The organism is Halobacillus sp. HZG1, from assembly GCF_035818575.1.
GTDB lineage: Bacteria > Bacillota > Bacilli > Bacillales > Halobacillaceae > Halobacillus > Halobacillus litoralis.
Genome location: NZ_JAYLVQ010000084.1, coordinates 1 through 111201, shown reverse-complemented (window position 1 = coordinate 111201; position 111201 = coordinate 1). Strand labels below are relative to the sequence as shown.

132 protein-coding genes, 1 pseudogene and 1 other annotated feature (1 of these 134 only partly in view) are annotated in these 111201 nt (G+C 44.1%); of the genes and pseudogenes, 38 read left to right on the top strand and 95 right to left on the bottom strand.

From position 1 onward, the window contains the following. A protein-coding gene (dacB, locus tag VKA52_RS18640; RefSeq protein ID WP_442788865.1) for a D-alanyl-D-alanine carboxypeptidase/D-alanyl-D-alanine endopeptidase crosses the window boundary here: on the bottom strand, positions 1–1300 show its 5' portion. 194 nt of this gene lie to the left of the window's left edge; the window shows 1300 of its 1494 coding nt (coding positions 1–1300); it begins with the start codon at positions 1298–1300; the stop codon falls past the left edge of the window. 334 nt (positions 1301–1634) lie between these two features. On the opposite strand from dacB, the gene VKA52_RS18635 reads away from it, so the two are divergent. Together VKA52_RS18635 and VKA52_RS18630 are read left to right on the top strand one after the other, a co-directional pair. Continuing rightward, complete coding sequence (locus tag VKA52_RS18635) at positions 1635–2246, top strand: hypothetical protein (RefSeq protein ID WP_326316795.1); 612 nt, start codon at positions 1635–1637, stop codon at positions 2244–2246. Positions 2247–3204: 958 nt separating this feature from the next. Then, positions 3205–4791 (top strand): M4 family metallopeptidase, encoded by a 1587-nt coding sequence (locus tag VKA52_RS18630; RefSeq protein ID WP_326316794.1) that lies wholly within the window; start codon positions 3205–3207, stop codon positions 4789–4791. A gap of 277 nt (positions 4792–5068) precedes the next feature. Here the strand turns inward: VKA52_RS18630 and VKA52_RS18625 are convergent, their stop codons facing one another. The 6 genes from VKA52_RS18625 to VKA52_RS18600 all read right to left on the bottom strand — a co-directional run bounded on the left by VKA52_RS18625 (position 5069) and on the right by VKA52_RS18600 (position 8769). Continuing rightward, on the bottom strand, positions 5069–5407 hold the full coding sequence (locus VKA52_RS18625; protein WP_442788862.1) for a DinB family protein: 339 nt from the start codon (positions 5405–5407) through the stop codon (positions 5069–5071). Between the two features lie 153 nt (positions 5408–5560). Further along, on the bottom strand, positions 5561–6406 hold the full coding sequence (locus VKA52_RS18620; RefSeq protein WP_326316793.1) for a DUF2785 domain-containing protein: 846 nt from the start codon (positions 6404–6406) through the stop codon (positions 5561–5563). Positions 6407–6435: 29 nt separating this feature from the next. Beyond that, complete coding sequence (gene fosB / locus VKA52_RS18615) at positions 6436–6861, bottom strand: metallothiol transferase FosB (RefSeq protein ID WP_326316859.1); 426 nt, start codon at positions 6859–6861, stop codon at positions 6436–6438. 39 nt (positions 6862–6900) lie between these two features. After that, on the bottom strand, positions 6901–7767 hold the full coding sequence (locus VKA52_RS18610) for a serine/threonine protein kinase (protein WP_326316792.1): 867 nt from the start codon (positions 7765–7767) through the stop codon (positions 6901–6903). A 92-nt stretch (positions 7768–7859) separates the two neighbouring features. Beyond that, complete coding sequence (locus VKA52_RS18605) at positions 7860–8381, bottom strand: GNAT family N-acetyltransferase (protein ID WP_326316858.1); 522 nt, start codon at positions 8379–8381, stop codon at positions 7860–7862. A gap of 4 nt (positions 8382–8385) precedes the next feature. Further along, on the bottom strand, positions 8386–8769 hold the full coding sequence (locus VKA52_RS18600; protein WP_326316791.1) for a VOC family protein: 384 nt from the start codon (positions 8767–8769) through the stop codon (positions 8386–8388). A 79-nt stretch (positions 8770–8848) separates the two neighbouring features. Between VKA52_RS18600 and VKA52_RS18595 the strand changes: the two genes are divergently transcribed. The 5 genes from VKA52_RS18595 to VKA52_RS18575 all read left to right on the top strand — a co-directional run bounded on the left by VKA52_RS18595 (position 8849) and on the right by VKA52_RS18575 (position 11529). Further along, positions 8849–9028: a hypothetical protein gene (locus tag VKA52_RS18595; protein ID WP_160912366.1), complete on the top strand. Its 180-nt coding sequence runs from the start codon at positions 8849–8851 to the stop codon at positions 9026–9028. Positions 9029–9040: 12 nt separating this feature from the next. Further along, positions 9041–9223 carry a hypothetical protein gene (locus VKA52_RS18590; protein ID WP_326316790.1) on the top strand — a complete coding sequence of 61 codons (183 nt, stop codon included), beginning with the start codon at positions 9041–9043 and terminating at the stop codon, positions 9221–9223. A gap of 312 nt (positions 9224–9535) precedes the next feature. After that, positions 9536–10420 (top strand): cidABC operon transcriptional activator CidR, encoded by an 885-nt coding sequence (gene cidR / locus VKA52_RS18585; RefSeq protein WP_160912362.1) that lies wholly within the window; start codon positions 9536–9538, stop codon positions 10418–10420. Positions 10421–10628: 208 nt separating this feature from the next. Further along, complete coding sequence (locus VKA52_RS18580; protein WP_160912360.1) at positions 10629–11183, top strand: acyl-CoA thioesterase; 555 nt, start codon at positions 10629–10631, stop codon at positions 11181–11183. Next, complete coding sequence (locus VKA52_RS18575; RefSeq protein ID WP_326316789.1) at positions 11152–11529, top strand: hypothetical protein; 378 nt, start codon at positions 11152–11154, stop codon at positions 11527–11529. The genes VKA52_RS18580 and VKA52_RS18575 overlap by 32 nt, the downstream gene beginning before the upstream one ends. Before the next feature lie 98 nt (positions 11530–11627). Here VKA52_RS18575 and VKA52_RS18570 read toward each other — a convergent pair whose 3' ends face one another. The 8 genes from VKA52_RS18570 to VKA52_RS18535 all read right to left on the bottom strand — a co-directional run bounded on the left by VKA52_RS18570 (position 11628) and on the right by VKA52_RS18535 (position 18679). After that, positions 11628–12014, bottom strand: a complete 387-nt coding sequence (locus tag VKA52_RS18570) for a VOC family protein (protein WP_326316788.1) — start codon at positions 12012–12014, stop codon at positions 11628–11630. A gap of 39 nt (positions 12015–12053) precedes the next feature. Further along, positions 12054–12872 (bottom strand): MBL fold metallo-hydrolase, encoded by an 819-nt coding sequence (locus tag VKA52_RS18565; RefSeq protein ID WP_326316787.1) that lies wholly within the window; start codon positions 12870–12872, stop codon positions 12054–12056. Positions 12873–13019: 147 nt separating this feature from the next. Further along, a complete protein-coding gene (rbsB, locus tag VKA52_RS18560) occupies positions 13020–13958 on the bottom strand; it encodes a ribose ABC transporter substrate-binding protein RbsB (RefSeq protein ID WP_326316786.1) in 939 nt (312 codons plus the stop codon). Positions 13959–13968: 10 nt separating this feature from the next. Continuing rightward, positions 13969–14925, bottom strand: coding sequence for a ribose ABC transporter permease RbsC (gene rbsC / locus VKA52_RS18555; RefSeq protein WP_160912351.1), 957 nt, complete (start codon positions 14923–14925; stop codon positions 13969–13971). Further along, positions 14918–16408 (bottom strand): sugar ABC transporter ATP-binding protein, encoded by a 1491-nt coding sequence (locus VKA52_RS18550; protein WP_326316785.1) that lies wholly within the window; start codon positions 16406–16408, stop codon positions 14918–14920. The genes rbsC and VKA52_RS18550 overlap by 8 nt, the downstream gene beginning before the upstream one ends. A 14-nt stretch (positions 16409–16422) precedes the next feature. Beyond that, positions 16423–16809: a D-ribose pyranase gene (rbsD, locus tag VKA52_RS18545; RefSeq protein WP_326316784.1), complete on the bottom strand. Its 387-nt coding sequence runs from the start codon at positions 16807–16809 to the stop codon at positions 16423–16425. Then, a complete protein-coding gene (rbsK, locus tag VKA52_RS18540) occupies positions 16806–17696 on the bottom strand; it encodes a ribokinase (RefSeq protein WP_326316783.1) in 891 nt (296 codons plus the stop codon). Before rbsK ends, rbsD begins: the two co-directional genes overlap by 4 nt. A gap of 5 nt (positions 17697–17701) precedes the next feature. Then, complete coding sequence (locus tag VKA52_RS18535) at positions 17702–18679, bottom strand: LacI family DNA-binding transcriptional regulator (RefSeq protein ID WP_160912343.1); 978 nt, start codon at positions 18677–18679, stop codon at positions 17702–17704. A 145-nt stretch (positions 18680–18824) separates the two neighbouring features. On the opposite strand from VKA52_RS18535, the gene VKA52_RS18530 reads away from it, so the two are divergent. Continuing rightward, a complete protein-coding gene (locus VKA52_RS18530; RefSeq protein WP_326316857.1) occupies positions 18825–19493 on the top strand; it encodes an HAD hydrolase-like protein in 669 nt (222 codons plus the stop codon). A 38-nt stretch (positions 19494–19531) separates the two neighbouring features. Here the strand turns inward: VKA52_RS18530 and VKA52_RS18525 are convergent, their stop codons facing one another. After that, positions 19532–20368 (bottom strand): LysR family transcriptional regulator, encoded by an 837-nt coding sequence (locus tag VKA52_RS18525; RefSeq protein WP_326316782.1) that lies wholly within the window; start codon positions 20366–20368, stop codon positions 19532–19534. Between the two features lie 138 nt (positions 20369–20506). Between VKA52_RS18525 and VKA52_RS18520 the strand changes: the two genes are divergently transcribed. Both VKA52_RS18520 and VKA52_RS18515 read left to right on the top strand, forming a co-directional pair. Then, positions 20507–20839: a DMT family transporter gene (locus VKA52_RS18520; RefSeq protein WP_326316781.1), complete on the top strand. Its 333-nt coding sequence runs from the start codon at positions 20507–20509 to the stop codon at positions 20837–20839. Positions 20840–20841: 2 nt separating this feature from the next. Then, entirely contained in the window at positions 20842–21141 is a 300-nt protein-coding gene (locus VKA52_RS18515) for a DMT family transporter (protein ID WP_326316780.1), read from the top strand. Between the two features lie 95 nt (positions 21142–21236). On the opposite strand, the gene VKA52_RS18510 is transcribed toward VKA52_RS18515, so the two are convergent. The 3 genes from VKA52_RS18510 to VKA52_RS18500 all read right to left on the bottom strand — a co-directional run bounded on the left by VKA52_RS18510 (position 21237) and on the right by VKA52_RS18500 (position 22768). Further along, complete coding sequence (locus VKA52_RS18510; protein ID WP_326316779.1) at positions 21237–21620, bottom strand: hypothetical protein; 384 nt, start codon at positions 21618–21620, stop codon at positions 21237–21239. Positions 21621–21716: 96 nt separating this feature from the next. Beyond that, positions 21717–22592: an aminoglycoside 6-adenylyltransferase gene (locus VKA52_RS18505; RefSeq protein WP_326316778.1), complete on the bottom strand. Its 876-nt coding sequence runs from the start codon at positions 22590–22592 to the stop codon at positions 21717–21719. Positions 22593–22606: 14 nt separating this feature from the next. After that, on the bottom strand, positions 22607–22768 hold the full coding sequence (locus tag VKA52_RS18500; protein ID WP_160912330.1) for a hypothetical protein: 162 nt from the start codon (positions 22766–22768) through the stop codon (positions 22607–22609). Positions 22769–22863: 95 nt separating this feature from the next. Here VKA52_RS18500 and VKA52_RS18495 point away from each other — a divergent pair, with 95 nt between their 5' ends. The 3 genes from VKA52_RS18495 to VKA52_RS18485 all read left to right on the top strand — a co-directional run bounded on the left by VKA52_RS18495 (position 22864) and on the right by VKA52_RS18485 (position 24563). Continuing rightward, on the top strand, positions 22864–23241 hold the full coding sequence (locus tag VKA52_RS18495) for a nuclear transport factor 2 family protein (RefSeq protein ID WP_326316777.1): 378 nt from the start codon (positions 22864–22866) through the stop codon (positions 23239–23241). 100 nt (positions 23242–23341) lie between these two features. Next, positions 23342–23788, top strand: a complete 447-nt coding sequence (locus tag VKA52_RS18490) for a DUF2243 domain-containing protein (protein WP_326316776.1) — start codon at positions 23342–23344, stop codon at positions 23786–23788. Beyond that, positions 23781–24563, top strand: a complete 783-nt coding sequence (locus VKA52_RS18485) for a cytochrome c oxidase assembly protein (protein ID WP_326316775.1) — start codon at positions 23781–23783, stop codon at positions 24561–24563. Before VKA52_RS18490 ends, VKA52_RS18485 begins: the two co-directional genes overlap by 8 nt. Before the next feature lie 10 nt (positions 24564–24573). Here the strand turns inward: VKA52_RS18485 and VKA52_RS18480 are convergent, their stop codons facing one another. The 6 genes from VKA52_RS18480 to VKA52_RS18455 form a co-directional block, all read right to left on the bottom strand. Further along, complete coding sequence (locus VKA52_RS18480; protein WP_326316774.1) at positions 24574–25044, bottom strand: tetratricopeptide repeat protein; 471 nt, start codon at positions 25042–25044, stop codon at positions 24574–24576. 145 nt (positions 25045–25189) lie between these two features. Continuing rightward, positions 25190–25810, bottom strand: coding sequence for a nucleotidyltransferase domain-containing protein (locus VKA52_RS18475; protein WP_326316773.1), 621 nt, complete (start codon positions 25808–25810; stop codon positions 25190–25192). 22 nt (positions 25811–25832) lie between these two features. Further along, entirely contained in the window at positions 25833–27071 is a 1239-nt protein-coding gene (gene tyrS, locus VKA52_RS18470) for a tyrosine--tRNA ligase (RefSeq protein WP_326316772.1), read from the bottom strand. A gap of 46 nt (positions 27072–27117) precedes the next feature. Continuing rightward, positions 27118–27341, bottom strand: a binding site (T-box leader). Positions 27342–27693: 352 nt separating this feature from the next. Next, the gene (locus VKA52_RS18465) at positions 27694–28320 is read right to left on the bottom strand and encodes an FMN-dependent NADH-azoreductase (RefSeq protein WP_326316771.1); all 627 of its coding nucleotides are present in this window, start codon (positions 28318–28320) and stop codon (positions 27694–27696) included. 106 nt (positions 28321–28426) lie between these two features. Next, positions 28427–28573, bottom strand: coding sequence for a hypothetical protein (locus VKA52_RS18460; RefSeq protein WP_326316770.1), 147 nt, complete (start codon positions 28571–28573; stop codon positions 28427–28429). A 198-nt stretch (positions 28574–28771) separates the two neighbouring features. Further along, the gene (locus tag VKA52_RS18455) at positions 28772–29608 is read right to left on the bottom strand and encodes an oxidoreductase (protein WP_326316769.1); all 837 of its coding nucleotides are present in this window, start codon (positions 29606–29608) and stop codon (positions 28772–28774) included. A gap of 180 nt (positions 29609–29788) precedes the next feature. On the opposite strand from VKA52_RS18455, the gene VKA52_RS18450 reads away from it, so the two are divergent. Beyond that, on the top strand, positions 29789–30352 hold the full coding sequence (locus VKA52_RS18450) for a TetR/AcrR family transcriptional regulator (protein ID WP_326316768.1): 564 nt from the start codon (positions 29789–29791) through the stop codon (positions 30350–30352). Positions 30353–30391: 39 nt separating this feature from the next. After that, positions 30392–31111: an alpha/beta hydrolase gene (locus VKA52_RS18445; RefSeq protein ID WP_326316767.1), complete on the top strand. Its 720-nt coding sequence runs from the start codon at positions 30392–30394 to the stop codon at positions 31109–31111. A gap of 306 nt (positions 31112–31417) precedes the next feature. On the opposite strand, the gene VKA52_RS18440 is transcribed toward VKA52_RS18445, so the two are convergent. Both VKA52_RS18440 and VKA52_RS18435 read right to left on the bottom strand, forming a co-directional pair. After that, positions 31418–31594, bottom strand: a complete 177-nt coding sequence (locus VKA52_RS18440; RefSeq protein ID WP_326316766.1) for a hypothetical protein — start codon at positions 31592–31594, stop codon at positions 31418–31420. A gap of 318 nt (positions 31595–31912) precedes the next feature. After that, positions 31913–32140: a hypothetical protein gene (locus VKA52_RS18435; RefSeq protein WP_160912306.1), complete on the bottom strand. Its 228-nt coding sequence runs from the start codon at positions 32138–32140 to the stop codon at positions 31913–31915. A gap of 132 nt (positions 32141–32272) precedes the next feature. On the opposite strand from VKA52_RS18435, the gene VKA52_RS18430 reads away from it, so the two are divergent. After that, the gene (locus VKA52_RS18430) at positions 32273–32698 is read left to right on the top strand and encodes an RDD family protein (RefSeq protein WP_326316765.1); all 426 of its coding nucleotides are present in this window, start codon (positions 32273–32275) and stop codon (positions 32696–32698) included. A gap of 31 nt (positions 32699–32729) precedes the next feature. Here the strand turns inward: VKA52_RS18430 and VKA52_RS18425 are convergent, their stop codons facing one another. The 3 genes from VKA52_RS18425 to VKA52_RS18415 all read right to left on the bottom strand — a co-directional run bounded on the left by VKA52_RS18425 (position 32730) and on the right by VKA52_RS18415 (position 34586). Beyond that, positions 32730–32912 carry a hypothetical protein gene (locus VKA52_RS18425; RefSeq protein WP_242517782.1) on the bottom strand — a complete coding sequence of 61 codons (183 nt, stop codon included), beginning with the start codon at positions 32910–32912 and terminating at the stop codon, positions 32730–32732. Positions 32913–33019: 107 nt separating this feature from the next. Next, a complete protein-coding gene (locus VKA52_RS18420; protein ID WP_326316764.1) occupies positions 33020–34054 on the bottom strand; it encodes a DUF4179 domain-containing protein in 1035 nt (344 codons plus the stop codon). Next, positions 34047–34586 (bottom strand): sigma-70 family RNA polymerase sigma factor, encoded by a 540-nt coding sequence (locus tag VKA52_RS18415; RefSeq protein ID WP_326316763.1) that lies wholly within the window; start codon positions 34584–34586, stop codon positions 34047–34049. The genes VKA52_RS18420 and VKA52_RS18415 overlap by 8 nt, the downstream gene beginning before the upstream one ends. A 142-nt stretch (positions 34587–34728) precedes the next feature. Between VKA52_RS18415 and VKA52_RS18410 the strand changes: the two genes are divergently transcribed. Further along, positions 34729–35661 (top strand): oxidoreductase, encoded by a 933-nt coding sequence (locus VKA52_RS18410; protein ID WP_326316762.1) that lies wholly within the window; start codon positions 34729–34731, stop codon positions 35659–35661. A gap of 313 nt (positions 35662–35974) precedes the next feature. On the opposite strand, the gene VKA52_RS18405 is transcribed toward VKA52_RS18410, so the two are convergent. From VKA52_RS18405 to VKA52_RS18390, 4 genes are all read right to left on the bottom strand, one after another. Then, entirely contained in the window at positions 35975–37288 is a 1314-nt protein-coding gene (locus tag VKA52_RS18405; protein ID WP_326316761.1) for a TrkH family potassium uptake protein, read from the bottom strand. A 115-nt stretch (positions 37289–37403) separates the two neighbouring features. Next, positions 37404–38519: a DNA polymerase III subunit beta gene (dnaN, locus tag VKA52_RS18400; RefSeq protein WP_326316760.1), complete on the bottom strand. Its 1116-nt coding sequence runs from the start codon at positions 38517–38519 to the stop codon at positions 37404–37406. Between the two features lie 109 nt (positions 38520–38628). Then, complete coding sequence (locus VKA52_RS18395; RefSeq protein WP_326316759.1) at positions 38629–39096, bottom strand: NUDIX hydrolase; 468 nt, start codon at positions 39094–39096, stop codon at positions 38629–38631. 13 nt (positions 39097–39109) lie between these two features. Next, positions 39110–39370 carry a hypothetical protein gene (locus VKA52_RS18390; RefSeq protein ID WP_160912292.1) on the bottom strand — a complete coding sequence of 87 codons (261 nt, stop codon included), beginning with the start codon at positions 39368–39370 and terminating at the stop codon, positions 39110–39112. 502 nt (positions 39371–39872) lie between these two features. Here VKA52_RS18390 and VKA52_RS18385 point away from each other — a divergent pair. Beyond that, entirely contained in the window at positions 39873–40316 is a 444-nt protein-coding gene (locus VKA52_RS18385; protein WP_326316758.1) for a PH domain-containing protein, read from the top strand. A gap of 31 nt (positions 40317–40347) precedes the next feature. Here VKA52_RS18385 and VKA52_RS18380 read toward each other — a convergent pair whose 3' ends face one another. The 5 genes from VKA52_RS18380 to VKA52_RS18360 all read right to left on the bottom strand — a co-directional run bounded on the left by VKA52_RS18380 (position 40348) and on the right by VKA52_RS18360 (position 44149). Next, the gene (locus VKA52_RS18380) at positions 40348–40896 is read right to left on the bottom strand and encodes a 2'-5' RNA ligase family protein (RefSeq protein WP_326316757.1); all 549 of its coding nucleotides are present in this window, start codon (positions 40894–40896) and stop codon (positions 40348–40350) included. 140 nt (positions 40897–41036) lie between these two features. After that, complete coding sequence (locus tag VKA52_RS18375) at positions 41037–41570, bottom strand: DUF4269 domain-containing protein (RefSeq protein WP_326316756.1); 534 nt, start codon at positions 41568–41570, stop codon at positions 41037–41039. Positions 41571–41572: 2 nt separating this feature from the next. Continuing rightward, complete coding sequence (locus VKA52_RS18370; protein WP_326316755.1) at positions 41573–42439, bottom strand: DUF4097 family beta strand repeat-containing protein; 867 nt, start codon at positions 42437–42439, stop codon at positions 41573–41575. 172 nt (positions 42440–42611) lie between these two features. Continuing rightward, positions 42612–43061, bottom strand: a complete 450-nt coding sequence (locus VKA52_RS18365; RefSeq protein ID WP_326316754.1) for a glycosyl-4,4'-diaponeurosporenoate acyltransferase — start codon at positions 43059–43061, stop codon at positions 42612–42614. Then, a complete protein-coding gene (locus VKA52_RS18360) occupies positions 43061–44149 on the bottom strand; it encodes a glycosyltransferase (RefSeq protein ID WP_326316753.1) in 1089 nt (362 codons plus the stop codon). Before VKA52_RS18360 ends, VKA52_RS18365 begins: the two co-directional genes overlap by 1 nt. Positions 44150–44236: 87 nt before the next feature. Between VKA52_RS18360 and VKA52_RS18355 the strand changes: the two genes are divergently transcribed. Beyond that, a complete protein-coding gene (locus tag VKA52_RS18355) occupies positions 44237–45115 on the top strand; it encodes an alpha/beta hydrolase (protein WP_160912278.1) in 879 nt (292 codons plus the stop codon). Positions 45116–45208: 93 nt separating this feature from the next. Continuing rightward, positions 45209–46033 carry an alpha/beta fold hydrolase gene (locus VKA52_RS18350; RefSeq protein ID WP_326316752.1) on the top strand — a complete coding sequence of 275 codons (825 nt, stop codon included), beginning with the start codon at positions 45209–45211 and terminating at the stop codon, positions 46031–46033. A gap of 32 nt (positions 46034–46065) precedes the next feature. Here the strand turns inward: VKA52_RS18350 and VKA52_RS18345 are convergent, their stop codons facing one another. Next, the gene (locus VKA52_RS18345) at positions 46066–46281 is read right to left on the bottom strand and encodes a hypothetical protein (RefSeq protein WP_160912275.1); all 216 of its coding nucleotides are present in this window, start codon (positions 46279–46281) and stop codon (positions 46066–46068) included. Positions 46282–46375: 94 nt separating this feature from the next. Continuing rightward, positions 46376–46780 carry a VOC family protein gene (locus VKA52_RS18340; protein ID WP_326316751.1) on the bottom strand — a complete coding sequence of 135 codons (405 nt, stop codon included), beginning with the start codon at positions 46778–46780 and terminating at the stop codon, positions 46376–46378. A 307-nt stretch (positions 46781–47087) separates the two neighbouring features. Between VKA52_RS18340 and VKA52_RS18335 the strand changes: the two genes are divergently transcribed. Continuing rightward, entirely contained in the window at positions 47088–48065 is a 978-nt protein-coding gene (locus VKA52_RS18335; RefSeq protein ID WP_326316750.1) for a sodium:calcium antiporter, read from the top strand. 66 nt (positions 48066–48131) lie between these two features. Here the strand turns inward: VKA52_RS18335 and VKA52_RS18330 are convergent, their stop codons facing one another. Further along, positions 48132–51473, bottom strand: a complete 3342-nt coding sequence (locus VKA52_RS18330; RefSeq protein ID WP_326316749.1) for a phosphodiester glycosidase family protein — start codon at positions 51471–51473, stop codon at positions 48132–48134. Between the two features lie 309 nt (positions 51474–51782). On the opposite strand from VKA52_RS18330, the gene VKA52_RS18325 reads away from it, so the two are divergent. After that, on the top strand, positions 51783–51983 hold the full coding sequence (locus VKA52_RS18325) for a helix-turn-helix transcriptional regulator (RefSeq protein WP_326316748.1): 201 nt from the start codon (positions 51783–51785) through the stop codon (positions 51981–51983). Positions 51984–52136: 153 nt separating this feature from the next. After that, a complete protein-coding gene (locus VKA52_RS18320) occupies positions 52137–52307 on the top strand; it encodes a hypothetical protein (protein ID WP_326316747.1) in 171 nt (56 codons plus the stop codon). An 88-nt stretch (positions 52308–52395) separates the two neighbouring features. Here VKA52_RS18320 and VKA52_RS18315 read toward each other — a convergent pair whose 3' ends face one another. Further along, a complete protein-coding gene (locus tag VKA52_RS18315; RefSeq protein WP_326316856.1) occupies positions 52396–52803 on the bottom strand; it encodes a hypothetical protein in 408 nt (135 codons plus the stop codon). A 125-nt stretch (positions 52804–52928) separates the two neighbouring features. Continuing rightward, complete coding sequence (locus tag VKA52_RS18310) at positions 52929–53780, bottom strand: GNAT family N-acetyltransferase (RefSeq protein WP_326316746.1); 852 nt, start codon at positions 53778–53780, stop codon at positions 52929–52931. Between the two features lie 189 nt (positions 53781–53969). Here VKA52_RS18310 and VKA52_RS18305 point away from each other — a divergent pair, with 189 nt between their 5' ends. After that, a complete protein-coding gene (locus tag VKA52_RS18305; RefSeq protein ID WP_326316745.1) occupies positions 53970–55382 on the top strand; it encodes a LysM peptidoglycan-binding domain-containing protein in 1413 nt (470 codons plus the stop codon). Positions 55383–55409: 27 nt separating this feature from the next. Here the strand turns inward: VKA52_RS18305 and VKA52_RS18300 are convergent, their stop codons facing one another. The 5 genes from VKA52_RS18300 to VKA52_RS18280 all read right to left on the bottom strand — a co-directional run bounded on the left by VKA52_RS18300 (position 55410) and on the right by VKA52_RS18280 (position 57502). Beyond that, positions 55410–55856 carry a hypothetical protein gene (locus tag VKA52_RS18300; protein WP_326316744.1) on the bottom strand — a complete coding sequence of 149 codons (447 nt, stop codon included), beginning with the start codon at positions 55854–55856 and terminating at the stop codon, positions 55410–55412. Between the two features lie 15 nt (positions 55857–55871). Beyond that, a complete protein-coding gene (locus tag VKA52_RS18295; protein WP_326316743.1) occupies positions 55872–56171 on the bottom strand; it encodes a hypothetical protein in 300 nt (99 codons plus the stop codon). 84 nt (positions 56172–56255) lie between these two features. Then, positions 56256–56729 carry a hypothetical protein gene (locus VKA52_RS18290; RefSeq protein WP_326316742.1) on the bottom strand — a complete coding sequence of 158 codons (474 nt, stop codon included), beginning with the start codon at positions 56727–56729 and terminating at the stop codon, positions 56256–56258. Positions 56730–56741: 12 nt separating this feature from the next. After that, positions 56742–56894 (bottom strand): hypothetical protein, encoded by a 153-nt coding sequence (locus VKA52_RS18285; RefSeq protein WP_326316741.1) that lies wholly within the window; start codon positions 56892–56894, stop codon positions 56742–56744. A 194-nt stretch (positions 56895–57088) separates the two neighbouring features. After that, positions 57089–57502, bottom strand: a complete 414-nt coding sequence (locus VKA52_RS18280) for a VOC family protein (RefSeq protein WP_160912254.1) — start codon at positions 57500–57502, stop codon at positions 57089–57091. 77 nt (positions 57503–57579) lie between these two features. Here VKA52_RS18280 and VKA52_RS18275 point away from each other — a divergent pair, with 77 nt between their 5' ends. Further along, a complete protein-coding gene (locus VKA52_RS18275; RefSeq protein WP_326316740.1) occupies positions 57580–58212 on the top strand; it encodes an RNA polymerase sigma factor in 633 nt (210 codons plus the stop codon). Between the two features lie 15 nt (positions 58213–58227). Here the strand turns inward: VKA52_RS18275 and VKA52_RS18270 are convergent, their stop codons facing one another. Beyond that, the gene (locus tag VKA52_RS18270; RefSeq protein WP_326316739.1) at positions 58228–58836 is read right to left on the bottom strand and encodes a hypothetical protein; all 609 of its coding nucleotides are present in this window, start codon (positions 58834–58836) and stop codon (positions 58228–58230) included. Positions 58837–59003: 167 nt separating this feature from the next. On the opposite strand from VKA52_RS18270, the gene VKA52_RS18265 reads away from it, so the two are divergent. Both VKA52_RS18265 and VKA52_RS18260 read left to right on the top strand, forming a co-directional pair. Further along, complete coding sequence (locus VKA52_RS18265) at positions 59004–60371, top strand: TrkH family potassium uptake protein (protein WP_326316738.1); 1368 nt, start codon at positions 59004–59006, stop codon at positions 60369–60371. Positions 60372–60387: 16 nt separating this feature from the next. After that, on the top strand, positions 60388–61053 hold the full coding sequence (locus tag VKA52_RS18260; protein ID WP_115821928.1) for a potassium channel family protein: 666 nt from the start codon (positions 60388–60390) through the stop codon (positions 61051–61053). A 15-nt stretch (positions 61054–61068) separates the two neighbouring features. On the opposite strand, the gene VKA52_RS18255 is transcribed toward VKA52_RS18260, so the two are convergent. The 3 genes and pseudogenes from VKA52_RS18255 to VKA52_RS18245 all read right to left on the bottom strand — a co-directional run bounded on the left by VKA52_RS18255 (position 61069) and on the right by VKA52_RS18245 (position 62447). Then, positions 61069–61251 carry a hypothetical protein gene (locus tag VKA52_RS18255; protein WP_326316737.1) on the bottom strand — a complete coding sequence of 61 codons (183 nt, stop codon included), beginning with the start codon at positions 61249–61251 and terminating at the stop codon, positions 61069–61071. 102 nt (positions 61252–61353) lie between these two features. Beyond that, positions 61354–61910: pseudogene (locus tag VKA52_RS18250) on the bottom strand (AAA family ATPase). 45 nt (positions 61911–61955) lie between these two features. Further along, on the bottom strand, positions 61956–62447 hold the full coding sequence (locus VKA52_RS18245) for an ABC transporter permease (RefSeq protein WP_326316736.1): 492 nt from the start codon (positions 62445–62447) through the stop codon (positions 61956–61958). 41 nt (positions 62448–62488) lie between these two features. Between VKA52_RS18245 and VKA52_RS18240 the strand changes: the two genes are divergently transcribed. Further along, on the top strand, positions 62489–62746 hold the full coding sequence (locus tag VKA52_RS18240) for a hypothetical protein (protein ID WP_326316735.1): 258 nt from the start codon (positions 62489–62491) through the stop codon (positions 62744–62746). Here the strand turns inward: VKA52_RS18240 and VKA52_RS18235 are convergent. The 16 genes from VKA52_RS18235 to VKA52_RS18160 all read right to left on the bottom strand — a co-directional run bounded on the left by VKA52_RS18235 (position 62679) and on the right by VKA52_RS18160 (position 73505). Continuing rightward, a complete protein-coding gene (locus VKA52_RS18235) occupies positions 62679–63578 on the bottom strand; it encodes an ABC transporter ATP-binding protein (protein ID WP_326316855.1) in 900 nt (299 codons plus the stop codon). The genes VKA52_RS18240 and VKA52_RS18235 overlap by 68 nt on opposite strands. 402 nt (positions 63579–63980) lie before the next feature. Continuing rightward, positions 63981–64331 (bottom strand): cupin domain-containing protein, encoded by a 351-nt coding sequence (locus tag VKA52_RS18230; RefSeq protein ID WP_326316734.1) that lies wholly within the window; start codon positions 64329–64331, stop codon positions 63981–63983. Between the two features lie 42 nt (positions 64332–64373). Next, positions 64374–64637, bottom strand: a complete 264-nt coding sequence (locus VKA52_RS18225) for a hypothetical protein (protein ID WP_326316733.1) — start codon at positions 64635–64637, stop codon at positions 64374–64376. 23 nt (positions 64638–64660) lie between these two features. Next, the gene (locus VKA52_RS18220; protein WP_326316732.1) at positions 64661–64837 is read right to left on the bottom strand and encodes a hypothetical protein; all 177 of its coding nucleotides are present in this window, start codon (positions 64835–64837) and stop codon (positions 64661–64663) included. Between the two features lie 14 nt (positions 64838–64851). Next, complete coding sequence (locus VKA52_RS18215) at positions 64852–65607, bottom strand: AAA family ATPase (RefSeq protein WP_326316731.1); 756 nt, start codon at positions 65605–65607, stop codon at positions 64852–64854. Positions 65608–65676: 69 nt separating this feature from the next. Next, positions 65677–65874, bottom strand: coding sequence for a PspC domain-containing protein (locus tag VKA52_RS18210; RefSeq protein ID WP_326316730.1), 198 nt, complete (start codon positions 65872–65874; stop codon positions 65677–65679). Positions 65875–65895: 21 nt separating this feature from the next. Further along, positions 65896–66168 carry a hypothetical protein gene (locus VKA52_RS18205; protein WP_326316729.1) on the bottom strand — a complete coding sequence of 91 codons (273 nt, stop codon included), beginning with the start codon at positions 66166–66168 and terminating at the stop codon, positions 65896–65898. A gap of 35 nt (positions 66169–66203) precedes the next feature. Continuing rightward, positions 66204–66452, bottom strand: coding sequence for a hypothetical protein (locus tag VKA52_RS18200; RefSeq protein WP_160912232.1), 249 nt, complete (start codon positions 66450–66452; stop codon positions 66204–66206). Next, a complete protein-coding gene (locus tag VKA52_RS18195; RefSeq protein WP_326316728.1) occupies positions 66409–67989 on the bottom strand; it encodes a PH domain-containing protein in 1581 nt (526 codons plus the stop codon). The genes VKA52_RS18200 and VKA52_RS18195 overlap by 44 nt, the downstream gene beginning before the upstream one ends. Beyond that, on the bottom strand, positions 67986–68480 hold the full coding sequence (locus VKA52_RS18190; RefSeq protein WP_326316727.1) for a PH domain-containing protein: 495 nt from the start codon (positions 68478–68480) through the stop codon (positions 67986–67988). The genes VKA52_RS18195 and VKA52_RS18190 overlap by 4 nt, the downstream gene beginning before the upstream one ends. Positions 68481–68686: 206 nt before the next feature. Further along, complete coding sequence (locus VKA52_RS18185; protein WP_326316726.1) at positions 68687–69349, bottom strand: response regulator transcription factor; 663 nt, start codon at positions 69347–69349, stop codon at positions 68687–68689. After that, on the bottom strand, positions 69339–70859 hold the full coding sequence (locus VKA52_RS18180) for a GAF domain-containing sensor histidine kinase (protein WP_326316725.1): 1521 nt from the start codon (positions 70857–70859) through the stop codon (positions 69339–69341). The genes VKA52_RS18185 and VKA52_RS18180 overlap by 11 nt, the downstream gene beginning before the upstream one ends. Before the next feature lie 113 nt (positions 70860–70972). Beyond that, a complete protein-coding gene (locus VKA52_RS18175) occupies positions 70973–71491 on the bottom strand; it encodes an NADPH-dependent FMN reductase (protein ID WP_326316724.1) in 519 nt (172 codons plus the stop codon). A 103-nt stretch (positions 71492–71594) separates the two neighbouring features. Next, positions 71595–72083 carry a hypothetical protein gene (locus VKA52_RS18170; protein WP_326316723.1) on the bottom strand — a complete coding sequence of 163 codons (489 nt, stop codon included), beginning with the start codon at positions 72081–72083 and terminating at the stop codon, positions 71595–71597. A 69-nt stretch (positions 72084–72152) separates the two neighbouring features. Continuing rightward, positions 72153–72863 carry a hypothetical protein gene (locus VKA52_RS18165; protein ID WP_160912218.1) on the bottom strand — a complete coding sequence of 237 codons (711 nt, stop codon included), beginning with the start codon at positions 72861–72863 and terminating at the stop codon, positions 72153–72155. A gap of 120 nt (positions 72864–72983) precedes the next feature. Then, the gene (locus VKA52_RS18160) at positions 72984–73505 is read right to left on the bottom strand and encodes a GNAT family N-acetyltransferase (RefSeq protein WP_326316722.1); all 522 of its coding nucleotides are present in this window, start codon (positions 73503–73505) and stop codon (positions 72984–72986) included. 196 nt (positions 73506–73701) lie between these two features. Here VKA52_RS18160 and VKA52_RS18155 point away from each other — a divergent pair, with 196 nt between their 5' ends. Next, positions 73702–74526, top strand: a complete 825-nt coding sequence (locus VKA52_RS18155) for a hypothetical protein (RefSeq protein ID WP_326316721.1) — start codon at positions 73702–73704, stop codon at positions 74524–74526. A gap of 99 nt (positions 74527–74625) precedes the next feature. Here VKA52_RS18155 and VKA52_RS18150 read toward each other — a convergent pair whose 3' ends face one another. The 9 genes from VKA52_RS18150 to VKA52_RS18110 form a co-directional block, all read right to left on the bottom strand. Further along, a complete protein-coding gene (locus tag VKA52_RS18150; protein WP_326316720.1) occupies positions 74626–74883 on the bottom strand; it encodes a hypothetical protein in 258 nt (85 codons plus the stop codon). Positions 74884–74961: 78 nt separating this feature from the next. Beyond that, the gene (locus VKA52_RS18145; RefSeq protein ID WP_326316719.1) at positions 74962–75114 is read right to left on the bottom strand and encodes a hypothetical protein; all 153 of its coding nucleotides are present in this window, start codon (positions 75112–75114) and stop codon (positions 74962–74964) included. Between the two features lie 77 nt (positions 75115–75191). Continuing rightward, positions 75192–75365: a PspC domain-containing protein gene (locus tag VKA52_RS18140; RefSeq protein WP_326316718.1), complete on the bottom strand. Its 174-nt coding sequence runs from the start codon at positions 75363–75365 to the stop codon at positions 75192–75194. A gap of 70 nt (positions 75366–75435) precedes the next feature. Continuing rightward, complete coding sequence (locus tag VKA52_RS18135) at positions 75436–75777, bottom strand: VOC family protein (RefSeq protein WP_326316717.1); 342 nt, start codon at positions 75775–75777, stop codon at positions 75436–75438. A 14-nt stretch (positions 75778–75791) separates the two neighbouring features. After that, entirely contained in the window at positions 75792–75998 is a 207-nt protein-coding gene (locus VKA52_RS18130) for a hypothetical protein (protein ID WP_326316716.1), read from the bottom strand. Between the two features lie 107 nt (positions 75999–76105). Beyond that, on the bottom strand, positions 76106–76447 hold the full coding sequence (locus VKA52_RS18125; protein WP_326316715.1) for a hypothetical protein: 342 nt from the start codon (positions 76445–76447) through the stop codon (positions 76106–76108). 124 nt (positions 76448–76571) lie between these two features. Further along, entirely contained in the window at positions 76572–76727 is a 156-nt protein-coding gene (locus tag VKA52_RS18120) for a hypothetical protein (RefSeq protein ID WP_326316714.1), read from the bottom strand. Positions 76728–76742: 15 nt separating this feature from the next. Further along, on the bottom strand, positions 76743–80165 hold the full coding sequence (locus VKA52_RS18115) for a hypothetical protein (RefSeq protein WP_326316713.1): 3423 nt from the start codon (positions 80163–80165) through the stop codon (positions 76743–76745). 230 nt (positions 80166–80395) lie between these two features. Continuing rightward, positions 80396–81283: a TIGR01777 family oxidoreductase gene (locus VKA52_RS18110; RefSeq protein ID WP_160912201.1), complete on the bottom strand. Its 888-nt coding sequence runs from the start codon at positions 81281–81283 to the stop codon at positions 80396–80398. Between the two features lie 205 nt (positions 81284–81488). Between VKA52_RS18110 and VKA52_RS18105 the strand changes: the two genes are divergently transcribed. Then, a complete protein-coding gene (locus VKA52_RS18105) occupies positions 81489–81947 on the top strand; it encodes a LytTR family DNA-binding domain-containing protein (protein WP_160912199.1) in 459 nt (152 codons plus the stop codon). After that, a complete protein-coding gene (locus VKA52_RS18100; RefSeq protein WP_326316712.1) occupies positions 81944–82357 on the top strand; it encodes a DUF3021 domain-containing protein in 414 nt (137 codons plus the stop codon). Before VKA52_RS18105 ends, VKA52_RS18100 begins: the two co-directional genes overlap by 4 nt. Positions 82358–82404: 47 nt before the next feature. Here the strand turns inward: VKA52_RS18100 and VKA52_RS18095 are convergent, their stop codons facing one another. From VKA52_RS18095 to VKA52_RS18080, 4 genes are all read right to left on the bottom strand, one after another. Then, positions 82405–83058 carry a lysozyme family protein gene (locus VKA52_RS18095; protein WP_326316711.1) on the bottom strand — a complete coding sequence of 218 codons (654 nt, stop codon included), beginning with the start codon at positions 83056–83058 and terminating at the stop codon, positions 82405–82407. A gap of 150 nt (positions 83059–83208) precedes the next feature. After that, the gene (locus VKA52_RS18090; protein WP_326316710.1) at positions 83209–84387 is read right to left on the bottom strand and encodes a type III PLP-dependent enzyme; all 1179 of its coding nucleotides are present in this window, start codon (positions 84385–84387) and stop codon (positions 83209–83211) included. Positions 84388–84409: 22 nt separating this feature from the next. Next, entirely contained in the window at positions 84410–86335 is a 1926-nt protein-coding gene (locus VKA52_RS18085) for an IucA/IucC family protein (protein ID WP_326316709.1), read from the bottom strand. After that, positions 86316–88148 (bottom strand): IucA/IucC family protein, encoded by a 1833-nt coding sequence (locus VKA52_RS18080; protein WP_326316708.1) that lies wholly within the window; start codon positions 88146–88148, stop codon positions 86316–86318. Before VKA52_RS18080 ends, VKA52_RS18085 begins: the two co-directional genes overlap by 20 nt. Positions 88149–88360: 212 nt before the next feature. Between VKA52_RS18080 and VKA52_RS18075 the strand changes: the two genes are divergently transcribed. Beyond that, entirely contained in the window at positions 88361–89104 is a 744-nt protein-coding gene (locus tag VKA52_RS18075) for an IucA/IucC family C-terminal-domain containing protein (RefSeq protein ID WP_326316707.1), read from the top strand. A gap of 131 nt (positions 89105–89235) precedes the next feature. On the opposite strand, the gene VKA52_RS18070 is transcribed toward VKA52_RS18075, so the two are convergent. From VKA52_RS18070 to VKA52_RS18055, 4 genes are all read right to left on the bottom strand, one after another. Further along, the gene (locus VKA52_RS18070; RefSeq protein WP_326316706.1) at positions 89236–90384 is read right to left on the bottom strand and encodes a mannitol-1-phosphate 5-dehydrogenase; all 1149 of its coding nucleotides are present in this window, start codon (positions 90382–90384) and stop codon (positions 89236–89238) included. Position 90385: 1 nt separating this feature from the next. After that, entirely contained in the window at positions 90386–90823 is a 438-nt protein-coding gene (locus VKA52_RS18065) for a PTS sugar transporter subunit IIA (protein ID WP_326316705.1), read from the bottom strand. 13 nt (positions 90824–90836) lie between these two features. Further along, on the bottom strand, positions 90837–92930 hold the full coding sequence (locus tag VKA52_RS18060) for a BglG family transcription antiterminator (RefSeq protein WP_326316704.1): 2094 nt from the start codon (positions 92928–92930) through the stop codon (positions 90837–90839). Positions 92931–93343: 413 nt separating this feature from the next. Continuing rightward, complete coding sequence (locus VKA52_RS18055; protein ID WP_326316703.1) at positions 93344–94819, bottom strand: PTS mannitol transporter subunit IICB; 1476 nt, start codon at positions 94817–94819, stop codon at positions 93344–93346. Positions 94820–95031: 212 nt separating this feature from the next. On the opposite strand from VKA52_RS18055, the gene VKA52_RS18050 reads away from it, so the two are divergent. Next, positions 95032–96666, top strand: a complete 1635-nt coding sequence (locus tag VKA52_RS18050) for an acetolactate synthase large subunit (RefSeq protein WP_326316702.1) — start codon at positions 95032–95034, stop codon at positions 96664–96666. A gap of 9 nt (positions 96667–96675) precedes the next feature. Next, entirely contained in the window at positions 96676–98109 is a 1434-nt protein-coding gene (locus VKA52_RS18045; protein WP_160912177.1) for an aldehyde dehydrogenase family protein, read from the top strand. A gap of 37 nt (positions 98110–98146) precedes the next feature. On the opposite strand, the gene VKA52_RS18040 is transcribed toward VKA52_RS18045, so the two are convergent. The 3 genes from VKA52_RS18040 to VKA52_RS18030 form a co-directional block, all read right to left on the bottom strand. Continuing rightward, positions 98147–99457 (bottom strand): Glu/Leu/Phe/Val family dehydrogenase, encoded by a 1311-nt coding sequence (locus tag VKA52_RS18040; RefSeq protein ID WP_326316701.1) that lies wholly within the window; start codon positions 99455–99457, stop codon positions 98147–98149. An 84-nt stretch (positions 99458–99541) separates the two neighbouring features. Continuing rightward, the gene (locus VKA52_RS18035) at positions 99542–100516 is read right to left on the bottom strand and encodes a cation diffusion facilitator family transporter (protein ID WP_160912175.1); all 975 of its coding nucleotides are present in this window, start codon (positions 100514–100516) and stop codon (positions 99542–99544) included. A gap of 175 nt (positions 100517–100691) precedes the next feature. After that, positions 100692–101318, bottom strand: coding sequence for an FMN-dependent NADH-azoreductase (locus VKA52_RS18030; RefSeq protein WP_326316700.1), 627 nt, complete (start codon positions 101316–101318; stop codon positions 100692–100694). A gap of 299 nt (positions 101319–101617) precedes the next feature. Between VKA52_RS18030 and VKA52_RS18025 the strand changes: the two genes are divergently transcribed. After that, positions 101618–101803: a YjzC family protein gene (locus VKA52_RS18025; RefSeq protein WP_160912171.1), complete on the top strand. Its 186-nt coding sequence runs from the start codon at positions 101618–101620 to the stop codon at positions 101801–101803. A gap of 58 nt (positions 101804–101861) precedes the next feature. Here VKA52_RS18025 and VKA52_RS18020 read toward each other — a convergent pair whose 3' ends face one another. Continuing rightward, the gene (locus VKA52_RS18020; protein WP_160912169.1) at positions 101862–102086 is read right to left on the bottom strand and encodes a hypothetical protein; all 225 of its coding nucleotides are present in this window, start codon (positions 102084–102086) and stop codon (positions 101862–101864) included. Between the two features lie 100 nt (positions 102087–102186). Then, the gene (locus VKA52_RS18015; protein ID WP_326316699.1) at positions 102187–103164 is read right to left on the bottom strand and encodes an aminoglycoside phosphotransferase family protein; all 978 of its coding nucleotides are present in this window, start codon (positions 103162–103164) and stop codon (positions 102187–102189) included. A 213-nt stretch (positions 103165–103377) separates the two neighbouring features. On the opposite strand from VKA52_RS18015, the gene VKA52_RS18010 reads away from it, so the two are divergent. From VKA52_RS18010 to VKA52_RS18000, 3 genes are all read left to right on the top strand, one after another. Then, positions 103378–104613: a Zn-dependent hydrolase gene (locus tag VKA52_RS18010; RefSeq protein WP_326316698.1), complete on the top strand. Its 1236-nt coding sequence runs from the start codon at positions 103378–103380 to the stop codon at positions 104611–104613. A gap of 15 nt (positions 104614–104628) precedes the next feature. Beyond that, positions 104629–106239, top strand: a complete 1611-nt coding sequence (locus tag VKA52_RS18005) for an amidohydrolase (protein WP_326316697.1) — start codon at positions 104629–104631, stop codon at positions 106237–106239. Between the two features lie 217 nt (positions 106240–106456). Continuing rightward, positions 106457–107926: a sodium:solute symporter family protein gene (locus VKA52_RS18000; RefSeq protein WP_326316696.1), complete on the top strand. Its 1470-nt coding sequence runs from the start codon at positions 106457–106459 to the stop codon at positions 107924–107926. 92 nt (positions 107927–108018) lie between these two features. On the opposite strand, the gene VKA52_RS17995 is transcribed toward VKA52_RS18000, so the two are convergent. The 4 genes from VKA52_RS17995 to VKA52_RS17980 form a co-directional block, all read right to left on the bottom strand. Continuing rightward, positions 108019–108579, bottom strand: coding sequence for a histidine phosphatase family protein (locus VKA52_RS17995; RefSeq protein WP_326316695.1), 561 nt, complete (start codon positions 108577–108579; stop codon positions 108019–108021). After that, positions 108536–108967, bottom strand: a complete 432-nt coding sequence (locus VKA52_RS17990; protein WP_326316694.1) for a hypothetical protein — start codon at positions 108965–108967, stop codon at positions 108536–108538. The genes VKA52_RS17995 and VKA52_RS17990 overlap by 44 nt, the downstream gene beginning before the upstream one ends. Before the next feature lie 132 nt (positions 108968–109099). Beyond that, the gene (gene panF / locus VKA52_RS17985) at positions 109100–110566 is read right to left on the bottom strand and encodes a sodium/pantothenate symporter (protein WP_326316693.1); all 1467 of its coding nucleotides are present in this window, start codon (positions 110564–110566) and stop codon (positions 109100–109102) included. Further along, the gene (locus VKA52_RS17980) at positions 110563–110844 is read right to left on the bottom strand and encodes a YhdT family protein (protein ID WP_326316692.1); all 282 of its coding nucleotides are present in this window, start codon (positions 110842–110844) and stop codon (positions 110563–110565) included. Before VKA52_RS17980 ends, panF begins: the two co-directional genes overlap by 4 nt. Positions 110845–111201 lie beyond the last annotated feature (357 nt).

Here is a 111201-nt window from a genome sequence, read left to right as displayed (position 1 = left end):
CTGTATCATTCATGCGGTAACGAAGCGTACCGCCAACAAAACGTTCCCCATTACCTGCAACCGGGAGAGAGTTCCAATAAGCAGGAAACCATTCTTTATCTTTTACCTGGTACAAGAGGTTGGAAATTTCATTCGCTGGAACCATGTTTACATGAGACATCCCTGAACCGTCACGAAGGCGCATCGTATCCGCATCAACGCCGTTGCCAGTCAGGAAATCCTCCACGACCTCCAACCCTTTATCCCAACTTCCTTCATCATGGACCCGTTTCCCCATCTCTTTGAGCAATACTTCCGCGTGACCGTTGTTACTGATTTTCATAAACGGGATAAACAACTCTTTAAGAGGGATGGATTCCTTGGATATTACCACTTCTGCAGTCTCCGGCGTTTGACCGTCTACAAGCTTTTTGCCTTTCACTTTAATTCCCTCGTTTTCTAAAGCTTTGTGAAAGAGGTTTAGCGCGAGACCCGTTGGTTCGGAAACGGCAATCCATGACCTTGAACGGCTTCCATCCACTGGGATTTCTCCTTCTATGACAATTTGATTGGTCTCGTGTTTCCGCTCAATGGAAATGTCTTTCGATTGGTCAGAAGATACAGTCGTTGCACGATTTACGATTTCGACATAATCGTTCTCAGGCGTCACTTTAATCTCTGCGGGTTCCCCAATCTCATCCGACGGGTAAGCCGCTACAATGACCGTACCCGCATCATAGTCCTCATTTGGGGAAACCGTCAGTGCAGATATTTGAGCACCTGTATAGTTGGTTTCATCGTTCCAGGCAATATCTTCAGATAAACGAATATCATCATACCAGGTATCATCTGCGACAAGGTCTCCTTTCACTTCCCGGATCCCTTTCTCTTTTAATGACTGGGCCATAGCAACGAAGTCCTTTTCCATCAACGTCGGATCGCCTTTTCCTTTAATATATAAATCCCCATGAAGTTTTTTTCCTTTGACCTCTCCATTAACAAGAATGTCTGTTGTAAATGTATATTCCGGTCCAAGAACTTCCATCGCCGCCGCTCCTGTAAGCAACTTCATGTTCGATGCAGGCTTCAACCGAATGTCCCCATCATGATCGTAGATCACTTCCCCCGTCTCTGCTGAACGAATACTCACTCCAGCGAGAGCGCCATCAAGATCTTCGTCCATTAAAATCGTACGGATTTCATTACCAAGATCGTCGTTCTCTGCCTTAACCCCAACGTTCTCATACGCTTGAAAAGGGGTCAAAATCAAAAAAGAAGCCATCATCAGAAAAGCCATTTGTTTCCAACGAAACGGGTTCATCATTATGTATATTCCTCCTTGAAAATTATGGATAATTATAACCTTAACAAAAATGACAGAAAATTATAACGATTTGACAGGATATGAATAAAAACAGGGCCATAGTCGCAGTCTTTAGTACTTAAACCTTTTACACCGTCTTTTTATGACCCACCCACTCCTTCCTAAAAAAGAGGGAGTCTAAGAAAAAACTTGTTATGTGGGAGGTAGATCCTTGAACAGGGAAAACCCCTATGAATGGAATTAGGCAAATTCACCAATTTACGAGAAAAGATAGGCGAAGAGGCAGGAGTTGAATAGGATGAAGAGATATATTCAAGGGAGGCGAACGTTTATGTACCATGATAATCCTTATGCAACATATTTCCAACAGCGTCAACAAGGGGCTATGATCTGCTTTCCACAAGGGCAGGGACCGCAGATGCAAGGAGGCATGCAAGGAACGATTACAGGGGAAAACGGTGAAGAAATTAACGTCAACTGTTACCCCTTATATCCTCACGCCGGGGCGCAGAATGGAACAGGAAATCAAGGGAATGGAACTGGAGCCAGTAACGGAGAAAACGGGAGTGAGGGAAATGGTAGCGGTGAAACTGGCGGCATGCAGCAACTGCCTCAGATCCCTTCCCAGGGGCAGAGCGGAAGCGGAAATGGCAGCGGGATGATGCCTGGATTCCCTCTTCCCGGACAAAATGGAAATGGAATGATGCCGGGGTTCCCTATGCCGGGGCAAAACGGGAGTGGAGCAACCCCTGGATTCCCTATACCTGTGCAAAATAACGGTGGCATCGGAAGTGGGATGATATCCGGGTTCCCTCAAGGTGGTGGCAGCCAGGGCGGCATGACAGGCGGTGGAATGATGCCGGCACTTCCAGGTATGGGAGGTCAATCACGCGAATATCCAGCACCTTGGAGCTATCAAAATCCCCATCCTTACTACAGCTAAAAATTTGGTGCCTGCCCGTAAACGACTCCAATGAAAGGCAGGCACGCTACTTTCATGTGGAAGAGTACACCTCCACATGAATTGTAAGCCGTACTATGGAGAAGAAGAAATGAATCCTGTCCTAGAACATAACTGAATCGAAATTTGGATGCCTGAGATGATCATAACAAGAATGAGAAAAAGTCCGGCATTGACTTAAATCTGAATGATGAACTTTTATAATATTGTAAATTCTACATATTTTACTTAACGAACAAAGAATAAGAGAGTAAAATTCGAAGTAGAGTTGGGCTTAATGATGTAAATGATAGAAAGGAAGAGACGATAACGTGACTACCAAAAACATATACGACCGGTTGAATAATGAAAAAATTGTGGGTATGTACTATAAGGTATTAACGGAAATCTTTAACGGTACTTTATCAGATGTGATGTTCAATGAAGTAGACTTATTAGAAGCCATTGCTGCAAAAAGAGGGATATACCTCTCTTATTACAGGGTCAAAGAACATTCAAATCGGCCTTCCCAGGTACTCTTACTTATAAGATTCCATTAATACCAGGAGCTAAAAACGCATGACAAATCACTCCTTAGAGGTGTGAATGATATAGCTAGTAAGGGCTCAGAAAAGAACCTTCTCCTCTTCGCCTCTCGTTCCTCAATGATATACATCCTCATCCCCTACTTTCAAAACTACCGGGCTAACCATTCACCTTTCAATTAAGTTTCAACAATACTTCAGCACCCTCATTCGTCGTATAACACAATTAAATACGACAATGGTTCAAAAACACTCTGTATACATGTTAAAGTGAGCTTTTTCAACAAAAAGTACAAAATTCCCAAGTCTCTTGTTTCAGGTACATTTAAGCACCTATTTCCCCCCTCTATATCCCAAACACGAATTCAGAATATTATGTTACATTGAATTTGTGTTAAAAATACAGGAGGGATTCGATGAACTGGAAACACACAGTAGCTACATTTGTTTTAGGTACGAGCCTGGTGACTGGCGGCACCATGGCTCACGCAGAGGTTGGAAATAACGGAAACGGCAAAGCGGAAAACCCGGTTTTCATGAAAGAAAACCTGCAGGGAAAAAAGGTCAAGTCTGAAAAGGGAGTCAAAGAGTTCTTCAAATACAACAAGAAACTCTCTCAACTCAACCCAAGCAGTGACTTGGAATTGCTGAAAACTGAAACGGATGATCTTGGAATGACACACTATACATACCAACGATTGGTCGGTCAGGTACCCGTGGCGAATGCCAAAGTTGTCGTTCATACAGATCAGGATGGACAGGTGACGGCTGTAAACGGGGAACTTCATGAAGATGCTCCAAAGAAAATCAAACAGACAAAAGAGGTAAAGAAGAAAGAAGCACTGGATTTAGCCTGGGATCAAATTGATGTCTCCCGTGAAGAAGCGGACCATGTTCAGAAGAGTCTGAAGGGTGAAGACTTTCAAACGTTGACAGAGAACTCAAACCTTGTCGTTCATTATGAAGATGGCACGTACACACTGGCCTATCATGTGGAACTGCAGTTCTCCAAGCCCTACCCTGCCAACTGGCAGATCTATATCAACGCTGAAAATGGAGAGGTTTTGAAATCTATGAACCTTGTTCATGAAGCGACGGGGACAGGCACAGGTGTTTTAGGAGATTCGAAATCTTTGAATACTTATTTCTATAACAATACGTACTATCTTTTTGATACAACAAAACCGATGAACGGCGTCATTGAAACCTTTGATAACTATGGCGGCGAGTATTACAGCCTGCCTGGTTCTTATGTTACAGACTCCGGAAACACCTTTTACAGTGAACGACAAAAGGCTGCAGTTGATGCTCATTATTATGCAGGGGAAGTCTTTGATTATTACTATGATCAGTTCGGACGTGTGAGTTATGATGACCAGGGAGCAGACATCCGTTCAACTGTCCACTACGGCAGCAATTACAACAATGCGGCCTGGACTGGAAACCAGATGATTTACGGGGATGGCGATGGTTCTACTTTCACTTATCTTTCAGGAGCTGATGATATCGTCGCTCATGAATTGACACACGCTGTAACGGATACGACGGCCGAACTGATTTACGAAAACCAATCCGGTGCTTTGAATGAATCCTTCTCTGACGTGTTTGGGTACTTTGTAGATTCAGAGGATTGGTTGATGGGTGAAGATGTTTATACACCAGGACAACCGGGGGATGCCTTGCGCTCCATGTCCAATCCGAATGCTTACAATCAGCCGGATCATATGAATGAATACCAGAACCTGCCGAACACAGAGGCCGGTGACTGGGGCGGCGTGCATATCAACAGTGGGATCCCGAACAAAGCCGCTTATTATACGATCAACAGTTTAGGCATTGCACAATCCGAACAGATTTATTACCGTGCATTGACCGTCTATTTGACACCGAGCAGCACCTTTACAAATGCTAGAGAAGCATTGGAACAATCGGCTCTGGACCTCTATGGTACGTCTGCATCAGACGCAGTATCTCAAGCATGGGATAATGTAGGAGTCTATTAAAAAATTGTTACAGAGATACAATTTTACAAGAGTACTCACAGCAAAAGCGCGTCTAAGGATCTCCTTAGACGCGCTTTCTTTAACTAATGTTATCAGGTAAACGGTTAACAGTTGGCAATCATCTTCCTTATCACTCTCATCTGTCCTCTATGATTGATCTCATCCTCCAACACGTGAAACCAGATAAAATAGTTGTTCGAAAGATGGTGATCCCACATACGCTCTTCGTATAACCAGTCATCCGCCCGTTGGGACAGCTCATAAATAGTACGTTCTCTCACTTCTTCAAGTTTAGAAAGATAGTATTCAAGGGGGTGCCCCTGAATGTTTTCTCTTCCTTTTTCTCCAAGACTGTAAGCAGCCCCCATTCCTGCATTTCCTGTTCATTGGGCGCTCTTCCATCGAAAATCTCGATTTGGAACCCTTTCTCTACGGCTGCGATATGTAACAATAGTGCTCCTATAGTATTACCGTCATGACCTGGTAAAAAATCCAACTGATCCATAGTCAGTCCCTCTACTGCTTGCCGGGTAGTTTTTCTAGCATAGTCCATTTGAGAGACCAACAAACCTATTTGCGGGGAAAATCCCTTCAGCGGTTCTACTTTTACTTCCACCTCAATCACCTCTAAATCTTAAAACTAACAGCACTCGATTCTATGTTTTTGAATCATCCTTACATTTGGAATATTCCATTCCGAAGTAACGGGAAACGATCGGTTGATTACTAGCCGTAAGTGGTGGCAGGGGTACCTCACTGATGTCATCACTCATTTCCCAAGCAATACTACCACTTGTTTTTGAAGCTGCATATAATTAGACTGCTGGTTTAATTGGATGTACAGGCTTTTCAAAAAAGCTTTGGCGTTGTTTCGGAAGATTAAATACTGCTCCATAGTGGCTTTGTTTTTATGCTCGTGCCAATCTAAGGATAACTCTTTCAAGTGATCCTCCACGAGGTTGATCTCCAATCCACGGTTCAACATTTCCATGATCGGCGTCAGGATCCGCTCCTCTTCCCCATGAATATAGGCATGTTCATAAATGAAGATCTTCGACCATAAAGCGCGAAATAGCTCTGGATAAACGGCACTGTCCGTTTTTTCGTTTCTGACCAGTTCATCAACGGCATCGGCCACATGGGCCATGCTGTGAGCCCAACCTCTATCGTTGACATATCCCCGATAGTCTTCCTCTAACGAGAGGTAACGAAGAAACGCTTCTTTCACATCGACGATATTCGTTCTGCTCAAAAAATCATCTTCCTTATCACGGTACAAAAGAAGGGCCATCAGTAAAGAAGTGAAAGTTCTGGTGAACACAGTGTCTGTATCCTTTTCTCCAATCCCTTTGAAAAGCAGCTCCCGCAGACACAGATCCATCATTTCTTCCATTAGCTCCTCTTCCAGCTGATTCTTTTCTACAATCAACTGGGCGAAGGTGGAGAAAACCAAATCATCTCGAAGCGCAGCATCCAGCGAGCCGATATGAGCCATCATCGAGGAGATGAGCTCTTGTTCATGAACCTCGGCCCATGGAATTTCTCCCTTTTTCACTCCTGATAAAACCTTTTTCAGTTGCTCCTCATTCATAGGCTCAGCTTTTAAATAGACCATCAAACGTCTCCTTTTTGGACTATGTACTCTCATGAATCATAAAAAGTCATATGAGGTTTAGCCTCTTTATAATAGTCGATCCGTTCTTTCCTCGTCCCTGTATGAAATTCGAATTTATGACCATCGGGATCTGTAAAATAGATGGACCGTTTATCTCTCTGATCACGCTCCCGCCCCGGCAGGATATTCACACTCAGACGGACAAGCTCATCATAGGCGGCATCAAAATCACATTCTTTTATCGTAAAAGCGGTGTGGGTGTAAGAAGCGGCCATTTCATTTCTGGGTATATCTTTCTCTTCATTCAATGCCAGCCACATGCCCTGCAAATCAAAATAGGCCGTCGTCTTTCCTCTCACTAATAATTGAGCTCCAAAAACTTTTTCATAGAAAGTGATGGATGTATCTAAGTCAGATACTGAAAACAGTAAGTGATTGAGCCCCTGGATTTCCACAAAAAGCACCCCTTCCTAATTCTTGAGAGCCATGCCCTCTTAACATCGTCTCCTTGCCTCTTCCCAGGCTTCCTTAAATGCTCGAACGCTGCTATACCTTGTTCCTCTATCTTCACCCACTGCTTTTTCAGCCACTTCAAAGAGACCTTCACCAGCTTCCCATTTGGAAAAAGAATGGTCGGTCTCCCCACCCAAAAGTCCGAACGAAATCGCTCCCATGGTGTACACATTGGTGCGTTCATCGATCACAGCCCCGAGTTCATATTCTTCTTTAGACTTTGATCGATCCGCTCCCCAGAACTCTTCACCTATATCATTGACCGTCGGTGACTTCCGATAGAAATCGATATCACATAGGGTCGTGACATCGTTATTAAAATCATAGAGAATGCTGCCATCATAAAAATCAATGGCCACGAATCCCTGTTCCTCGACAAAAGCATGAAAAGAAAAAATCGTATCCAGCGCCTGTAATCGCGAGGGCACACTCAGCTTCCTGAATCGATAATAAGGAGACGTAGGGTCTGTATATTTCGCTGGCCCGCCATGCGACCAATGCGAATGAAGACATTCTCCCTCCGCCCAGTTGAACACAGCAGCATACTCTTCCTTTAAGGCAAAATGATGTTCAAGCCTGATCACGGAAGGGTGTTTCAATTGCTGATAAACAGACATGGCTGTTCGAAGCCGCTCCACCGCTTCTTTCGGCTCTCCGGAAAAATCCATCGGCTTCGCTCCTGCATATTTAACGAAAAACTTTCCATCTTCCCTTTCCACCCCAAAGCTGATGTTTCCCGAATCCTGTTCATCAAAGACGCAGAACACATGTCCCATCTCTTCCAACCAACTGAAATCATGGTCCTCCTGCACAGAAAAGGACACCTCACCCATCTTTTTTGTTTTCATAATTTCCTCCCTGTTAGAGGGATTTCACGTAGTTTATAGGGGTTATGATACGCTCACCCTTGAAATGTCCCCAAAATTACCTCTGTTACTTGTCATAAAACAACGCCTCCTTTAAAGTCCTTGAATGAAGCGGTATAGATCCACACGTCTTTTCCATCCAGAACGACGCATTTCTCTTTCCCCATACCCACTTTTTCAGCCACACGTTGAGAAGCTGTATTTCCGCACTGGATCAATGAAACCAAGCGGTCCCGCTCTCTCTTTCCATGTTTCAAAAGAGCAGCAGCCGCTTCTGTTGCATATCCACGACCCCAATACTCCCGCCCTATCCAGTAACCCACTTCAAGTTCCTCTTTTCCCTCAATGAACTTGGGAACAAGTCCCGCATGTCCAACCTTCATCCCATCCGATTTGCGGACGAGTACGTGCAGTCCATACCCATCAAAAACGTTATATGTACGATAGATCCACTGCAGAAAATCCGTGGCGCCTTTTACACCTTTCACTCTTCCGCCCCCAATAAAGCGCACAGTTTCCGGATCTGTTAACATGGAGAACAAAAAAGGAAAATCAGCATCCTCATACTTTCGGAAGGTTAACCGTTCCGTCCTCATCCCTTCAAGGAATAGATTCATAGATTTCAAGAAGGTTCCCGTCCGGATCCCTGAAGTGCGCCACTTTGATTCCCCAGTCCGTCTGCTCCACAGGTTCAGTTATGAACGTCACTTTTCTTTTCCATTCTTCATACATCTCTTCTACATCATCTACTTTAAAAATGAGAGCAGCTCTATCCTCTCTGGTTCCGCTTTTTGCATACACATCCCCCAGTGCTTCCACCATCTGCTTCCGTTCAAATACACCGAGCGTCACCCCTTGGAATCTAAAATCAGCATAGTTGGAGTTTTCATCCCCCCATGTCACTTCGAACCCGAGGGTATCGCGGTAGAAATGAAAACAAGTCACATAGTCATCGACAAGTAATCGTACATGTGTCAAATCCATATCCATCATCCTTTCTTCATGTTTTTGATTTGATGAAAAAGGTAATAACAGGAAGTAAACCATTTATGGAGCTGATTAAATGACCCGGAGCCAACAAATTTTTCTTGGACTAGCCCTTGGATTCGCCCTCTTTCTAGGATTCCAGCTGGGATTAGCTGTTTCTGATCAATGGATCGTCATCATTCTCATTGCTCTGGGATGTGGATTCATTACCCGCTTCGTGCTGCAGTGGTTCTTCAAAAGGAAAAATCATGGGTAAGGAGGTATTTTTATGTGGCGGAGAGTGCAATGGGGACTCATCGCAGCTTTCGGATACATCATCGTTTCAACGATTCTCGGCTTTATTGTTTTTGGTGAACCCAACCTATCCCTCATTTTGGGGCTTGCTACAGGAGGATTTATTTCCGGAATCACTTACTTGTACCCTCCTCCAAAACAATGGCGGAAAAAGTGAACCGCTTTTTGCATGGGAAGAATTCAGAATAGTCCCTAATTATAGTTTCATAGTATATGATTTCCATATAAACGTCCATGGGTCACTTATGGACTGCCCCGACAAACCGTGCGTGTAATCCTACCCCAAAAGTCGAGACTGAGTACTAGAGTCAGGTTATTTTCTCTACACCCCCTACCTTTTATTTCCCTGGAAATCTTTTCTCCTCCACTGATACCCTGAATACCTCCAATGAAAATTCCCATTGATAAGATGCATTCCTCTCTTTATGATGAAACTTAACCCATAAGATTCAAAAAGGAGTACAAAACCATGGACATCCGCCATTTGCAATACTTCATCGAAGTCGCGCGTTTCCAAAGTTTCACTAAAGCAGCTGAACATTTATTCATCTCACAACCAACCATCAGTAAAATGATTAAGAACCTGGAAGAAGACCTTGGTGTGGAATTATTCGAACGTACACGAAAAAAAGTCATCCTCACTGATGCCGGGCGGCTGATTCTCATGCAAGCGAAAACCATTGATAAGGCATTCGAGAACCTTAACACCCAGCTCAATGATCTGCTCGGGCTAAAAAAGGGACACATTCGAGTAGGACTGCCCCCGATCATGGATGCCGAGCAGATCATCAACATTATCGGAGGCTTTCATGCGAAACACCCACACATTACTTATCAGCTCGTAGAAGATGGCGCGAAAAGAATTGAAGAGAATATACTTCAGGAGGAACTGGATGTCGGTATTACCGTATTGCCGACGCAGGAAGACAAATTTGACCATTTCTTCCTTTTAAGTGAAGAGCTCGAAGTCATTCTCCCTCCTGCCCACCCGTTAGCCGGGCGAAAACAGATCCGGCTGGAAGAGCTCAAAGACGATTCCTTTATCCTGTTCAGTAAAGACTTCGTGTTAAACGACCGGATCACCTCCTCGTGCAAAGAAGCAGGCTTTATACCGAAGGTCATCTCCGAGAGCTCTCAGTGGGACTTTATCGGCAAGATGATCGCTTCCAATCTCGGGATTTCCATCCTTCCCAAAAGTGTGGCCCGTCTGCTTACACAGGATGTAAAGCGATTAAAGGTCATCCAGCCCACCATCGCCTGGGAGCTCGCCATCATTTGGCCGAAATCTCAATACATATCCTACGCTACGAAAGAATGGCTCGCTTATACACAAGATCGATTGAGTATGGAATAAAGACGGACCAGCTTCTTCCTGAGGCTGGTCTTTTGCATGCGTAAAATCAATACTTGAAAACACTTCCATTGATAAAAGCTATGCTACCCATGACGATTCGCTATTTCACTTATGAAGACAACGCTCGTACACTGAAATTATCACCAACTCAAAGACATGTCCTGATGTTAAGAGAAGAAATAAATCGAACCAAACGGGAGGCAGACTCATGGAAGCAAAACGCACAAAAGAAAGTTTAGTCATCAATACAGATCAAGTAATGATCAACGATTTAAACAATTACAACACCCTATTCGGCGGTGTCCTCATGAAAAAACTGGACAATAACGCTACCTTATCCGCGAGGCGCCATGCCCGTGTGAAAGAATGCGTGACCGCTTCGACCGATTCTATTGATTTCCTCCATCCCATTCATCAGACCGATTCGGTGTGTGTGGAATCATTCGTCTCCTATACCGGAAACAAGTCGATGGAGATCTTCTGCAAAGTCATCGCTGAAGATATGATCACCGGTCACCGCCGCATGGCCGCGACCGCCTTTTTAACCTTTGTCGCTCTCGATGAAAACAAAAAAGCCGTCAAAGTTCCGAGGATAATCCCAGAAACGGATGAAGAGAAATTCCTCTACCAATCCGGGGAAGAACGTGCCAAAACCAGACGAATCCGCCGGGAACACAGTGCTCAGCTCACGGATATTATCGGACTTGAAAAACCATGGGAAAAAGGAGCGGATGAACATGTTGAAGTTAGCCAGTTTGGATGAATTGTACGAAGCAAAAAAAGGGTTGGAAGAAGTCAGCCGCCACTATCCGGATGTCTATGAAACGTTGACTCATGTGGTCAGCTTCACACGACAGCTTCAGATCAAATATGGGTATATGGGAGCGATGTTAATGGAGGAAGACTTGAACACGACGTATCCATCCTTCATTAAAGGATCGATCCTGTCGGTTTATAAAAAAGAAGTGGACAAACTGAAAAAGCATGAAGATTTCCATGTCGTCAAAGACGTATTGAATCAACACAGAGAAGTGGGAGATGCGAAACTCTTCCTCTTAATCTTGGGAGCTAAGCCAGAGCTTTTGAAAGGTTCCATGTTCATTAAATAACGGACAAGTCAACAATCTCCTCGCTCTTTTCAACGGAAAGGGGCGAGGCCTTTATTGTAATCGAAAAAAGTCTCCGGATTTCATCCGGAGGCTCTTTCTTATGTAGGGTTGGAGGCGCTGGACGAATGAACTTCGCCTAATTCTATACGGTTTCCATCCGGGTCCAGAAGAACCGCAATCGTCCCCCATTCAAACCCACACGCTTCTTCTAAAAAGTAAAGGCCACGACTCTTCAGGAGATGGACTTCTCTACTGAGATCTTCCACATCAAAACGAAGAACGGATGGGTTCTGGTTCCTCTTTTTCTCTTCACACTGAGCCACCCCGCCTTTTTCGACCATCAAATAGCCTCCAGAGGGAAGATCGAAACAAACTAGCTTCTCTTTCCTCTTTCTTACAGGCAATTGCAAAAGATTCCCATAGAAGCTTACACACTGATCATAACGTTCAACAAACAAAATCAAACCGATTTCATCGATGTTCATTCCCAAACCCCTTTCTATATTTCCTCTATAAAAGCCAATTCATGTTGTAAACAACGTTCCCTTTAGTGCACGAATGTAGCGTTCAGCTGAATCCCGCACAACCTCATCCGCCTTTGCTTTAACAACGTGATGAAAAGCATTATAAATACGATGGAAAGCAAGTCCCTTTACTTTCTCCGCAATTTCCGCGACTTTAAATGCCGGAAGAGGAATCAAGTTTGGATAGCTGTACATGAAGCTCACCCATCGATGATCGGCCACAACCTGGATGATATCCCCTGTCATCAGGAGGCCCTCCGTCCCTTTTTCTATGTGTAGAACCGCTCCCCCTTTGAAATGTCCCCCCAGGCGATGAAGAGAAAGGTTTTCTGAGAGTTTCATAGATTCCCCTTCCCAAAAATGGAGCCTTGAACTCTTTTCCATCACCCATTCCTTATCATCCTGATGAAGATACACGGGGGCATCAAAGGCTTCCGCCCAATCGGTCATCCGCGAATAATAATGTGGGTGAGAAATAGCAATCGCATCGATGCCGCCCAGACCGCGAATGACATCCACCGTCTCCTGATCCAGGTAAGTGATGCAGTCCCAGAGAATATTCAGGCCATCTTTTTGAATAAGGTAGGCCGTTTGGCCGATCCCTAGTTTTGGAGTGGTGGTTATGCTGTACACGCTTTTCTCCTCTTCGTGAATGATGTTTCTATAAACGCGTGACTGAACCAGCTCTTTATGTGTCGTCCATGTCTGTCCCTCCGGATTTACATACTGCCTTTCTTCGCTGCATATCTCACAACGATCTGGTACCTCTTCACTTTCTGAATACTGAACGCCACAGGTCTGGCAAATATACTTCTCCATGAATCTTCCTCCTTGAATTGTTCCGCTTTTGTTCTATCTTCAGCTTAGCTGGAAAATGAGAAAGAGAGCACCTGCCATGGATGGAAGAATTTCTACAACTTTCGGAGTATAAAAAAAGAGACTCATCACGAGTCTCTTTTTTTATCTTTATTCCTCTGTTTCCAAATCCGACTCCTGCGTGACGAGCTTCAAAGGAACGGGAATCGTCTCTTCCACTTCCTCCCCTTGCAGCACATCGGCACCGGCCTCTACGGCAAGCTTCCCGATTTCCTCCGGCTGCTGAGCAACGGTAGCGGACAGATTTCCATTCTGAATACTAGTCATCGCATCATCGTTCCCATCAAAACCGACGACAAGCACATCCCGTCCCGAACTCTGGATGGCCTGGTAGGCACCTAGAGCCATCTCATCGTTATGAGCAAATACAGCTTTGATGTCCGGATTTCCCTGGATGATGTTTTCCATCGTATTCAATCCTTCTGTCCTGTCAAAGTTCGCCGTTTGTTTAGCCACGACATCCAGTTTTTCATCCGCAATGTTGTGGAAACCAGCTCCGCGTTCACGTGTAGCGGACGCACCTGGGACACCTTCAAGTTCAGCGACTTTGGCACCTTCCCCAAGCTGTTCAACCAAATATTCTCCTGCCATTTCGCCACCTTTTTCGTTATCCGAGCTGACCAATGTTGCGACTTCCCCTTTTTCCGCAGAACGGTCAAGTGTCACGACCGGAATTCCCAAGCTGTTAGCTGACTGGACAGCGGTTGAGATGGCGGAAGAATCGGTAGGGTTGATCAGTAATACATCCACACCCTGCTGGATCAAATCCTCCACGTCATTGATTTGTTTTGCGGCATCATTCTGCGCATCTACCACAACAACTTCCATTCCTTGAGCTGCCGCCTCATTTTCCACCCCTTCTTTCATAGAAACGAAGAATGGATTATTCAATGTAGACACAGACAAACCAACTTTTATATCATCTGGATTTTTATCCCCTTTGGGTTTGGCCCATTCCGGTGGCTGGAGCGAGCAGGCACCAAGGAACACCAGGGATAAACTCATCAATAATACGACTAGCTTCTTCATGTTACCCCTCCTATGCTGCTTTCTTTCGATCGATTAGTACGGCGATGATGATGACGACACCTTTGACCACCATTTGGAAAAAGGACGACACGCCGAGAAGGTTTAAACCGTTATTCAACGTTCCGATAATCAGGGCACCAATCAATGTCCCGATAATCAAACCACGTCCACCGGAAAGGCTTGTCCCGCCAAGGACGACAGCAGCAATCGCATCAAGTTCATACGAGGTACCTGCTGTCGGCTGGGCCGAGTTCAAGCGTGATGTAAGAATGGCCCCGGCAAGAGCTGAAAGCAGACCGGCTAGAGAATAGACCATTACTTTGATCCGGGAGACTTTGATACCCGAAATAAGTGCAGCTTTCTCGTTGCCCCCGATTGCATACGTTTTACGGCCGAATGGGGTTTTATGAAGAATCACCCACAGGACAGCGAAAGCAAGCAGCATCGTAATGGCAGGTACCGGAATACCCAGGAAGTATCCTCTTCCGAACAGTTGGAAAGCATAGCTGTCACCAAGACCGGTGATCGGGTTACCATCAGTATAAACAAGCGTCAGTCCACGAAACATCGTCATCGTTGCTAGTGTCGCGATGAACGGAGCCATCTTCCCTTTGGTAATAAGCAGACCGTTGACCGCTCCCATCAAAGCACCAAGCAGACATCCAATCAATATCGCTAAAATCGGATCCACACCTGAGACCATCATTCCCGCCATTAAAGCACTAGATAAAGCGAGTATCGATCCGACAGATAAATCGATGCCCCCGGTTAAGATGACGAACGTCATTCCATAGGCAATCAGAGCATTGATCGCGACTTGTCTTAATAGATTCAATAAGTTCAAGGGTTCAAGAAAACTGGGGTTAATAATGGAAACTGTCGCCATCAATACAAGTAAACCGACGAATGGTCCTAACTTCTGCATCACGTTTCCGATGTGATTCGTTTTTTTGACTGCATTAATCATTGACATTACCTCCTGTTGCCAGTGTCATAATTTTTTCCTGATCGGCTTCTTCTTTGGAAAGTTCTCCAGCAATGGTTCCTTCATGGACGACGAGCACCCGGTCACTCATGCCTAACACTTCCGGAAGTTCAGAAGAAACCATGATGATCGCTACGCCTCTGTCTGTAAGCTCATTCATCAACTGATAAATCTCCCGTTTCGCCCCAACATCGACACCGCGGGTCGGCTCATCCAAAATGAGGACCTTTGGACCGATTCCGATCCATTTGGCAATGACCACCTTCTGCTGGTTTCCACCGGACAAGTTCTTCGCTTCTGTTTTGGCTGATTCGGTTTTGATCGTCAGCCTTTTAATGAGCATATCGACAAATTCGCGTTCGCGTTTTTCTCCGATGAGACCTTTGTCTGTGAAACTGTACAAACTCGGAAGGGCGATGTTGTCCTGAATTGGGAAATCAAGAACAAGTCCTTCTTCCTTTCGATCTTCCGTAATGAAACCAAGACCGAGCTTGACCGCCTGGCTCGGGCTTTTCACTGTCACTTTTTCTCCATTGATGAAAATGTCACCCTCATACTTGCCATCCAAACCAAAAATGGTGCGCATGATTTCCGTACGTCCGGCACCCATTAGTCCTGCGACGCCAACGATTTCACCCGACCTTGCCCGGAAACTCACATCCTCGAAGAGTCCTTTTCTGGTCAGATTTTTCACTTCCAGCATCGTTTCTCCGGGTTTTGCCTCTCTGGCAGGAAAACGATCGGTCAGTTCACGGCCGACCATCTTCCGGACGACATCATCAAAATTGGTTTCAGGGATCGGTGTGGTATCCACCGTCTGCCCATCACGCATGACCGTAATCGTATCGCAGATCGTAAAGATCTCCTCCATCCGGTGAGAGATATAAACGATGGATACACCGGATTCTTTCAATGACCGGATGACATCAAAAAGTTTCTCTATTTCCCTGTCTGTCAAAGCGGCTGTCGGCTCGTCCATGATGATGACTTTCGCATCTGTCATGAGCGCTTTCGCAATCTCGATCATCTGCTGTTCCCCCACCGAACACTGCCCCGCTTCTTTCTGGAGTGGAATCGAAATGGAAAGCTTCTCAAACTGCTCATTCGCAACCGCTTTCATTTTATTGGTATGGATGAGTCCGAAATGTGTAACCGGTTCCTTATTGATGAATAGATTTTCAAGCACCGTCATGTCCGGCCATACATTCAACTCCTGGTGGATGAAAGCCACCCCGAATTCTTCCGCTTCCTTTGGGTTGGCAAACGTTTTTTCCTTTCCATCGATTTCAATCGTTCCCTGGTCCTTTTTATGAAGACCTGTCAGGATATTCATAAGCGTGGATTTCCCGGCACCGTTCTCTCCCATCAGCGCGTGAACTTCTCCATCTTTAATATGAATATCAACGCCCTCAAGGACTTTGTTTTTTCCGAAAGCTTTATGAATCTCGTTCATACGGATTTCCATAATTGCTCACCTCTTTAAAAAGTTACTCCAGCGTGAAGGATGCAGTTCGCATATGGGCTGACTTCCCCTGTCCGCACCACCGCTTTCGCCTGTTTCAACTGACCTTTCAGTGCTTCATGAGTGAGAGCGTCCATTTCCCCAAACCATTCTCTCATCTCGTTCTGAATAGAAGGGTTCTGCTCCATTTCCTCTGCGACAGTCACACGTTCGACAACCATTTCTTCTTTCAATACCTCTACGACGTCAAGGAATGAAGGAACGCCCTCCTTTAAGGAGAGGTCAATCTTCTTTACTCCTTCCGGCACGGGAAGTCCCGCATCAGCAACAACGATGGTATCGGTGTGACCAAGATCGGCCAAAACTTTGGATAGATGACTGTTTAACATACCGTGTCTTTTCATTCCGTGAGTCCTCTTTCCACTTCTTCCCGCGATGGCATGCCGCCTTGCGCTCCGAACCCTGTAACGGATAAGGAAGCCGCTCGATTCGCGAAGCGCAGACTTTCTTTCACATCCATCCCTTCCGCAATCGCTGTTCCAAAAGCCGCATTGAAGGTATCACCCGCACCCGTGGTGTCGATCGGTTTCACAGGAAAAGAAGGTACGAGCATCTCTTCTTCTCCATCAAAATAACGGACACCTGCGGCTCCTTCTGTAATGAACAGTTTGTTCGGATGCTTCCTTAATGCCGATGCAAGTTCCTCTTTCTTAAAAAGAAGAGCCGCTTCATGTTCATTCGGCGTAAGATAGCTCACTTGTTCCACCACCACATCCGGGATTTCCCTCGCTGGAGCCGGATTCAATAACAAAGGTACACCAAGTGCGTGACATAGTTGTGCCGCCTCAATCACGGTTTCTTCAGGAACCTCCTGCTGAATCATGACAAGGTCACACGTTGCAATAAAGTCCCGCTTCTCCTTCACATACTCAGGAGTGACGTGATCGTTAGCTCCTTTGACGACAACTATGCTGTTATCCCCTTCCGCTAAAATGATGTGAGCCGTTCCACTCTTCCCTTGTGTAACCGGTTCCACATAGTCGGTGTGGACACCATTAGATGTAAAATTATTTAAGATTTCCGTCCCGTAAGCATCCTCTCCCACACGTCCGATCATGTAGACTTCTGCTCCAAGGCGGGCGGCGGCCACGGCCTGGTTCGCTCCTTTACCTCCGGGGACCGTTTCAAAAGATTCACCGAGGACCGTTTCCCCTGCCCCAGGCCGTCGTTTGGATGTCACGACTAAATCCATGGAAGAGCTGCCGATCACAGCTATTTTAGGTTTTCTCATTGATCTCATTCCTTTCGTGTCGTCTTTCTTTCTACTAGTTCCACAGGCATTTGAATGGTTTGTTCCACACCTGGTTCTTTTTTTATCGTACGGATTAACAGCTTTGCTGCTTCTCTGCCCATTTCATAGGCGGGCTGACGAATCGTGGAAAGGGTCGGATAGGACAAACGGCTTTGCGGAATATCGTCATAGCCGATGATTTGTACATCTTCCGGAATGCGCTTTCCACGCTCCAGGGCCTCATGAACAATCGCGATTCCGACAATGTCGTTACTCGCAATAATTCCATCTGTATCAGGAAATTTATCAAACAGTTCTTCTGCCCATCCTTGGGCGTCTTCGAAAGAATAAGAGGTCGTAGACAATACAGAAAAATCAACATCTGCCTGACTCAACTCTTCGATGGCACCCTTGTAGCGGTCCTGGGCAGGTTTGATATTGGTTGGTCCCTTTACAAGCGTAATTCTCTGCGCTCCTTTTTTGATGAGCGTCTTCGCTGCAAGAAGGCCGCCTTCTCTTCCATCTGCATAGACAGCAGGATAATTTTCCGACGCCCGGTCCAGGAGTACAAGTGGCAGGTCAAGGGCTTCATAGATTTTATAATCGACATGATTGGTAGCTGTAATGATGCCCACCACATTGTTCTGGACGAACGTTTGTATATAATCCAATTCTTTTTGTATATTTTCATCACTGTTGCCGAGCAGAAGCCGATATCCAGCCTCACTCAACTCATCTTCCACACCTCTCGCAAGCTGTGGAAAGAACGGGTTTGTAATATCAGGTAACAGCAGACCGATCAGACGGGACTCCCTTTTGTAAAGAGAGCGTGCCACTTCGTTCGGACTGTAGTTTAGTTCCGCAATGGCTTCCATCACTTTCTTTCTCGTATCTGCTCCAACATAGCCGTTATCATTCAATACACGTGAAACGGTGGCCACTGAAACGCCTGCTTCACGTGCCACATCTTTAATTGTTACCATACATTCACCTCTATGTGTAACCGGTTACAGATAAAGTACCACATCTTTGTAATCGTTTGCAAGAACTTTTTTATCGAGATGGGACATGTTTTCTCCTAAAACTGATATGATGAAACTCATAAACGATGAAAAGGAGCGCTTACATATGCCACATGCGATCATTTTTGATATGGATGGAACCTTGTTCCAGACAGAGAAGATCCTTGAAGTATCCCTGGTAGAAACGTTTGATTACTTAAGGGATTCTGATGAATGGAAAGGTGAAACACCACTTCAAACGTACAAGGAAATCATGGGTGTTCCTCTCCCTACTGTATGGAAAACCCTGCTCCCCCACCACTCGGAGGAGATAAGAAAACAGGTAAACGTGTACTTTCTGGAAAAGCTCATCCTCAACATTCAAAAAGGAAAAGGCGCGCTCTATCCACAGGTTGAAGAAACCCTTGAAGCATTGCTTAAAGAAGGATACTCCCTTTACATAGCCAGCAATGGGCTGACCGATTATTTGCATGCCATCGTTCACTATTATCGTCTGGACCGCTGGGTGACCGAAACGTTCAGTATTGAACAGATCGAATCCCTGGACAAAGCCGATTTAGTAGGCACCATTCTGGAAAAATACAACATCAAACAAGGAGCTGTGGTCGGAGACCGTCTCTCCGATATTCATGCAGCTAAGAAAAATGGTATGTCTTCCATAGGCTGTCGTTTTGATTTTGCTCAAGAAGCTGAACTTGCTGAAGCCGATCACGTCATTAATGACTTTTCTTCCCTGGACGAAGTGATTCGTAAAATAGAAAATCTCAACGTGTGACACGTAAAAAAACAGCGCCTCATAGAGGTGCTGTTTTTTTATTGGATATCTGTAAATAGACCGTTCAAGTAATCAAGATTCTCTTCCGACCGTGCGTAAAGATACATGTCCCTTTTAAAAGGATGATCTTGAATCGGTAAAAACACGACGCCGCGGTATTCAACTTGCTGGACCATCATCTCCGGAAGATAAGCAATTCCCATTCCAAGCGCCACCAACCCCGCCATAGCGTGATACTGGGATTCTATCACTTCACCTGTGAAATCATGCTCATGCATAACGGACCGCACCTTCTCAGATAGAGGGCCTTTTGTCGGGATGATTTGCGATTCCTCCAAACATTCCTCGAGCGTGACTTCCTGTTTTTCTGCTAATGGAGAAGAAACAGGAATCGCAGCTATAAAATAATCGGTGAACAGATAGGCAGACCGCAGCGTTTTATAAGAAGATGTATCCTGTATAATGGCCGCGTCAATGTCACCTTCTTCTAACAGGGGAAGAAGGTCTTCACTATCATCTTTGATTTCAGTCACATGTAGATTTCCTCTTGCCAGCTTATCGTAATACTTGGGCAGATAATACGAGGTAAGGACAGGAGTGGAACCAAAACGGATTTTATCTTTATGGGATTGGTATTGTTTTACCGTCTGATGAATGCGCCCGAATAGCGGAGTCAGCTCCTCCACCATTCCTTTTCCTTTCTCCGTCAACTCCACACCATAGGAAGCCCTGTTGAAGAGCGAAAATCCCAGTTCCTCTTCCAACCTTCTCATCTGTTTGCTCAGTGCCGGTTGAGAAATGTACAAAGCTTCCGCTGCTTTCGTAAAACTCTGTTGTTTGGCGACTTCGATAAAGGCGTTTAATTTCTGCAGCACTCTCTTTCCTCCTTTCAATCTTTGTAGGATATCTCCATTATAACCTCAGGTTATGATGGTATGACAATTTGATTGTTCCTACTTCCGCCGTTTTCTTTTATTCTGAGAATAGACGAAAGAGAAAAGGAGGACAGAATGATGAAAACCTATTTTTTATTAGGAATCTCCATTTTGTTTGAAGCTGCCGGAGCGACGGCGATGAAATATTCGGAAGGCTTTACGAATATCACAGCCAGCCTTGTCGTTATTTTCTGCTATGCACTTGCCGTTTCCTTCTATATATTTATTACTAAAAATCATGAAATCGGGTTGATCAACGCCTTATGGTCGGGCGGTGGGACGCTACTTGTCACACTATTAGGTGTTGGTTTGCTGGGGGAATCGGTGACGATCTCCAAACTTCTAGGACTGATGTTGATCCTGGCAGGAATGGTGGGCTTGACAGTACCAGGAAAAGAAAGGAGCGTATAACCATGGGTTATTTGATACTTTCTCTAGTATTCGCGACCATCGGCAACATTTCCGTAAAACTATCATCCGGCTTCCAGCGAGTCATCCCCAGCATTACAGCCTTCGTTTTCATCGGCGCATGCCTGTATTTTCTCACGCTGAGTGTCCAGACACTCGAAGTCGGCATTGCTTATGCCATTTGGAGCGGGGTCTCGATTATGTCCACCACGATCTTTGGAATTCTACTTTTCAATGAAAAAGCAAGCCGTAGAAAGTTCCTCTTTATCATCCTCATTATTCTTGGCGTGATGATTATAAAATAAAAAGAGAGAAGGGTTCCTACGAAAGCCTTCTCTCCCCTGTGATGGAAGTCACTCTTTTTTTGTTCTCCACTTCCATAGTCCCTTTTACGCTATCATTATTCTATGTACTCCAAATGCAGTGTCTCTTCCTTTTCTCCCCACTCGATCGTAACCTGAATGTCGTGATCTTCCTTCGTCACCGCACACCCGGAACAGAAATTGCCCATCTGCTGGACCCTTCCATCATTCAACAAAACGTACTCTCCTTCTTTACCACCTGCAGGACTATCCAGGGTGTAATTGATATGTTCCGGAGCTTCCCCTTCACCTGCATAGGTAATGTGAAGACCTGTCGATTCACTGTCTTCGGACTTTACATCCGCTATGTATTCTACCTTCCAATCTTCGCTTTCTTCTTCAAAGTGCAAAGTTTTCTGCCCAAGACACCCTGTCAAAAGGAAAGCCAGGATTAAGAACAATGGAAACCAGTTGTACTTCATACTCCATCCCCCTGTTTAATCTATGATCTCTAAGAAAGCCTTTGCAGATCGATAGTCACCTTTTACCGAGAGCTTTTCTTCCTTCCAAACAAGCTTTTAAAAAATGTGCTCAGCCGATGAAGGTAATTTTCTCACTTGCTTCAAGTAACGCGTCATGTTTTCATCCTCATCCCGTTTATATGTGTAAGCAAACTCATCCGCTACATCATTCGCAAGGGTACGGAATAATTCTCCGGCAGCAAACAGCGTTTCCCAAATATGTTCAGAATCCCCGTCTGCATAAGTCGCTGTGTACATTTCCCACGTTTCTTCCGGCAGAAGCTTCTTAAAATAGTTCCCGGCTTTTCCTGTCGATACTTGAAATCCGGTCTCTATGCCAATCCACCAGGAAACCATCTGATCCAAGTCCCTGCGGATGATACACTCCAGCATAAACTGTGCATAAGGCATTTCATCGCGCCACAGACTTTTCGCGACGTTCTGCTGACACCACCAGAAATTATTGCAGCAGGCGTGATACTCCCTCTCCGTCGGCTTCTGGACGTGATAATCTTCGTCTGTCGCCTCCGGAATCACTGGCAGCAAATCGTCCTTGTCGAGCAACGGAACGGTCAGTTTGTCTTTCCCGTAGTATGCCTGCATATGGGGGATGGTTTCTATATGTAAATCCATTCGGTTCCCATCCGTAAAAAGCATCAAATAACCGTAGAAATCAGAAAAATCCCCTTCCGTACCCTGATCATTTTTATCCGGCTCCTGCATCATCAGTCTTTCACCAAAGACATCCACCCACTGCTCATCTTTCAGGAAAGAGGAGGTTTCCGTCACGACATAAACGATGTCATAATCCTGAAACAGATCTTCTTCTAAGGTAGGATTTGTCCGGGAACCGTTCATGTAAACGGCACGAATTCCCTGATCCTTTTCCGCGACAGACAATATCAAATCCATCATTTCCTTTTCTGATCTCATTTCTTTTCCTACCTTTACAGTCCATATTTATGATCTATATAACGCTCATATCGTTCCTTCCAATCCATTCTCTTCATTTCCAGGTAAGCTGCTTTCTTCAGGCAGACCCAAGATAATATAGAGAAAAACAAGTAAACCAATAAAGGATTTTCCTGCTGAATGATCCTATCTTTCAACGCCTTTCTCCTCCCTTCATAAAACCATCGTTTCTTCACCCTTTTTAATAGTATAATATTCCCATAGTAAAATTTTAACACAAAGGAGAATCCTTATGTCATTAAAGGAAGAACTGGAGAACCTGGAAAACCAACACCTTCTATTGAGCACTCGCGAATCCACAGAAAGGCTTGACCACATATTGGCTGACGACTTCTGGGAAATCGGCAGTTCCGGCATACCCTATGATAAAAAGTGCTGCCTGGATCAGGGGGTGGTCTTATCAGAGATGGCTCTTCATCATTATGAAATTCAGTCACTCTCTGAGGATACAGTTCTCGCCACGTATTATCTTGAAGACACGACAAGAAAGAGAAACACGCTCCGCAGTTCAATTTGGAAGATAATCGCCGGACGCTGGCAGCTGTATTTTCATCAAGGGACCGTTACAGATTTACATAAGGATGAGTATCAAAACATGCGCCGCCTCTGATTTTGTAGCCAAACGTCCTATTTGATGCCATATACGTTTGTTTATTTTACCTGATGGGTACAACATAGGAAGAATTTTGAAAAATGGGGGGGGCTGTTTTATGGGGGAAAAGCGTAATCTGTGGTCCGGTGTTCTGTTCGGGATCGGACTTGCTGCCTTTATCGATGAAACGATTTTTCACCAACTTCTGCGATGGCACCACTTTTACGACAAATCCACCACGGATATCGGATTGATTTCAGATGGTTTTTTCCACGCGTTCAGCTGGTTCGCAACCATCGGCGGACTGTTTCTATTTGCCGACCTCAAACGCAGGAACCGTTTATCACTGATACGGTGGTGGGGCGGCGTGCTGCTCGGGGCGGGGTCTTTTCAATTGTATGACGGAATCATCCAGCATAAACTGATGGGTCTGCACCAAATCCGCTATGTGGAGAATGTTATCCCATACGACCTTGTATGGAATCTATCTGCTGTGGTTATGATTGCTGCCGGCCTGTTCCTTTTAAAACGTGCCAGCAAAAAAGGAGAACCTTCCCATGCATGAGCCGCAAGGTGGACTCCTCTTTGATTTGATGCTGGCTATTCCTTTCCTGCTGATCATTCTTTTGTACATAGGAGCGGGCTTCGTCTCCGACCGTTCCCCTCACCTGCAGAAATGGCCATATTGGCGTTATGTTTTATGGTCTATAGGAGTATTATGTGCCGGGATAGCTGTCATCGGACCGCTTGCAGACCAAGCGCGGATCGACTTTCGTGCCCACATGGTCGGACACCTGCTCCTCGGCATGCTGGCTCCGCTACTGCTGGTACTCGCTGCACCGATGACCCTTTTGTTAAGAACGCTTCCTGTTTCCGCCGCCAAAAAGATGACTCTTCTCCTTAGAAGTTCTTATGTCCGCGTCATCAGCCATCCGGTCACCGCGTCCATTCTCAACATCGGCGGATTATGGGTACTCTACACAACAGACTTGTATCACATGATGCATAACAGCCTGGGGGTCCATGTGCTGGTCCACCTTCATGTCTTTCTGGCTGGCTACCTTTTTACCATGAGCATGATTTACATAGATCCTGTCGCCCATCGTTACAGCTATCTGTGTCGTAGTATCGTATTCATCTTCGCTCTTGCAGCTCATGGCATCCTTTCGAAATATTTGTACGCCTCTCCACCTGAAGGGGTAAGTGTAAATCAGGCGGAGACAGGTTCCATGATTATGTACTACGGTGGTGATGCTATCGACGCCGTTCTAATTTTCATTCTCTGTCTGCAGTGGTACCAATCTGCTCAGCCTAATAAAAGACTGGCCGCTCATCCATGAAAAAAAGCCGTTACCAAGTTTGATCCAATTGCCCTGCATAAAAGCTTATGGCATCCTTGTACTTTTTGATCCAAGGATGATTTGAATATGAACCCAAAACCTTCAGCAATTGTTCCACCGCTTGTGGGGATTCCTTTAAGTTATACAAGGTCATCGCGTGAAAAACCTGAAGAGCGGGGTTGTCTGGAAATTCCCGTTGCCCCTTTTCCAGGACTTCCCTTGCTTCGTGATACTTCCCGATACACCGCAGACTGCTTCCCCACTGAATATAAGCCTGAGCTCTAAGCTCACCTTTAATGCCTTTGCAGACCGCTTTTTCATAAAAGGGAATGGCTTCCCGCTCCATTCCCTGCGCATCATGGGACACCGCACACCAATAATGTAAACCTGCGCTGTCGTCCTCACGATTTAATCGGTGCAAAGCTTCCATCCTTGCTTTCTCGATCTCTCCTTCATCCAGCCATGCTTGAATTTGTCTCATAAAACCCCATCCTCTTTTTACTGACTGCGATCTATAGATGATTTCGTTGATATATGTTTGATTCAATTGATATACCTTGATTTTAATTGATATCTTGTGAGTTCAGTTGATATATGTTCATTTCACCCGATATCCCTATGATAGACTACAGCTTCTGCAAATGATCGATCCACGCATCCAACCGTCTGCGATCTCCCGGCCCTTCCAGCAGCTTATCGTAAATCCGATACCCTTCCATATCGTGCTCACGTAACCAGTTCAGTGACTTTTTCGGCCCGAGATACCAGCGTCCGATCATCTCGAAATAGATTTCAAGACTTTCCTTCACAAGCCAGTGAAAGCGGTAGCGACCTTCCATATCCCCTTTTTTCGAGCGTATCTTCATCTTGATCAGCCAATCTTTTAGAAACTGCTTCTCCTTCGGCTGCAAAGACGAAGGTCCCTTATTAAAAATGGAATCGATTTCCGTCATCCATGGCTGTGCCAAACCAAGGTCATCCACAAGCACCTCGGCCCGATGGACTTTCAAAAAGTCGGCCGGCTTTTTCATATCATCCGTCCCGTGGATCCATACATCTAACAGCTTGCCGCTGAACGTTTCCACCTTATTCTGCGTTTCCAGCTCATCGGAGAAACCGATCAGATCGACGTCACTTTCTTCCGTAGAATCACCAGTCTGATAGGAACCGTACAAGAATACGGTATGACATTTATATGTCTCTTTCATATGTTCGGTTGCTTTATTTAAAAATTGCTGACGTTCCATCCCTTCATATCCCCTTTTCCGTTTAAGATCTTCTCAGCTTCACAAACTTCCTCTTCCCTACTTGAACCACCATTCTGTCTGTCACCTGAACTGTCTGAAAGGCATCCATCACTTTTTCCTGATCGATCCGGACACCTCCATTTTTTATCATCCTTCTCCCCTCACTTTTGGAAGGTAGTAGTCCGAGTTCCTTTAGGAGATCGACAATCAGTATTTCCTCTCCTCCTTCCCACATCACTTCAGGAATCACATCCGGCATCGCTTTTTTCTGAAAAACGTTGATGAACTGTTGTCGGCTTTGGTGGGCTGCTTCTTTTCCATAAAGCATGTCAACAAAAGAGGCAGCAAGCTTCATTTTGGCATCGCGAGGGTGAAGCGTCCCGTCATCAAGGGTCCGTTTCACTTCCTGGACTTCTTCCATGGATAGCGGAGACACGAGCTCAAAATACTTCGTAATCAAAGCATCAGGAATCGACATCGTTTTTCCGAAAATATCCTCCGGCCGTTCGTTCACACCAATGTAGTTGCCTTTCGATTTCGACATTTTTTCAACACCGTCAAGACCCTCGATCAAAGGCATGAGCAGGACGACTTGTTTTTCCCGGCCGAAATGCTCCTGCACCTGCCGGCCGAACAACACGTTGAATTCCTGGTCGGTCCCACCAAGTTCGATGTCTGACTCCAAAGCGAATGAATCATATCCTTGCATGACGGGGTAGAAAAACTCGTGAAGGTGAATTGGCTTGTTTTCTTTATATCGATGATGAAAGTCATTACGCTCGAGCATCCTCGCAACCGTCACCGTACTCGCGAGTTTTAAAACTTCTGCAAACCCTATTTGAGAGAGCCACTTCGAGTTGTAATGGAGTTCCACTTTCTCCATATCGATCACTTTGCCGAACTGCTCGAAGTAAGTCCTCGCGTTATGCTTCACCTCTTCATCCGTCAAAGCCGTACGGGCGATAGACTTGCCCGTCGGATCTCCAATCTTCCCGGTAAAATCGCCGATGATCAGCTGAACCGTGTGCCCGAATCCCTGGAACTGTTTCAGTTTATTCAATACAACGGTATGACCGAGGTGGACATCCGGGGCGGTCGGATCGAGCCCCAACTTCACTTTCAAGGGCTGCTCATTTTTAATCGACTTTGCAATCTTCTCTTTGAACTCACCTTCCGGAATGATAGAGGATACGCCATAAGACAGGACCTCCCACTGTTTTTCCAACTCTCTTTTTTGCACATCATTTAGTTGTTCCATCATCTTACAGCCCTCCATTTTTTTAGAATACAAAAAAAGACACGCCCCCTCATGGGACGTGTCTTTACACGCGTTACCACCCAAGTTGAAAATGAATGCCTCATCTTCCCCTTAAAAAGATAACGGATTTACCGTCTTCCACTACTCACGTGAGTTTTCGTAAAAGAAGCTCAAGAAGGTAATTCATGAAGAGATGTGTATCGACTCGCAGCAACCGTCGACTCTCTGACGACAGGGATCTCTTCACTACTGGATTTCTGTCATTGCCGTAGGTATTAAAGTTAGGATTATGGTACGCGGAAAGGAAGAAGATGTCAACGTTTTTTCTGAATATTTTTTCATGGATAACCTGCTCCATGGTTTCTCTTATTTAATAAAAGCACTCCACCTAAATTGAAAGCACCCACGAGGAAAAGGACGCTGGTCAAGGATTTAGAGCCTCCCGTTCCAGGCGATTGTTTTGTCTCGGGCAGGTTTCCATTACACTCATTCCTTTTTAACCATATTCTACCAAACATTTTATATCCACCCTACCACATATCATACTGAACATTAAAAATGCCCACACAAAAACACTTGTCCAAGAAGTGTTTTCGTGTGAGCACAATTGGATAGAATCTAAACTTTAGAATGTCTGGGCCGCATCTTTCGCTCTTGCTACCGCATGTTCCCTGATTTCATCCGCCTGATCCGGATTCGCCGCATGTCCTTCGACAAAAAGGCCATCGAAGGATGGGACACCGAAAAATTGCATAAGAATGTTCAAGTACCGATGGCCCATTTCCATGCCCGCTGCAGGTCCCTCCGAATAAATCCCTCCACACGCCTGAATATGGAATGCTTTTTTATCTGTCAATAAACCGACCGGGCCCTGTTCTGTATATTTAAATGCTTTGCCCGCTACGGCCACGGCATCGATATATGCCTTCATGACAGGAGGAAAAGAGAAGTTCCACATCGGTGTGACAAAAACGTATTTGTCTGCGGAAATAAATTGGTCACTCAACTCCCCGAGACGCTCGACCTTCCTTGTTTCTTCATCAGAAAGATGGTCTCCGGACTGTAATTTTCCCCAGCCACTGAAAATGTCCGCATCAATTTGCGGGATATCTTCTCTATACAGGTCAATATGAATGATTTCGTCACCTTTGTTCACTTCTTTGTAGGTGTTGATGAATGCCTTGCCCACTCTCATACTGTAAGAAGCCGTTTCATCATGGGGGTGTGCGGTAATGTATAAAACCTTTGCCATAGGATCCTACCTTTCCATTCAAGATAGTATAGTTTGTATAAAAACAACCATTTTTACTTATAAAAAAAGAATTCACCTTGTTCAAGGTGAATTCTTATCTTCTCCGTTAATCCTGTTCTTCAGTAACCTCATGCAGATAAGGATTTCCCGCTATGTTCATGCGTGTTTCATCTGTCATGACAAAAGCTTCGTCAGTTGTTCCCTCATGGTTCACAAGGGAACGTCCATCGTAATGAAAAGGGTTGTCTTTCATTCTCCCGCCTCCTTCACGCCATTTTCCTTAGCATCCACTTACAAAATGTCATTATTCCACCATTTATTAAAAAAGCTTCTGTCCATTCTACCTTCGCTTTCGTAATAAGTACCCCATCTTTTTAGACAAAAAAAGGGATGACACGCTTATGTCCCACCCTTTTCATCGTCTTTTTCATTCATTTTTAAAGTTCCATTTCTATCCATTCTGCCTTTTCATCATGGTATGGAAAGTGGAATCAAACATCCGATCAGGCACCACTTTTCTAAGGAACATATAGGCTTTAGCATATTTACCGGCCGCATAGCGTGTTTTCGGTTTTTGCGCTTCTATCGCTTTTTTAACGGTTTGCGCAATCACTACTGGTGAGGAAGAAGCTCCTGTCATCTTTTTCGTCATACTCACGAACGATCGGGTCATATCCTGGTAGGCAGATGTTCCAGAAGTTTTCTGCAGGTTCTCAAGCATAATCCCTGTCCATTCACTCTCAATACTGCCAGGCTGGATAACGACCACATCAATCCCGAACGGAGCCACTTCCAACCGGAGACAATCCGAATAGCCTTCCAACGCATGCTTGGATGCATGATACCAGGCGCCCATCGGTGTGAAAATCCTCCCTCCCATGGACGAGTTGTTGATGATTCTGCCGGACTGCTGTTTTCTCATATGAGGTAAAACGAGTTGAGTCAATCGACTCAACCCAAATAAGTTGACGTCGAACTGATGCTTTGCTTCCTCAATGCTCACGTCTTCCACAGCTCCATAAGATCCATATCCAGCATTGTTGAATAGGACATCGATTCTTCCCTGTTCCTGAATGATCCGGTCCACCCCTTCGATCATGGACTTTTCGTCAGTCACATCCATAGCGAGAATGTGCGCTCCTTTCGACTCGATCTCTTTCATTTTGTCCAAACGCCTCGCCGCTCCATAGACGATGTAGCCTTCTTCCAGCAGCAGTTTTGCCGTTTCCATTCCCATCCCGGAAGATGACCCTGTAATCAACACCACACCTTTTTTCTTGTTCTTCATTTCATATCCTCCCATTCCACTCCAAAGTTACACATGTATATAGATATACACTTGTGTCACTTATGTAAGCAAATTATAATGAGAATATCATCTTATGGTCAATGGTTTCTGAACAAGTGATACAGATGAAGGAAAGTGTGACACTTCTTAAAGCACTGAATAGAGAGGAGAACAGACAGGATGAATGATAAAAGCATGAACCCGATCTCGTTGAGGTCGAGAAAATGGATCATTGAAGCTTTACTCAGACTTATGGAAGAAAAGCCTTATCACAAGATCTCAGTAAAGGAAATCACAGAGACGGCAGAACTTGTAAGGAAGACCTTTTACCGCAACTTCCAGACCAAGGAGGAAGTGCTCCAGGAATACATCACCGGCTTGATGAAAGAGGTTGAAAAAGAGTTCGAAGCGATGGATGCCTTAACTCCATACGCCATGGCTAAGCTGTATTTTGAATTTTGGCAGGAGCATATTGAATTCCTGAACCTGATTCAGAAAAACGACTTATTTGTCATTCTGCTCAAACAGTTGGACGACTATCTGCCATCCTTGAACGAAAGATACAAAGCAGATTTAATGGAGGGTTTCGATGAAACATTTCTCCAATACTATACGGCCTTCAATTCCGCAGGCATTTGGCATATGCTCGAAAAGTGGATTCGTCATGGAGCCGTGGAAACCCCTGAGGAAATGGCACAGATTTATTCAGATATTACATTGAACAACCCTCATGTGAAGAAATGATAAAAAAGATTTGTATGGAATAGAAAGGAAGTCGTGAACATGAAAAAGTGGCTCAAATATTCATTGCTTGGCCTCCTTGCCCTGATCATGATTGGATTTCTCTCCTTTTTCATCTGGACTCAACAAACCTATGAACCTTCAGAAGATATGATATCACTGGTGGAAGCGAGCCGGGAAAAAGACGGGTGGGTTATCCATGAACCTAAAGACAAAGCTAAGGCAGGGATCATCTTATATCCTGGAGCAAAAGTGGAACCAGAGGCCTACAGCTATCTAGCTCAACAATTGGCGGACAACGGCTATATCACAGGGATTCCTGATGTAACCTTGAACTTACCTATATTGAACACCAACAAAGCAGAGGAAATGATCGAACGCTACCCTGAAGTTGAATCATGGTATGTAGGAGGCCATTCTCTCGGAGGTGTTGCCGCTGCTTCTTTTGTAAAAGAGAATCCTGATGAAACAGAGGGGTTGATCCTTCTTGCCTCCTATCCGACTGAGGGAAGCAGCTTTAAAGATACGGAAACTCCAATCCTGTCGATTTATGCGGAGAATGACGGGTTAACAACAGAAGAAAAAATAGAGGAAACGAAGCCCTTGCTTTCTCGCGACACGATTCTTTATAAAATTCAGGAAGGGAATCACGCCCAGTTCGGTATGTATGGACCACAAAAAGGCGATCAACCTGCTGAAATCCCAGCGAAAACACAGCAGGAAATCATCGCCCGTACCATCCACAAGTGGCTGGAAGATTAGTACTCACATGACAAAAGCCCGGGATCACGAAAAGTCCCGGGCATACTTCTTTATTTTACACGAATGGTCGTACCGATTTGTGTAGATTTCTCGCAACAATTCCTGAATTCAATTCGTACAGGTCCTGCACGGTAACTCCTTCATGAATGCCAAGGAGCGATGGTATGATAGTGGGCACTCACATCTTCAGCCGGGGAAACCCGGACTTCCTGACCGGCTGCAAGTTCCATGGATCGATACCGGCATTAAGGAGAATGAGGGTACATCAACATAAAATTCAGAACTTGATGGGAGACAAAAGAGCTGCTAGAAAGGTTTTGAATGTTTAGGATCACCTGCTCGATCTTTAGCAGAAGAGTTACGATACATATCCTCGAAAGTTCCTCTAATCGCGATACGGCTGTTTCCTTTATTTCTGCGTCGATCGAAAAAAAGCGTGACAAGGATCATCAGTCCTGGAATAGCAAAAATCAACCACAGCATTGCTTTCCTCCTTTAACAATATGACGTACCTTTCCTATGGTCTCTACACCTTTTTCGACAGGTTCCTGTTTTGTCCTGCCTGAATTAGGAGATTACTGGTTATTTTTCAAAATATTCCGGTTATGGGGGGCATAAATAACCGACACACAATTACTGAGTAATTTTAACTTTATAAGGGTTAAAAGAAGTCCGGAAACCCCAGTCTCTGGGATCCGGACTTCTGACTATCTAGAAAACCTTTATGCACCTATCAATTACTGATTGTTCTAAGGAATAGACGACTTCTATTCCTTCTTGTTTTCTGTAAGGATTTTTTCATCAATGAAAGCCTCCGAATCCTCCATGGTTTCCTTGATTTCTAGAGTGCTGATGAACTTTCTCCTTACGAATTTCTGCTTGATCATAACGTTTTTCAACAGAATTACGTTTTTGTTTATTCATTTCATCTCCGTAAAATTTGTTTCTGTTCCAACCGAAAGCATCGCGCAAATACCCGATCAAGAGCGGCACAGCCAATAAACCGACAAGGCCTAAAAAACCCCACATCTGTGAAACCCTCCTTTTCGTCTTCATACATATACGTAACACCATCAGGAATAGTTTCAATATTTTTCTAGAGCCATAGATTCTCTCTATGTTACAGTTGATTCACATGTCGATTTGTTAGGAGGTTTAGAAATGAACATACAAAACCCAGCGGGCCTTTGGGTCCGTGTTTTTGCGAGGGTCATAGACGGGATTCTGATCACTGTCACTTTAGGTGTTCTTTTCTCTCTTTTTTATGGAGACTTTTTTTATGAAAAATGGACGTGGGTGGATATCCTAGGAATCGCCTATGTTGTAGGCTTACCTGTTCTGTGGTCAGGGTACACACTAGGGAAACGAGCAGCAGATAACCGCATCGTTCGCGTCGATGCTAATAAGAACGTACATATCGGTACAATGCTCTTAAGAGAAATCATCAGTGGTATGATCTATTCATTCACTTTCGGAATCGCCGTAGTCGTCAGCGCCATCATGATTGGGTTACGCAAGGACAAACGTGGGATTCACGACTTCATTGCCGGCACCTATGTTACTCACAATAAACCCGGACAAAGCTGAATGGCAAAGCCCTCTTAAAAGAGGGCTTTTATCATAACCCATCTCCTCCACCAGGCCCACCACGAAAACCTTTTTCCCGTGCTATCGCGCGTTCTACTTCTTTTTCCTGCTCGGTTTTTCGAATGGGAGACTGCCCTTTGTGTTTTTTGGTCTTTCTCCTGTCTAAGAAAATCATAAAAGCAATAAATAGAATCAGAAACAATCCCCATAACATGTTCGCAAGCATCAAACCTCCCCTTCCTTATGCTACATCTATTCTTATTATTTCAAACCATATCCACACCTTCAATATATAGACGTAACCACCCAGTGGCGTCGTGATCAGTCGATATTCTTCTTGTCTTTACCAAGGACATGAACCTCATACTCATCATCTTTGATCGGTGCTGTTTTTTCTCCCGTCTGTATGAAAAGGTCAATTTCCTCTCTTATTTCTTCAGCCATTGCCTTCGAGCTTTCATCGGAGCGGTCAAGGGAAGTTTTGATTTTGATCTGCAGTGGATATGGATGGAAAGAGGAAGCAAAGCCTGTGACTGGATATTGCTCTGATTCCATCATTGCCTGGGCAATATCATGAATAGCTCCTGTTTCTTCCCAACGAATTTCCTGCTCTCTCGCTTTCTTTTCTACTTGACGAATATCAAGTTCAGGTGCTGCGTTATATTCAAGCCCTTCTTCTAACATAATCTCTTCCAAGAGGTCTAATCGCGTTTCTGTTTCAGAAACAATTACATTAATATATACTCCTTGAGTCGGGTTCATCTGAACCTGGACAGGAAACATCAGCTCGAACTCTTCTTTATGCAATCGTGACGTTAACTTTTCTTCAAGTTCTTTCGTATTTTTATAAAACTGTTCTATTTCCTCTTCGCTTACATCCGACGCCTGAGCTCTTTCTTCAAAAGGTTTTACAGAGACCGTGTAGTTCTGAAAACCATTCTCTTTCAAATGCTCCTCAACGATTGTGAGAACTTCTTTTCCATGACTCATTTCCATCAATTCAACGGTCACTTCTTTGTCGTCCCTACTGACCTGCATGTTTCCAATCTGGTATCCTTTTTGTTCCAAAGATTGGTTGGTATCACTGAAAAACGTTTCCATCCTTTCCATTCGATCTTCTTCCTGTGCAACAAACTGACTGATATATGGAATTTTCGCAATGACGTGTTCCATAGCTGGTGTGAATATCAAGCCACCTAAAAAAAGAACGACTACAGCAGCTGCCATCCACAGTCGACCAAGAGTTTTTTTCTGACGAGCTTCCGGTTTTTGCAATCGATCCAACACCTGCTCCTGATGTTCTTTTTCGAAATTCATATGCTGAATTTTTTCGGGATATTTCCATTTGTTACTCAATGACCTCTCCTCCTTTCAACATTCTCTTCAAGCTGTTCCTTGCCCTGTAAAGCCGGGTTTTAACTGTATTGACATTGACACTTAACAAATCAGCGATTTCTTCTACTGATAATTCTTCGTAATAATAAAAGATGATAACTTCTCTTAACTTCAGCGAAAGCTTCAGCACTTTTTGAAAAAGAACCTGGTTTTCCTCTTCTTTTAAAATTTCTTCACTAACACTGTGTGATTGGTCCCCTTTTTCTATCTTCATCGGTTCAAATGGAATCAGGTTCCGAAACGACCAACTTCTGACGTGGTCTTTACAATGGTTGACAGTTATGCGATACACCCAAGTTTTATAACTCGAACGATGTTCAAATGTATGTAGGTGTTGATAACAACGGATGAATACTTCCTGGGCTAAGTCTTCGGCAAGTTGCTGATCTTTCACATAGGTAAAAGCAACTCTCACGACCATATCCCCATAAGATTCCATCAAGTCGACTAAGATGTCTTTATCTGTTCTTCGCTTCATTTGTTCCTCACTCATACACCTTCCCCCCTTTGTCATTTTGTTTGACGAAATCAGTTACTCTAAGGTTCCATAAAATTCCTATGTGCTCATCTCAAGGCAATTCTTTTTACATACATAAGGAAATTTCTTACTATGAAAGTCATAAGGAGTGATAAGGATGAAAGAACAAGCGTGGACGAAAGAGGAGATTCCTTCCTTAAAGGGGCAAACTGTAATTGTTACTGGAGGGAATAGCGGTTTAGGATATGAATCTGTGAAAGTTCTTTCCAAACGGGGGGCGACCGTCGTTCTGGGATCAAGGTCGATGGAAAAAGGTCAAGAAGCCTTTTTATCCATTCAAAAAGAAAACCCGAACGCAGAAATTGATGTCATGGCTCTCGACTTAAGTGACTTACAATCAGTCAAAGACTTCGCAGAGGCCTATAAAGAAAAGTATGACAAACTTGATCTTCTGCTGAACAATGCGGGGGTAATGACGACGCCTTACGGCAAGACTCAGGATGGCTTTGAACAGCAGCTCGGCATCAATCACCTCGGTCACTTTGCTTTGACAGGGCATTTGTTCGATACGTTAAAGAAATCGCCAGGCTCAAGAATAGTCAATATTTCAAGCAATGCACACAAATCCGGAAAAATGAACTTCGATAACCTCATGTTTGAAGGGGGTAGAGGGTACACACCGATGAAGGCTTATGCACAGTCTAAGCTTGCCAATCTATTATTCACTCAAGAACTGCAGCGGAAAATCGAGGAAAATGGCTTAGACATGACCGTAACAGCCGCCCATCCCGGTATAGCAAGCACCAATCTTATGAGGCACATTGAAGATAAATTCCTCTTTAAGATTCTCGGTCGTTTGCTCGCACCGATGACACAGGAAGCTACAGAGGGCGCGCTTCCTGGTTTAAGAGCGGCAACAGACCCCGATGTACAAGGTGGAGAATACTTCGGCCCCGGAGGCAGATGGGAAATGAAAGGTGCCCCTGTCAAAGTTTCCCCGATAACGAAATCATACGATGTCATGGACGCCGATCAATTGTGGAAAATATCAGAAGATCTGACCGGCGTCAGTTATTCTTTCGATAAATAATCACAGTTGCCAAAAGCTGAAGAGGCCGTCCTCTTCAGCTTTTTAAATAGATAGCTCCATAGCCAGCGGAATGAAATGCCTTTATTCGGAATAACAGAAGGTGTATATTCACGGAGAGGAGCACCAGCATGGCTAAGAGAAAGCTCTGGATTACCTTTGCTTGACACTGACCGCGAACGGTGAGGGACTGCTGTTGGAGTGTTTGTGTGACTCCATAGTGTCCAACTTGTAAACGAAGCTTTTCCTAACGTTTTATTTTAACCCGCCCTATAAATATAGATGGAAGACCTATACAGGCCTTCCATCTTTTCTTTTAACCAGTCAGGATGTCCTCTTCAGGAGCTTTTACAAGATCAGGAGATTGTGTGGCAAAAGCGAAAGCAAAGGTCAAAGGTCCCAGTTTACCAATCAGCATGGTACCTATGATCATCACTTTACCAATGAAAGTCAAATCACCTGTCAGACCCATGGAAAGCCCGACAGTACCAAAAGCAGAGACACTCTCAAACAAGATCGTTAAAAATGGCGCATCTTCCGTCAAATTCAAAACAAATGTTGTGAAGATGACCACACACATTCCCGCAATGGTGAGCGCCAAAGCTTTGATAATGACATGATAGGAAAGGCTTCGGTTATATATGGAAACATGCTGCCTGTTCTTAAAAAAGGCTATTGTGGCAAGTAAAATCGCCAAAGTCGTCGTGAGTTTGATTCCACCGGCCGTGGAAGCACTCCCGCCCCCGATAAACATGAGAGTAATCATATAGAACAAAGTAGACTCTTCCATTTGACCAATATCCAAAGTGTTAAAGCCGGCGGTTCGAGGAGTCACCGCTTGAAAGTAAGAGGCTTGAATTTTCCCGAGCGTCGAAAAATCAGCAATGGTTGCAGGATTGTTGAATTCCAGTAAAAAGATGACAAAGAAACTAAGTATATTCAGGATCAGGGTACCTACAATCATTAACTTGGTTTGCAAAGCCAATCGCTTGAACTTTTTCGTCTTCCAAAGATCAAAGACTACTGTGAATCCGATTCCTCCTATCATGAATAATAGCGTGATGACAACATTGACGACAGGATCGATTACATATCCGGATAGACTGTCAGACCAAATCGAAAATCCAGCATTATTAAAGGCTGAAATGGAATGGAACACACTGGCATAAAGGCCTTGAAACCATCCATACTCAGGGACCCAGCGTACAGATAAGAAAACGACAGCGATACATTCTACAACCAGTGAAAAAAGCAACAACCTTTTGGCAAGCTTCACTACACCGCCAATTGTTGACTGATTTAATGCCTGTTTAATAATGAGCCGTTGCTTCAACCCGATTTTTTTCCCGATCGCAATATAGATAAAGACGGCAAATGTCATTATACCAAGGCCCCCGAGCTGAATGAGGAGCATGATCACTACTTGGCCAAACATTGTAAAGGCTGTCGCAGTATCCAGAACGATCAAGCCCGTCACTGTCATTGCAGAGGTGGATGTAAAAAGCGCATCAATAAAGCTTATCCCATTCGTTGTCGCAAAAGGAAGCATAAGCAATGCAGTCCCGAAAATAATGAGGCTCACAAACGTCACAATTAAAATTTGAGGGGGAGACCATGAATGATCTTTCATTTTCAGACCGCCAATTCTTTTATAGGATGGTACTTATTGTATAGCGGACCTTGTGTTTTATAAATATCTTTTTAAAAATTTTACATTTCTCATTGTCTCGACACTCTTTCCATCTCTAAGCGCGAACAGGCGAAACCACATGAATCTGCTCATCATTTCCGCGACTGCGAAGGATCAGTGGACTCATTGCCCCGTTGTAAAAGAGTTGGATGTCATCTCCTTTTATTGCTTTTAATGCTTCTAACAAAAAAACACTATCGATATAAATCTCCATCTCACCTTCCCCGGGAGCCTTTATTAAAGGGATGTTTTCCTCAATCATACCCACTTGAGGGGAAAAGGAAGAAATGTTCAGTGTCTTCTCTTTTGTTAAACGCAATTTAATTTGGTGATTTCCACTATCTTTCGCAAACAAACCGGCTCTGTCCACACTATACATCATACGATTCTTATCTATGACCAGTTCTACTTTTGAAGATTTAGATAAAAGAGCTTCCATATCAGGGAATGGTCCTTCAAGCAACTTTGAAATCAATGTTACTTGGCTCGATTCTACTTTGAAAAGTTGGTCGGTGATGTGGATCTTCAAACATTCCTTTGTATTCTTAAAAAGTTTCAACAGCTCTCTCACCGTTTTCGTAGGAATTGTACATGAATGATCCTTCCCGCTGTTTAGTCTTTTTTTTACAAAAGCTAACCGGTAGGAGTCCGTGGCTATCGCTTGCACATGATTTCCTGAAAAATTCAAATGAATGCCTGTTAATACGGGACGACTTCCTTCTTTAGCGGCAGCAAAAAGCGTTTGACGAACCAATTCCACTAAATCCATACTATCCATTGAAATGGAGCCGTCCCCATCGACATCAGGGATATGGAGATACTCTTCGGTTGAGAGGGCGGATAAGGAAGTTTTCACTTCCCCGGATTCCATCATCATACGTCCGTTTACTTTCTTCATGTGTACAGGACCAGGCATTTTCTTGACCAAATCCTGAAAGAAATCGGCTGGTAATACACAAACACCTGTTTCAATCGATTCGAATCCACCTTTATGGACGGGTATGACTTTCTTGATCATGAGCTCTCCATCACACCCTACGAGGACGAGCTCCCTCTCCCTTACCTCCATCTTTATTCCACTCAAGGCAGGAAACAGCGACTTTTTACCAAGAACAGAGGCTGTTTCAGACACCGCTTCCTCCAACATACTTTTATGTATTCGCAATTCCATAGATCTAACCCTCTCCCTTTCTACTCTTCACATTCGACACGAACGTACGTTTGACCTCCTTTTATAAAAAAAGAACTCCCTATATGTATAGGTAGTTCTTTTCAAACCCTTACCCAACAACCGGTGTATCCCGTTTATTCTTCACATCTTCGATGGCCTGCTGATGCTCTTGAAATATGTAAGCGGGTAGATCATCCAGCCCAAAGAAATGATTATTGTAGGACTCTTCATTGTCCTTCACCAACTCACCTTCATAGGAACGACAGATAAAACAAATTTCTACGATAGCCGCCTGATCTCCATTTTCAAATTCCCTATGCTTATGAGGACCAGAATAAATACCGAATAGTTCCATCTCGTTTAAAATCAACCCTGTTTCTTCAAAAACTTCCCGCCGCGCTGTCTCTTGAACCGACTCATCCAATTCCATAAAACCGCCAGGCAGTCCCCAGCTTTCGGAATCGGTCCGCAACTGCAGCAATAATTGGTTCTTTTCGTTAAAAACGAGCGCTCCTGCAACGACCATCAGCACCTTCTCATGGCCGACCATGGACCGTAAATGACGAATATAATCCATAATTGCCTCCTTTTTATGAAGATTCTCTTAACTCCCTATTCACCACATTCACCTTCTGCATTCGTCCTGATACGCGATACTCGTTCGTATTTAAGCGGAAATAATGACGGGCCCCTGTATAAGTGGTGTACCAAAGATTATTGATGATCATCATCTCTTTTGTTTTCTCATCCTTTTTAATCGGATGGAAGGAAGATCCAAACCGTTGATCTTTTCGTTCAATGACACCCAGTATGCCCTCTTCATCTAACCACATTGCTAAAATACCCTTCATCTCTTCCGCCCCCTTATTTAAGTTTGAATGGCTGATAACCGATTCAGCTTATAACTGTGATGGTTCCATTACTTTGACCAGTTCAAAGAGATGAACAAAGACAAAGAGACAGGAACCCCTTCCATTATCCCCATGAAATTCAGTTATGGCCTGTAAATCCGTTCGTTGTCTCTTAAAGTTAAGTCATAGTACTGCCTGCTGTCCTGTTGAAAGCCCCCTGCATTCCTTTCCCATAAGCCGGGATAGGAATTGTTCAATGAACCCGTACTTTCTGCCTTCTAACATTTATTATCATTCTCCAAACCCCACCCTTCCTTTTCTATAAATCAAGAATAACGCTGATTCACAAAAAACACCTCAGGTAGCGGAAGGATTTCACCTAAGACTTAAGATGGAGAATTGTTCAATTTATGGAAGAATCTCCCTTTACGTATGAATCCCGATGTTTTTCGAAACTTTTATACAGCAAAGACCGTATGTATAGATGAAAGGAAGGGTTTCTATGTATTTTCCATCAAAAAAAGACGCTTTTTACACCATTACTATTTGGGGTGTCATCCTTTTTATTGTATTCATCTACCTCTTTGGAGGGGAGCCTGTAGGATTCCAACTTGTTACTTATCGTGACCCCTTAGGTTATGTATTTGGAGGGCTTACCATCGTCGTTTTGTTATGGATTTGGTTCCAAACCGGCTACAAAGTAAAAAATGGTGATCTTCTCATCCATTCGGGACCATTACGTAAGCGGATTAAAATCAGGGACATCACAAAAGTCAAATCGATTAAAAGTCCAATGTCTGCGCCAGCCTTATCATTGGAAAAACTCGAAATCTTCCATGAAAATAACAAGACCACGTTCATATCCCCTCAAAATGAACAAGCATTTATTGAGGTGATAAAAAGCGAGAACGCTAAACTGGAGATTGATGCTGAACAAAAAAATTGAAACTACCCTTCTTCTTTCTGGTGCTAGGGCTTTAGCAGGTATCTGTTTTACCACCTAACACCATGTCTTCCAGTTTCGTATATGTATGCGACCGACTTTCCACATAAACTCTGACCTGGTCCACCTCAAACGATAGGGAAGGATGAAACTCACTCTCAGCAGCCGCAGCCATATCGACTAGCTCTTGTTTAGATAAACCATGGGACGTTTTCGCCAGTGTCAAATGAGGAACGAAATGATCCAGTTCAAAATAAGCATCGATTTGATGCTTTGAAGGGGCAGCCATTTGTACTATTTTCTTATGTAGACCATAAAGTTCTGCAGAGTGTACACTCAAATAAAGGACATCTTCCCCAAAAAATGCGGGTGCCCCTAATTCAACACGAAAAGGGTTCATTCCCAGACACGCCTCTCTCACTCGATCCAACCATTTCCGATCTGAAGTCAAACCTCCTTGAGCCTTTAAGGTGATATGAGGTTCGACGACTTTTGTAATCATCGTTCCGGCCCACTCTTTTTGAAAGAGTATGACCTTCTCCTTGAAATCTTCTGGTGGTACAAGGCCTATGAAATGCTGCATTTCCTCTCCCCCTTGGTAATCGTTCTACCTTGCCTTCCTTCATTACGATAACGTCACCTTGGAAGTTTCAGGAATTGGAAAATAATAAAGATCCGGAGATCAGACGCTCCCTCTTCAATAATGCGATGCGGCCACCATTTCTATTCGATCACTTTCAACCGTTTTCCATATTCCAATAAGCCTCGATAGGGATCTCCACTTATTCCTAAGACGTGGCAAAAGGCTGCTTCCGTTTTCATGCCTTTTCTCCTCCACACCAAAATTTCCTCCCTCAAACCAGGAATGGTTCGTAACAACTCCTCTTCTATAATCATATGTAAATACGCATTTTGTTCAGGGACCGGTTGAGGTTGTGCGAACACTTCAAACATAAAATTTCCATACGAAAAGTTCACCTTTACAACCTTCCGTTCTCGGATCATTTTCCTCTGTAATTGGAATCCTGCCATACGACCATAATCGTTAATCAAGCTGTGCTCTAAGAGAGGGAGATGATAAGCTTCCATAATGATGTCCAAGTCCGAATTTACTACGTAAACCCCTATGGGAACGGTGCCACATACAACAGGTTGAAAAGATCGATATTGGCTTAAGATCCCCAAGCGTTCTATAGCTTCATAGGCCCTCCGCTGCTTCGCACTTCCATTTTTCATCCGTTCATAAAGATGATTCATCCCTAACCTACTCTCAAATCTCCTGAGCTCGTTTCAGCCGTTAAATGGAACTCACCCTCTGCTTTTATGCCTCGCACTTCATTTTCCTTTTTCACATCATAATGAAAGCCCGTCCAGTTAATCTTTGCCTCTCCTGAATTCGAGTGGTAAATGAGTGTACAAGAACTTGGTTCTTCCTCATAGAAGAAACGGATATCCCCACTGGAAGTAGCAGCTTTCACATCGCCATGCATCTTTGTTGCTTGCACCCGAATTTCGCCGGACGAGGAACCGAACATGCCTGTGCCATAGTCAAAGTTCTCCCCAAACAGTTCACCGCTGCTTGTATGAATGTCTGTGTTCCTGCTTTGAACTTTTTTCAGTAAAACATCGCCACTTGACGTTTGAATATGTAGATTCTCTTGGACCACGTCTGCCACCGTCACATCTCCCGAGCTTGCGGTAAAGGTGGAATGGTTGGCTGCCAAACCGTCGACATCTATATCAGCAGAGGACGTTTCTACCTTGATCGACCTTATGGTTTCGGCGGGAACTTCTATCAATAGTTTCATATCTTTTCTCATTTGAATCCCGATCTTCGTTTTTTCTTCCATCACTTTCACAGTCAAGTTCTCCGCTTCCTGCTCATGGAAAAGGACGAAGTGTTTCCTGTCGTTTTCATGAACCGTACCAGATAGAGTGACCTTCCACTCGTCACCGTCCGCTTTCACAATCTCCACATCCACAGACGTCGATTCTACCTGAAGATTTTTAATTCTCTCATGAAAACTTGCCTGTTCATTTATGTGATAGGTCTTCTTTCCATTTGACCAGTGATAAAGAAGAGCAGCACCAACAACCGCTACCATTAAAATAAGTATCCATTCCATAAAAATTACTCCTTTATATTCCTGACTCACTTCTACCCTCTCTGAAAATTCGACAAAACTTTCCAATTCCCTCCCAGTCACAGAAAAAAATCCCTGTTCTATAATAAACAGGGATTTTTCCTATTGTTTTGATATGTTCTCGAGCTCCCATGCCCTGTAACTTGCACAATGGTTATCCCCGCATGTACAAATGATTTTTCATCCTCATGATACGGACGCGGTTATACCTTTGAACGATGATAAAAGGAAAGTTAAACATAATCGCATAAGCCACCATGACCCATCCCGCCCACGGTGGATTGAACAGGAAGAAAAAAGGAGCCGCAAACATCTGAAGCCAGTGGGATAATTCCGACCGATTCGTCTGCTTTTCAAAGCGCTCCCACTGTGTTGGCTCTCGTAAATGAGCCGCTGTTTTCCCTTTTCGAAACCACTTCCGCGCTTCCGGAAGCCGGTCTTTCCATTTTCTCACACCCAGACGCCCATAGAGCTTTGTACGCGTTTCCCACCTCTTCACACGATAGATGCCTGCGAAGACATTCACAAAGGCCACCGGCGCAACTGAGACAAGACTGCTCACGCCAAGATGGATGCACAGCCAGGCTAAGATATTGCCGATCATTAAGGTGAACTCCTTTTCTTCTCAACAATCGAACGGCCTTTCCACGTCGTTTGTTTCATGAAAAAGGTCTTCCACAAAGAGTAAGCAAAAACGAGTACGAAAAAGAAGAAGTGAAGCGGAAACAGGAGCACATCATACCACCTGAAGTTACCGATTTCTCTCCAGATCCGTGATAACAGAAAGGCTAAAACTATATACCCCAGGACGCCCCACCACCCCAAGGCAGGGAGGTTTACCAAAAAAGATAAGACGGCAGTGAGCCACACGACATTCAGAAGCGTCATGATCGGGGAAGCTGTTTTCGCCCCAGTCGAAAAGCTTTTGGCCCAACCCTCCATCACTTGTTTCAGATCGGAGTCATACATCCGCATATTCAATACGCCACGCCCGCTACAGGCTTTTGTTGTTAACCCTTGAGACGATGCCATTCTGGTAAAAGCCAGATGTTCGACGATCTCTCCTTTAATCGCTTTATGACCACCAAGGCTCCAGTAAGTATCAGCACCGATAACCAGACATGGACCGAACCCTCCCTGCGTACCGAGTTTTTCCTTAAAGAGGGTGGTCAACCCGGAAGATGCCGTAACGACCAGGTGAAAGACAGCGGAGAACTTTTCCCAAAAAGACTGCATAACGTGATAGGGATGTACGGTCATGACTTCCCTTCCCCTTCCAAAAGATTGCACCAATTGCTCAGACCCTCCCTCAGAAAACCACGTGTCCGCATCCAGGAAAACGAGCGTCTCCCCACTCGCTTCTTTCGCTCCGTTATAACACGCCCACGACTTGCCCATCCAGCCAGAAGGTAAAGGTGGCGTGTCCACCACTTTCACGCCGAAACTCTCAGCCACTTGCCTCGTCTCGTCCTCTGAATCATCATCGACGACAATGACCTCTCGAAGCAGGTCATTAGACAATAACGTTGGAAGCAAACGTTTGAGGTTTAACGCTTCATTCCTCGCTGGAATGATAAATGTGTACATCTCTGTATTCTTACGTTTTTCTATAGGAAACGATAATTTATACCAAAAAAGGAGCAGGGTGGATAAAACAGCCAGAATCATCACCCACATTCCGATCACCTCCATATGTACTTCCATTGTCACCTTAGAAACTCGTGATTATACAAAGACAAGACCGGGTACAATGGTTATTAAAAAAAAGAGGGTTCAATGATGCTTAAGTTATGGATGGCACGATTACTGCGACTTTTCCCCAATCAGGCGGAAAGAAACCTGATGGTCCCGTTTCGATATGTACATAGGAAAGTAAACATGATTGTAGATACAGAGGTTAAACCGACACCCATCAGCTTGTACTACCCGGATGCACCAGATGGAAATATTTTTCCGGTCTATATGAACATGCACGGGGGCGCCTTTATTATGAATGAAAAGAGGATGGACGATCCGTACTGCCGGTTTCTTGCGAATGAAACGGGATGCGTCATCGTCAATGTTGACTATGCAAAGGCTCCGGAATACCCTTTTCCAAAACCTGTGGAGCAGTGTTACGAGATCTATCAATGGCTGAAGGCGCATGCCGAAGAACTCCACCTTGATCGTGAACAAATGATGGTCGGTGGGCAGAGTTCGGGTGGGAACATGGCCGCTGCCCTTTGTCTTCTTTTGAAAGAACGCTCTGAGAGCCAGCCGCTTCTTCAAGTGCTGGCCTACCCTATGCTCGACTTCGTCACGCCGCATAGTGAAAAACCGGAACCTGACAAATGGCGGGCCAAATACCCGGAGGCTGCTCATTTCCTCAACTATTGTTATGTCCCGGAAAAAAATCAAGCGGAAGATCCGCTCGCCTCCCCTGTGAAAGCAGAAAAGGTGGAAGGACTGGCTCGAGCGCTATTCATCATTCCTGAATTTGATGCTTTTACTATGGAAGGAAAAGCCTACGCAGAAAAATTAAAACAAGCGGATGTTGAGGTAGATGTCAACATCTTTGAAGGCTGCAACCACGCTTTCACCCACCAGGGACCACGGGATCAAGCAGAAGAAGCCTGGAGAATCATCGCAAAAACGCTTCGCCAGGTCACAGAATCGTAACAAAACCTTACCGATTATCCTTTGCTCCCCCCTGCTTTTTGACTTATAATGACGATTAGTGTCGTATTGAGTTTTATTAAAGCAGGTGATCCATTGTTAGAATATAAAGTGTTAGGCTCCGACCCGACGAAGGAGTATGTCATCTTCCTCCATGGCATCGGTGGAAGCGTCAACATCTTCTTTCCACAAATGAAAGCCTTCCGAAAGTCTTTCAATATCATTGTCGTGAATTTACCCGGTCACAAAAATTCACCAAGCGTGTCGAGTTATAACGAGAAATTTTCCTTTGAATCCGTAACCGACGAAGTACTCGCAGTCCTTGATGATGTGGGTGTAGAAAAGGCCCATTTTGTAGGAATTTCTTTAGGTTCAGTCGTCATCCAACATGTCTTGTCCACCGCTCCGCACCGTATCCAAACAGCTGTCTTAGGAGGAGCGATAACACGGATCAATCTTTTGGCAAAGTTTCTTCTCATGCTGGGTACAATGCTTAAAAATGTTACTCCGCACTTGTATCTTTATTCATTGTGCGCACGCATTTTAATGCCCAGGAAGAATCATAAAGAATCAAGAGACGCCTTTATCCATGAGGCCTCCCAAATGAAGAGGGAAGATTTCTTAGGCTGGTATAACATCGTCTACTCTGTTCCGGACACATTTACACACGTGAATGAGAAAGGCGCATCTATCCCGAAGCTATACATCACAGGGGAAGGCGACCATATGTTCAGAGACGATGTGATGAAAGATACACGTCACATGCCGAACACATCCTTCGTCCTTCTATCAGGGAGTGGGCATGTCGTTAACTTAGATAAAACAGAGCCGTTCAACAAACTGGCCATTTCATTCATTCAATCACAGGGTCAGATGGATTTAACAGACGTAACGGAAGAAGTCATAAACTCCCATCACTAAAAAAAGCGCCGGCATTACGCCTGGCGCTTTTTTTACCTGGATTCTAATTGCTTTATCCATCGAACAGCCCAATACAAAACGATCCAGGGAAGGATATATTTGGTCACCCATTCCACCATTGCCATCAGTGTGATTACAATAACATAGGGATTCACACCAAATTGCGGCAGCGTGAAATAGAGGACGACGATGAAAGAGACACCAATCCAAACATCCTTCCACGCGATTCTCCTTCTTCCTATTTTCATATTCGCCTACCCCATTCCCGGTTAAAATGTTCCTCAAATACCTTAGCAGTTTTCACCTTGATTATGTAAGACTCTTAACAGTATCGTGAAATTGTTATGACGGTGATGACGCAACAAACTCCACTTTTATCCGGTCCGGATCCTCGAAATAAACCGCATAGTAATCTTCTCCCCCAGCAAATGGGTGTTGGTTTTCGTATAAAACGTTCACACCTCGCTCCTTAAGCATCATGGTCATCTCATCTACTCTTTCACGTGAGGAAGCATGAAAAGCAAAGTGATTCAAACCAGTCCTTCGTCTATGATAAGGAATGTCTAAATACTCCGTTTCTGTCTGGACAAAAACTAAGTAAGTTTCGCCTAACTTCCAACTTTGCCCTTCCACCCATTGCTGATAAGGCTTGTAACCTAGCTCCTCAAGGAACCAGCCCCAAAATTTTTCGGACCTTTTTAAATTGGATACATAGACTTCTACATGATGCAGTAAACCTTCAGACATGAAAATCCCCTTTCTATGCTTGATTCCACGTAATATATAGAGGTATATCTAAGTCACCTCTGGTAGTGAAATATTCTAACTGTATCCTGTCATCTCGTTAAAATCATACTCAAAAAAGGCCAGGAAGCGTCATTGACCTTACCATAACAATAAATCTACAAAACAAACAGACCCTTAATGGTAGAACGACCATCAACGAGAACCTTTGTAGGGGTACTCAACCTAGTAAGTTCGAGTACTTCCGGAATGGAAAGGATATTTCAAACAAGCTATTCATATACTCACTATAAGATAGGGGGGTAAATCGATGATCTTTATCATTTTCTTTCTTGCTGCCATTCTGGTGGTGACCGCTGCTGTGTATCTGAACCAGCTCGGTGACGTGATTAGTAAAAAGAGTTCCTTGAGCGGGGCTGTTGTGGGTACCTTTTTAATTGCCGGCGCGACTTCCTTGCCGGAATTGACGACCAGTCTTACTGCTGTTTATATAGATAACCCCGATATTGCGGTAGGAAATATGCTTGGCAGTAACGTATTCAACTTATTAATTCTCGCTTCCATGGATCTGATTTATCGAAAGAAACGATTCTTTCAAAGAATCAATCCCAATGCTAACCTGCCCTCTGCATGGACAGGCCTTGCTTTTTTAATCATCCTTTCCCTATCTCTTCTGTTCCCTGTACCTATTCAATTTTTTAATATAGGAATGGAAATGTATATCATTGTTCTCTTTTATCTATTCGTAATGAAATACCTTACCAGTGATGATGATGACGGTGATCACCCCCTTCCAGCTAAGGATATCCCTCTTTCAACGGCAATTAAAGGTTTTATATTAGCGGTCGTGGCGGTCTTTATATCCGGCAGCATCCTTTCCATTGCTGGAGACAAAATGGCGGAAGTAACAGGAATGAATGCTAGTTTTGTAGGCAGTTTTTTAATTGCAGCCTCCACCTCATTACCTGAATTAGTAAGCGTCCTGGCCGCTTTTAAACTGGCGAACTATAATATGGCGATCGGCTCCATCCTGGGAAGTAACTTATATAATATAAAGTTACTGGTATTGACTGACTTGTTGTATCAAAAAGGACCGATATTAAAATCCATCCAAGGGACCCACATCTACCTGGCTTTACTTGGGATCGCTATGACTTTATTCTTTATTTATACACTGATGAGGACAAGGCAAGTGGATCGTTCGTGGAGTTCATGGAATTATATCATGCCTTCTTTAGTCGTCATTACTCTATATTTTGTGATTTCTTATCGTATTTTCTTTCTTTAATTCCCTTCTTGTGCAAGAAAGGCTGAGAGTGAAGGGTACCCTCTACTCTCAGCCTTTGTCCCATTCTTATTCTGCTGTAAATTCAAATGTTTCTTTATAATCGCCAGCTTGAACAGTTAGTGACACCTTTCCATCTTTGAGGAAAGTGATCGTCTGATCTTCACGGTTAAACACAGCCGTAGCATCCGTATTATTTTCACCTTCTTCAGAAATCAATAGATTATCCGAACCTTCATAGCGGATTGTCGCTGGATAGTCCAACGGAAACTCCCATCCAGCTGATTGGTGCCCAGTCAACTCTACTTCCACCGTCTCGTTTAAAGGGTAGCTTGCTTTTTCCACTGTCATATCCTGCAAAATCGGTCGGATATCAGCTTGGATCCAAGGGTTTTTCTCCAAGCCTTGGTAAGACGGGTGGTGGAGACGGTGGTCCGGCTGAAAGTCAGGGTCAATACTCATTACTGCGTAATTGAAGAATCCTCCATCATCTGGAGCACCATATGTTCCTTTCCCGATCGGCCCGGTAATCATATAAGGAATACCGTCTCTACGGTCAAGGTTGACCAGCGAAGCATGAGCGGACATAACCATCGCGGGTTTACCGCTGTCTTCACGAAATTCTGTCAGCCATCCTTCTAAAAGATCTGCCTCTTTCTGATCGGATAATGCATGAGCAGCATCCGGAAGAGGGTCTTCTAATGGGTGGTGGCCGTAGACGAATACATTGTTGATCGATGGATCTTTTTCCGCTTCATCCAGAGCGGACTTGATCATGAACCATTGTTCTGCATTGCTGATTCTAAGTCCACCTTTAGAGGTATTGATTTGGATGAATCTCGTTCCTTTATGATCGAAGACTTGATGGTCCGGACCGAAGTATTCCTTGAAGTTGTCCAGGTTTCCTGACCCATAAACTTCATGGTTACCCGGAGAAACATAGTACGGTTTATCAAGGTTATCTTCAATTAAGTCCTTGGCAAACTGGTACTCTTCATCTGTGTCAAAATCCACAATGTCACCGTTGAACAAAACAAAATCCACATCCTGTTCGTTAACTGCCTGCAGCACTTCTTCTGAGTTTTGAATTTCTTTGCTGTCTTTATTTGCACTGATCAACTGCATATCAGAAATGACGGCAAACTGCCAATCTTCTTCCGGCAGTTGTCCATAATCTAAAATAAGCGGGTCTTCTGTTTTTTCTTCTTCAGGCATGTCCAGCTTCTGGGCCACTTTTGCCTGAATATCATCGATGATGATCGAACCTTTATCTTGTTTGTTCCGATCTGTCTCCACCAGGTAAATCCGGTCCAAAACAAGAGGATATTCTACACCATTCGGCACTTCTGCCTCCACGTATTTCCAGCCGTCCCAATCTACGCTATAGTCCAGGTTCAATGTATGGTAGACATTGTTGCTGTCTTTGACTCTTGCACGAAGCCAATGACCGTTTCCTTCTGTGCCGTACACATTGACGCCGATTTTCTTCACATCTCCGTCCATCTCTAAACGACGGTTCGGAGGAAACATATAAGCCGCTCTGGTTCTTGTCGTTGTCGTGAAATCATAATCCAATTTAAGGGCGTTACCATCGGTTAACTCATTGTCGATATAGTTGAGTTCTGCCCCGACACTGGCAGGATATTTGAATACTGTCCACGGATTCGATTCATTATCAAACGTTTCCGCCATTTCAGTTTTTAGTCCAATCGTTATCCCCAGGTTTGTGCTTAATTCACCTGCTTCCGCTTTCACGATCGATGCTCCAGAGTCCACCAGTCCTTTAATCGTAAAGGAACCATCCTTATTCGGAGAGATTTCCAATTGGTCCTCGTCATAAGTCAACTGCACATCCGTCGGCTCCACGTAGGTTTCGTAACCTTCTTCATCTTTCCCTTTGACCGTAAACGTAGTCGTTTCTCCTTTTTCCATCCCTATTTGAGAAGGCTCGATCGCAAGTTCTACAGGCTCACCGAGGACTTGAATGTCTTTATACGTATCGTCCCCCCGGTACTTCGCACGAATTTGATCTTCTCCCGCGTGTTTGGCAGTAAAGATATTTCCGTCAAAGGATCCTGCGTTTCCACCTTGCCATTTAACATCGTTTTGATTGATATCGACTGGAGCGTAGGCTGTATCGTATCCAGAGGCTTGAAACACTCGGCTGAAGCCTTGTAACACCCGAGTTGAGTTGGTTTCTATGTTGAATCCATCAAGATTCCCTGTTGCGGCTGCACTATAAATACCTACACCATTCGGCACCGCTCGTTCACTGCCGTCGGAAGGACTGTTGAACACATTCAACTTATCCTTTCCAAGCTCTCTTGCGACAAGAGTAGAAGACCCGCCCCCGTCTAAATTAAGAGCATTGTATGCCCCTTGCTCCTTCATAAAATGAGCGAGTTCAAGCATCGTCATGCCACGACTATCCGCCTGTCTTCCATCAATGGTGACAAGAACCATCTCCTTACCGTCTTCAGAAAATCCAACAGCCGTTCTTGGATGACGGTCACCATGATCACTTGTATTGATTTCCCCGTCTTTGAGGAGCTGAGTACTTCCTCCAACCGCGAAATTCATATCTTGATAGGCTGGTAAGGTGGAATAGGACACCTGAACCTGATCTTCCGCTGCAAGTTCTTTCAAAGGAAAAGCTTCTTCCCCTTTCCCGACAATAAGCGTTTCGTCTTGTTCGAGCGGTTTGCTATAAACCTGGTTACTTAACACTTCTACTACTCGCTGAACTTTAATCAGCACCTCTGTGTAATGATCAGAACCATTCATCATGTGGGAACGGTCAGCTTCTCCCCATGCGGAGGTGTACATCACCATCTCATTAACATAGACAGTGGGCTGATTGATTCCATCTAGTTTCCAGGACCCTGCTTCTGTTTGTATTTTGCCTTCAAGAAGCGCATTGGCGATCGAACCGATCCCCTCATTAGAAACGGAAGCATGCGTACGGCCATCCCCGCTTTTTAAAAGTTCACCGTCTTTCACCATGGTTCCTATGGGAGCGTTTGTATTGCTTATGTCAAAAAAGTCACCATTCACTCCAGCAATGGCTCCAGACTCTCTCATTTGGTCACTGATGGGAGCTTTCTCTGTCACACTTCCAGGTGTAAGAAGATCCGTAGAAAGAGTATTTTCCGACAAGTTGGCTTTCAGAACATCCGCACGAAGCCATCCGGCTACATCAAAACGGTCGATTTGGGTTAATGTCAATCCTAAAGCAATGGGAGTCGTTTCTTTCTCTTCATGAATAACAGGGTGAAGGACTTTCAGAGAATCAGAGGATGTTGTTTCTGTTACCGGAGTGTCTGAACTTTGTTGTTCCTTGGCGAGTACGGTCGTAGTAGGCATAAGCAGCGAAGCGGCAAGCATGGTAGATAAAAAAGGCTTGTACGTCACGGAATTCTCCCCTTTATGTATGAGTTTGTAAAATATCTTACACATTCAATTAAAAAGGATAAGTTTGAATAGGGTGTAAATCTGAGGTGTGTTTTATATGAAGATCATTGATTCTTCCGTTGGAGGGCCAAAGTACTTAAGTATGTCAGAAGATTAATAGAAAATCTCCATCAAAAGTTTAGTAAAGGTGTGAAGGACAGATAGAAAAATAAAATTACTTTTTACATCACAAATCATAGAATATAAAATATAATTGACGTTTTTCCGTGTGTTACATAACATTAATGAAGAAGGAGGAGATGAACACCTTTGAAAAACAAGAAAATGAAGATTGCCCGTGCAGAAGCGGATCTTTCTCAAGAAAAGTTAGCAGACATTGTCGGAGTTACAAGACAAACGATAAATTTGATCGAAGCTGGTAACTACAACCCTAGTCTGAAATTATGCACGGCCATATGTAAAGCGTTAAATAAAACGTTAGATGATTTATTTTGGAAGAATGATAGATGATTGCTGTTTTACTTTTACCAATGGTTATGGACCTACTTTAAATTTTTGTAAAAAAACAGACACACAAATGTTTGAATCATAACACAAAAGGGTAATATTTTTAGTTATTCTACATGTTATAATGACCTTAACTTTAACGTGAGGTGAGAGAACATGTATAGGATTATTAGACAGATAGACAACGATAAAGAAACCTTAAAGAATTCAAGCTCATCTACCACCAAATACATTCATGATTACGAAGAAGCCGTTTTGTTGAAAAACCAGCTTAATACAAATTCATCATCCCCTCATTATGAATGGATTGTAGAAAAAGTGGACTAGACTTTCTACTATGAATGGTTTGAATAATCCTCACAGATGAAAGTCTTCATCAGGAAATTAAGCTTTCATCCACACACTCATTCTTCCGTTATATATTATATGAATTTAATAGATAAATAATAAAAATGACGATGTACACGGAATCAATGAGAGCAAGGTATAAGGCTATATTCGATTTTTTTACTTTTTCCAAACTGTAATGGAAGAAACAGTCGTATAAACTTATGGCAAACAAAATGAATGATACAACGATAACCCATGTATTCACTGTGATTAACACGGCAAGCAAATAAATGAACCATCTTCGAAAAAAGTTAAAAATCAAAACAATAAGAAGCAAAGACATCGACTGCGGGTTAATTTCCAACTCCTCATCAGAGGAAAGTGTGGCAAGTCCCTTTTTTATATTTTTGAAATCTCTTAGAAAGTCAAGATTCAAAATCAAAACAATTAGGGAGTAGAGCACAATATAAAAATGTTCATTTCCTCGAATCATCTCCGACAAAGCTGATCACCCCACTATTAATGGACTCAGTACAAACTCCCCCATATCTGCCTCTAACGCCCTACGGATCAGATCACAAGGCCGTCCGTTCCCCCATCCTATATAACTTAAAAAGGTTAACATGTTTGAAGCAGTTTAGCGTCACAAGCCTTTTCATAAAATTCTATAGGACCTGCTTCACCGATCACAGCATATTCGTAGCCTAATTCCGCCATCTCGTTTAAACATTTAAACAATAAATCTCTTCCAACGGCATTCCCACGCTTTTTATTTGAAGTACCCATAGGACCGAACAGCCCTTTTTTATTCCGCACCGTATCATAGCAGGCAAAACCTATGATCTCCTCACCATAAATGGCAATATAAATGGGCAGAACTTCTTTTTCAGTCATCGCATTTATATGCTGAAGCCATCGTTCACCAAACTCATGAATGACAAAGGACTTTAACCCCATCAAATCCGAATGAGCTGCCCTTCTCATACAGTGTTTGGAAATCCGATTTCCATAATGTTTTTTAAAATGATCTAAGTTAACGAATAGATCTCTCGGGACACAGGCGATATTTACAATCCCATCCACAACACCATCCGTTAACATAAATCGCAATTGAGCATCCGACTGAAGAATGCTTTGAATCATATGCCCTTCATTTATAAGCGTTTGACCATAGTTTTTTCTTTTTTTATTGGATTCTTCGAAGATTAAGACAGCATCCATAGAAATTTTATAATGACCGATGAAATTGAAGTCAGCACCAGCGTTTCTACTCCATTGGTTTAAGATCTTCACATCGAAATCTTTACCCAGCTGGTGATATAAGTACAAATACAGTTCACTACAAACACCTGTGGCTTCTCTGCAGGCAGCAATAAACAAATCAACGGAAGTAATAATCCCCTCCTTACTCATTTGATTTGCTATTTGGAGGATTCGCTCCATTCTATTCGTAAACAAATAATCATTCATTTCTACTCCCCCGCTTTTTAAAAAAATAAGAGTTGAAGGTGTCCTAACGTTTTATGATAAAAAAATTAAAAACCGATCCTTTTCGAAAGTTTAAAAAGAGAAATCAGACTTCTGCGTCCTGTACTGCTTATACATAAGGACAATCCACCCCAGCATATCTTCATAAAAAAGCACAAAAGGAGGGGCGAAATGATTATACACGCGGGAGAGAATGGTGATTCCTTATGGAAAATTGCCCAGCGATATGGGGCCGATCTCAATCAAATCATCTTACTCAATCAATTGAACAACCCCGATGTAGTCGTGATCGGGCAGGCACTGGTCATCCCTGAGCCGGATAAAGAATACGTCGTCCAACCGGGAGACAATCTATGGAACATTGCCAGCCGCTACGGCGTCCGTGTACAGGACCTTGCTGAGAAAAACAACATTGCAAACCCTGCGCTCATTTTTGTCGGTCAAATGCTCCTTATCCCCTTTACAAACTACACGGTGCAGCCAGGTGACAGCCTCTGGCAGATTGCCAATCAGTTCGGGGTCTCTGTTTCAGAGATTGCTGAAGCAAACGGTATTCAGAACCCATCCGTCATTTCTGTAGGTATGCCACTGGTTATCCCATCTCCTCTTCGTCCAGTGAAGGAAATCAACGCCTACATTACGAGGACCAACGCAGAAGGAGCAAGTGAAGTGAACACACTTGGCAGCCATTTCACCTACCTCTCTCCTTTCACACGCACCATCCAGGCTGATGGAAGTCTGACAGATTTAGATGATGCATCTGTTTTACAAGCGGCCGCAGCCCAGAACATTTCTCCACTACTGGTCGTCACCAATTTCATTGGAGGCAGTTTCGATTCGGACCTTGCGGCTACCTTCTTACGTAATCCAGGAATTCAAGATACCTTCATTAATAATCTTTTGGCACAGATGCGTTCGAAAGGATACTCGGGTGTAAACTTTGACTTTGAATATGTGTACCCGGAAGATAAAGAAAACTACAATGCCTTTCTCAGGAAAGTCGTCAGTCGCCTGCGTCCTGAAGGTTTCAGCGTCTCCACCGCCCTTGCACCTAAAGTCCGTGAAGATCAGCAGGGGCTGCTTTATGAGGCGCATGATTATGAAGCCCATGGTGACATTGTCGATTTCGTGGTGCTTATGACGTATGAATGGGGATGGTCCGGTGGAAGGCCGTGGGCCATCGCACCAATCAACAAAGTCCGTGAAGTACTCGATTACGCTGTCACGGTCATTCCCCGCGATAAAATTCTGATGGGAATGCCTTTGTATGGAAGGGAGTGGGAAATCCCCTGGGTCCAAGGGACTTATGCACGAACGGTCAACCCACAGGAAGCCGTTCAACTTGCCGCAAGGTACGGGGTACCTATCCAATATAATGAAGAATACCAATCTCCCTTCTTCCGATATACAGACGAAAATGGACAACAGCATGAAGTATGGTTTGAAGACGCAAGAAGTGTGCAGGCCAAATATGATACAGTGGAAGAATATGGTTTAAGAGGCGCGAGTTACTGGGTGCTGGGCAGCCCTTTTCCACAAAATTGGCCGGTCCTTCAACGCCATTTCAAAGTGAAGAAAACGTGAGGGCTCCTCTCCTTTGGAGGCCCTCTTTTATTCATCCAGTATTTTCACAGTAAAGCCGCCCGCTTCTACTCTTTTCATTCTCCCTTCTACTTCTACGATATAAATGAAAGGTTCACCCGTAGGATGGATGGCTCCTACCTTTTGATTCCTTTCTTTGAAAAAGGAACGGATTTCACGTTCGTCTTCACGGTCTATCCTGCCAGTCTTTTCACCATCTCCTTGATATGTAAAATCGACCTCTACCGCGTCAGGCTCACTCCTTTGATCATAAATGCCCTGCAGCAAATGGATGACTTCTGCAAAACCTAAGAACAAAAGCCCTGTCACCAGACTGCTGATTAAAACGGTCGTACCTTGAACTCCTGCGCCTACCCTCTGGTCAAGAATGATGATCATGAACGAAATCACGCCGAGACCTATAACCCCAAATCCACAATAATTCAAAAGCTTTGCGATTGGATTGAATCTCTTCACCTTTCACTCCTCCTTTTAATGGACAAACGAGGTGGTAATAAAAAAGCCAAGCGGAATCGTCAACCACAACGTAAGACTGGTCATCACAATGTCCACATACGGGACGGTTTCCCACTCTCTTTTTGAAAAGTAACGCCAGACAAAATAAGCCCCGGCTCCCCATATTAGAAGAAGGAGGAAAAAGTCCGGTTCTACTACGGTTGTACGCGGACGGCTTTTGACCAAAGGTCCATTTGAGAAATAATAAAAAATCCAAAAAGCAGACAAACCACTTCCTACAATATTTCCTATAACAAGGAAAGGCTTCAGCTTCAAGAAGAACACCCCTATATGTGAAACATTTACAACATAGAATCTATACCCTTTCCTGTATGCCCTCTAACGTTACGGGACCAACGATCATGGTCCAAGTCTATGTAAGAGTCTTTCACTCTCCTGAACGAGTTCAACGTATTGAGCACCCACATGAAAAGCTGCAAAAATATAGAAAGAAAGAACTACACCGATCATCACCGGTTTCCATTTTTCTGGGGTTTTTATTACACCTTCCAATGACACTTTCCATACCCTCGACAACCATTCCAGCAAGATTGCATACACGGCGACTAATATAAGCATAATGAGCGAAGCGAACGTCTGTTTAAAATGACTATCCATTAAGTAGATTTGTACCTTTTCTCCTGAGGTGAGCTTTGGGGTGGAAACCTTTTGGACGATATGACCGCTCCAATTATATTTTTCTACCGCACCATCATCCTCCACCAGCGCGATGCCAAAAGGAACAGCATAACCTCCTAAAGAAAGGTAGGAATGGATGACCAAAAGGCAAGGAATCACCAAAATTGGAGATAAACGCAACCACTTTTTTCTCAAAATGATCCTCCTCTATTCTTTCTTCTCAACAAGCCGTTCCTTGATTTCTTTTAAATGTCCGATTTGCTCCTCTTGTTTTTCTGTTATCCGATTCGTCATTTTTTCCAACGTTTTCGTAATCGACCATAAGGAAAGAATAATGACGATACTTATGAATACAGCCACTTGTTAACACTCCCTTTGTCTGTTTATACGAACAAATCGTTCACATGTTTCATAGAGAGAAGGATTTTTATCATGCAGCTATAAGGATAAACATCGAAGATAGAACGGATCACCTAAACGATCAAAGTAAAACGTCTAGAGTAAGATAGCTCTAGACGTTCCACAAGTCCCTTCCGGTTTAGTATCTCAAGTACTCATTTTTGCTGCATTTTCCTAACATTCTCTTTGTGAAAAGGTGAATTCAAATCCTCATCAACCACACTGAATGCATTTTGATCCGGGTCGAAGAAGTCGAAGTGCTTCATTCCCCCAAATTCGTGAATATCTGTCGTCTCAACCCCGGAATCATTCAATCTTTTATATGCAGCATCTATATCAGCTACGACAAAGTTGAAATAGACATTCCTTTGGTTCTTTTCTATAATGAATTCCGTAGGCTGAGGTTCAGACACCTCAATAAGACCAAGCTGGGCGGATCCATAAGGAAAGAAAAATCCGGCGCCTCCCTCCCAACTGTCTATTTCCCGTACATCCAAATGTTCTTCATACCATCTTTTCGATTTCTTAAGATTCGTCACGGGGACGAATACACTACCAACTTGAAACATGCGAACCCCTCCTATTTTTCATTCAACACTCTAACGATTCTGAGAGACAAAAAGTTACATAAGGGAGCAACTTTTTTATGAACATTGATAAAAATCTAGTTACCAAGTTATATAAGTACTGCCTTCTTGTTACGAAAGACCCCCATTATGCGGAAGACCTCGTTCAGGAAACCGTGTTAAAACTCTATCAAAAGCAAGAAGCTGACTCTGTTCCTGACCACTCTTTTTCATATGTAAAGACAACAGCCAAGCATTTATGGATTGATGAAAAAAGAAAGAGTAAGCCATCCTTTCCGTTTGATGAATTGATCCACCAGCCACAGGAAGATTTTGTCGAGTACGAGAGCCTTATCGAACTTTTACTGGCAGCTTTACCTCTCAAACAGGCCATGCTCCTGACTCTAAAAGATGTCTTCCACTATTCATCAAAAGAAATATCAACCATGCTTCGAATCAGTAATGCTTCAGTGAAAACAACCCTTCACCGTACCAGGAAACAATTGACTCGCATGGATCCATTAACAACAGAAAGTCATGTTGCAGGTTCTACCATCCAAAGGTTCGCCTTTGCCCTGAAAGCCGCGCATCCTGAAAAGCTCTTTTATTATTATCGTTTATTAGAGTCCGCCAATTATAGAATGAATGCCGACCAAAAAACCTTTTATGTGGTGGACCCTTCAGGAAATCTCTTAGAGATTGCAAAATCATAAATCAAGTAAAGACCATTACTCTTTCATCTGCTCTTCAGATGTTCCTACTTTCATTTTCAGTAAAAGTACCACTGTATCATCATGAAGCATCTGCTTGACCTGTTCGTTATCCTGTAAATCAAACGTTTGTATCGACCCGGAAGTAGACTGACGATAAGCACCCAATATGACTTCTTCGCCTAATTCAAGTTCGAGCCCTTCTTCATCAACCGCATACTCCCACGTACTGATGCCCGTTTCATTCAGCGGAAGCGGACTCTCCCTTGGTATTAAAGAAACACCTGGAGCATACACGTGCAGCATCGCTTCATCTCCTCCGCCTCTAATGATTCCCATCCCCAAATGTCCTTCTTCATTCTGCTCGGGACTTTGCCCATAAGAAAGCTCGGCTAATGGTTCGTTTATTTTTTCACCGTTTCGATATCCTTCCATCCAAACTCTCACCCATCGTTCATCTGCGCTTGGAAGGGTGAATTGAAAATCATGGATTTGACCAATTCCTAATTCTTTGTAAGTGATTTCATATTCTGAGTCAGGATTCGCCTTTATGAAGGGATTTGTTCCCTCAGCCATCGCACAGCCGGATAGGATGCACAAGACGGTCAATAGTAAGAGCCTATTCATGTTTCACCTTCTTTCCGCCTTCTTGACCTACTCCATTCATTATCCCACTTTCTTTATTTTCTGTAAATTTCACCCACAACCGCTAATGATAAAGGGAGTTGTAAAAATAATAGAGAACATATAAAATCCATATATACCTTGATATCTGTACCTGAAGGAGCTTCTTTATGTTCAATAACCTAAAAACAAGATTCAATCAATACTTTGACCGTCTAACTCCTTTTCAGGTAATTGTATTGTTCTACGCTACAGCCGTCATTGTTTCCACCATTCTTGTAAGCCTGCCGTTTTTACATAAGGAAGGCGTAAGTTTAAGCTTTATTGACGCTCTTTTCACTGCCGTCAGTGCCGTGAGTGTAACTGGATTGACCGTTGTATCTACGATGGATACGTTCAACACTGCGGGATACTTTGTTTTGATGTTCATCCTGCAGTTCGGTGGTATCGGTGTCATGACACTGGGAACATTCATTTGGCTGATGCTTGGAAAGAAAATCGGCTTAAAGAGAAGACAACTTATTAAAACCGACCAGAACCGCTCGACATTTGCTGGAATGGTCAAGTTGATTAAACAGATTTTATTGATTGTTCTGCTGATTGAAACCGTCGGTGCGATCATTTTAAGCACTTACTTCACCCAATACTTTCCAACAACAGGAGAAGCGATCGTTCAAGGCATGTTTGCATCTGTCAGTGCGACGACGAATGCAGGCTTTGACATTACGGGTGTGTCGCTTGTAATGTTTGAAAATGATTATTTTGTTCAATTCATCAATATGCTTTTATTGACACTTGGAGCCATCGGTTTCCCTGTACTCATTGAGATCAAAGACTACCTGACCCATAAGCAGAAGGACGTCATCCACTTTTCCCTGTTTGCAAAATTGACATCCGCCACATTCGGAGTGCTCGTGGTCGTTGGTACGGTTCTGATCTACCTATTAGACCGAAACCATTTCTTTGCAGACAAATCCTGGCACGAAGCCCTCTTTTATTCCCTCTTCCAATCCGTGACCACAAGGAACGGAGGACTCGCAACCATGGATGTAGCAGAATTCAGTGCACCGACCTTGCTGGTCATCTGCATTCTCATGTTCATTGGTGCTTCCCCAAGTAGTGTAGGAGGAGGAATTCGGACAACGACCTTCGCCATTAGTGTATTAACAGTCATCGCTTATGCCCGTGGAAAAAGCCATGTCCGTGTATTCAGACGTGAAATCGATCCGGATGATATCTTCCGTTCGTTCATCGTCATTAATACAGCGATTGCCATTACAGGCATTGCCGTTATACTATTGAATTATTTCGAACCGCAGTTTTCTTTGATGCAGATCTTATTTGAAGCGTGTTCCGCATTTGGTACTACCGGGCTGTCGATGGGAATCACTCCTGACTTCCATACATCCGGAAAAATCATTATCATCACCCTCATGTTTATAGGAAGGATCGGCATCTTCTCCTTCTTGTTCATCATTCGAGGGAAAGGCATCAAAGACAAATATCATTACCCGAAAGAACCGATGATTATCGGCTAACAGGAGGAAACCAACAATGAAGAAAACATTTGCTGTTGTAGGACTCGGCCGTTTTGGCGGGAGCATTTGCAGAGAACTCAGCCGAGAAGGCATGGAAGTCCTGGCTTTGGACCTTGATGAAAACAAGGTCAATGAGTACCGGGACATCGTCTCTCATGCTGTCATGGCTGATTCTACCGATGAGCTCGTACTCAAAGAGTTAGGATTCAGAAATATTGATCACGTCATCGTAGCTATCGGAGATAACATCCAGGCAAGCATGCTGACAACCTTGATCTTAAAAGAGATGGGCATACGCATGATCACCGTCAAAGCACAAAACGATTACCACGAGAAAATATTGAACAAAATCGGGGCCGATCAAGTCGTGCACCCGGAACGAGATATGGGAAAACGTATCGCTCATCACATCATCTCCGATAATATCCTTGATTATATTGAGCTATCCGATGATCACAGTGTCGTTGAGGTGAAAGCAGGAAGAAAAATGAGTGGAAAGACGCTGATTGATTTGGATATCCGCGCCCAGTACGGGTGTAACATCGTAGCTATCAAACGAGGAAAAGATGTCATCGTTTCCCCGATGGCCACCGAACAAGTGAATGCAAGCGACATTCTGATTGTCATCGGAGCCGATAAAGACGTCAACCGCTTTGAAAAAAACCTCGTCGTCGAAGATTAATAAAAGCAGCAGCTGTCACACAGCTGCTGCTTTTTTCATGAATTCAAATATCATTGGATTCACACGGGTAACCAGCCCATAAACATTTCGAAATATGATCGGAAATCCAATCAGATTCATAACGAAACTCATCCAAAATCCTACGTCCCCTATCAAAAGAGCTGTGGTTAACAAAAAAGCAACAGCGATTATGTACATAGAAACAGCCACCCAATAATATAAAGTCAAAAGCTTCGATTCCTATAAGGGTGACCAAACAAAAACGAAACCATCTTCTTCACAAACCCATCCTTCATTTTTCTACAGATCAAAAGTTTCTTGGATTTTCTTTGCTACAACCCTCGGTTCAAGTTCTGTATTCGCGATCTTGATGTAGTTCTCCTCTGTTATTTCACCATCTTCGGTATTCATCCGTAAGTGGTCCATCGAAGCAATCATCCTTTTCTCCGATTCTTCCACATCTCTTTTGGAAGGTTTATGATCAAGTCTGTTGGGCGTACGGTTTCTCCTGATTCTTTCATCGGAATCCGCCTCCAGTTCTACGAAATAAACGTCTCCACCTTCCCTTTCGAAGATATCAACGATCGTTTCGACAAACGCCCAATCTTCCTGCTTATTAAATGCCCATATAAACGTAAAGATCATTCCATATTCATCACTTTTTGCATAAGTACGAAAGATTTCTTCTCTGAACATTTGTGACAAACGCCACATCTCATCAGTGAAACCAAAAAAGGCTGAAGCAGTTCAATGGTCATGTGATTGTGAAGAAGCTTCAACCCCGTTATTTTTTCTAATTCCTGCCCGACTGTCATTTTACCGACAGCCTGAGGGCCGAATAATAAAACAAGTTTAATCACGTTCACCCCTCTTCCTTTATCACCACTAAGCTTTCCTATCTTCTATTTTTCACTCCATTTAAAATAACGAGAAGCAAGCACAATGGAAGCAACCGCAATTCCAAGCAAAATACCTACTTCCAGGCCATAATCTGAAATAGGAGCTTCATTCCAGGTGCCGCGGAGCAATTGAATGACATAGTACAACGGTAAAATCTTCGCTACGTACTGAAGAATCGTCGGCATCATCTCCAAAGGAAACGTAGCCCCAGAGAGAAAAAGCATCAGGTTTAAAAAAAGCGAGCTGATGGCCGCTGCCGACTGCGTATTTTTTGCCAGTGACGTAACAAATAAAGCGAACGGGAAAAAAGCAAGGATGCTGATCAATAAAGCAAGAAGTGTACTTCCGATATACACCGGGGGCTGAAGGTCGTACATGACCATCCCGAAAACCATAAGCAGGAGGGCAGATATGAGAAAGATCACTGTTCCCTGGATCGTATGGGCAGCGAGAATTTTCCAAGGTTGGAGGGGGGTCGACTGATACCTGCGCACTATAGCCGGCGAGAACCGTTCCTAAAGTGAAAAACGAGGTCGTGACGATATTGACACCGATCCAGGACGGGATGAAAACTTCAGCGAATGTAAATGGGCCGGCCATGTCACCACTGAACATCGAGCCGAACAACCAGATCATCACAACAGGAAAGAGGAACGTCCAGAAAACACTGAGACGATCACGGAAGAACATTTTAGTTTCCAAGTTTGCTAACTTCACTACCGTATTCATCCTGTTTTCTCCTTTTCTAAGTATTGCACGAACAGATCATCTAGAGATCCTCGATCAAACTTAAAATTCTTCAATGCTATGTTTTCCTCGTGACAATAAGTGAAAATTTGATAGGCCGTTTGTTGGAGGTCCTCACTGAACACTTTGAAGTCGTTGCCCTCATTCTCCACCCGAACCACTTCACCTAATGTCAACAGGTATTCATAGGACATCCGTTCACTTTCAAAACCGATGTAATGGGTCGCCACATCGTCAAGAAGAGCATCAGGGTTGTTCAAGGCTTTGAGCTCCCCGCTGTAAATCATGGCGACACGGTCACACAGTTTTTCCGCTTCCTCCATGTAATGCGTGGTTACAACAACCGTGCTCCCGTTATCCCGCAAGGTACGAATCATCCCCCACATTTCACGCCTTGCATGAGGATCAAGCCCCATGCTCGGTTCATCCAGGAACAACAGTTCAGGCTGGTGGAGAGTTGCCAGTGCAAGGGTGACCCGCTGCTTCCAGCCACCAGAGAGATCTTCGAAGTGGACATTAAGCTTTTCTCCAAGGTCCAGCATCTCAATCAATGTATCCTTTTGGGTGCTTCCTTTGTAAAAACTTGCAAACAAATCCAGCGCCTCTTTCACCTTCATTTTCTTCTGGATGGAGGTCGCCTGAAATTGTACCCCGATCCTTCGATTGAGTTCACGCAGCTGCTTCTCCGGGTTCAGACCCAACACCTCCACTTCTCCTGAAGTAGGTTTCTGAATGCCCTCTAAAATTTCAAGTGTCGTCGTCTTACCCGCTCCATTCGGTCCAATAATTCCGAAGATTTCTCCTTTTCTTACCGAAAAAGAAAGATTCTTAACCGCTTGTGTAGCTCCATAAGACTTGGATAAGTTGGCGACCTGGATGACGTGTTCGATGATGACCGCTCCCTTCTTGCGCGTTTTATAAAGACTTCAGTGATCCCTTCTATCATTTCAAAGAAGCTGATGAAGTATGGAAGTGGGACACTACACAAAACCGCCCTGCCATCAACTTTTTCAAAATAAAGACCTCCTATGTATATTCAAGTACAGGATTAGTTTTCCTCTTTTTTCAGCGCTCTTTTCATCCCCAACCCTATTGACGTGCCAATGAGACCGCCGGCACCGAGACCGATAAAAAGCCTCCAATCAATCTCTCTGCCCTCCCATAAGCTTATAAGGAAGATCCCTGCAAGAACACCTACCAACCAGCCAATCCAGGACTTAAAAAACCTTTGAATAAGATCACCCCTATGTAGGTCCAGATGTTATGGTCCACTTCATGTTTTAGAACGGTTTTAAAGCAGAAACGTCCAACTCTTCACTTTCAATGACAATGGCGATCATTCCTGTGTCTGTTTTCGTTTCATGCCATTCGTTTTTCCCCCAATAAACGGCGTCCCCAGTTTTCACAGGCGTAAACTTTTCCGCTTCGCCTCTGACTACCCCTTCTCCTTCAACCACCAGCAAAAGCTGTGGAACGACAGCCTGGTGGTAACCGATCACTCCATGTTCATCTAAATGCATGCAGCCGATATGCGCGTCTTTTTGCGTCCTGGTTATGCGTCTCATGATGAAATCCGATTGGAACTTTGTAATCTTTTTACCGGTTTCTTTTTTAAATGAGTAAACCTCCATTTTTTCCTCCTTGTCAAACTCAATAAATAAGCTTGATTATAATCATGAAGCCGGTTCTGAAGGGAGAGCCATATATCTCGTAAAATATGCACCTAACATAAGAAGGGAGAGCGTAATCATCCAACTGAGGATACCCAGCCCATCCCACCAGTAGGCAGCAAGGTTTATTAAAGCAATGGCGTAAAAGCAGATGGATGTCAAAGCTGTTTTCCACCCCTTCACGCCTGTCTTCCTTCGCTTATGTACCAAAAAGGTTATCGATGCAAAGAGTGATAGAAGCATAAAGCTTGAGATAAGTATTTTCACCACATTCACCCCCTTCTTCTTTCTTAAAAATTATCCATGTATGCCATAAACTGAACGGAAAATCCGACGAGAAGCAGGATCCCTACAAGAAGACACCCGATATGGATTACTCGCTGCATGAATGTTTCTTCTTTCACTTTTTTTATCGTCACGAGCGGAAGCAAAGTCAATAGAACGCCAAACAGCAAAGCTAAATCCATCAATCATTCCCCTTTCATTGAAATAAATGATGCAGCAACCGTTCTCTGTCGTCAAAAAACTGCTTCATTATCGTGTGGTGGTTGGTCTCTTCAAGTGAGGTCTCGCCCATTCCAGTCTCGGTTAACTCCATGATTTTTGCCTCAGGATAGGCCATCAACAAAGGAGAATGGGTGGAGATAATAAACTGGGAGCCTTCAAGAACAAGATCATGAATCCTTCGCAGCATCGACAATTGACGTAAAGGAGACAGGGCAGCTTCGGGCTCATCCAGTATGTATAACCCTCCGCCTTGAAAACGCTCAGTGAACGCTGCAAAAAAAGATTCGCCATGAGACTGCTCATGCAGAGATTTGCCTCCGAACGAATCGATGATTTTCCTTCCGCCTATTTCTCTGTCCAGCTCTTCAATGTTCGTGGCGACATTATAAAAACTCTCCGCTCGGAAAAAGAAGGAATCCTTTGGACGATGCACCCCTTTGGCGAGACGAAGGTATTCATCCAGGTTGGAGTGAGAGTCATAGTTTGAAAAATTGAATTTGAGCGTCCCGCCCTCCGGATTAAAACCGAGCGCAATCGCCATTCCTTCCAGCAATGTCGATTTCCCCATCCCGTTTTCACCGATAATATAGGTAACATGGGGATGTAACTGCAATTTTTCAAAATTACGAATGACGGGTAGATTGAGCGGGAAATCCTTATAGGATTGTATCTTTTCACGTTTTAGATCAATGGAACGAATATACTGGGTTTGTTTGTTTAACTTCGTCATTTAGCACCTCTATTAACAAGGATGAGAATCTGCCTATTGGAAACACTCTGAAATGAGCGCCCCCGCCTGCTATTTCCTTACCTCCCGATCCGTCGGCATGACTATGGCAGCCACAATATAAATCAGCCACGTCAAACCACCTGTGAAAAATCCGGATATGACCACGATAATCCTCAAAATGCTTGCATCAATGTTAAACGTTTCACTCAGACCACCAAGAACTCCAGACAGTTGGCTGTCATCTGTGGAGCGATACAATTTTTTCATACCTATTCCCTCCATATTTAATTATTCAAAGATCCATTCAAAAAATGTAACCACATAATAAAGACTGTAGAAAAGCAGCACCTGCATTCCTAAAGATATAAGCAGTACCACTACCGCACGCTTCACCGTCGGTTGTTTCAACTGCATGAAATAACCGGCGCCCCAGATGACATAGACCAAGAAGATCGCCATATTTTCACCTATATACGGATCTTCCTGTTCCACGAAGTGAAGTCCAAAATAAAGAAGAAATCCCCAAGCTAACAAGAGCACGAATAAAACAAGGTTCGTCATATGAATCACCTGACGAATAGTGTCCACTCCTTTCTTTAAGAGCTGCTGATTCCCATCGAAAGAAGTAGAAAGAACATTACGATCAGCACCCCGCCGTTCAATACGGACCCAGCTGTACCTGCGATAACTTTCTTAGAGAGAATTGCACAGGCAATACCTACGAGGGAAAGAGAGCTTCCAACAATCACCACCATGGGCAGATTGACGTCCGGTCCCCGCACCAAGAGAAACATAATTAAATTAATGATAACCATCCCCAAGGACACCCAGGCCCATTTGTTCATGGTTTTCCTCCCCTTCCGTTACAAGATGAACTTCTTCTTTCCTTCCTGTGTACCATTGATAGGCTTCGCCTGCAAACTGTGCCGGCACATCCTCCATTGAAGTAAACCGGACAGGGTTCGCCTGATTGACGATATTTAACGATGCAAGGCCCACCTTTTTTTGTATAAACGTTTGCGAAGCTTCCATTTCAATAATTCTGCTTCTTTTAGATAAATAGAGGCTTGTCGTAAATCCACCTGAACGAAACTGAATGTATTGGCCATGGATTGCGTAGCTGGAATGGTAATAACTCAAAACACGAGAAATCATAATCAGGATAAGCAGTACGATGGAAAAGATCCACCAGGCTTGAGATATCCCAAATGGTTCTGGTTTGACGAAAAAAATAATGACTGTCGAAACCAACCATAGCCAGCTCGGTTTCAGCATTCTTATCCAAACCGCCTGCTTTGGCAGGCGGTTCATGCGTGAGGATATACGATAATCAGGGAGCAGTTCCTCAATTAAGGAGGACGCCCGACTTACAGGAAGGTATGGGTAAAGCGCGGTCACTTCCGTTTCCTCTCCCCTTCCTCCCGCAGTCACGAACTTCACCATAGCAAGGCCAAGGATTCGTTTCATCAATGATTGCTCAACGAGAACCGCCTGTACTTTGCCTTTGGAAATCGATACATATTTCTCTTCAACCATTCCCTTCGTAATATTAATCGTGTCCTTGTCAGAAGCAATTTCATATTTCCCGTATTTTAAAATCGTACTTCCTATACCAAATACAGCAGAAAGGATCACGAACAGGAGAATAGTCGTGACAAGTACCGTCGTCGATTCAAATAGAAAAGAAAGAAAACCATCCACCTGCTTCTCAAAATGGAAATCATCTAATTTGGACAAGAATGAACCAATCACTGGGGTGAGGGCCAAAAAACTGAGAGAGGCAAACGAAGCCTTAAGAAGTTCCCTTTTCTTAGGAGTGAAATGAATCCTTTTATGGGAATCTATTGGATTGCACTCACTCTCAGCCCCCTTCTTCCGCTCTTTCAGTATAGGAACTTCAACCTCTTCTGATGTTTCTTTTTGCTGTTTTAATTCTGAAGGCATCTTCCCTTGCACCCTCTGCTCGATTTTCGCTGCCTCTTCCTTTTTTAAAACAGGGAAGCGGATCGAACTCTCTCCTCCCTGCATGCTCGTTTCAAGCGTTAGGGAAGTCATACCGAAAACCCGGTGAAACCATTTCGATTCCTTTTGTACATTTTGAATTTTAGAATAAGGAACCGTCTTCTGCGTGGTTGTAAACAACCGGCTTGCCATATGTACAGCTTTGTCATCTAATTGATAGGTACGAGAATACCATTTGAAAGGAAGGTAAAGCACCGTTAACATGAATAAAACAACGACACCATAACGCCCGTATACAAAAAACCACGTTTCAGAACCTGCTTTTACCACAAAGAAAAAGATGAACAAAAACAGGCTGTTTTTAATTAATTTTCCTAACTCATAAACCATCATCATTGGATGATTTCGCTTTCTGTTCATCTTTCCACCTCTTCCACTTTGGCATAAACCGCGACTCGATCCCTTAATTCAAAGGCTTTCTGTTTAGGAAGGGCAGGGATTTCATGATCAGATCCTACCGTGTTTACTTTGAGAGAGTAAAGATTGTACTTTTTGAGTAACGGCCCCTGATGAGTTGAAACCGACTGTATTTTAGTCATCGGAATGATGTGATGCTGTTCATGAAGAGCGCCCGATTTCAATTGTAAATATTCTTCGTTCACGTCATACCGCCAATTTTTATATAACAATGATACTCTAAAGAACGACCAGATGGTTGACACAACGGACAGGACAGTGAGAGCGATAAGGATCCATACAACCCAGTCATACCAGGACAAATAATGGTCAGCGACGAACAGAGCTCCAAGGATCACGAACCCAATCAGATTCCCTATGGTTTCACTAATGATCCATACTTTCATACTGTCCTTCGATAATTGTTGTTTGGGAGCTTCCATCAACGCCTGCATCTCCATCTCTCCTCATAAGCTTATCGTGTAGGAAGAAGTCATTTCTTCCACTATCCTATACGACTGTGAATCCAAACGGTTTCATAAATACTTCCAAAAAAATAAAGAAACAACCTCCTTTCCTCCTGCGCCTGAATTCGAAGTCTCAGATAATTTAAGAATATGAAAAAAAGCCTCTGCCCTGAGGGAGGAGACTTCTAATCAAACTAATTTTCTATTGAACGGTCAGCAAATAGGTTTTCTTTCATAGCATAAATCGCCGCCTGTGTACGATCATGGACCTGCAGCTTGCTTAATAGATTACTCACATGCGTCTTAACCGTTTTTTCTGTGATGTACAAATCGCTCGCAATTTCTTTGTTGCTTTTCCCAAGCGTGATTTGATATAACACATCTTTCTCCCTGGTCGTGAGCTTGAAATGGACACCAGGTTCCTTCTTATTCGCCCCATTACTCATTTGCTCCAAAAGGAGGTTCGTCGCTTTCGGATGGAGCAGTTTCTCCCCTTTGGAGGCGGCTCTGATTGTTTTTACAAGTTCATCAGGATCGACATCTTTCAGTTGGTATCCGACAGCCCCGGCCTGGAGCGCAGGAATGACATGATCCTGATCAGAATAACTTGTCAGAACGACCACTTTCACCTCCGGATGAGCTTCACGCAACTTTTTCGTCGCTTCCACACCATCCAACACCGGCATCATCAAATCCATCAGCACGACATCAGGGTTCCATTTTTCATACGCGTGCAGTGCTTTTTCCCCGTTTTCCACTTCTCCGATGACCTCGATATCCTCCTGTGTATTCAGAAAAAACTTCAACCCTCTTAAAACTACAAGATGATCATCGACCAGCATCACTCTAATCTTCATGCTCACCCCTCCTCTCCTTTCTGTGCGGTAAAAAGACCTCGACCGTCGTTCCCGCCCCCGGTTCGCTTCTCACAGAAAGTTCTCCAGCTAATAATTCCGCCCGTTCTTTCATGCTAATTAATCCGAGCGTATGCCTATTTTCGCCCGCTTCTACCAGAAAACCATCCCCATGGTCCGTCACAGTCATGCCCGCTCCTTCTTTTGTATCAAAAAGTCGGACGGTCACCTCTCTCGTATTTGCGTGTTTCCCAACATTGTTCATCGCTTCCTGTCCGATTCGCCACAGCGTTTCTTCTGCCTGACGTGACCAGTCGGGGAGACGTTCCATATCAAACTGGACACAGAGACCAAGATGCTCTCCATATTTTTTCATGGCAGAAAGCAGTCCCTCTTCCAGTCCTACCGGGCGGAGCTGCCAAATCAATGAACGCATCTCTTTTAAGGACTGCTGGGACATGGACAGCATGTCATCCATCAATTCCCCTAGAGAGGAATCATACTTTGATACCATTTCCTTCGCACCTTTTGCCGTCAACGATAAGGAAAAAAGTTTCTGATTTACAGAGTCGTGCAAATCGCGCGCGAGCCTTTTCCGCTCTTCATGAAGCAGCAGTTCCTGCCGTTTTTCTTTAAGAGCGATGCTCTCATAAACGAGGGTCAAATGGCGTGCCAGGGCCCTCAGAAATTCCCCATCCCCAGGCTGAAACGAGGTACCTTCCGGTGGTGTAATCCAAACGCCCCCCTGCACAACCTTCTCTCTTGCGATTGGAATGACAGCAAGGGAATCGTCGACCCTGACTTCTTCTAATAACCCAGAAGCCGGATTTTTGCCCATTTGATTTTTTATGTAACAATCGACAGAAGACCAACCAAATATCTTTTTTCCTTCCTTCTCCAATATATCTTGCAAATCATAAAAATCATCCGCAGACCATAAAAACCCGGCAAACTGATTCAATTTTTCAAAACTCTCGGCACGTCTCTGCTCCTCTTGATACAAGCGCGTCCTGCGGATTGCTGTCCCGATCTGAAAGCCGAGGGATTGAAGCATGGTCAATTCTTCCTGCGAAAACTTTTCTTTCCGAGGGGAAGCCACGTTCAACAAACCGAAAGATTCTTCTCCATCCCCTAGAGGAATCGTAGCGTGGTGGGTAATCCCATTCGTATCTCCCCAGGCATTCTCGATCGCTTTGTTCAGCCGTTTGCATTCGATGATGTTGACTGGATGCGTCAGCGTTCCATTGCGGTAACGGCTTAAACAGTGACAACCTCCGCTGCACATCGGCTCGTACTCCCCCCAAGCTAAAGCTGGAGGAAGTCCATGATGAGCAGCGAGTACATATTCTTCCGGACTATCGATGAGGAAAACCCAGCCCGTATCAAGCTTTGTCAGTTCGAGCAACTTTTCCAGCACCGTCTGAAGCATCACCGTCATGTCATTACACCGGTTCAGCGTTTCAGCGATCACTTTCATAATGTTCAATTCTTCCACCCGTTCATATCCACTCATTTAGGCACCCCCTTCTGCTTAGTCGTGTCTAAACCTCTATTAAGTTTGTTGAATTACATAAAATCCAGCCCATATTCTTAAGTTGCTATGTCGAGTGCTCAAATAAGCCCCATTCAACTGCTTTTCACGTCCATAAAGCGTTGCCCTATCGATTCCGCCAGCAATAGATCAAGTTTTTCTTCCATTTCCGACTTCAATCGGTTTCCTTCAAAGTGTTCCGGATCAAAAATCAACTGCTCTGGAGCTACAGTTGCGTAAAGTCCACGGCCGACGGTACGCATTTGATTCAATGCATTGATGCCGCCTTTCCCGCCTCCTGAAACAGCAAACAGCAGTGTCGGTTTCCCTTTAAAATGCCCCCCACTCAAATACTCCAGTGCATTTTTTAACGCACCGCTCATACCATTATGATATTCCGGTGACACCCAAATAAAACGGTCCGCTTCTGAGACAACCCTTCGCAGCCACTGGACAGAAGGGTTATTTCCCTGAGACTCTTCCCCATTGAATAATGGAAGATCAAGCATACTTAAGTCGACCAACGTGCCCCCCAATTTATGCTGTAAAATCTGAGCGACAATTTTTGTCTGCCCATTCTTCCTCGGTGTTCCACTAAAAATCACGATACTCATTTTGATAACCTCCTTACTTCTAGGTTATGGGAAAAGGCATCGTTTTGAATCCGAGGATGGTACGAACATCATCTACACCATTGGACCGAAAACATACGTTCGTTTATAAGGGAAGAAAATCATCCGGTTGAACGGACTGGCCCGGGGGGAGGGGTTGGACATCCCCGCCTTCTCCTGGCGGAAGAGGTAGACTGTTCACAGACCGATAAAAGAGATCGAAGAAGTGTAATCTGGACATGAATACCGTTTCTTCTTCTGAAATCAAATAGACGTTCTCCCGCTCGTCTCCATAATAGATGTGGATCATCTCTTCATCTCCAAAATCCAAGGTTCCCAGTTTTTCTGATTTTGTCCATCTTCCTTTTACAGGAGCGGCTTTGTTTATCCCTTCAGTGATTCTCATGATTCCATCCACAGATTCAATCTGTATCCTTCGCTTCATCTCCGTATCATAAAGAACGAGGGTAGATGGAACCTGTGTGACGTCAACGTTTTTCGACCGCTCAACCGCCTTTTCCTCTTTGACGAAAACAGCATCCACGGGCATCGCACCAAACAGCACCAGTACCATGACGAAGGCTAACCTCTTCATCCACTCACCCTTCCTGGAGTTTTATACAAAAAACACTTGAACCTTCACCGATTCAAGCGTCTCTCGCTGCTATTTTTTAAATATGGACATAATCTTACCAAGTGTCCCGCGTGAATGTTTGACGGAATGTTCCAACCGTTCATTGAACTCACTTTGGGAGCGCCACTCTTTTTTCTGTTCTTCACGCATCTCACGTATTTCTTTTTGAAGATACTCCGACTTCTCCTGCTCTTCACGCAGCAATTCTTCATACTGCTCTTTCTGCTGCTGCATCATCTTGTCCATTTTCGTATGCGTCTTCTGTGAAAAATTCCCGACTCCGGAGCTGATGACATGGTGGTCCTGTTTCAAGCGGGAAACGGTCGTTTTCAATTCAGCCATATCATTTTTCAACTGAACGTTCATTTCTCTTGAGGCGGCAAGCTCACTGGCAAGGAAACGAAACATTTCTTTCATCTGATCGGAATCCTCAAGGCCTGTCCCGTCGTATGTATCGGAAAGCGCGAGTTCGCGAGACTCATAGCCTGCGAGAAGCTCCCGCTGTTCTTCTACAATTTCTTTGATTTTATCTTCTTTCGGCAATTCAGAATCGCGGATTGTTTTAAGAGCCTCGACATCTGACCTCACAAAAATCCTCCGGTCGCCGTCTTTGAAAAATTCGTACCCGTTCTGTTCAAGTAGCTGCCCATACCGTCTGACCGTCGTTGTGGCGATCCCGACTTCTTCAGCTACTTCCTTCGTAGAGAAAGCGCGTTCGTTCGGTTGTATATCGTGGCGCATATCGGGCCTCCTTTTCTACCTATAGATTAAATACTTACTTCTATTATAAAAGTTTTTCGACTTTCTGCCCATCCACATTCGGTTTTATTTTTCACCATGAAGTTCCGCGCTTGTTTACCATCACAAAAACTTCTCCATGCGGATGTCCGCCCATTTGCTTCCGTTCCAATATGTAAAATCCGGGATTCTTGCAATCTCTTTATACCCAAGGTTTCTGTACAGCTTCTGTGCCTTTTTATTGAATTCGAATACCCCGAGCTCTACCCTGCCTAACCCTTCCGCTTTGATACGATCCTCCAAATAACGGATGGCCTCATATCCAATTCCTTTTCCCCGACCGGCTGCCTCCCCGATGGTGATTCCAATCCAGGCTGTATCTTTACCTTTCCTATGTAAATGACTAGGATTGACCATGTAATTCATTTCTCCAACAAGTTCACCATCCATATAGATAAGGAAAATTTCATGGTTTTTCAAGCGCTGTTTCAAACTTTCCTTTGTTACTTCATATCTTTTCTCCAGTGCCTGCTGATCCGGATTTGGACGGACCATCGGAATAAGTTCGGTATCATTTTCCCATCGATGATAGGCTGATGCGATTTGTATCGTTGGCTCTGTCAGTTTTTCAAATGTAACCACCATGACTGCCTCCCCTTTCCCTACATAACCTGAATGATTTCCTCCGCCAAATTTCCCATGCTATAGTTTTCGGAATCTTTTCTTTATATATGGGAGTCTCTAATGATTCGTTGTTCTTCTATTAAAACATATTCTCTCCCTTACACGCATAGATTCATTGGTTTACAATGAATGAAGATGAAACACAAGGAGGTCGAATGTGAAAAAAGCAGCACTCACGATTCTCATGCTTCTAACCGTTCTCACCGGCTGCATGAATGAATCCTCAAACAATGAAGAGACCAAAGAAAAAAATAAAACTTACACTGCAGATAACGTCTACCAATGGCTCAATGAATCAAACCTTCTGGACGGTGAGAAGGAACCATTATCTGAAAGTGTCCAGGAACACGAGCAATTCGTGAACGGCTATTCCATAGGAGATATCGACATTATTGAATATGAAACGGCTGAAGGCACAAAACACCTCAAAGATCACCCAATCGCCCTTACTCATGAGAACATTGTCCTCATGTTCCTCGGACAGATGTCACAAAAAGACAGCTTCCGTGAGGTTTTAGAAGCGAGAAAGCCCCTTGATGGACTCTATAGAGGCTACTATAACTCTGCAGCACAACAGTCTTTTGTCCGACAATTTCGCGATGAGGAATTCAATGGACTCAAAGAGACGTTGGACCAATTTTATAAGCTGGATGATTCGTTGAAGTCTGACACGTTTACAAGATTCATGTATCAAAAAGAGGTGACATGGAAAGGCACGCTTGTCCAAACGTTCCCTGATTTTCTCGTCCTTTATGGAGGAGACTCCTACAATGGAGAAAATTGGATGAATATTGAGGCGGACAGCAAAGAAATGCTGCCTTACATCGTTGTCGTCAAAACTCAGAACATCGAGGGGCAATCGTTGGATTTAAACATTAAAAGAGGAGATTCCATTATTGTCAAAGGACGCATCAACAAACAAGGGTCTTTAGAGAAGAAGACTCATTGGGGGATAGAAAAGGGAATGATTATTGAACAATAAGTCGTGCAGAAATCTTTATTCTAAGAGGAGTCGATGATTTCCTAAAACGTGGATGTTGGGGATTGTGATGACTTTAGCTCAACACGCTCTCCAACATACTCATGGAACAGGAACAGGAATAAATTCAAACAGATACGCAAAAAACAAGGCAATGGCTACTAAAGAAACGGCCAGCTTCCGTTTCTTGTATTCTATAAACGCAAATGCTGCAATTCCTAACATCGTTAGTCCATAAAAAACAAGATCGAACCATCGCTCTTCTATGAAGAACGTTTTCACCGTATACAAAAGCCAGTAAAAAAGCACCGCATAAAGATACCAGTTGGTATGTTTAGACTCTCTTTGATTATCTTCCATCTATCATTCTCCTTCAAAAAACATGGGGGTTACTTTCAGCGGTTTTCTTTTTCGGCTTCCTGTTACCTATAGTCCTGACTAGGATTCATCCGTGTACTTTCGGAAGCGTGGTTTACTGAAGTAAGCACCTGTAAGTAGGAATAAAAGGGACGCAACCATACCTGTCGCCGCCTGATTCATCAATAGAGCAACCGGAATAGTGATGGATGCTAATAGAAAAAAGATTTTCATGATTCTTTATCCTCCTTCCCTCGGAGCTGATCTCGTATGCTGAGGCAAAGATGGATCGTGTGAAGGCGAACCTGTTATTACAGAGACGGATGATCGCTCGGCAGTGTATTGGCAAGAAGGATGTAAAGGAAAAGAGAAACCGGAAATGTAAGGACAAACAAAAGACGAACGGCCATAGGAAAAAGCCCCAAATGATAAGCAATCCCTGCACAGACCCCATGCAGCGATGAATTTGTCACCGATCTTTTCATTTTTCACTCCCCCTTTCAGCCTTGAATCATCCTGTAAATTCACATTTCATTAGAAGAAAAACTTATAAGTCTATGAATAGCAACAAACCTGGAGACGATTGCCATCCAAATCGTAAAAATCGAAATAATAATTATCTGCGTCTGTGTGCTTGTCGCCAACGTCTACCTTTTTCTCTTTTAATTGTTCATAAGTCTCATCAATATTCCTCGAGTAAAAAATCGGATAGCTCCGACTTGGTGACTCCACGTTTGCTTCTTCAATCGTCAAGGGTACCGGATGATTGCCGATGGAAAGCACGCGGTATCCTTCCCCTTTAAAAGAAATGGTAAATCCCAGCTTTTCCTCATACCATGAACCCGCTCTCTCAGCATCTTTTACGGTCAGACACATCGTATCGATTTTTTCAATCAAACCGAACCTTCTCCCTACTCATATATTTTTCTCGCATGGGCCTTTTGCTGCGACTTCCACGTCCGAATCATATGGGGAACCCCGACACTCAAACTGACCAGTAAACTCCACATCACGTAACGCCAATCCCCTGTAATTAAAGCGACCACAACAAAAAAGGCGAGCTGCCCTACAAGGGCAAACCATGAAGCAATCCAGGCAAACGTCAGGTTTTCTTTCATCCCATTCCCACTCTCCTATGGTAAATGATTCCTTTTACTCATCGTATCATAAAATCCGCCAGACAGAACAAAAAAGCCACTGAAACTTTTCAGTGACTTTTCTGCTGTTACCACCAGTATGAGTATGGATAATAATACGGCCACCATCTGCGGATCCCCCAAAACGGAAAGCCGAACAGCCCGAACGGTCCAAAGAATGGGAAGAAAAGCCGGCTGTCCTCCTGGTTTACATCTCGGTTTTGTCCTTGTTGTCCTTGCTGTACTTGCTGGCCTGTTGGCATAATCAAATTCATTTGATTATGATCATAGCTGTGTAGCAGCCCTGTATGTGTCTGCCCATCCGCCATTTCGATCTGAACCATTTGATAAAGGTTTTGCCTGCAAAAGTCATGGATGTTTTTAGACTGGTTTCCACTTCCCTGCATCTGCGGGTTACCTGTATTGTTCATGACATCACCCTCCTTTGACTCTTCACATTTTATGCAAAGCGCCCAGGAAGGTGATAGAAAAATAAGGAGGCTCTATTCGAACATTACAAACGAATAGCAGCGTTGATCAGCGTATAACTCCCCCTTACAGAAAAAGATTTCTCAAGTACAACACTCCATAGATGGCTCCACCCAAAAGCCCAATCATTAATCCAACCATGATAAATCCGTAGGTGAATCCTTTGAGCATGGAGAGGATATCAAGGGCCATGTTTTTTATTGTGCGTAAAATAAAATTCATGTGACGACTCCTTCACTACTGCCATTTCTTAAATGCTTTCCAAAGTTTCTTCCACTTCTGTTCTACAGTCTTCTCTGATTCTGAGCGTTGTTTCTGCCATTCATTATAGCTCGCGATTCCGATCAGAACGAGTCCTGCAATCAATAGATAGACCCACCAAGGAAGATTCCCCCAATACGGACGTGTCTGGTAAATAATATTGAAAATGAGGACACCCATCCCGACAAGGAAGTACGATTTGATCCGGAGCTGCATGCCGGCAATCATTGAAACAAGTGACAAGCCTCCGATGATCCAGGCATCCCAGATCGTGTGACTCTGTATGGCATCAAGCACAAGGTAGCCTGAGATTAAAAGCAAGGCAGCCAACTGAACATAGGACATCACCTCTGGAGACTCAGACCATAGTTTTTTTCTGACAAACACAAGAACCATCAACACCGGGAGGGTCTGAATCTCTGCCATGAATAAATCAGGGATGAATTCATTGTAGGCGGCAATGATCATCAAGTATCCCCCATAGATACTGACTGTGGCACCTGTATAAAAGACATTCTGAAGGAATTTTTCGGAACATTTCCTTCCGCCAAGGTAGAACCATAAGCTAAGAAGTCCTAGAGGGAGAATTCTTATCCAGACACTCTCATCCCACAAAGTATATAAATTCAAATAACCGATATACAAAAGTGCTGTCCACGTATAGGCATCAGCGCGGAGCCCAGGTCCGAACAGTCTTTTTTGCAGAAGCATCCCTGCTGCAAGAAGAACCAGTGTACCTAAAGCCAGGAGAAGGATCACGTCCATATCGGTCCAAAACACCCGCAGCTTTTCCCATAATCCGAAGGTCAAGAGCAATGGAACAAAGCGAACGATCGACCAAGACCTCTGATGCAGGAAGAAGAGGATGAAAATGGTGTAGCCAATCACCAGCAGCCATTCTCCCTCCACCTCTAGAGAAACGTCGGTAATCACGACGAACAGACCTAAAATGGAAAAGGGAATGATGTACCATTCTATACGTTTTTTCCACTCAGGAGATACGAAAAACCAGAGGACTGCATACAAGACACTGCTGGTCAAAAACGCATACTCATAAGGAATCTCATCCCATCCGAGTTCCTTCGGAAGGGTGACAACGAGAAAATACCCAGTCGTCAGTGCAGCGTACAACATCGTTTTAATTCCTGATTCTCTTCCTGCTTTCAAAGCGCTGAAGATATACACCGCTAAAGGGATCATTAACAGAATCGGGTGAACATTCTCTGGTCCCAGCTGATCCAGTAAAATGAGAAGGACAATGAACGGCTGAACGATCTGTCCCAGCATATAGAAATGTGGGCGCATCCCTTTTGTTTTCTTTTCTCCCCATTCACCAACGGCAATCAAGATCACTGGTGCGAAAACCATAAACACCAGGACGTTGGAAAATGAATCGATACGCAGTGGGTCAATCAATGATGTGTAAAAGGCGAGTAACGTGACCGATACGAAACTCCAATAGTATGTCTTTTTTGAATAGCGGACAAGCAGGTACATCATTCCGATGCCTGCAAGTAACAAGAGGGGCCGGACAAGATTCGGGTCCACTCCGTCATCTGCAAGCAGGAGCAGCATGGCCGCCACGTAGGTTCCCTCAGCGACATAAAACGTCGACCAAGCAAAATCGTTTTCCTCTGTCTTTTTCCAAACATAATGAAGGCCAAGTAAAAGGATACCTGTCAATGCGATATGGAATGAAATGGAATATCCTTCACTGTAGGCAGGCACCCATTCGAGTAACTTTTGATAAAAAATGGCGGAAGCAGCCACCAATCCAGATGGAAGCACCCAGACAGCCGTACGAGTCATATCAGCATGCGGGGAGCTCTTTTTCACAAAATAAGCAAGCAGACTGAAAATGAGCAGCATGACCGCACTATAGCCGTACTGCAGCTCATAGAGGGCGAAGTATAAACACCCCGTCAGGACGAATAAAGACGTATAAAAACTGCTATCCTTCACCGCGTGCAGCCACTTGATTTTCGTCCAGATTCCCACATATAAAAACAGGAGAGAAGCGGCTGTAAATAGGAAAAAGAACAAAGGTCCCGTCTGACTCAAATCCCACAGCTGAGCTGCAGATACAAAAAAGAATACAGCAGCTAAATACGTAAAAATCACATGGTTCGTAACATTCGATAAGACAAGATAGTTGATCATGATGACCACATAGGCGAGAAGCAGGAGCCATGAGCTGGTCTGCTCCTTGATCAAGATGCTTTCATAAGTAATATAGATGAAAGCCAAAAGTGACACGATTCCACTTATGAAACGGAATACCCTTTCAATGAATCTGTGATTTTTAAATGCGTACGCGAACCCAAGGTAGAGCAGTCCGACACCCGCATATACAAGGGAGTCGATGGCATACAACGGCGTATTCTCGACAAGCTGGTAGACGGCATACACGAGCATCACAGAAAAGACAAACTGATATTCTTTCGTTTTATAAACAAAAACCATCGCCATATAGACACTGGCGGTTAATAACAGGTTGAAACTGTAAAACACTTCGTTTTCATAGAAAAACAGCATCAACAAGGTTGAGATCACGAGATTCAATTGGGCGAAAATCGGCACCTCCCTGAGGAATAACTGGAGGTGATTTCTATTTTTCAATTGAATATAGGTGACAAGCAAACCGGCATTATACAACATCAACCCAAGATAAAAAGCATCCAGCGATAACGGGAGTGCTCCAAGCATAAAACCTACCGAAAGCGATAGAAACAAGAGCGAAATCCATACATAAAAACGCGAATGATGGACAAACGCATGCCTCACGTATAAAGGGAGCGGAATCGCCGTCCCCATTAAACCGAGCAAGTACCTTCCTTCGCCATTCAAGGATAAATAGGTACCGAAAAGCTCAAAATAACCGATAGCTACAATCACGATGGGAATGAGCAGACTTCCAAGTGTTAAAAATGCGAAAGCCGTCTGTTTAATCTTCAAGAAACGGCCGGTTCCATAGCTTAATGCGAAGAAAAACAGCGATACGCAGGAGATTGAAACGACCTTTGTAGCCGCTCCCAGCTGATCCCACTGACTCGTCGCAACGATCAAACCTGTAATAAGCAGGATGGAAACACCTAAGATCAACGTCCAGGTGATGTTCCGTTCGCGGATTTGTTCCGATGAGCGTTCTTTTTTCTTTTTGACAGGTTTGGGTTCCGGTGCTGGTTTCGGCTTTTTCTTCTGGGCTGGAGCTGCATCTAGTTGATCCTCTTGTTTAATGAACGACTGCTTTCTATCTATAGATTCATAGTCTGCCAGATAAGCGCCCTGCGCCTGCAGCAGTTTCTTGTATTCTTGATCTGTTATGTACCCATTTTCCTTCAGATGATTCAATTGCTCTCTGAATACCCTCTGTTTCTCTTCCTTCGTTAAGGCGGCCATTTCTTTCCCCTCCCAACTACTCCTTTTGTGTAATTTTACACCTAACAAACATTTCTTGCAACATTTTCCATTAAACTTAATTCAATAAAAGAAGCCAATCAAAAAAAGAAGGCTGCTCATTACAAGAGCAACCACTGACTTCTTTCGACACATATATTCACAGCTACACTTCCATTTTATGTAACTTTATTGTAACATATTTAAAATATTCTCCCAGGACTTTTGATCGTTTATTTCCTTAAGATTTCTTCCAATGTAGATTCAAGAGTTGGATATTGGAACGTGAAACCTGATTCCTCTAATCTCGCAGGTATCACCCATCTGCTCTTCAATACGAGCTCCGATTCCGTCCGTATAAGGGCTGAACCTATCTCAAGCATCCATTTAGGTGCTGGTAAACCGAAAGACCGGTTCGACCTTTCCCGGAGCAGACGCATGAGTTCTTCATTGGAGACAGGGTTTGGTGCGGCGCAATTGAATACACCCTCTAACTGTTTGTTATCTTCTATAAACAAACACACCCGATGCAGGTCTTCCACATGAATCCAGCTAAACATTTGCTTTCCGGAACCTTGGGGCCCGCCAAGTCCGAACTTCACTAAATTTTCGTATGGGGTCATCACTCCTCCATGCTTTCCTAAGACAATGGCTGTTCGAAGGGCTACTTTTCTCGTTCCGGGTGTGGGTAAGGCGAAGAAATTGTCTTCCCAATTCGTAGCCACATTCACCGAAAAGCCGGTTCCGATCTCTCCATCTTCCTCCGTCATCGGTTTGTCATCCGCATGCCGATAAATGGTGGCCGTACTTGAGTTCAGCCAAACTTCCGGGGGAACAGAACATTTCTGGACAGCTTCCCCAAGGATATTCGTCGTCACCACTCTGGAAATCATAATTTCATTTTTATTATTTGTGTTATATCGGCAATTGACGGATTTTCCGGCAAGGTTTATAAGCAGGTCTGCCCCTTCAAGTGCCTCTACAATCCCTTTTTGATCCTGCCATTGAATGTTCCCATTGCCTCTCGAGATGACATGGACTTCATAGCCGAGATCCTCGAATCTTTTTTGAAAATACTCTCCTATAAAACCAGTTCCTCCAGCTAGAATTACTTTTTTCACGGCGCAAAACTCCCTTTTATACTTAAACTCATCTTAAGACCATTCTACGGAATTCATCTATACTTGTACAATTTTCCATCACAGGTGACTCCGCCGATCACACCACTCACCTTCCCCCTTCTGCCACATACCTTTCTTTTCATGACAGAAATCACATGCACATCTATACTATCAATAGAAAGACAGACGGGAGGTTAAAGGGTTAATGAAATTAATCGTAGATATCAATGACACGTACGAAGAAACAAAAGTGACCGTAGAGTGTAAAAAAGTGGATCCATCCGTTAGAAAAATACTCGATGTTTTGGAGGAAGAAAAACATGATTTAGTAATTGGTTATAAAGAAGACCGGCAGCACCTTCTTAAACCGCGGGACGTGGAGTATTTCTACACAGAAAAAGAAACCGTCTACGCCTCTCACACAAAAGGAAAGTACAGAATAAGAGAAAAGCTTTATGAGCTGCACGAATCTCTACCATCCGACCAGTTTATCCGCCTATCGAAATCAACCATTGCCAACCTATACAAAATCAGTCATTTTGAGCCTTCCTTTCACGGAACGCTGGTCGTTCATTTTCAGTCAGGCAACAAAGAATTTGCATCGAGGCATTATGTAAAAGAAATCAAAAACATCTTAAAAATGAACAGGAGGAAAGAAAAATGAGAACGTTTTTATTTAGAAGCATGATCGGCATCTTCTTCGGGGCATTTCTTGCGATTATGATGACTTATGCTGTCATTTGGTTCGGGGATGTGGAAACACTCGCTGCAGAAGGGTTCATTCGAAACTCGCTCGGGAGCATGTTCTGCGGCTGGTTCTTCTCCGTCACGCCTTTATATTTTGAAATCACAACGCTCAAACTGTGGCAGCAAACGCTCTTACATTTCTTCACGGTCTCTCTGCTTTATTTCATCATCAGCTTCGGCATCGGATGGATTTCATTTCAAATGACCACAGCTATGATCTCCATCCTTGCGTTCTTGATCATCTATCTCTTAATCTGGATCGGATTCTATCTATATTTCAGGTCCGAATCCAGGAAATTGAATGAAGAACTGAATCATATCGAATAAAAAAGCGCCTCGAACCTATCAAAGGTTCGAGGCGTTTTTTTACGGAATCAGGAAGAGGTCGCAAGCAGGTCGCCATCTTCTTCATAGTGGTCAAGCACAGCATCTACGTAATAAATATCTCCATAACAGGCGTCGTATTGTTCCGCTTCCTCTCGGATGCAGCTGTATTTGCCTGTATGTTTTAATTCCTCGTATTTCTTAGATGAAAATTCAATGGCCAGTTCCTGCGTATATTCGCCACCATTCTTTTTTACAAAATCAATGAACCCTGCACCAAAATTGTACGACTGCAGAGCAAGTTTCACATCTCCGTCAGCGCGTTCCAATGTTTTCGCGAAATAGGCCACTCCCTGCTCGATGGACGTTTCAGGATCTTCAATACAGCCTACTTCCCCGCAATGAGATTCAGATGCCTGCATCGGGTCGTCCCCCCGTCCACCAGACTCCTGCGTCATCAAAGCCAGCAGGATATCCTTGTATTCCCTGATGCCTTCCTGCTCCGCATACGTTGCCATTTCATCTTCATACTGCAGCACCTGCTGTGGCAGATCCGGCTCCTTTTCCTCTTCCGTCGTCCAGCTGCTCATGATTCCATCTCCAAGCTGACTTTTCATCGTGAAAAATACGAGTCCGAGCAGAAAGAGAGGGAGAAGAAAGGCTCCCAACGAGCGTCCTGTGTTTCTATGACTCTTCTTATTCATCCTTCTCCCCCTCCCTTCGACTAGATTCTATTTATATCTTACCATTTCCTGATAGAATTAACTTTCCATAAGCATTCCATAGAGCCGATTGCGGCAAAAGCTTTCCCATTCTTTTTTTGAAAATCAAAAAACCGCCACGAAATGTGACGGCTATTTCTTTTCATCCAAATAGATAAATTCCGGTTTGGGATGACTTAAAAATTCATGATGCGAAATCGTCCACGCATACGCACCAGCATAATCAAAAATCACAACATCACCTGCTCTTAGTTCCTCCACATGTTCACTTCTCACTAGAACATCATTAGGCGTACATAGCTCTCCGGCAATCGTCACTTCTGCCTCTTTCACCCCCGGCCTTTCATAAGGAGCCTCCCATTCTTTAACCGGATGAATGCGGAAGGGGTGATTCATTTTCCAGGCAGCAGGCAGCCGGAGATGATGCGATCCCCCACGAATGAGGGCAAAATGCTGATCATGGTTAGCTTTTACATCGATGACTTCGGTTACGTACGAACCAGCCGCCGACGTCATGAACCTTCCTAGTTCCAGCACTAATGCAAGCCCGTCCATTCGGGGTTCCAATTTATGAAGTCCTGTGGCGAACGTGTCCCAATCAAAAGGTTCTTCCGGGTTCCAATAATTGATGCCGATGCCTCCACCAATATCGACCGTACGGATGCTCAACCCAAAACGTGTCCTCCAACTCTTCGCTTTTTCCAAGCACATAGCAACAAATTGCACATGGGCCTGAGCTTTCAGATTGTTGGACATGGCATGGAAATGGAACCCGTCAATACTCACATGATTCATCTCCAGCGCTTTTTGAATGATCAGCGGCACCTCACGTTCATCCACACCAAATTGAGTCGGGACGCCGGACATCATATGATGACTTTCCGGAACATCACGACTCAAATTGACACGAATCAGTATCGGAGTGATGACACCTTTTTGGTTGGATAACCATTCGATACGGTTCAAATCATGGAAACTTTCAACGTTAATGGCTTCCACTCCTGCATCAATCGCTTCCTCTATCTCCTCCTGTTTTTTTGCGGGAGCGCCGAAGAGCATAGGTTTTTGATGGGGCACCTTCTGCAGCTCGCCTCCTGAAGCGACTTCAAATCCGTCGACCATCGTAGCGAGAGTTCCGAGAATACGCGGATCCGGATTCGCTTTTACTGCATAAAAAAGCCGGCAAAAAGCCGGAAGACTGTTTTTCAATGTTTCCACATGCTTCCGTAACTGACCTAAATCATAAACATAGGCACATACGGGGCCGTCTTGTTTACGCTTTTTATTTTCTATATATTGTTCAATTCTCATCACTGCATCCTCACATTTCCTTTTAAGCTAAAGGATTCGGCACTTCCGTGTAAGCATCCCCTTTACTATTGCTCAACCTCATTTGAGTCAATGACTTATGCATGACCGTCGGCTGGAATAAAAAGGTTCGATCTTCTGCCACTTGGGTGGTCAGATCCTTCACTCGGGACAGCCGATCCAACTCTTCCTTTACCACTCTTTTCACTTCTAACCAAAAGGTTTCTTCCGCTAATCCTGAATATCGAACGAGCTGACGGATGATTTCTCCCAAATGGTTTTGAAATACGGTGTAATACAACTTATTATGCATCGAAGAACGATCGTTCGACACACTCACTGAATCAGCGGCAAACTTCGGACGAATCCCTTGTTTCCGAAGACGTTCCGGATAAACTCTCGTTCCTCCCCAGTCCCGGAAGAAAAAGCGGGTTAAACGACCATTCCTGAACACAGGAACACTGTTCTGCAGATGCCCTTCCAACGCAACACCATACTTCACCATCATTGTCATATAGCACGGGAGGACCTTTTGAATATAATGACAGAAAAACTCCTTGGACGCTTCGTTCCGACTGAGATGATGCTTCTTCTGAAATTCCTGGACAAGCTCATGCAGAATCGTCAGGCCACTAACTGGGGATTGCGCATACAAGCTCATTCCCGCAACCGCTACTTCCCCATCTTCCAGGTGGGGGTGAAGAGATTCACGGATTAACGTCGTCAAATTACGGCTTTTCAACTGCTCCTCAGATCGGAAAGCCGCCCCACCCCATTCATTTAAGGGGACAAAAGAACCCAAGAGAGGTTCCCTATCTTTGATTTCCTGAATCATTTTTGAAAAAACAGTGGAATTCATCGCTGTCTGAGTCGAGATCGAACGGACGGTTGATGTCATCTGACTATTTACCGCAAGCTTCAACACAGGTGCTTCTTTCTTTCTGGGTGCCACCGTCCGGAACGATGAAGTCGCCTCTGCATTCATCGGCCGTGAAGATAACAGGACCACTTCTCCTTCTTTGATTTCCTTTTGATAAATATCAGGGATGGCATGTTCGAACTGCCAGGGATGAACAGGTAAAATCGTGTATAAATCCTCCACGTATCCACGATCCTTTAGCTCCTTTTTCCCTTCTTCAGATGCTTCAGGAAAACTGGCTTCGAACGATGTACCTGTACTCAACACCAATGTTTTTTTCACGGCAGCCATACGGATAGGAAACGTCTGATGAAACTCCGGGGAATAACGAAAAGTATCTTCATAAGTCAACCCAAGTTTCGTCTTAGCCCCAGGATGAAGATGGTGCCCTTCAACAACGAGCTGCTCGAAGAACAGATGGGCTTCTTCCCCTTTTTCCAACACGTATTCAATGGACGTTCCGACATCAAGGTTCACCGCTTCCCTTCGGACCGTCTGTTTCCATTCCTCATAAAAAGTGAGGGCCAGCGCAAGATTTGCGGTGCCATTATTCAACTCCTCGACAAAGGTTTCAAGATTGGAGTAATCTTTTTTGTTAAACAAAAGAAACAAAAGCTCTGTAGCAGAAGATACAGGACGAACCCGCTTGGCCTCCATAAGCAAAGGCACATCCACTTCGACAAAGCGGAATGCCGATCGATTCAAAACAGGGAACAAGATTTTATTCCCCTGTTTTTCCACCATCAAATGGGGTTGCTCTTTATCCAGCGTAGCGTCTCCACCTTCATTCATTTTTCTAGACAAAGAAGAACCTTTCCCATCCAACATAACAGCATCCGAATAAACCTCATCAATGTTCTCACGAATAATGGAATTCGCGAGCTTTAACAGGAGGCCTTTTCTTGCTTCGTCCCGGCACCCCCAGAAACGCTCGGCATGAGCAGGATGCGCACTCTTTAAGAATTGATAAACCTTGTCCTCTTCTTTATGCAGGCCAAGGTCTTTTATACGCTCAGTTAAGGGCAGAATCATTCTGTTTCACCTCTTTTCGCCTGGCAAAAGGATGAGGGATTTCCACATATAGATTGTCAGTATATTGGTCTGACAAACGCATTTTCACCAAGGCCTTCATTTTCGTCGGTTTCGTAAGAATTTCCTCTTTATCAAGCAGAGCTTCCGCATGAATTTGTTCATCCTCTTTCATTTGTTCATAAGTTTCGTGGATGACCTGCTCGACTTTCCTCCACATTTTTTCTTCCATTACAGAAGTTCGTCTGGCAAGTGCGACGATGATCTCTCCTAAATGATTATGGAAAAGCGCATGCGAGAAAACATCCAATAACTCAGACCGGTCTTTTGTCAGTAAATTCGTGCTTGGATCGATCGGTTGTTGATCAAAGTACTGCTCTAAGCGTTCGTTCATGATTCGGATGCCTCCGTAATCACGAAGTACCGCCTTTTTAGGTGTTCCTTTTTCAAAAATGACGACACAGTTCTGCAGGTGGGCCTCCATGCTGATTCCATATTTTGTAATTAACTGAAGCACACCCGGCAGTACTGTCTTCGCATAATCATAGATGAACGCTTCGGGAGATGGATAGACGCCCGCCGCTTCTTCAACAATCAGCTTGCCTGAAAATGGAGAAGGCGCCAGTAAAGATGCGGCTGGGAGCGCTACTTCATCCCGCCCCAAACCTTTCTCCGGGTTTTCCCGCAAAATTGCCGCCGCATTTTTTTGAAGGAAATTCCTGTCTTCTTCCCGGGCGGGCTTATAGTGAATACCGACCTCCTCCCCCATGACGGAGAGAGAACGTGACAGCCCCTCATCACGATCGAAGATGGTTTGCAAGAGTCGGGATAGTGTCGGTCCATTCTTTGTTGATGCCGCTGAAACAGTCCGGACCGCGCTTGTCATCTGGACATTGACCGCTGTCTTAATGTGATGCTTAGCGCGATCATTGAGAGGTGCAAGCGACCGGAATGAAATGAGCGCGGAAGTCGGAAGCGTGACTTCATTAAGCAGAAGTAGTAATTTTCCTTCTATATCTTCCTTATAATAGGTTGTGATGGTATGTTCCCACTGCCATGGGTGAATCGGAATAATTTCATAATCATCAGCCACTAAATCATGAGTTTCACAAACGTTTTGAAAAGCTTTTTTCAACGGTGGGTATTCCTCCAAAAGGATGGACTTTGTGCTCTCACCATTTTTTGATGTCATATGATAACGATCTTTATGAACGAGCAGCGGCAGCACGTCCGGTTTCCCTTCCCACTCCGGAGCATAACGAGTGACATCCTCAGGTGAAAGGCCCATTCTTGTTCGGCTGCATGGGTGAATGGTATGCCCCTGGATGACCCACTGCTCGAAAAAAGTCAGCGGGCTTTTTTGAGAAGCTGCATAAGAAAATGCATCTTCTGCCAGGTTTTCGATTTGTTTTCTTCTATGGTCCGCAACTGTAAAAGCCAGCGCCAGGTTCGTCACACTGTTGAGAATTTCTCTATAAAAATCAGATCGATCATTTCCCGGGAAAAGCAGTTCTAAACAAGTTTCGGACTTATCGACCAAGGCTTGATTTCCCTCTCGATCCACAAACTGGAGGTCTCCATCAATATCCATGTGTTGAAATATGTAAAGATTGGAAACAGGTACGTGAAGTTCTCCATCGTTAATGGAAAGAACTAAAGTATTTCCATGGTTCCTCCACTCGTGAGGCACGACACGCTCCCGAAAAACTGCTTGAATCAACTGATGTAAAGTAAGGGTATCCGCTTCTTTCAACTTTTCTAAAAAGGTTATTTCGTAGCCAGGTAATTTTCTTTGTAAAAGTTTCATGGTTTCCATGAATTTCACCTCCGTGGAGGAATGATGTAGTATTGTAAATCCTCCTATTCCCTAAAACAGTGAATCATAATCGGACTTATTCGCGTTCATAACTTTAGCTTACTCCCAAGTCCATGTCCATTATGCTCCTGAAGTTGTTGTAAGATTGGTTTTATTTTATAATTGAAAACAGTTATCAGCAAAAATAAAGCTTACTAACAGGAGACATCGATATGAAACGAGTATTTGAACAAATTCAGAACAATCATCGCATCTTTGTTGGTTCTGAGTACAAGGACCGTTCTCATTACAAAGTCGATGAGCTCATAAAAAATAAAAAAATGATGAAAGAGTTGCTTGATATACAAAAAGATCGACTGGATGCCCCTAATCTGGCAATCACTGGTCTTTTGTTTGGAAAAATGTATTCCGTCCTCACCATGGGGTTGTTTGAATCGATGATCAACCATGGAATTGTGATTGATGCAAGCCCGGAAAATATCAGCATTGAAATGAGAGAGAAAAACGTAATGAATTACATGATCGACGATTCGGCTGTTCACAAAATCGCGGACTTGTCGGAAGACAAAATAAAAGAATATGTACACACTTTCATTACTCAGCACCTGCAGCCATTGTTCCAAACCGTTGCTCAAGTGTCCAAATGCAAAACGACACATATGCGTTCCATTGTCTCTCACAACCTTCATCAACGAAAATATGCGATTATGAAAGACCAGGAAGACGAATGGACAGAAACGGTGTTCCGCTGGTTCACGACCCATGAACTGTTCGAGGAAAACCACAGGAACCCTCTTCACTTCAAATTCCGATTCTATCAGGCGGCGAACGGAAAAGAAACTTATGTCCGACGGCACTGCTGCATGAAATACATGCTTCATGACGCTGACAAATCAAAATGCTGCCCTACCTGTCCCCTCATTCCCGATGAAGAACGGGACGACCGGATCAAATAAAGCCCGAGCCAACAGCTCAGGGCTTATTTTCTTTGCAGAGGATCTATGTAATTGGAATAATATGTAATACCTGGTACACCAAAATATGTAAGACAAAACCTCCCCACAGAGTTGTCTGTGGGGAGGTTGTTTTATTCGTTCATCTCTTTATACTTTCGGTCTACCAATTGGACTAAACGATGATCATGGCTTAGTTCAGAAATATCCTGAAAAGCACTTCCAGGTCTATTTTCCTGGACTTTATCCTGCAGCTCTTTAGCTTCAGGATCTGCTTCATTTCTGTAGCTCAATGCTGCAGCTATGATTTCTACCAAATGGTTCGGATCCTTTTCCAGCCGCTCTAAATATTCTACAGCCGGCTGTACAAGACGGTCTTTCGGCCCCAGCTTACGAATCGGGCCACGGCCTACACGTGTGACTTCGTCTGACAAATCCGGATTCAAGAAACGCTTGATGATTTGTTCTATATAGCCTCCATGCTGATCCTTGCCGAATCCATATTTCTCAATAAGGACGGCACCGGTTTCACTCAATGCGCCTTCAACCTTTTCCTTAACCCTATGATCATCCATCGCGTCTTTAATCGTCGAATGACCATAATAGCTTCCAAGATAGGCGGCTGCTGCATGACCTGTATTGACCGTGAACAATTTCCGCTCAATGTATGGTGTCAGGTTCTCCACATAGGTGATCCCTTCCACTTCAGGCTGTGCTCCTTTTATTGTGGGAGTTTCAACCACCCATTCATAATACGGTTCCACTTTAACTGTCAAAGGATCTTCATTGTGCTGATCCGGAACGATCCTGTCTACGGCTGCATTCGGAAATCCAACGGTATCTTCCAATGTATTATGGAAGGCTTCATCCATGTTTTCCATGACATGCTGCTTCAGTACTTCAGACCCCCCGATCATGTTTTCACAAGCAATAACGTTCAAGGATCCCGCTTGACCTTCCATGCGCTTTTCCAACCCTTCTGCCAGCAGCCTTGAAATGACCGGAAGAATGTTAGGTCCAACCGCGGTCGTGACAAGATCAGCTTGAGTGATAGCTTTCACAACCTCTTGTGGCTGTTTTATACTATTCAAACCACTGACATTCCTAACCTCAATCGCAGAATCGTCTCCAGCCAGTTTCACTTGATACTGATTACGTTCATTCAATAGATGAATCAGCTCTTCATTCACATCAACAAAAATGGTCTCGTAACCAGACTGATCAAGAAGTGCGCCGATAAACCCTCGTCCTATATTCCCTGCTCCGAAGTGAACAGCTTTCATTTTACTCCACCTCGCTGAACGTCTGAAGAACTTCTTCCTTCGTTTCTGCTAGAATGAGCTTTTCAACATTTTCTTCCTCTGAACATACAATAGCGATTTGAGAAAGGATTTCCAAATGTTCATTTCCTTTTCCTGCAATACCAATCAGCAGCTTTACGATGTTTCCGTCTCCGAAATCGACGCCTTCTGGTACCGTGACGACAGAAATTCCTGTCTCATTGACGGATTTCTTCGCATCTTCTGTACCGTGTGGAATCGCTACGAAGTTCCCCATGAAAGTGGAAGTGATTTCCTCCCGTTTCAGCATTTCTTCGATGTAAGCCTTATCTACATAGCCTTGTTCATTCAGAATGCCGCCTACATAGCGGATGGCTTCTTCTTTCGTTGACAAGCTCTTGTTCAACTCGATGTTCTCTTTTTTCAAAATGTTTGTAAACATTATAAAAACTCCCTTATTCTTTAGATTTTAAAAATGTGTAAAGTTTATTAGCTATATAATGGAGGATGTTCTCCTCATTTTCGGATTCTAAAATCGTGGTACACTCTGCATCTTCTATAATCAGAGAACTTATTAAGCTAAGCGTTTCCAACCCTTCCTGACTCGGAGCTTCAGGAGCGATCATAAGCAGCATTGTTTTAATGGGCATCTCTTCTCCGTCCATCCCCAGAACTTTCAGTGGTTCCCTCAAAATATGAACAGAAAAGGAAGGTTGTTCAATGGAAGAGCTACGTGCGTGATACAACGCAAGTCTTGTGTCCGGGATACCCAATCCGCCCGCTTTTTCCCTTTCCAATAAATGGTTGACGATAGGATTTACTGCTATAACGGTTCCATTTTCTTTCAAAAGGTGAACCGCCTCATCGAGTGCACTTTCCACATGGGCAGCTCCTATATTTGTTACAAGAAGGTGGTCAAGAACTTTTCCAATGTTACTGGCATAGCGTTCATAAGCCCTTACTTTATCTTTAATGACCTGTAGCGACTCTTTATTTTCGTTCGGCTGAGTCTCCACCGGTTTTTTCAATTGTTTCGTCACACGCACTCTTCTGATCGCATGCTCGATTTTGTGAATGTCCTTCTGAGGTAAAACAGGACTTACCTGGACATACGACTCTACGTCAGCAAGAGGAATGGTCGAAACGATTAAGTCATATTGAGAAATATCCATTCCCTTCAGATCAAATAAAGAGTGATGTTCAATCTGTTCAATTTCGTTAAACTTCTTTTGAAGCTTAGCGGCCAGTATTTTCGCCGTTCCAATTCCACTTGAACAAACCACGAGTACATGGATTCCAGCCACGCCTTCCATGTTTAAAAGTGCAGATGCAAAATGCATGACGACAAAAGCGGTTTCTTCACGCGGAAATTGCAATTCTGGAAAGACTTCCTGTATCGATTTTTGGACTTCCTCAAACAAGACCGGGTAATCTTCCTCCATTTGATCAGTAAATGAATTTTCGATTTCCATGTTATGCTGCAATCGGTAAACGCTAGGTTTCAGATGAACAACCAGGTCATTCATTAATCGATCATATTTGTTGAAATCCATCCCTACACGCCGTGAGACCTTAGCAATCAGCTGTTTCGCCTTAAAAGCAATGCTCATACTTGATTCTTCAAGCAAAGAATCACGGTTGTATCTCGCCTTCGCCCCCATCAAATGCATCGTAATATATCCTGTCTCAGCTTCTGGTATGGAAAGTTGAAACTCTCCAGCCAGTTGAGCAATCAAACCTTCTGCAAAAGAATATTCCTTGGTAGAGCGAAGCTTTTCCAACTGCGTATCATCAATGTGAATCTTTTCCCCCTGCTGCATGCGTTCAATCGCTAAAGCAAGGTGGACAACTAATGCAATATAAGCGCTATCAGCCAGAGGATACGATAAATCATTGCGCAACTCATCGACATGGTATTCAATCAGAGCCAGGGTTTCTTTATTTACGATATCCAGCATCTGCGCAGATAAAGAATCTTCAACCGCTTGATTCCCTCCCTGGATGTTCTGTCTGACCATGGAGAAAAAATCCAGCTCGTTCATATGAGTCATAATCAACTGACTGATGGCTTCTCGTATGCCTGACTCTTCCCCGATTACTTCGACGCCATACCCTCTTTTTCGTACAAGCTTCAGCTGAAAGTCCTTGAGGTGATCTTCAATTTTATCGAGGTCGTGACTGATGGTTGCTACCGTGACACCGAGATCATTTGCTATTGCTACAAGCTTGACAGGTTCCCGGGTTTCCAAGAGCTTCGACAAAATCAAGACATGACGTTCCTCAGGCGTATAATCCACGGAAGCCTGCTTGCTTAACTCCAGCCTCAGTGCATTCTTCTTATCTACAGAACCTTTTACCAAAAGAACGCCCCCGGACTCTTTCATGAGCGACAAGTCTCTTTCGGCAAGAAGGTCCTCAATCCCCTTCAGATCCCGATGAACTGTTCTTGTGCTGATATCCAGCTCTTCGGCCAATTGTTTCAAAGTCACTTGATTTTCCAGGTCCAGCAGGCGATCTATAATTTTTCTTTCACGACCTGTTACATACATCTCCGATCCACCTCCTTCAAGGACAAGATTTAATAACTATTGTTTCTATATCTCCATCATAGGTTGCGTCGTAAGGGTTTTCAATGATTAGAAAAGTCATCTTCGTCACAACCGATGTGACAAAATTTAAAAACCTATTAAAAATGGCATAACTATTTAGGTAATCAACGTCCGTGGCATGTATCCATGGGTTTTGAACATTTATCGGTGGGTTTTATGCATTTATCAGTGACTGTTGGTTATTTATCGGTGACTTTCCTACGTTTATCAGCGGGCTATTGAGACATTTATCGGTGACTTCGACATTTGAAAATACCCTATGATCTCTTATTAGCGATTTAAGAACTATTTTAAAAGTTCAAACCTTGAAACAGAACCTAAAGGCCTGATCATGCGATCAGGCCTTTGTCATTTTATTCAGACTTAAGTTCGTTCACGAGTTCATCATACTTCGGACTGTTTAGGAAATTATCAACAGAGATGTGGTGAGCATTTGGTACCCTTTGCACGGCACGTTCCGTCAAATCCTTGTGGGTGATAACGATATCCACATCACTTGACAGATCATTGATTGCCATGTTCGTGACATCAATTTGAATGCCGGCTTTCTTGAATTTGTTTTTCAAGAGAGATGCACCCATGGCACTGGATCCCATTCCCGCATCACAAGCAAAAATGATTTTATCAACATTGCTGCGGTCTACAGATGGAACGACCTCTGTTTTTCTATCCGAAACCCCTGCCGTTGCCTCTTCTTTTTGTTCTTCTTCCTGAGAATTCAACTGACCGGAAACAGAGCTTTTCTTTCCTTTCATCTGTTCCATCTTCGCTGTAGCTTCGTTCAAATCTTCTTCCTCATCGTTCTTACTGAATTTAAGAATCAAGGAAGCGACGATGAATGATGCCAGTGTCGCAAGCAGAACACCTGCAATTACACCAAGGTGATCGCCTCTGGCGGTCAATGGCATAAGCGCGACAATACTTCCTGGGGATGGAGTCGCCGTCAAACCGACACCGAAAGCTACGAATGTTGTTGTTCCAGTTACACCACCGGCAATAGCCGCTAAAATCAAGGCCGGCTTCGACAAGATATATGGGAAATAAATTTCATGAATACCACCAAAGAAGTGAATGATGGCAGCCCCAGGTGCTGTCTGGCGGGAAATCCCTTTTCCAAAGATACTGAAGGCCAGAAGAATTCCTAATCCAGGACCCGGGTTTGTTTCAAGTAAGAATAGAATTGATTTTCCTAATTCCTGTGTCTGATCCACAGCAATAGGACTTAGAATTCCGTGGTTAATCGCATTGTTTAAGAATAAAATTTTCGCTGGTTCTATGAAAATGTTAACAAGCGGCAGTAAACCCGCATTGACTAATGCTTCAACGGCAGAACCTAAGATGTTCGTCAGTCCTGACATAATCGGCCCGATTACATAATAGCCGATCATCGCAAGAATTGCTCCAACAATTCCAGCAGAGAAGTTGTTTATAAGCATTTCAAATCCGGACTTGATTTTACCTTCAAAAAGTTTATCCACCCATTTGATCGCAAGACCGCCAAGTGGACCAATCAACATCGCACCAAGGAACATCGGGATGTCCGCACCTACGATGACCCCCATCGTAGCAGTCGCACCGACGACACCACCGCGAAGTCCGTGAACCAATCGTCCACCTGTAAAACCAATCAATAATGGCAGCAAGTAAGTGATCATGGGACCGACCATTTCTGCTAAATCTTCATTAGGAAGGTATCCATCTGGAATAAATAAAGCCGTAATTATACCCCAGGCAATAAATGCTCCGATGTTCGGCATGATCATTCCGCTCAAAAAGCTTCCGAACCGCTGAACACGTGCTCTTGCACCTGTTTGTTTTTTCTCACTCATGAGAGTTCCTCCTCGTCTCGTTTGTTCTCTTTTTCTGTACTTTTATGATAAAGCGGTTACACCCCTGTTCTCAAGACAATCTAAATGCAGCTTTGTCAAAGGAGACATGACAAATCTAAAATAACCAATTCATCCCTTGTCAAATCAGGATTCTTTTTTCTCATAAGTTGACTCGTCCTTACGCAAAATAAGAGCGACAAGGAGGAAAAAACATGAACGTTGCACAACTTTTGATCAAATGCTTGGAAAACGAAGGGGTCGAATATATCTTTGGTGTGCCAGGAGAAGAAAACATCGATGTTATGGATGCCCTTCTGGAATCTTCTATCGAGTTCATTACAACACGTCATGAAACGAGCGCAGCTTTTATGGCGGGCACATACGGCAGGTTGACAGGTAAGCCCGGCGTTTGCCTGGCCACGCTTGGCCCTGGGGCAACGAACCTTTTGACTGGTGTGGCGAACGCAAATATGGATCATTGTCCATTGATTGCAATTACTGGTCAGGCGGGGTTGAATCGTCAACACAAAATCTCCCATCAATACTACGATCTTGTCGACATCTACGCACCTGTAACCAAATGGAATGCACAGATTAAAACAGGTGAAATCGTCCCTGAAGTCGTGAGAAAAGCGTATCAGCTGGCGATACAGGAAAAACCAGGAGCGACACATATTGATCTACCTGAAGATGTGGCAAGCATGGAAGTGACGGGCGAACCACTTCCCATCACCGGCCATTCCCTTCCGCAAGCCGATGAAAAGGTTATTAAAGAAGCCGTCAGCCTGCTTTCCAAGGCAGAAAAGCCTCTGATTTTAGCCGGGAATGGAATTACCAGGGAAAAGGCAACAGGTGAACTTCAAGCGTTAGCAGAGAAAGCAAACATCCCCGTCGTTCACTCGTTTATGGGGAAAGGAGCTTTATCCTGGAAGCATGAACTCAGCCTTCTTACAGCAGGTTTAAGCGGAAAGGACCATATTACATGTGGATTTCAGGCATCTGACCTGATCATTCCCATCGGTTTTGACATGGCCGAAACGCCACCTCAAAACTGGAATCCGACCGGTAAAACACCAATTTTGCATATCGATACAGAAGAAGCTGAAATCGATGCCTATTACCCTGTAGCCTTAAACGTCGTAGGTAATATCAAAGAAAACCTGAGACAATTAGTTGAAGCAGTTCCGGCAAAAGAAAGAAACCTTGAGTGGGCGACATCCATTCGCAAAAATATCCTCGATGAGTATGAACAATATAAAGAGGACGAAGCCTTTCCGCTTAAACCACAGAAAATCATTGCGGACTTGAGGAGCATCATGGGTGATGAAGATATCGTAATTTCAGATGTAGGGGCTCACAAAATGTGGATGGCCCGCATGTATCATACCTCAGAGCCGAATACCTGCCTCATCTCGAATGGACTGGCTTCGATGGGGGTAGCGGTGCCGGGTGCGATTGCAGCCAAAATGGCCTCTCCTGACCGTAACGTTGTCGCAGTTTGCGGGGACGGTTCCTTTCTAATGACAGGTGCAGAACTCGAGACAGCCGTAAGACTGAACCTCCCGATCATCATTCTCCTATGGAGAGACGATGGCTATGGTTTGATTGAATGGCATCAGCTGAAAAAGTTCGAGAGACCTTCCAACATTGAATTCGGAAACCCGGATTTTATCAAACTGGCACAATCTTTCGGCATGGAAGCGTTGAGAGTAGATCAAACGGCAGACCTGCGTCATGCGCTGGAAAAGGCCGTTTCCATGAACAAACCTGTGTTGATTGACTGCCCGGTGGACTACAGTGAAAACATGAAGCTCACAGAGAAATTAAAAAATATAACATGTGAATGAGGTGAACACATGAAAATCGGTTCCATTATCAATGGTGAAGAATATCAGGAAGACTCTCGGGAAATCATGATTGTTAAAAATCCTTACAACGAGGAAATCGTGGCAGAACTCGCTTTAGCTAACGAAGACGACTTGAACAAAGCGATTGATATTAGCTACGACACTTTCCATCAGACGATGAAAAAAATGCCTGCCCATGACCGGGCAGATATTCTTTTAAGAGCATCGGAACTTTTAGAAGAGCGTAAAGATGATTTTGCCGAAACCATCACGAAAGAGGCTGGCAAACCACTACAATTCAGCCAGGGGGAAGTGCAGCGTTCGGTTCAGGTCCTCCGCTTTGCTGCAGAAGAAGCGAAGCACATCGAAGGGAAAGTGATTCCGATGGATGCAGCGATTGGCGGCGAAAACCGGATCGGGTTCACGAAACGTGTCCCGCTCGGTGTGGTCGCAGCCATCACACCGTTCAATTTCCCTTTAAACTTAACCTTGCATAAAGTGGCTCCTGCCATTGCAGCGGGCAACACAATTGTATTGAAACCAGCAGAGAAAACGCCGGTCTCGGCCTATAAACTTGTTCAGCTTCTTCATGAAGCCGGACTTCCCAAAGGCGCGCTGAACTTCCTGCTCGGAACAGGAAAAGAAATCGGGGACCCTCTTGTCAAGCATGATAAAATCCATAAGGTTACGTTTACCGGGAGCCTCCCTGTCGGACGAACGATCCGAGAGAATGCTGGTTTTAAAAAAGTAACATTAGAACTTGGCTCCAACAGTCCGAACATTCTTTTTGAAGATGCTGACCTGGATTATGCAGTTTCAAGTCTAGTCAAAGGGGCTTTTGCTTTTTCAGGACAGGTTTGTATATCGGCTCAGCGAATTTATGTGCACCAGAATATCTACGAACGTTTTTTGAGTGCGTTTATTGAGAAAACAGAAGCGCTGAAGATCGGTGACCCAATGAACGAGGATACGGACTTTGGACCAATGATTAATGAAGATGAAGCACAACGAGCGAAAATGTGGATCGATGATGCGGTAGACAATGGCGCGAAAGTGGAAACAGGTGGTGAACGGGATGGTACGTTATTGAAACCAACCATTATGACAAACGTCAAAAGCGACATGAAGATTATCGCAGAAGAAGTTTTCGCTCCCATCGTTTCTGTCATTCCATTTTCATCAGAAAACCAAGTCGTCCACCAGTCCAACGACTCCATTTATGGACTGCAGGCCGGCATTTTCACCAGGGATATTGATCGGGCCTTTCGTGTAGCCGATCAACTGGAAATGGGTGGAGTCTGGATCAATGAAATGTCCACCTACCGTCAGGACAACCATCCGTATGGTGGTGTGAAAAAGAGCGGTATCGGCCGGGAAGGTGTCCAATACGCGCTTGAGGATATGACTGAACTGAAGTTTTATGGAATAAGGCTGAATGGGTAAAAAAGCTGCTGTCCGACAATCCGGACAGCAGCTTTTTTTATGAAGTACGATCTTTTTCTCCAATCCAGCCACGAGCATCCATCGCTTTGACGAGATGGCTGATGCCTACCATATATGCAGCATCACGCATCCGGCACCCTTTTTCTTCTTTCATCTGTATGACCTTTTCAAAGCCTGTCAGCATTTTCTCTTCTAATTGCTTATTGATTTCATCTACTTTCCAGTAGTAATTCATATTATTCTGGACCCATTCGAAATAGGAAACCGTCACGCCGCCAGCATTGCAAAGAATATCAGGAATGACGAAGATCCCTTTTTCTTCAAGGATTTTATCGCCAGCCGGGGTTGTGGGACCATTGGCTGCTTCGGCGAGAATTTTCGCCTGAATGGTCGGTGCTGTTTCTTCTGTCACCTGATTTTCAATGGCTGCAGGGATGAGAATATCAACAGGAAGGCTGAACATCTTTTCATTCGTGATCGGTTCTGCTTTTTCATAAGAGGAAGCATAGTTTTCTCCATTGTTCGTGAAAGCAAGCAAATCCGGAATATCGAGACCACCTTCTTTATAGACGCCCCCTTTAGCATCGGTGACCGCTACAATTTTCACACCCAGTTCATGCAAGAATTTTGCTGTCATGCTACCTACGTTCCCGAACCCTTGAATGGCCGCGGTGGCTTCTGTCATTTCAATTCCCAGAACTTTACATGCTTCCCGTATCGTAAATACGACCCCGCGCCCCGTTGCTTGAAGACGGCCAAGCGATCCACCTAAAACAACCGGTTTCCCAGTCAGCATACCCGGAATGTTGTATCCTCGAAGCTGATCAAACTCGTCAATCATCCATCCCATGACTTTCGGATTTGTATTCACGTCCGGGGCCGGGATATCTTTCTGGGGTCCGATGATTGGAGTGATTTTCTTAATGTAGTTTCGACTCAAGCTTTCCAATTCATTTTCCGATAACTGATCAGGGTCAACAATAACCCCACCTTTTCCTCCTCCTAAAGGAAGGTCGATAATCGCTGATTTCAATGACATCCAGATAGAGAGCGCCTTCACTTCATCTAAATTAACATCTGGGTGGAAACGGATTCCGCCCTTGGTCGGTCCGAGAATATCCATATGCTGTGACCGATACCCGGTGAAATTTTCAATCCGTCCATCGTCCATCCTCACTGGAATGGAAACTTCAAACACCCGCATCGGTTTTTTCAACAAATGATAGATGTTTTCATGAAACCCCAACGTCTCCACCGATTCCTTCAGTAGACCCTTCACAATCTCATAAGGATTGTGGCCATGCGTCATAATATCCGACTCCACCTTATCGTACTGATCCTTACCCATACTCCCACCTCATCCTTCCATATTTTTTCTGTACCAGGTCATACATTTTCTTCCACACCAGGTCTTACAGTAATTCCCAAGCCATTAAACTTCATTTTTATCTGGGTCCCAAGATAATTGATGATCATCTTCATCTGATTCAATAATCACTTCTTTTACCCCACGCTGGTTTAGAATTTTCTTCTCAAGGCCACCAAGCACTTGATCGATTTTTTCTATGGACATTTCCGGATCGAACTCCAGTTTCAATTCGACATGCAGTTCTTCCCCTTCTTTCATCACCATTAGCTTTTTGATATCGCGAACTTCAGGGTGCTCAAAGACAAACTCTCCGATTTTCTCTTCCATTTCTTCATCCGCCACCCCTAACACCCCGGCTGCATTGTCTAAGAATATACGCCCAACTACATAAAACAACATCACACCGATGATGACAGATGCATAACCTTCAGCTGTATGAAATGGTGTATAGGTGGCAATAAGAATGGAAATCATCGCAATGAGCGCCCCCGATGTTGCGACCATATCTTCAAGGAAAACCAGTTTTGTCGCCGGTTTTGCTCGACCGAGATTGGCGAGGCTCACTTTTACAACCTCCATTCCTTTGACATCCGCCTCTCCGATGTCTTTGACAACTTCTTTCATGGCTTTGTACAAAACAAAAGACTCTAGAATCGCAGCAACTCCTAACACCGTTAAGTTCAGCCACAGCCAGGAGCCTGCTTCAGGAGGATGAAGAATGTGATGAATCCCTTCTTTGATCGTTTCATAAGCCAAAATGCCAACGATAATGACAGCACCAAGCAAAACCAGGTTTACAAGCCGGGCAAACCCATTCGGAAATTTGTCAGTCGGTGCTTTTTTACTAAGGGCAGAGCCTATAAATACAAAGAATTGATTGGCCATGTCGCCTATGCTGTGCATCATCTCCGCAAACATCGCCACGTTTCCAGTAATGAAGTATGCTATGCCCTTAATCACGGCAATCGTAGCGTTAATGATGCTTGCCCATAATGCTGGTTTATTTCCTTTTTTCAATAAGACAAACAACTCTCTCATCCCTAACCCCTTTCCGACCCAGCTTCTCCCCATAGTTTCCCAAGATTGTACGGAAATCATTCCATAAAATGTCTGACCAGGTCTTACAGATTCTTCCGTACCAGGTCTTGCATTTTATCCCAAATAAAAAAAGGCATCCCGATTAGGATGCCTTTTTTGTATTCTTGATCATGAATTAGAAGGAAGCAGCTGTAGTTGCGGCTTCTTCCAAACCTTCTTCAATGATTTTTTCTGCGCGATCAGGGAATTGGTTATGCCCTTCTATCACTAGGGTCGTAATATCTTTAACTCCCCAGAATTGCAGGATATTTTCAACATAATTCACAGCCATCTCTGCAGATTTCGCCGGGCCTTCTGAATAAACACCGCCGCGTGCATTTAACAGGGCTACCTTTTTATCCGGAAGCAGTCCCTCAGGTCCTTCTTCTGTATAGCGGAAAGTCTGACCAGCCTGAGCGAGGTAGTCGAAATACGTGTGCAGCACAGCAGGAATGGTGAAATTCCAAAGCGGGAATGCAAAAACGACTTTGTCAGCTTCAAGGAACTGATCCAAGTAGGCTGTTACCGTATTCGTCGCTTCGATTTCGGCTTGAGTAAGCTCCATACCTTTAGCAAGCTTAAACATGCCATTGATCTTATCATTGTCATAGTAGTCCAGGTTTTCCTCGAACAAGTCAAGCTCCTCTATTTCATGTTCCGGGTGGACCTTTCTATAGTTATCCAAGAATGTGTGATAAAGTTTGACGCTCACAGACTGTTCCATTGGTCTGGAATTAGCTTTTACGAAAAGTACTTTTGTCATGGTGTGAACCTCCATTTATATATATTAGTTGTTACAGCAACTGTAAGTGAAAAGGGAACGAATGATATCTATTCGAACACAGGATCATTTTTATGTCCGTAATTCGAGATGTTGCTACACAAACTATCCAACGTGATACATCTTATAAACTTATGGTGTAGTTGTCAAACGACAAGTCCTGGAATTAAAAACTCCTCCAAATGTAACATTTTTACAAAAAGAGGTTTTCACTCTGACGAATGCGGATATATAGCTTATGTGCGCACAACAAAAACAAATTCGAAAGGATGTATTTCTAAATGGCTGATCGTTACAAAACAGGTGAACAAGCTCCAGAAGCAGGTACTTACGAATTTGATGGTTTAGTGGATGGTCGTAAAAATAACAATGTAACAGAGGATGAGAAACATATCGAATTGAGCAATGGCGATACGTTCCCACCTCTTCGCTCCAGTAAGGAAGCCGCGTACTGGAAAAAAGCATAATCATACACACTATGTCACATAGAAAAGTCCTGGACATCCCCCTGCCCAGGACTTTTCGTCATTTTTTCTTCCCATTTATCACTTTTAATGCTGGCGCCTGTTTTTCGTCTGGCTGACGCTCGAACGATGTAATCGTCGCCCCGATTCCAATGGTGAGTGAACCATCTGACTCCACACGGAACAACGTACCGGGCTCTTTGACTCGGATGGATTGGACATTGTGTCTGGCAAACACCTGCTGCAGGTCTCCGATCAGTTCATCTTTTCCATATGTGAAACCCATTTTGTCACTCCCTAAATGATCCTCTATTACTAGTAGGATATGTAAAAAGAGAGACAAACATGCTCGTTAATTCTGTGACCCTTCTTAAGTAGGCGATTAATCATAGAGAAGACTTCTCATACCGCGCCTTATATATTTCAAGCGCCATAAGATGAGTGGCTTTTGCTCTTTGTTGTGTTTGCTCTTTTACCTCAGGAAATTTCTCAGCTTCTACATAATCCGCAAGCACATCTATGATGTCATCTAATAATTTCGCTTTAAAATAAAGCTCCATCCGCTTAACCACAGCATCACCTGCAAGTACTCTCACTTTTTCCTCCCACATCGGCCACTCATCGGTACCAAACCAAGGCCAAAGCAAAGATGCATAATCCGCTGCGGCGTCACCAAGAGTAAGATCATCCCAGTCAATGATACAGAACTCCTTCTCATTCACTAAGATATTTTGCTGACTCAGGTCATTGTGAACGACATCTTCTGCTGGACGTTGAAAATGAATGGACTGTTGAATTTCCTTTTCCAAATCATCTGTCACTTCGTGAAACCAATCAAAGGTGTTCATTTTTACAAAAGGTAAGCTTGCTCTATGAGAGTTGATGATATGCAGATCTTCCCTTAATCGACGGATATACGTTTCGGTCATGGCATCAGCACAAGTCTGCTCCCCCGCTTCAAGCTCTTTTTTCAGCTTTGAATCTCCATGCAGCTGACTTACTTTTGATAGGATTTCATCCGTACCCGCACCCCCGTCCCATGCTCTTCCTTCGAAAAAGTCAAACACAAGGCCATAAGGGCGGCCCGGGATGACGGTTTTATGGATTTCCAGCAGCAGCTTAGGTGCATGGTAATTTTCTCTCAAATAATCATGAAGACGTGCCCATTGTTTCAGCCTGTCCATATGGTTCTCTTTGGCGAATTTCACATGCATGCGTTTCTTCCCATCGCTAATTTGATAGGACTGGTTCACAAAACCACCAGGATTCCATATATACCGAATGATGATTTTTTCAGTATGCAATCCAAGTCCTGCTTTGTGCGCCCATTGCTTCAATCGTGTGGCATTCTCTTGAGCATTCATTCTTGATCCCCCTCTTTATATCTCTTCTTCAATAAACGGCACTCTTCCTCCTCTCAAAAAAACCAGTCCTCTATAAACTTGGCCTCCTAACCGACAACTTGTACAAGATGACCTCTTTCTACCGCTCCTTCCTAACGAACCATTTAACATTTTGTCAATTGTCAGACAATTATGAACTTGATATAGTTAGTTAAAACAAGGAGGAGATCCAACTTGAAGATTAATCAAAAAAGATTTCAGGAACACATCGAAACCCTGGCCAAAATCGGAAAGATTGGAGAAACAGGGGTCTGTCGACTCGCACATTCAAAAGAAGACCGAGAAGCTGTCGATGTTGTCCGCGTTTGGATGGAAGAAGCCGGACTGGATGCCCATATCGATGGATTTGGAAACTTAGTTGGTCGTATCGAAGGAAAAGAAAAAGATAAACCGATTCTCATGTTAGGTTCACATATCGACTCCCAGCCCTATGGCGGCCGCTTTGACGGAACGCTAGGTGCTTTAGGTGCTATCGAAGTTGTACATACCATGAAAGAAGAAGGCATTACTCCCAATCGCTCGATTGAAGTCATCTGCTTTGCAGACGAAGAAGGTTCCCGATTCAATAAAGGCGTCTTCGGCGTTCGCGGGATCATCGGTCAGTTTGAAGATGGTGAACTCGAGCGAAAAGACAAAAATGGGGTCACCCGGTTGGAAGCACTCAGAGAATTTGGTGTCGAGCCTGATCTGAGTCAAAGCCCTGTCTACAAACCCGGGGACATTGAAGCATTTCTTGAACTCCACATTGAGCAGGGACCTGTTCTCGAATCACAAGACAAACCTGTGGGAATCGTATCCGCCATTTCCGGTCCGATCTGGCTGACCGTGACGCTTGAAGGATTTGCCGGACACGCAGGATCCGTCCCGATGAATTTAAGGCAGGATGCATTCTTAGGAGCCTCCATTATTACAAAAGAGTTTAATGAACTTGTCCGCAATGAAGGCACGCCGAATACAGTCGGTACCGTCGGCAGTGTCCAGACTTTCCCGAATTCCCGCAACATCATCCCTGAAAAAGTCGAGTTCACGATTGACCTTCGTGATATAGACTTGGATGCCCGCACAAAACTCGAAAAGAAACTCTACGAAATCATCGAACATACGAGCAAAGAACTGAACCTTGAATACTCGATCAGTGAAGATACCCGCAGTGATCCACGCTATTGCGCAGACTGGATCAAAGACATCATGAAAACAGAAGACGAACAACTCGGTTACGATTCGCCAACTTTAATGAGCGGTCCTTTTCACGATGCCTTATTCATGTCCTACATCAGTGATTACGGAATGATTTTCGTACGGTGTGAAAAAGGAATCAGTCACAACCCGCTGGAATATGCCGAAATGGAGGATATGCAAAAAGGTGTGGAGCTTCTTTATCATACAGCCTTAAAAATTGCTCAATCCTAGATGGAGGGAGAAGAAATGAAAGCAACCAAAGTATTCATCAACGGAGAAGTCATAACCGCCGATCAATCGGGTACGGTTTATGAAGCTCTTGCTATCAGAGGAGAGCGGATTCTCCAGGTTGGAACGACGTCCGAAGTTATGGAACGGTCCGATGATAACACAGAGATTATTAATTTGAATGGGAAAAGTCTGCTTCCCGGATTCAATGATGCCCATGCCCACCTTGAGTTGTACGGTACCAATCAGCTCGGGGTAAACATGAAGCAGGTGAATTCCATAGACTCTATCATTGAGAAACTTCAAACACGGGCAGAGCAAACACCTTCAGGAGAATGGGTTCGCGGCTGGGGATACAATCAAAACAACCTGCTCGAGGATCGCCATTTGACCAAATGGGATTTGGACAAAGTGTCCACCTCCCATCCAATCATTGTTGTGCGGACCTGTGGTCATATCTCATGTGTAAACAGCAAAGCTCTGGAAATGGCAGGTATCCATTTACAAACACCAAACCCACCTGGTGGGACCTATCACAGGGATGGTGACGAGCTTACTGGACTATTATTGGAAGCCGCTCATATGAAGATGTTCCAGCTTGCCGATTATTCAGAAGACGAGGTCATGCTCGGGCTCCAAATGGCCTCGGATCGCTTTTTGCAAAATGGAATAACAAGTGTACATGATGCAGGTGGATATGGCACAAAACATATCCGTTATTTACAAAAGGGTTCACAAGAAGGAAAGATCAGACAACGCGTTTATGTCATGTATGGCTCCCTCTTTGATTCTCCATCCGTTGTCAAAGCTGGAGTCGAAAGCGGAATCATGACAGGACTCGGTGACGACACGTTTAAAATCGGTCCTGCGAAAGTTTTCATTGATGGAAGCAGCAGCGGCCCCACATGCAAAACCCGGGAGCCGTATACAAGTAACCCAAATGATTCTGGCATTTTGTATATGGACCAAAACGAATTGGACCAACACCTCCTGCCCGCCCATAAAAAAGGCTGGCAGATTACCGCCCATGCCATGGGGGATGAAGCCGTACATATGCTGCTGACCACAATTGAGCGAGCGCTCAATCACAAGCCATCTACCGATCACCGTCACCGACTTGAGCATGCAGGAATCACTCCTCCTGACCTTGTAGAAAGGATAAAAGCGACGCGTGCTGTTCCCATTCCAAACCCTGCATTTCTTTACGAATTCGGAGATGGATATATCAACGACTACGGTGAAAGAGTTGATCACTTTTTCCCGTTAAAAAGCTACGTAGAGCAGGATATCCCTTTTGCCATCGGTTCCGATAGTCCGATAACAACGGTGAATCCGCTGATCGGTATCCATGCAGCTGTCAATCGGACAAGCAAACACGGCCACCCTGTCGGTCAAAACCAATCCATTACGGTCGAAGAAGCGATCCGCTCTTATACATGGGCAGGGGCTTATGCCAGTGGTGAAGAAGGTTTGAAAGGAACCTTAGAACCAGACAAGTACGCAGATTTCGTTATTCTCGATCAATCCATTTTGCGTTGTCCCTCCCACAAACTAAAAGACATCCAAGTAGAAATGACAATTTTAAACGGAGATATCGTGTATGAAAAACAAAAGGAGGATGCCCATTGACGAAGCAAAAGTTTATTAAAATTTACTGTCTTTCTCTAGCCATTCCATTTTTACTTCTCGTCTTCCCGTTGTTCTCCATCGCCAACAGGGAAACCCCATTCATTATCGGTTTACCTTTTCGGTATTCTGGGTCATTTTTTGGATCGTTGTCACATTCATCATCGTCTTATTCCTTTACAAAATCGATCCTGACAAAGACGAAAAGGAGGTCCACTAAATGGCACAATGGCAAATTGCAATGATCATGATGATCGGTTATCTCGTCGTCGCTTTATTCATCGGTGTTTTAGCCGGACGTAACCAGGACAAAAGTTCACTAGAAGAGTTCACGACAGCGAAAGGGAATCTCGGTTTGTTCGTCATGTGGTTCCTCATGGGTGGAGCCGTTTTCAGTGCCTTCTCTTTCCTTGGTGCACCAGGATGGGCTTTTTCACGCGGTGCACCTGCCTTGTACATCATCACATACACCGCTTTCGCCATCTTACCTTGGTATATCATCGGACCGAAAATTGGAGCCATCGGCCGCAAACATAACATTTATACAGTCGCTGGATTTTTACAGCTGCGCTACTCCAGTCGTGTGATCGCCATGATTATCGGTATCGTCGCTCTCCTGGCTTCCATCCAGTACTTGGCCACACAAATGAAAGGGATGGCCTATATCTTCAACATCATGACTGAAGGACGAATTCCTTTTTGGCTTGGAGCATTGCTTTCTTATGGAATTGTCGTCGTATACGTAGCTACAGGCGGGCTGCGTGCTGCTGCTTGGTCTGATGTATTTCAAGGGATTCTCATGATCGTCATCTCCTGGACAGTCGGACTAACGATCGTCAATCAGCTTCATGACAGTGTCCCGAACATGTTCCGGAATTTGACGCAGGACAATCCAGGGTTTCTGCAAATCGGTGCGGAAGGTTCTACGATGTCTACCATGGCTTACACCACCACGATTCTTGTATCGACCATCGGCTTCCTCATGTGGCCGCACTTGTTTTCAAAATCCTACGCTACCAAAGCGCGGACAATTAAAAAAACCGTACTCGTCTATCCGATGTTCGCCTTGTTCCTAATCCCGCTTCTTTTTGTCGGATTCTCTGCCGTTAACGTCATCCAAGCCGATCAAATCGGTTCACCGGATGAAATCCTGCCCTACCTAATCACAACCGTTCTCACGTTGCCGGGTTGGGTGTACGGTCTTGTCGGAGCTGGGGCCCTTGCTGCTGCTATGAGTACCGCGGATGCCATCACGCACAGTGCTTCCCTTGAGTTCACAGATGGTTTGATCCGCAACATAAAAAGAGACCTTTCATCAAAAACGACGCTTTTAATTATGAGAATCGGCGTCTTCGTCATCGGAGGTCTTGCCTATTTTATTACTGTGTTTGGTGGGCAGGGATTGATTGCCCTCCTACTTGGAGCCTACGGATCTATCGTTCAATTCGCCCCAGGTGTCTATGGTGCTTTGTATTCCAAAAAAATCACGGCACCTGCTGTCATTACCGGGTTAATATCGGGGACTGTCGTCAACTACTACTTCCAGCTTGTCGCGGACTCCCCACCATTGGATATTAATCCAGGTATCCTTGGCTTGATCGTTAACGTTGGACTAGTCGTTCTGATCAGTGCCTTTTCTCAAGGAAAAGAGATGCCAATGGCAGAGGAATATAGAAAAATAGGTTCATAATAAAAAGGACTCAGCGCTTAATAAGCTCTGAGTCTTCTCTTATAAATAAAGAATTGGCTGACGAATACAAAGAGATAAGCCGGTCTTCTTTATTACACGTTTACCCTTATCCAGCCCGTCTCTTTCGGAAAGTCTTTACGAGTCAATGTTCTTCTTTCCATCCATTGCCTGTAAGCTGTCATTGTACCATCATGTGTGACCACAAAAACACGGTCTTTCCCTAGCTGCTTACACCAATGAATCAATTCAGAAGCAGCATCTACAAATTCCTTTTCAGGGATTTCATTGATCCCCTCCGCCCATCGCTTTCCACCTAAATGGAAGTCCGGAAAGTCCTCAGCCGCCCGGTCTTTAGTCAAAATCTGATCACAGGGTAAAGTCTCCCACTCTTTTTTTTGCGGAAACATACGTGGGCCCACAGCAGGATTCACCATCACCCTGCATGGAATACCTTCACTCCAATGAGCAGCTGTTTGCAAAGTCCTCACTGTCGGACTGACGATGAGAAAATCTTCAGAAACCAGCGGCCACGTTTCCTGCAACTTTCTCGCCTGGTTCTCTCCACGAATGGTCAATTCCGGGTGCAGGTTATGTAATCGATCAGGTTTTTCAGTATGTTCCCCTTCCCCGTGGCGTACGAATACCAGCTCCATCATTGGCCTCCTTTTTATACTTTCTACCCATTTTCCTTACATTACTAAGAATATGATGTACGATGACATACACAAAAACACACCCTACGATAAAAGCCGAAACCCATAATCCCTCTCTCATTTCCAGCGAGGAAGTGAGCAGAACGATGCCGCTTAACACCAAACCTATGAACATATAATAAGAAAAGCTTTGCCACCATCTTCGCTTACACCGTACATGTTCGATGAATATAGACAGAGGGATTCCCAGTAAAAAGTAAACGAGGAGAGTGTACAAAAAAATAAGAGTTGAAACATTAAGATCTCCTGCAGATAGTACGTTCAACGCAATGGCTACGATGGTGGACGAAATAAAAGCAGCTAAAACCCCCATATAAATGTTCTTCATTCATTAAACCTCCGTCCTGACTTTTGAACCTAAGGTGTTATTTCCCGAGCAATATTTATCCAAACCGTAACACAGTCTATCCATTGTATTCCACAAAAAAGAGGATGGAGCAATCTCCATCCTCTTTCCTATTTAAGCACTCCACATTTTTTGGAACACACGTTCCTGGATTTTCTTATGCCGTTTCATCGTCAATAAGCTAAACAGAACATAAGCAAGCAGACTTAAAAGTACGGGCAGGACCACTGTATGCATCCCAAACGCCTGCGGCATAAAGCTGTGAAATAGAATATAGCTTCCCACCCCGGTCAAAATAGAAGCAATGGCTCCACTGGCATTTCCTTTTTTCCAATATAACCCCATGATGACAGGCCAGATAAAAGCTGCTTCCAGCCCACCAAAAGCAAATAAATTTAACCAAATTAGTAAATCCGGCGGCTGAATTGCCATGGCAAACACGAGAATTCCTATGACAGCAGTGACGGAAATACTCAGTCGTTTCACCTTCTTCGCACTTGCTTCAGGATTTACATAATTCATATACACGTCTTTCACCACCGCTGAACTAACAAGCAGGAGCAGTGAATCGACGGTCGACATGATCGCAGCCATCGGGGCTGCAAGAACAATGCCTGCCAGCCACGCCGGGAGCACCTCCATCGCAATCCGCGGCATCACCGTGTCACCGATTTCAATTCCTGGAAGGACAGACCTTGCGAAAACCCCGGTCAAGTGCATGCCCAGCATGATCACACCAACAACCACAGTTCCAATAATTAACGCGCGGTGCATCCCACGTGAACTTTTATAACTCATGGCACGGACGGCAACTTGCGGCAGACCGACGACACCAACCCCGACAAGAATCCAGAAAGACGATACATAAGCCGGCGTAAGGGAACGATCCGCACCGTATGGTGAAATTAAATCCAGGTTTTCTGCAGCAAGATCAGAGATAATATTTCCAATCCCGCCTCCTGCGATAATCGTACCAATCAGGATGATCATCGTACCGAAAAACATAATGACTCCCTGCACAGTATCCGTAATCGCTACAGCACGGAACCCGCCGATAATGACGTACACAAGCACGGAAACGGCGAAAATGAACAAAGCAGCCGTGTAGGAAAGCCCTGTAAAGGATTCAATCAGGCGGGCACCTCCGACCCACTGCGCCGCCATTGCGGAGAACAAGAAAATAATAATACTTGCCGCTGATAGGATGACCACCCATTTACTTTGGTAGCGTTCCTTCAAGAAGTCCACAAGTGTGACGGCACGGATTTTCCTTGCCATAATGGCAAATTTCTTTCCAAGGACGGACAGGACGAAATAACCCGTCGCAAGCTGTGTCATGGAAAGCAGCACCCAGCCCAAACCGACTGTGTAAGCGACTCCGGGACCACCGACAAAACTGCTGGCACTTCCATAGGTGGCAACCATTGTCATCGCTAGTATGAACCCACCAAGCTGTCGGCTTCCTAAAAAATATTCCTGTAGAAAATCCGCACTGGACTTTAGATATTTCGAAGCATAAAAGCCAATAAAAAAGATGATGACTAAAAATAGTAACAGTGGTACGACAACACCCCAGTTCATTCTTCCTCCTCCTCATCCAGCTGAACTTCTTTGAATAAAAATTTGACTGCTAGAATGACGAGTAGGAAGATCAGGACCGTGACGGCCATACAACTATAAAAAAACCATGCGGGAAAGCCGAAGATGTAGTCATACTCCTCCACAGGACCCGAGCCGAGGCCATAAGCAAAGCCATACCAAAGAACGAAGTTCACCACAACCAGAGTAACTCCAATCAATGCTTCTTTGTTGGCAATTTTGTACCGCGGATCTTCCATCCGCTTATCTTGATGATTCATATAATATTCCCCCTTGCCTAACCGAACGTCTACCTATTCCTGTATTTCTTCCATTGATGCATTCATGTTTTCTTCTTTTCCAAGCTTACCGAAAAATCACTGGTCTGTCTGCACCCTTTTTTCATAAATACGTGCTACTCCTCCCATTTCAAACATAAAGTATGAATGTTCCATTTTTAAAGATAAGCTCCCTTTAGTGGAAGACTCAGTTTCGAGACTTTTGTTAGGTGGATGGGGGCTGCGGGGAATAGCTCGCTTTCCGCGGGAGCGCGGTGAGCCTCCTCGGACTGCGTCCTGTGGGGTCTCACCAAGCACTTTTTTCCCGCAGGAGTCTCGCCATTCCCCTCCGCCCCTTTG

What these genes read in the sequence shown, in the direction of transcription:
- VKA52_RS18635 (WP_326316795.1), top strand. Translation starts at nt 1,635, where the DNA reads ATGTACCATGATAATCCTTATGCAACATATTTCCAACAGCGTCAACAA.
- VKA52_RS18630 (WP_326316794.1), top strand. Translation starts at nt 3,205, where the DNA reads ATGAACTGGAAACACACAGTAGCTACATTTGTTTTAGGTACGAGCCTG.
- VKA52_RS18620 (WP_326316793.1), bottom strand. Translation starts at nt 6,406, where the DNA reads ATGGTCTATTTAAAAGCTGAGCCTATGAATGAGGAGCAACTGAAAAAG.
- VKA52_RS18610 (WP_326316792.1), bottom strand. Translation starts at nt 7,767, where the DNA reads ATGAAAACAAAAAAGATGGGTGAGGTGTCCTTTTCTGTGCAGGAGGAC.
- VKA52_RS18605 (WP_326316858.1), bottom strand. Translation starts at nt 8,381, where the DNA reads ATGAGGACGGAACGGTTAACCTTCCGAAAGTATGAGGATGCTGATTTT.
- VKA52_RS18600 (WP_326316791.1), bottom strand. Translation starts at nt 8,769, where the DNA reads ATGGATTTGACACATGTACGATTACTTGTCGATGACTATGTGACTTGT.
- VKA52_RS18595 (WP_160912366.1), top strand. Translation starts at nt 8,849, where the DNA reads ATGACCCGGAGCCAACAAATTTTTCTTGGACTAGCCCTTGGATTCGCC.
- VKA52_RS18590 (WP_326316790.1), top strand. Translation starts at nt 9,041, where the DNA reads ATGTGGCGGAGAGTGCAATGGGGACTCATCGCAGCTTTCGGATACATC.
- cidR (WP_160912362.1), top strand. Translation starts at nt 9,536, where the DNA reads ATGGACATCCGCCATTTGCAATACTTCATCGAAGTCGCGCGTTTCCAA.
- VKA52_RS18580 (WP_160912360.1), top strand. Translation starts at nt 10,629, where the DNA reads ATGGAAGCAAAACGCACAAAAGAAAGTTTAGTCATCAATACAGATCAA.
- VKA52_RS18575 (WP_326316789.1), top strand. Translation starts at nt 11,152, where the DNA reads ATGAACATGTTGAAGTTAGCCAGTTTGGATGAATTGTACGAAGCAAAA.
- VKA52_RS18570 (WP_326316788.1), bottom strand. Translation starts at nt 12,014, where the DNA reads ATGAACATCGATGAAATCGGTTTGATTTTGTTTGTTGAACGTTATGAT.
- VKA52_RS18565 (WP_326316787.1), bottom strand. Translation starts at nt 12,872, where the DNA reads ATGGAGAAGTATATTTGCCAGACCTGTGGCGTTCAGTATTCAGAAAGT.
- rbsB (WP_326316786.1), bottom strand. Translation starts at nt 13,958, where the DNA reads ATGAAGAAGCTAGTCGTATTATTGATGAGTTTATCCCTGGTGTTCCTT.
- rbsC (WP_160912351.1), bottom strand. Translation starts at nt 14,925, where the DNA reads ATGATTAATGCAGTCAAAAAAACGAATCACATCGGAAACGTGATGCAG.
- VKA52_RS18550 (WP_326316785.1), bottom strand. Translation starts at nt 16,408, where the DNA reads ATGGAAATCCGTATGAACGAGATTCATAAAGCTTTCGGAAAAAACAAA.
- rbsD (WP_326316784.1), bottom strand. Translation starts at nt 16,809, where the DNA reads ATGAAAAGACACGGTATGTTAAACAGTCATCTATCCAAAGTTTTGGCC.
- rbsK (WP_326316783.1), bottom strand. Translation starts at nt 17,696, where the DNA reads ATGAGAAAACCTAAAATAGCTGTGATCGGCAGCTCTTCCATGGATTTA.
- VKA52_RS18535 (WP_160912343.1), bottom strand. Translation starts at nt 18,679, where the DNA reads ATGGTAACAATTAAAGATGTGGCACGTGAAGCAGGCGTTTCAGTGGCC.
- VKA52_RS18530 (WP_326316857.1), top strand. Translation starts at nt 18,825, where the DNA reads ATGCCACATGCGATCATTTTTGATATGGATGGAACCTTGTTCCAGACA.
- VKA52_RS18520 (WP_326316781.1), top strand. Translation starts at nt 20,507, where the DNA reads ATGAAAACCTATTTTTTATTAGGAATCTCCATTTTGTTTGAAGCTGCC.
- VKA52_RS18515 (WP_326316780.1), top strand. Translation starts at nt 20,842, where the DNA reads ATGGGTTATTTGATACTTTCTCTAGTATTCGCGACCATCGGCAACATT.
- VKA52_RS18510 (WP_326316779.1), bottom strand. Translation starts at nt 21,620, where the DNA reads ATGAAGTACAACTGGTTTCCATTGTTCTTAATCCTGGCTTTCCTTTTG.
- VKA52_RS18505 (WP_326316778.1), bottom strand. Translation starts at nt 22,592, where the DNA reads ATGAGATCAGAAAAGGAAATGATGGATTTGATATTGTCTGTCGCGGAA.
- VKA52_RS18495 (WP_326316777.1), top strand. Translation starts at nt 22,864, where the DNA reads ATGTCATTAAAGGAAGAACTGGAGAACCTGGAAAACCAACACCTTCTA.
- VKA52_RS18490 (WP_326316776.1), top strand. Translation starts at nt 23,342, where the DNA reads ATGGGGGAAAAGCGTAATCTGTGGTCCGGTGTTCTGTTCGGGATCGGA.
- VKA52_RS18485 (WP_326316775.1), top strand. Translation starts at nt 23,781, where the DNA reads ATGCATGAGCCGCAAGGTGGACTCCTCTTTGATTTGATGCTGGCTATT.
- VKA52_RS18480 (WP_326316774.1), bottom strand. Translation starts at nt 25,044, where the DNA reads ATGAGACAAATTCAAGCATGGCTGGATGAAGGAGAGATCGAGAAAGCA.
- VKA52_RS18475 (WP_326316773.1), bottom strand. Translation starts at nt 25,810, where the DNA reads ATGGAACGTCAGCAATTTTTAAATAAAGCAACCGAACATATGAAAGAG.
- tyrS (WP_326316772.1), bottom strand. Translation starts at nt 27,071, where the DNA reads ATGATGGAACAACTAAATGATGTGCAAAAAAGAGAGTTGGAAAAACAG.
- VKA52_RS18465 (WP_326316771.1), bottom strand. Translation starts at nt 28,320, where the DNA reads ATGGCAAAGGTTTTATACATTACCGCACACCCCCATGATGAAACGGCT.
- VKA52_RS18460 (WP_326316770.1), bottom strand. Translation starts at nt 28,573, where the DNA reads ATGAAAGACAACCCTTTTCATTACGATGGACGTTCCCTTGTGAACCAT.
- VKA52_RS18455 (WP_326316769.1), bottom strand. Translation starts at nt 29,608, where the DNA reads ATGAAGAACAAGAAAAAAGGTGTGGTGTTGATTACAGGGTCATCTTCC.
- VKA52_RS18450 (WP_326316768.1), top strand. Translation starts at nt 29,789, where the DNA reads ATGAATGATAAAAGCATGAACCCGATCTCGTTGAGGTCGAGAAAATGG.
- VKA52_RS18445 (WP_326316767.1), top strand. Translation starts at nt 30,392, where the DNA reads ATGAAAAAGTGGCTCAAATATTCATTGCTTGGCCTCCTTGCCCTGATC.
- VKA52_RS18440 (WP_326316766.1), bottom strand. Translation starts at nt 31,594, where the DNA reads ATGCTGTGGTTGATTTTTGCTATTCCAGGACTGATGATCCTTGTCACG.
- VKA52_RS18435 (WP_160912306.1), bottom strand. Translation starts at nt 32,140, where the DNA reads ATGTGGGGTTTTTTAGGCCTTGTCGGTTTATTGGCTGTGCCGCTCTTG.
- VKA52_RS18430 (WP_326316765.1), top strand. Translation starts at nt 32,273, where the DNA reads ATGAACATACAAAACCCAGCGGGCCTTTGGGTCCGTGTTTTTGCGAGG.
- VKA52_RS18425 (WP_242517782.1), bottom strand. Translation starts at nt 32,912, where the DNA reads ATGTTATGGGGATTGTTTCTGATTCTATTTATTGCTTTTATGATTTTC.
- VKA52_RS18415 (WP_326316763.1), bottom strand. Translation starts at nt 34,586, where the DNA reads ATGAGTGAGGAACAAATGAAGCGAAGAACAGATAAAGACATCTTAGTC.
- VKA52_RS18410 (WP_326316762.1), top strand. Translation starts at nt 34,729, where the DNA reads ATGAAAGAACAAGCGTGGACGAAAGAGGAGATTCCTTCCTTAAAGGGG.
- VKA52_RS18405 (WP_326316761.1), bottom strand. Translation starts at nt 37,288, where the DNA reads ATGAAAGATCATTCATGGTCTCCCCCTCAAATTTTAATTGTGACGTTT.
- dnaN (WP_326316760.1), bottom strand. Translation starts at nt 38,519, where the DNA reads ATGGAATTGCGAATACATAAAAGTATGTTGGAGGAAGCGGTGTCTGAA.
- VKA52_RS18395 (WP_326316759.1), bottom strand. Translation starts at nt 39,096, where the DNA reads ATGGATTATATTCGTCATTTACGGTCCATGGTCGGCCATGAGAAGGTG.
- VKA52_RS18390 (WP_160912292.1), bottom strand. Translation starts at nt 39,370, where the DNA reads ATGAAGGGTATTTTAGCAATGTGGTTAGATGAAGAGGGCATACTGGGT.
- VKA52_RS18385 (WP_326316758.1), top strand. Translation starts at nt 39,873, where the DNA reads ATGTATTTTCCATCAAAAAAAGACGCTTTTTACACCATTACTATTTGG.
- VKA52_RS18380 (WP_326316757.1), bottom strand. Translation starts at nt 40,896, where the DNA reads ATGCAGCATTTCATAGGCCTTGTACCACCAGAAGATTTCAAGGAGAAG.
- VKA52_RS18375 (WP_326316756.1), bottom strand. Translation starts at nt 41,570, where the DNA reads ATGAATCATCTTTATGAACGGATGAAAAATGGAAGTGCGAAGCAGCGG.
- VKA52_RS18370 (WP_326316755.1), bottom strand. Translation starts at nt 42,439, where the DNA reads ATGGAATGGATACTTATTTTAATGGTAGCGGTTGTTGGTGCTGCTCTT.
- VKA52_RS18365 (WP_326316754.1), bottom strand. Translation starts at nt 43,061, where the DNA reads ATGATCGGCAATATCTTAGCCTGGCTGTGCATCCATCTTGGCGTGAGC.
- VKA52_RS18360 (WP_326316753.1), bottom strand. Translation starts at nt 44,149, where the DNA reads ATGGAGGTGATCGGAATGTGGGTGATGATTCTGGCTGTTTTATCCACC.
- VKA52_RS18355 (WP_160912278.1), top strand. Translation starts at nt 44,237, where the DNA reads ATGCTTAAGTTATGGATGGCACGATTACTGCGACTTTTCCCCAATCAG.
- VKA52_RS18345 (WP_160912275.1), bottom strand. Translation starts at nt 46,281, where the DNA reads ATGAAAATAGGAAGAAGGAGAATCGCGTGGAAGGATGTTTGGATTGGT.
- VKA52_RS18340 (WP_326316751.1), bottom strand. Translation starts at nt 46,780, where the DNA reads ATGTCTGAAGGTTTACTGCATCATGTAGAAGTCTATGTATCCAATTTA.
- VKA52_RS18335 (WP_326316750.1), top strand. Translation starts at nt 47,088, where the DNA reads ATGATCTTTATCATTTTCTTTCTTGCTGCCATTCTGGTGGTGACCGCT.
- VKA52_RS18320 (WP_326316747.1), top strand. Translation starts at nt 52,137, where the DNA reads ATGTATAGGATTATTAGACAGATAGACAACGATAAAGAAACCTTAAAG.
- VKA52_RS18315 (WP_326316856.1), bottom strand. Translation starts at nt 52,803, where the DNA reads ATGATTCGAGGAAATGAACATTTTTATATTGTGCTCTACTCCCTAATT.
- VKA52_RS18310 (WP_326316746.1), bottom strand. Translation starts at nt 53,780, where the DNA reads ATGAATGATTATTTGTTTACGAATAGAATGGAGCGAATCCTCCAAATA.
- VKA52_RS18305 (WP_326316745.1), top strand. Translation starts at nt 53,970, where the DNA reads ATGATTATACACGCGGGAGAGAATGGTGATTCCTTATGGAAAATTGCC.
- VKA52_RS18280 (WP_160912254.1), bottom strand. Translation starts at nt 57,502, where the DNA reads ATGTTTCAAGTTGGTAGTGTATTCGTCCCCGTGACGAATCTTAAGAAA.
- VKA52_RS18275 (WP_326316740.1), top strand. Translation starts at nt 57,580, where the DNA reads ATGAACATTGATAAAAATCTAGTTACCAAGTTATATAAGTACTGCCTT.
- VKA52_RS18270 (WP_326316739.1), bottom strand. Translation starts at nt 58,836, where the DNA reads ATGAATAGGCTCTTACTATTGACCGTCTTGTGCATCCTATCCGGCTGT.
- VKA52_RS18265 (WP_326316738.1), top strand. Translation starts at nt 59,004, where the DNA reads ATGTTCAATAACCTAAAAACAAGATTCAATCAATACTTTGACCGTCTA.
- VKA52_RS18260 (WP_115821928.1), top strand. Translation starts at nt 60,388, where the DNA reads ATGAAGAAAACATTTGCTGTTGTAGGACTCGGCCGTTTTGGCGGGAGC.
- VKA52_RS18255 (WP_326316737.1), bottom strand. Translation starts at nt 61,251, where the DNA reads ATGTACATAATCGCTGTTGCTTTTTTGTTAACCACAGCTCTTTTGATA.
- VKA52_RS18230 (WP_326316734.1), bottom strand. Translation starts at nt 64,331, where the DNA reads ATGGAGGTTTACTCATTTAAAAAAGAAACCGGTAAAAAGATTACAAAG.
- VKA52_RS18220 (WP_326316732.1), bottom strand. Translation starts at nt 64,837, where the DNA reads ATGGATTTAGCTTTGCTGTTTGGCGTTCTATTGACTTTGCTTCCGCTC.
- VKA52_RS18215 (WP_326316731.1), bottom strand. Translation starts at nt 65,607, where the DNA reads ATGACGAAGTTAAACAAACAAACCCAGTATATTCGTTCCATTGATCTA.
- VKA52_RS18210 (WP_326316730.1), bottom strand. Translation starts at nt 65,874, where the DNA reads ATGAAAAAATTGTATCGCTCCACAGATGACAGCCAACTGTCTGGAGTT.
- VKA52_RS18205 (WP_326316729.1), bottom strand. Translation starts at nt 66,168, where the DNA reads ATGACGAACCTTGTTTTATTCGTGCTCTTGTTAGCTTGGGGATTTCTT.
- VKA52_RS18200 (WP_160912232.1), bottom strand. Translation starts at nt 66,452, where the DNA reads ATGAACAAATGGGCCTGGGTGTCCTTGGGGATGGTTATCATTAATTTA.
- VKA52_RS18195 (WP_326316728.1), bottom strand. Translation starts at nt 67,989, where the DNA reads ATGAACAGAAAGCGAAATCATCCAATGATGATGGTTTATGAGTTAGGA.
- VKA52_RS18190 (WP_326316727.1), bottom strand. Translation starts at nt 68,480, where the DNA reads ATGCAGGCGTTGATGGAAGCTCCCAAACAACAATTATCGAAGGACAGT.
- VKA52_RS18185 (WP_326316726.1), bottom strand. Translation starts at nt 69,349, where the DNA reads ATGAAGATTAGAGTGATGCTGGTCGATGATCATCTTGTAGTTTTAAGA.
- VKA52_RS18180 (WP_326316725.1), bottom strand. Translation starts at nt 70,859, where the DNA reads ATGAGTGGATATGAACGGGTGGAAGAATTGAACATTATGAAAGTGATC.
- VKA52_RS18175 (WP_326316724.1), bottom strand. Translation starts at nt 71,491, where the DNA reads ATGAGTATCGTGATTTTTAGTGGAACACCGAGGAAGAATGGGCAGACA.
- VKA52_RS18170 (WP_326316723.1), bottom strand. Translation starts at nt 72,083, where the DNA reads ATGAAGAGGTTAGCCTTCGTCATGGTACTGGTGCTGTTTGGTGCGATG.
- VKA52_RS18165 (WP_160912218.1), bottom strand. Translation starts at nt 72,863, where the DNA reads ATGCGCCACGATATACAACCGAACGAACGCGCTTTCTCTACGAAGGAA.
- VKA52_RS18160 (WP_326316722.1), bottom strand. Translation starts at nt 73,505, where the DNA reads ATGGTGGTTACATTTGAAAAACTGACAGAGCCAACGATACAAATCGCA.
- VKA52_RS18150 (WP_326316720.1), bottom strand. Translation starts at nt 74,883, where the DNA reads ATGGAAGATAATCAAAGAGAGTCTAAACATACCAACTGGTATCTTTAT.
- VKA52_RS18145 (WP_326316719.1), bottom strand. Translation starts at nt 75,114, where the DNA reads ATGAAAATCTTTTTTCTATTAGCATCCATCACTATTCCGGTTGCTCTA.
- VKA52_RS18140 (WP_326316718.1), bottom strand. Translation starts at nt 75,365, where the DNA reads ATGAAAAGATCGGTGACAAATTCATCGCTGCATGGGGTCTGTGCAGGG.
- VKA52_RS18130 (WP_326316716.1), bottom strand. Translation starts at nt 75,998, where the DNA reads ATGAAAGAAAACCTGACGTTTGCCTGGATTGCTTCATGGTTTGCCCTT.
- VKA52_RS18125 (WP_326316715.1), bottom strand. Translation starts at nt 76,447, where the DNA reads ATGAACAATACAGGTAACCCGCAGATGCAGGGAAGTGGAAACCAGTCT.
- VKA52_RS18120 (WP_326316714.1), bottom strand. Translation starts at nt 76,727, where the DNA reads ATGAATTTTATTTTACGCACAATAAAAAACATGGCCCTTGATATCCTC.
- VKA52_RS18115 (WP_326316713.1), bottom strand. Translation starts at nt 80,165, where the DNA reads ATGGCCGCCTTAACGAAGGAAGAGAAACAGAGGGTATTCAGAGAGCAA.
- VKA52_RS18105 (WP_160912199.1), top strand. Translation starts at nt 81,489, where the DNA reads ATGAAATTAATCGTAGATATCAATGACACGTACGAAGAAACAAAAGTG.
- VKA52_RS18100 (WP_326316712.1), top strand. Translation starts at nt 81,944, where the DNA reads ATGAGAACGTTTTTATTTAGAAGCATGATCGGCATCTTCTTCGGGGCA.
- VKA52_RS18095 (WP_326316711.1), bottom strand. Translation starts at nt 83,058, where the DNA reads ATGAATAAGAAGAGTCATAGAAACACAGGACGCTCGTTGGGAGCCTTT.
- VKA52_RS18090 (WP_326316710.1), bottom strand. Translation starts at nt 84,387, where the DNA reads ATGAGAATTGAACAATATATAGAAAATAAAAAGCGTAAACAAGACGGC.
- VKA52_RS18085 (WP_326316709.1), bottom strand. Translation starts at nt 86,335, where the DNA reads ATGATTCTGCCCTTAACTGAGCGTATAAAAGACCTTGGCCTGCATAAA.
- VKA52_RS18080 (WP_326316708.1), bottom strand. Translation starts at nt 88,148, where the DNA reads ATGGAAACCATGAAACTTTTACAAAGAAAATTACCTGGCTACGAAATA.
- VKA52_RS18075 (WP_326316707.1), top strand. Translation starts at nt 88,361, where the DNA reads ATGAAACGAGTATTTGAACAAATTCAGAACAATCATCGCATCTTTGTT.
- VKA52_RS18070 (WP_326316706.1), bottom strand. Translation starts at nt 90,384, where the DNA reads ATGAAAGCTGTTCACTTCGGAGCAGGGAATATAGGACGAGGGTTTATC.
- VKA52_RS18065 (WP_326316705.1), bottom strand. Translation starts at nt 90,823, where the DNA reads ATGTTTACAAACATTTTGAAAAAAGAGAACATCGAGTTGAACAAGAGC.
- VKA52_RS18060 (WP_326316704.1), bottom strand. Translation starts at nt 92,930, where the DNA reads ATGTATGTAACAGGTCGTGAAAGAAAAATTATAGATCGCCTGCTGGAC.
- VKA52_RS18055 (WP_326316703.1), bottom strand. Translation starts at nt 94,819, where the DNA reads ATGAGTGAGAAAAAACAAACAGGTGCAAGAGCACGTGTTCAGCGGTTC.
- VKA52_RS18050 (WP_326316702.1), top strand. Translation starts at nt 95,032, where the DNA reads ATGAACGTTGCACAACTTTTGATCAAATGCTTGGAAAACGAAGGGGTC.
- VKA52_RS18045 (WP_160912177.1), top strand. Translation starts at nt 96,676, where the DNA reads ATGAAAATCGGTTCCATTATCAATGGTGAAGAATATCAGGAAGACTCT.
- VKA52_RS18040 (WP_326316701.1), bottom strand. Translation starts at nt 99,457, where the DNA reads ATGGGTAAGGATCAGTACGATAAGGTGGAGTCGGATATTATGACGCAT.
- VKA52_RS18035 (WP_160912175.1), bottom strand. Translation starts at nt 100,516, where the DNA reads ATGAGAGAGTTGTTTGTCTTATTGAAAAAAGGAAATAAACCAGCATTA.
- VKA52_RS18030 (WP_326316700.1), bottom strand. Translation starts at nt 101,318, where the DNA reads ATGACAAAAGTACTTTTCGTAAAAGCTAATTCCAGACCAATGGAACAG.
- VKA52_RS18025 (WP_160912171.1), top strand. Translation starts at nt 101,618, where the DNA reads ATGGCTGATCGTTACAAAACAGGTGAACAAGCTCCAGAAGCAGGTACT.
- VKA52_RS18020 (WP_160912169.1), bottom strand. Translation starts at nt 102,086, where the DNA reads ATGGGTTTCACATATGGAAAAGATGAACTGATCGGAGACCTGCAGCAG.
- VKA52_RS18015 (WP_326316699.1), bottom strand. Translation starts at nt 103,164, where the DNA reads ATGAATGCTCAAGAGAATGCCACACGATTGAAGCAATGGGCGCACAAA.
- VKA52_RS18005 (WP_326316697.1), top strand. Translation starts at nt 104,629, where the DNA reads ATGAAAGCAACCAAAGTATTCATCAACGGAGAAGTCATAACCGCCGAT.
- VKA52_RS18000 (WP_326316696.1), top strand. Translation starts at nt 106,457, where the DNA reads ATGGCACAATGGCAAATTGCAATGATCATGATGATCGGTTATCTCGTC.
- VKA52_RS17995 (WP_326316695.1), bottom strand. Translation starts at nt 108,579, where the DNA reads ATGGAGCTGGTATTCGTACGCCACGGGGAAGGGGAACATACTGAAAAA.
- VKA52_RS17990 (WP_326316694.1), bottom strand. Translation starts at nt 108,967, where the DNA reads ATGAAGAACATTTATATGGGGGTTTTAGCTGCTTTTATTTCGTCCACC.
- panF (WP_326316693.1), bottom strand. Translation starts at nt 110,566, where the DNA reads ATGAACTGGGGTGTTGTCGTACCACTGTTACTATTTTTAGTCATCATC.
- VKA52_RS17980 (WP_326316692.1), bottom strand. Translation starts at nt 110,844, where the DNA reads ATGAATCATCAAGATAAGCGGATGGAAGATCCGCGGTACAAAATTGCC.